The sequence below is a fragment of the Comamonas nitrativorans genome, from assembly GCF_042654765.1.
Lineage (GTDB): Bacteria > Pseudomonadota > Gammaproteobacteria > Burkholderiales > Burkholderiaceae_C > Comamonas > Comamonas nitrativorans.
This window is the reverse complement of the sequence record NZ_JBHSEW010000010.1, coordinates 1-115,343: the sequence shown is the minus strand read 5'-3', so window position 1 is coordinate 115,343 and position 115,343 is coordinate 1. Positions and strand designations below refer to the sequence as shown.

General features: G+C 62.8%; 92 protein-coding genes, 3 tRNA genes, 1 other RNA gene and 1 pseudogene (1 of these 97 running past the window's edge). 55 read left to right on the top strand and 42 right to left on the bottom strand.

The window, feature by feature from the left end; translation table 11 throughout:
* The 9 genes from leuA to ACFO3A_RS12080 all read left to right on the top strand — a co-directional run.
* Nucleotides 1-1,524: the 3' portion of a 2-isopropylmalate synthase gene (leuA, locus tag ACFO3A_RS12120; RefSeq protein ID WP_377726654.1), read on the top strand. Its footprint begins 144 nt before the window's first position; the window shows 1,524 of its 1,668 coding nt (coding positions 145-1,668); its start codon lies beyond the left edge, outside the window; it ends in the stop codon at nt 1,522-1,524.
* Between the two features lie 42 nt (nt 1,525-1,566).
* The gene (locus ACFO3A_RS12115) at nt 1,567-3,120 is read left to right on the top strand and encodes a 2-isopropylmalate synthase (protein ID WP_377726652.1); all 1,554 of its coding nucleotides are present in this window, start codon (nt 1,567-1,569) and stop codon (nt 3,118-3,120) included.
* A gap of 316 nt (nt 3,121-3,436) precedes the next feature.
* Nucleotides 3,437-4,522 carry a D-alanyl-D-alanine endopeptidase gene (gene pbpG, locus ACFO3A_RS12110; RefSeq protein WP_377726649.1) on the top strand — a complete coding sequence of 362 codons (1,086 nt, stop codon included), beginning with the start codon at nt 3,437-3,439 and terminating at the stop codon, nt 4,520-4,522.
* Nucleotides 4,523-4,708: 186 nt separating this feature from the next.
* A complete protein-coding gene (locus tag ACFO3A_RS12105) occupies nt 4,709-5,428 on the top strand; it encodes a Crp/Fnr family transcriptional regulator (protein WP_377726647.1) in 720 nt (239 codons plus the stop codon).
* A 6-nt stretch (nt 5,429-5,434) separates the two neighbouring features.
* Complete coding sequence (locus tag ACFO3A_RS12100) at nt 5,435-6,535, top strand: phosphotransferase (protein WP_377726645.1); 1,101 nt, start codon at nt 5,435-5,437, stop codon at nt 6,533-6,535.
* Nucleotides 6,536-6,651: 116 nt separating this feature from the next.
* On the top strand, nt 6,652-7,908 hold the full coding sequence (locus tag ACFO3A_RS12095) for an acyl-CoA dehydrogenase family protein (RefSeq protein WP_377726641.1): 1,257 nt from the start codon (nt 6,652-6,654) through the stop codon (nt 7,906-7,908).
* A 144-nt stretch (nt 7,909-8,052) separates the two neighbouring features.
* Nucleotides 8,053-9,693, top strand: a complete 1,641-nt coding sequence (locus tag ACFO3A_RS12090) for a 3-(methylthio)propionyl-CoA ligase (protein ID WP_377726637.1) — start codon at nt 8,053-8,055, stop codon at nt 9,691-9,693.
* 94 nt (nt 9,694-9,787) lie between these two features.
* Entirely contained in the window at nt 9,788-10,633 is an 846-nt protein-coding gene (gene ygiD, locus ACFO3A_RS12085; protein WP_377726635.1) for a 4,5-DOPA-extradiol-dioxygenase, read from the top strand.
* Nucleotides 10,634-10,659: 26 nt separating this feature from the next.
* Nucleotides 10,660-11,379 (top strand): hypothetical protein, encoded by a 720-nt coding sequence (locus tag ACFO3A_RS12080; RefSeq protein ID WP_377726633.1) that lies wholly within the window; start codon nt 10,660-10,662, stop codon nt 11,377-11,379.
* Nucleotides 11,380-11,515: 136 nt separating this feature from the next.
* Here ACFO3A_RS12080 and ACFO3A_RS12075 read toward each other — a convergent pair whose 3' ends face one another.
* The 6 genes from ACFO3A_RS12075 to ACFO3A_RS12050 form a co-directional block, all read right to left on the bottom strand.
* Nucleotides 11,516-11,992: an ABC transporter substrate-binding protein gene (locus ACFO3A_RS12075; protein WP_377726630.1), complete on the bottom strand. Its 477-nt coding sequence runs from the start codon at nt 11,990-11,992 to the stop codon at nt 11,516-11,518.
* 122 nt (nt 11,993-12,114) lie between these two features.
* Complete coding sequence (locus ACFO3A_RS12070; RefSeq protein WP_377726628.1) at nt 12,115-13,317, bottom strand: amino acid aminotransferase; 1,203 nt, start codon at nt 13,315-13,317, stop codon at nt 12,115-12,117.
* Nucleotides 13,318-13,487: 170 nt separating this feature from the next.
* Nucleotides 13,488-14,642 carry an ABC transporter permease gene (locus ACFO3A_RS12065; protein ID WP_377726625.1) on the bottom strand — a complete coding sequence of 385 codons (1,155 nt, stop codon included), beginning with the start codon at nt 14,640-14,642 and terminating at the stop codon, nt 13,488-13,490.
* Nucleotides 14,642-17,440 (bottom strand): ribosome-associated ATPase/putative transporter RbbA, encoded by a 2,799-nt coding sequence (rbbA, locus tag ACFO3A_RS12060; protein ID WP_377726623.1) that lies wholly within the window; start codon nt 17,438-17,440, stop codon nt 14,642-14,644. The genes ACFO3A_RS12065 and rbbA overlap by 1 nt, the downstream gene beginning before the upstream one ends.
* A 5-nt stretch (nt 17,441-17,445) precedes the next feature.
* On the bottom strand, nt 17,446-18,516 hold the full coding sequence (locus tag ACFO3A_RS12055) for an HlyD family secretion protein (protein WP_377726621.1): 1,071 nt from the start codon (nt 18,514-18,516) through the stop codon (nt 17,446-17,448).
* Between the two features lie 25 nt (nt 18,517-18,541).
* Nucleotides 18,542-19,990 (bottom strand): efflux transporter outer membrane subunit, encoded by a 1,449-nt coding sequence (locus tag ACFO3A_RS12050; protein WP_377726619.1) that lies wholly within the window; start codon nt 19,988-19,990, stop codon nt 18,542-18,544.
* A gap of 115 nt (nt 19,991-20,105) precedes the next feature.
* Between ACFO3A_RS12050 and ACFO3A_RS12045 the strand changes: the two genes are divergently transcribed.
* The 9 genes from ACFO3A_RS12045 to ACFO3A_RS12005 all read left to right on the top strand — a co-directional run bounded on the left by ACFO3A_RS12045 (nt 20,106) and on the right by ACFO3A_RS12005 (nt 26,703).
* On the top strand, nt 20,106-20,726 hold the full coding sequence (locus ACFO3A_RS12045; protein ID WP_377726617.1) for a TetR/AcrR family transcriptional regulator: 621 nt from the start codon (nt 20,106-20,108) through the stop codon (nt 20,724-20,726).
* A 62-nt stretch (nt 20,727-20,788) separates the two neighbouring features.
* The gene (gene uvrB / locus ACFO3A_RS12040; protein WP_377726615.1) at nt 20,789-22,849 is read left to right on the top strand and encodes an excinuclease ABC subunit UvrB; all 2,061 of its coding nucleotides are present in this window, start codon (nt 20,789-20,791) and stop codon (nt 22,847-22,849) included.
* 205 nt (nt 22,850-23,054) lie between these two features.
* Complete coding sequence (gene iscR, locus ACFO3A_RS12035; protein WP_377726613.1) at nt 23,055-23,591, top strand: Fe-S cluster assembly transcriptional regulator IscR; 537 nt, start codon at nt 23,055-23,057, stop codon at nt 23,589-23,591.
* A 5-nt stretch (nt 23,592-23,596) separates the two neighbouring features.
* On the top strand, nt 23,597-24,820 hold the full coding sequence (locus ACFO3A_RS12030; RefSeq protein ID WP_377726765.1) for an IscS subfamily cysteine desulfurase: 1,224 nt from the start codon (nt 23,597-23,599) through the stop codon (nt 24,818-24,820).
* A 72-nt stretch (nt 24,821-24,892) separates the two neighbouring features.
* The gene (locus tag ACFO3A_RS12025; RefSeq protein WP_377726610.1) at nt 24,893-25,315 is read left to right on the top strand and encodes an iron-sulfur cluster assembly scaffold protein; all 423 of its coding nucleotides are present in this window, start codon (nt 24,893-24,895) and stop codon (nt 25,313-25,315) included.
* A gap of 17 nt (nt 25,316-25,332) precedes the next feature.
* Nucleotides 25,333-25,659, top strand: a complete 327-nt coding sequence (gene iscA, locus ACFO3A_RS12020) for an iron-sulfur cluster assembly protein IscA (protein ID WP_377726607.1) — start codon at nt 25,333-25,335, stop codon at nt 25,657-25,659.
* Nucleotides 25,660-25,763: 104 nt separating this feature from the next.
* Nucleotides 25,764-26,483: a DNA polymerase III subunit epsilon gene (gene dnaQ / locus ACFO3A_RS12015; protein ID WP_377726605.1), complete on the top strand. Its 720-nt coding sequence runs from the start codon at nt 25,764-25,766 to the stop codon at nt 26,481-26,483.
* A 62-nt stretch (nt 26,484-26,545) separates the two neighbouring features.
* Nucleotides 26,546-26,620 (top strand) — tRNA-Val (locus ACFO3A_RS12010).
* A gap of 8 nt (nt 26,621-26,628) precedes the next feature.
* Nucleotides 26,629-26,703, top strand: a tRNA-Val gene (locus tag ACFO3A_RS12005).
* A gap of 88 nt (nt 26,704-26,791) precedes the next feature.
* On the opposite strand, the gene ACFO3A_RS12000 is transcribed toward ACFO3A_RS12005, so the two are convergent.
* Nucleotides 26,792-27,784, bottom strand: a complete 993-nt coding sequence (locus tag ACFO3A_RS12000; protein WP_377726603.1) for a DUF58 domain-containing protein — start codon at nt 27,782-27,784, stop codon at nt 26,792-26,794.
* Nucleotides 27,781-28,698, bottom strand: coding sequence for an AAA family ATPase (locus tag ACFO3A_RS11995; protein ID WP_377726602.1), 918 nt, complete (start codon nt 28,696-28,698; stop codon nt 27,781-27,783). Before ACFO3A_RS11995 ends, ACFO3A_RS12000 begins: the two co-directional genes overlap by 4 nt.
* Nucleotides 28,699-28,741: 43 nt before the next feature.
* On the opposite strand from ACFO3A_RS11995, the gene ACFO3A_RS11990 reads away from it, so the two are divergent.
* The 6 genes from ACFO3A_RS11990 to ACFO3A_RS11965 all read left to right on the top strand — a co-directional run bounded on the left by ACFO3A_RS11990 (nt 28,742) and on the right by ACFO3A_RS11965 (nt 35,531).
* Nucleotides 28,742-29,695, top strand: a complete 954-nt coding sequence (locus tag ACFO3A_RS11990; RefSeq protein ID WP_377726601.1) for a histone deacetylase family protein — start codon at nt 28,742-28,744, stop codon at nt 29,693-29,695.
* A gap of 15 nt (nt 29,696-29,710) precedes the next feature.
* Nucleotides 29,711-30,490: an enoyl-CoA hydratase gene (locus ACFO3A_RS11985; protein ID WP_377726600.1), complete on the top strand. Its 780-nt coding sequence runs from the start codon at nt 29,711-29,713 to the stop codon at nt 30,488-30,490.
* Nucleotides 30,491-30,686: 196 nt separating this feature from the next.
* On the top strand, nt 30,687-31,436 hold the full coding sequence (locus ACFO3A_RS11980; RefSeq protein ID WP_377726599.1) for an electron transfer flavoprotein subunit beta/FixA family protein: 750 nt from the start codon (nt 30,687-30,689) through the stop codon (nt 31,434-31,436).
* 13 nt (nt 31,437-31,449) lie between these two features.
* A complete protein-coding gene (locus tag ACFO3A_RS11975; RefSeq protein ID WP_377726598.1) occupies nt 31,450-32,382 on the top strand; it encodes an electron transfer flavoprotein subunit alpha/FixB family protein in 933 nt (310 codons plus the stop codon).
* Nucleotides 32,383-32,643: 261 nt separating this feature from the next.
* Nucleotides 32,644-34,434 carry an acyl-CoA dehydrogenase gene (locus ACFO3A_RS11970; RefSeq protein WP_377726596.1) on the top strand — a complete coding sequence of 597 codons (1,791 nt, stop codon included), beginning with the start codon at nt 32,644-32,646 and terminating at the stop codon, nt 34,432-34,434.
* Nucleotides 34,435-34,571: 137 nt separating this feature from the next.
* Nucleotides 34,572-35,531 (top strand): NAD(P)H-dependent flavin oxidoreductase, encoded by a 960-nt coding sequence (locus ACFO3A_RS11965; RefSeq protein WP_377726594.1) that lies wholly within the window; start codon nt 34,572-34,574, stop codon nt 35,529-35,531.
* 44 nt (nt 35,532-35,575) lie between these two features.
* Here the strand turns inward: ACFO3A_RS11965 and ACFO3A_RS11960 are convergent, their stop codons facing one another.
* From ACFO3A_RS11960 to ACFO3A_RS11940, 5 genes are all read right to left on the bottom strand, one after another.
* Nucleotides 35,576-36,019 carry a hypothetical protein gene (locus tag ACFO3A_RS11960; protein WP_377726593.1) on the bottom strand — a complete coding sequence of 148 codons (444 nt, stop codon included), beginning with the start codon at nt 36,017-36,019 and terminating at the stop codon, nt 35,576-35,578.
* A gap of 71 nt (nt 36,020-36,090) precedes the next feature.
* Nucleotides 36,091-37,422 (bottom strand): phosphoglucosamine mutase, encoded by a 1,332-nt coding sequence (gene glmM / locus ACFO3A_RS11955; RefSeq protein WP_377726591.1) that lies wholly within the window; start codon nt 37,420-37,422, stop codon nt 36,091-36,093.
* A 47-nt stretch (nt 37,423-37,469) separates the two neighbouring features.
* Nucleotides 37,470-38,303, bottom strand: a complete 834-nt coding sequence (gene folP, locus ACFO3A_RS11950) for a dihydropteroate synthase (RefSeq protein ID WP_377726589.1) — start codon at nt 38,301-38,303, stop codon at nt 37,470-37,472.
* 82 nt (nt 38,304-38,385) lie between these two features.
* Nucleotides 38,386-40,308: an ATP-dependent zinc metalloprotease FtsH gene (ftsH, locus tag ACFO3A_RS11945; RefSeq protein WP_377726588.1), complete on the bottom strand. Its 1,923-nt coding sequence runs from the start codon at nt 40,306-40,308 to the stop codon at nt 38,386-38,388.
* 122 nt (nt 40,309-40,430) lie between these two features.
* A complete protein-coding gene (locus tag ACFO3A_RS11940) occupies nt 40,431-41,096 on the bottom strand; it encodes an RlmE family RNA methyltransferase (RefSeq protein ID WP_377726587.1) in 666 nt (221 codons plus the stop codon).
* A 32-nt stretch (nt 41,097-41,128) separates the two neighbouring features.
* Here ACFO3A_RS11940 and ACFO3A_RS11935 point away from each other — a divergent pair, with 32 nt between their 5' ends.
* The 3 genes from ACFO3A_RS11935 (at nt 41,129) to ACFO3A_RS11925 (ending at nt 43,207) form a co-directional block, all read left to right on the top strand.
* Nucleotides 41,129-41,596 carry a YhbY family RNA-binding protein gene (locus tag ACFO3A_RS11935; protein ID WP_377726586.1) on the top strand — a complete coding sequence of 156 codons (468 nt, stop codon included), beginning with the start codon at nt 41,129-41,131 and terminating at the stop codon, nt 41,594-41,596.
* 7 nt (nt 41,597-41,603) lie between these two features.
* A complete protein-coding gene (locus ACFO3A_RS11930) occupies nt 41,604-42,356 on the top strand; it encodes a glycosyltransferase (RefSeq protein WP_377726585.1) in 753 nt (250 codons plus the stop codon).
* 80 nt (nt 42,357-42,436) lie between these two features.
* Nucleotides 42,437-43,207: an META domain-containing protein gene (locus tag ACFO3A_RS11925; protein ID WP_377726762.1), complete on the top strand. Its 771-nt coding sequence runs from the start codon at nt 42,437-42,439 to the stop codon at nt 43,205-43,207.
* 135 nt (nt 43,208-43,342) lie between these two features.
* On the opposite strand, the gene ACFO3A_RS11920 is transcribed toward ACFO3A_RS11925, so the two are convergent.
* The 4 genes from ACFO3A_RS11920 to msrB are packed head-to-tail and all read right to left on the bottom strand — an operon-like array spanning nt 43,343 to nt 45,465.
* Nucleotides 43,343-44,134 carry a peptidylprolyl isomerase gene (locus ACFO3A_RS11920; RefSeq protein ID WP_377726584.1) on the bottom strand — a complete coding sequence of 264 codons (792 nt, stop codon included), beginning with the start codon at nt 44,132-44,134 and terminating at the stop codon, nt 43,343-43,345.
* Between the two features lie 42 nt (nt 44,135-44,176).
* On the bottom strand, nt 44,177-44,452 hold the full coding sequence (locus ACFO3A_RS11915) for a BolA family protein (protein WP_377726583.1): 276 nt from the start codon (nt 44,450-44,452) through the stop codon (nt 44,177-44,179).
* Nucleotides 44,449-44,994 (bottom strand): septation protein A, encoded by a 546-nt coding sequence (locus tag ACFO3A_RS11910; RefSeq protein WP_377726582.1) that lies wholly within the window; start codon nt 44,992-44,994, stop codon nt 44,449-44,451. Before ACFO3A_RS11910 ends, ACFO3A_RS11915 begins: the two co-directional genes overlap by 4 nt.
* Nucleotides 44,995-45,045: 51 nt before the next feature.
* Entirely contained in the window at nt 45,046-45,465 is a 420-nt protein-coding gene (gene msrB / locus ACFO3A_RS11905; RefSeq protein ID WP_377726580.1) for a peptide-methionine (R)-S-oxide reductase MsrB, read from the bottom strand.
* A gap of 294 nt (nt 45,466-45,759) precedes the next feature.
* On the opposite strand from msrB, the gene ACFO3A_RS11900 reads away from it, so the two are divergent.
* Both ACFO3A_RS11900 and ACFO3A_RS11895 read left to right on the top strand, forming a co-directional pair.
* Nucleotides 45,760-47,994 (top strand): NADP-dependent isocitrate dehydrogenase, encoded by a 2,235-nt coding sequence (locus tag ACFO3A_RS11900; RefSeq protein WP_377726579.1) that lies wholly within the window; start codon nt 45,760-45,762, stop codon nt 47,992-47,994.
* A 183-nt stretch (nt 47,995-48,177) separates the two neighbouring features.
* Nucleotides 48,178-49,404, top strand: coding sequence for a PLP-dependent transferase (locus ACFO3A_RS11895; RefSeq protein ID WP_377726578.1), 1,227 nt, complete (start codon nt 48,178-48,180; stop codon nt 49,402-49,404).
* Between the two features lie 113 nt (nt 49,405-49,517).
* Here the strand turns inward: ACFO3A_RS11895 and ACFO3A_RS11890 are convergent, their stop codons facing one another.
* Nucleotides 49,518-50,570: an FAD:protein FMN transferase gene (locus ACFO3A_RS11890; RefSeq protein WP_377726576.1), complete on the bottom strand. Its 1,053-nt coding sequence runs from the start codon at nt 50,568-50,570 to the stop codon at nt 49,518-49,520.
* A gap of 23 nt (nt 50,571-50,593) precedes the next feature.
* Nucleotides 50,594-51,046 (bottom strand): c-type cytochrome, encoded by a 453-nt coding sequence (locus tag ACFO3A_RS11885; RefSeq protein ID WP_377726575.1) that lies wholly within the window; start codon nt 51,044-51,046, stop codon nt 50,594-50,596.
* Between the two features lie 237 nt (nt 51,047-51,283).
* On the opposite strand from ACFO3A_RS11885, the gene nosZ reads away from it, so the two are divergent.
* The 12 genes and pseudogenes from nosZ to ACFO3A_RS11825 all read left to right on the top strand — a co-directional run bounded on the left by nosZ (nt 51,284) and on the right by ACFO3A_RS11825 (nt 70,165).
* Nucleotides 51,284-53,200 (top strand): TAT-dependent nitrous-oxide reductase, encoded by a 1,917-nt coding sequence (gene nosZ, locus ACFO3A_RS11880; RefSeq protein WP_377726574.1) that lies wholly within the window; start codon nt 51,284-51,286, stop codon nt 53,198-53,200.
* A 101-nt stretch (nt 53,201-53,301) separates the two neighbouring features.
* A complete protein-coding gene (locus tag ACFO3A_RS11875; protein WP_377726572.1) occupies nt 53,302-55,935 on the top strand; it encodes a 4Fe-4S binding protein in 2,634 nt (877 codons plus the stop codon).
* Between the two features lie 71 nt (nt 55,936-56,006).
* Entirely contained in the window at nt 56,007-57,260 is a 1,254-nt protein-coding gene (locus ACFO3A_RS11870) for a nitrous oxide reductase family maturation protein NosD (protein WP_377726759.1), read from the top strand.
* A pseudogene (locus tag ACFO3A_RS11865) lies at nt 57,217-58,168 on the top strand (ABC transporter ATP-binding protein). Before ACFO3A_RS11870 ends, ACFO3A_RS11865 begins: the two are co-directional and overlap by 44 nt.
* Nucleotides 58,169-58,203: 35 nt before the next feature.
* Nucleotides 58,204-59,019 (top strand): ABC transporter permease, encoded by an 816-nt coding sequence (locus ACFO3A_RS11860; RefSeq protein ID WP_377726570.1) that lies wholly within the window; start codon nt 58,204-58,206, stop codon nt 59,017-59,019.
* On the top strand, nt 59,019-59,561 hold the full coding sequence (locus ACFO3A_RS11855; protein WP_377726569.1) for a nitrous oxide reductase accessory protein NosL: 543 nt from the start codon (nt 59,019-59,021) through the stop codon (nt 59,559-59,561). The genes ACFO3A_RS11860 and ACFO3A_RS11855 overlap by 1 nt, the downstream gene beginning before the upstream one ends.
* A gap of 188 nt (nt 59,562-59,749) precedes the next feature.
* On the top strand, nt 59,750-60,214 hold the full coding sequence (locus ACFO3A_RS11850; RefSeq protein WP_377726568.1) for a nitrous oxide reductase accessory protein NosL: 465 nt from the start codon (nt 59,750-59,752) through the stop codon (nt 60,212-60,214).
* A 142-nt stretch (nt 60,215-60,356) separates the two neighbouring features.
* The gene (locus ACFO3A_RS11845) at nt 60,357-62,570 is read left to right on the top strand and encodes a putative bifunctional diguanylate cyclase/phosphodiesterase (protein WP_377726567.1); all 2,214 of its coding nucleotides are present in this window, start codon (nt 60,357-60,359) and stop codon (nt 62,568-62,570) included.
* A 153-nt stretch (nt 62,571-62,723) separates the two neighbouring features.
* Nucleotides 62,724-66,737, top strand: coding sequence for a phosphoribosylformylglycinamidine synthase (gene purL / locus ACFO3A_RS11840; protein WP_377726565.1), 4,014 nt, complete (start codon nt 62,724-62,726; stop codon nt 66,735-66,737).
* Between the two features lie 163 nt (nt 66,738-66,900).
* Complete coding sequence (locus tag ACFO3A_RS11835) at nt 66,901-67,515, top strand: phosphatase PAP2 family protein (protein ID WP_377726563.1); 615 nt, start codon at nt 66,901-66,903, stop codon at nt 67,513-67,515.
* Between the two features lie 89 nt (nt 67,516-67,604).
* Complete coding sequence (locus ACFO3A_RS11830) at nt 67,605-68,993, top strand: DNA recombination protein RmuC (protein WP_377726562.1); 1,389 nt, start codon at nt 67,605-67,607, stop codon at nt 68,991-68,993.
* Complete coding sequence (locus tag ACFO3A_RS11825) at nt 68,993-70,165, top strand: MFS transporter (RefSeq protein ID WP_377726757.1); 1,173 nt, start codon at nt 68,993-68,995, stop codon at nt 70,163-70,165. Before ACFO3A_RS11830 ends, ACFO3A_RS11825 begins: the two co-directional genes overlap by 1 nt.
* On the opposite strand, the gene ACFO3A_RS11820 is transcribed toward ACFO3A_RS11825, so the two are convergent.
* From ACFO3A_RS11820 to gyrA, 22 genes are all read right to left on the bottom strand, one after another.
* Nucleotides 70,162-71,016: an LOG family protein gene (locus tag ACFO3A_RS11820; RefSeq protein ID WP_377726754.1), complete on the bottom strand. Its 855-nt coding sequence runs from the start codon at nt 71,014-71,016 to the stop codon at nt 70,162-70,164. The two genes, ACFO3A_RS11825 and ACFO3A_RS11820, sit on opposite strands and share 4 nt — an antisense overlap.
* 187 nt (nt 71,017-71,203) lie before the next feature.
* Nucleotides 71,204-71,590, bottom strand: coding sequence for a fluoride efflux transporter CrcB (crcB, locus tag ACFO3A_RS11815; protein ID WP_377726560.1), 387 nt, complete (start codon nt 71,588-71,590; stop codon nt 71,204-71,206).
* A gap of 1 nt (nt 71,591) precedes the next feature.
* The gene (locus tag ACFO3A_RS11810) at nt 71,592-71,984 is read right to left on the bottom strand and encodes a monovalent cation/H(+) antiporter subunit G (protein ID WP_377726559.1); all 393 of its coding nucleotides are present in this window, start codon (nt 71,982-71,984) and stop codon (nt 71,592-71,594) included.
* Nucleotides 71,981-72,271, bottom strand: a complete 291-nt coding sequence (locus ACFO3A_RS11805) for a K+/H+ antiporter subunit F (RefSeq protein WP_377726558.1) — start codon at nt 72,269-72,271, stop codon at nt 71,981-71,983. The genes ACFO3A_RS11810 and ACFO3A_RS11805 overlap by 4 nt, the downstream gene beginning before the upstream one ends.
* Nucleotides 72,268-72,759, bottom strand: coding sequence for a Na+/H+ antiporter subunit E (locus ACFO3A_RS11800; RefSeq protein WP_377726556.1), 492 nt, complete (start codon nt 72,757-72,759; stop codon nt 72,268-72,270). The genes ACFO3A_RS11805 and ACFO3A_RS11800 overlap by 4 nt, the downstream gene beginning before the upstream one ends.
* Complete coding sequence (locus tag ACFO3A_RS11795) at nt 72,756-74,447, bottom strand: monovalent cation/H+ antiporter subunit D (protein WP_377726554.1); 1,692 nt, start codon at nt 74,445-74,447, stop codon at nt 72,756-72,758. The genes ACFO3A_RS11800 and ACFO3A_RS11795 overlap by 4 nt, the downstream gene beginning before the upstream one ends.
* Nucleotides 74,447-74,812, bottom strand: a complete 366-nt coding sequence (locus ACFO3A_RS11790) for a Na+/H+ antiporter subunit C (protein ID WP_377726552.1) — start codon at nt 74,810-74,812, stop codon at nt 74,447-74,449. The genes ACFO3A_RS11795 and ACFO3A_RS11790 overlap by 1 nt, the downstream gene beginning before the upstream one ends.
* A gap of 4 nt (nt 74,813-74,816) precedes the next feature.
* Nucleotides 74,817-77,744 carry a monovalent cation/H+ antiporter subunit A gene (locus ACFO3A_RS11785; protein WP_377726550.1) on the bottom strand — a complete coding sequence of 976 codons (2,928 nt, stop codon included), beginning with the start codon at nt 77,742-77,744 and terminating at the stop codon, nt 74,817-74,819.
* A 107-nt stretch (nt 77,745-77,851) separates the two neighbouring features.
* Nucleotides 77,852-78,202, bottom strand: a complete 351-nt coding sequence (locus tag ACFO3A_RS11780) for a ComEA family DNA-binding protein (protein WP_377726549.1) — start codon at nt 78,200-78,202, stop codon at nt 77,852-77,854.
* A gap of 251 nt (nt 78,203-78,453) precedes the next feature.
* Nucleotides 78,454-78,529, bottom strand: a tRNA-Thr gene (locus ACFO3A_RS11775).
* Nucleotides 78,530-78,540: 11 nt separating this feature from the next.
* On the bottom strand, nt 78,541-79,563 hold the full coding sequence (locus tag ACFO3A_RS11770; protein WP_377726546.1) for a class 1 fructose-bisphosphatase: 1,023 nt from the start codon (nt 79,561-79,563) through the stop codon (nt 78,541-78,543).
* Between the two features lie 119 nt (nt 79,564-79,682).
* Nucleotides 79,683-82,382, bottom strand: a complete 2,700-nt coding sequence (pepN, locus tag ACFO3A_RS11765; RefSeq protein ID WP_377726545.1) for an aminopeptidase N — start codon at nt 82,380-82,382, stop codon at nt 79,683-79,685.
* 14 nt (nt 82,383-82,396) lie between these two features.
* Nucleotides 82,397-83,501, bottom strand: a protein-coding gene (prfB, locus tag ACFO3A_RS11760) for a peptide chain release factor 2 (protein ID WP_377726543.1) whose coding sequence is annotated in 2 segments (ribosomal slippage) — nt 82,397-83,419 and nt 83,421-83,501 — 1,104 coding nt in all. Because the reading frame shifts where the segments join, the coding sequence is not laid out codon by codon here.
* Nucleotides 83,502-83,669: 168 nt separating this feature from the next.
* Entirely contained in the window at nt 83,670-84,848 is a 1,179-nt protein-coding gene (gene lapB, locus ACFO3A_RS11755; RefSeq protein ID WP_377726542.1) for a lipopolysaccharide assembly protein LapB, read from the bottom strand.
* Nucleotides 84,838-85,131, bottom strand: coding sequence for a LapA family protein (locus tag ACFO3A_RS11750; protein WP_377726540.1), 294 nt, complete (start codon nt 85,129-85,131; stop codon nt 84,838-84,840). The genes lapB and ACFO3A_RS11750 overlap by 11 nt, the downstream gene beginning before the upstream one ends.
* 31 nt (nt 85,132-85,162) lie before the next feature.
* On the bottom strand, nt 85,163-85,453 hold the full coding sequence (locus ACFO3A_RS11745) for an integration host factor subunit beta (RefSeq protein WP_377726538.1): 291 nt from the start codon (nt 85,451-85,453) through the stop codon (nt 85,163-85,165).
* 172 nt (nt 85,454-85,625) lie between these two features.
* Nucleotides 85,626-87,308, bottom strand: a complete 1,683-nt coding sequence (gene rpsA / locus ACFO3A_RS11740; RefSeq protein ID WP_377726537.1) for a 30S ribosomal protein S1 — start codon at nt 87,306-87,308, stop codon at nt 85,626-85,628.
* Between the two features lie 167 nt (nt 87,309-87,475).
* Nucleotides 87,476-89,536, bottom strand: coding sequence for a bifunctional 3-phosphoshikimate 1-carboxyvinyltransferase/cytidylate kinase (locus tag ACFO3A_RS11735; protein ID WP_377726535.1), 2,061 nt, complete (start codon nt 89,534-89,536; stop codon nt 87,476-87,478).
* 4 nt (nt 89,537-89,540) lie between these two features.
* Entirely contained in the window at nt 89,541-90,449 is a 909-nt protein-coding gene (locus tag ACFO3A_RS11730; RefSeq protein ID WP_377726533.1) for a prephenate dehydrogenase, read from the bottom strand.
* Between the two features lie 41 nt (nt 90,450-90,490).
* Nucleotides 90,491-91,591: a prephenate dehydratase gene (pheA, locus tag ACFO3A_RS11725; protein ID WP_377726531.1), complete on the bottom strand. Its 1,101-nt coding sequence runs from the start codon at nt 91,589-91,591 to the stop codon at nt 90,491-90,493.
* 125 nt (nt 91,592-91,716) lie between these two features.
* Nucleotides 91,717-92,823: a 3-phosphoserine/phosphohydroxythreonine transaminase gene (serC, locus tag ACFO3A_RS11720; protein ID WP_377726530.1), complete on the bottom strand. Its 1,107-nt coding sequence runs from the start codon at nt 92,821-92,823 to the stop codon at nt 91,717-91,719.
* 66 nt (nt 92,824-92,889) lie between these two features.
* Entirely contained in the window at nt 92,890-95,613 is a 2,724-nt protein-coding gene (gene gyrA, locus ACFO3A_RS11715) for a DNA gyrase subunit A (RefSeq protein WP_377726528.1), read from the bottom strand.
* A gap of 233 nt (nt 95,614-95,846) precedes the next feature.
* Between gyrA and ompA the strand changes: the two genes are divergently transcribed.
* From ompA to ssrA, 4 genes are all read left to right on the top strand, one after another.
* Nucleotides 95,847-96,452 (top strand): outer membrane protein OmpA, encoded by a 606-nt coding sequence (ompA, locus tag ACFO3A_RS11710; protein ID WP_377726527.1) that lies wholly within the window; start codon nt 95,847-95,849, stop codon nt 96,450-96,452.
* A gap of 79 nt (nt 96,453-96,531) precedes the next feature.
* Nucleotides 96,532-97,251, top strand: coding sequence for a bifunctional 2-polyprenyl-6-hydroxyphenol methylase/3-demethylubiquinol 3-O-methyltransferase UbiG (ubiG, locus tag ACFO3A_RS11705; RefSeq protein ID WP_377726751.1), 720 nt, complete (start codon nt 96,532-96,534; stop codon nt 97,249-97,251).
* Nucleotides 97,248-97,922, top strand: coding sequence for a phosphoglycolate phosphatase (gene gph / locus ACFO3A_RS11700; RefSeq protein WP_377726525.1), 675 nt, complete (start codon nt 97,248-97,250; stop codon nt 97,920-97,922). Before ubiG ends, gph begins: the two co-directional genes overlap by 4 nt.
* A gap of 12 nt (nt 97,923-97,934) precedes the next feature.
* Nucleotides 97,935-98,312, top strand: a transfer-messenger RNA (tmRNA) gene (gene ssrA / locus ACFO3A_RS11695).
* A gap of 351 nt (nt 98,313-98,663) precedes the next feature.
* On the opposite strand, the gene ACFO3A_RS11690 is transcribed toward ssrA, so the two are convergent.
* Entirely contained in the window at nt 98,664-99,458 is a 795-nt protein-coding gene (locus ACFO3A_RS11690) for an outer membrane protein assembly factor BamD (RefSeq protein WP_377726523.1), read from the bottom strand.
* A gap of 165 nt (nt 99,459-99,623) precedes the next feature.
* On the opposite strand from ACFO3A_RS11690, the gene dnaE reads away from it, so the two are divergent.
* From dnaE to ACFO3A_RS11640, 10 genes are all read left to right on the top strand, one after another.
* Complete coding sequence (gene dnaE, locus ACFO3A_RS11685) at nt 99,624-103,166, top strand: DNA polymerase III subunit alpha (protein ID WP_377726521.1); 3,543 nt, start codon at nt 99,624-99,626, stop codon at nt 103,164-103,166.
* A gap of 261 nt (nt 103,167-103,427) precedes the next feature.
* Nucleotides 103,428-103,787: an ATP-dependent Clp protease adapter ClpS gene (gene clpS, locus ACFO3A_RS11680; RefSeq protein ID WP_377726520.1), complete on the top strand. Its 360-nt coding sequence runs from the start codon at nt 103,428-103,430 to the stop codon at nt 103,785-103,787.
* Nucleotides 103,788-103,870: 83 nt separating this feature from the next.
* On the top strand, nt 103,871-106,201 hold the full coding sequence (clpA, locus tag ACFO3A_RS11675; RefSeq protein ID WP_377726518.1) for an ATP-dependent Clp protease ATP-binding subunit ClpA: 2,331 nt from the start codon (nt 103,871-103,873) through the stop codon (nt 106,199-106,201).
* A gap of 192 nt (nt 106,202-106,393) precedes the next feature.
* Nucleotides 106,394-106,840 (top strand): hypothetical protein, encoded by a 447-nt coding sequence (locus ACFO3A_RS11670; protein WP_377726516.1) that lies wholly within the window; start codon nt 106,394-106,396, stop codon nt 106,838-106,840.
* A gap of 45 nt (nt 106,841-106,885) precedes the next feature.
* The gene (locus tag ACFO3A_RS11665; protein WP_377726515.1) at nt 106,886-107,683 is read left to right on the top strand and encodes an alpha/beta fold hydrolase; all 798 of its coding nucleotides are present in this window, start codon (nt 106,886-106,888) and stop codon (nt 107,681-107,683) included.
* Between the two features lie 30 nt (nt 107,684-107,713).
* Nucleotides 107,714-109,192 carry a cardiolipin synthase gene (gene cls / locus ACFO3A_RS11660; protein ID WP_377726514.1) on the top strand — a complete coding sequence of 493 codons (1,479 nt, stop codon included), beginning with the start codon at nt 107,714-107,716 and terminating at the stop codon, nt 109,190-109,192.
* 36 nt (nt 109,193-109,228) lie between these two features.
* Nucleotides 109,229-110,680 carry an exodeoxyribonuclease I gene (sbcB, locus tag ACFO3A_RS11655; RefSeq protein WP_377726512.1) on the top strand — a complete coding sequence of 484 codons (1,452 nt, stop codon included), beginning with the start codon at nt 109,229-109,231 and terminating at the stop codon, nt 110,678-110,680.
* A 92-nt stretch (nt 110,681-110,772) separates the two neighbouring features.
* Nucleotides 110,773-111,180, top strand: coding sequence for a hypothetical protein (locus ACFO3A_RS11650; RefSeq protein WP_377726511.1), 408 nt, complete (start codon nt 110,773-110,775; stop codon nt 111,178-111,180).
* Nucleotides 111,181-111,574: 394 nt separating this feature from the next.
* Nucleotides 111,575-113,653 (top strand): TonB-dependent receptor domain-containing protein, encoded by a 2,079-nt coding sequence (locus tag ACFO3A_RS11645; RefSeq protein WP_377726510.1) that lies wholly within the window; start codon nt 111,575-111,577, stop codon nt 113,651-113,653.
* Between the two features lie 451 nt (nt 113,654-114,104).
* A complete protein-coding gene (locus tag ACFO3A_RS11640) occupies nt 114,105-115,205 on the top strand; it encodes a GGDEF domain-containing protein (RefSeq protein ID WP_377726509.1) in 1,101 nt (366 codons plus the stop codon).
* Nucleotides 115,206-115,343: the final 138 nt, after the last annotated feature.

Genomic DNA, 115,343 nt, shown 5'->3' with positions numbered 1-115,343 from the left:
ATGGACGTGGAGCGCAAGATCCGCATGTTCGAGCAGCTGGTGAAAATCGGCTTCAAGCAGATCGAGGTGGGCTTTCCCTCGGCCTCGCAGACCGAGTTCGATTTCATGCGCAAGCTGATCGAGGAAAAGCGCATTCCCGACGACGTGACGGTGCAGGTGCTGACCCAGGCCCGCGAGCATTTGATCCACCGCACCTTTGAAGCCCTGGAGGGCGTGCCCCGCGCCATCGTCCACCTCTACAACGCCACTGCGCCGGTCATGCGCCGCGTGGTGCTGAACATGAGCGAGGACGAAATCGTCGAGCTGGCCCGCACGCACGCACAGATGTTCAAGGACTTGGCCGCGCGGTATCCGCAGACGCAGTGGCAGTTCGAATACTCGCCCGAGATGTATTCGGACACCGAACTGGAGTTTTCCACGCGCGTGATCGATGCCGTGACCGAGGTCTGGGAAGCCTCGCCCGAGAAAAAGTGCATCATCAATCTGCCCACGACCGTGGAGCATTCCAGCCCGAACATCTTTGCCGACATGGTGGAGTGGACCTGTCGCAACATCCAGCGCCGCGATGGCGTGGTCGTCTCGGTACACCCGCACAACGACCGGGGCACGGGCACGGCCACGGCCGAACTGGCCCTGATGGCCGGGGCCGATCGCCTGGAAGGCTGCTTGTTCGGCAACGGCGAGCGCACCGGCAACCTGGACATCGTGAACGTGGCGTTGAATATGTACATCCAGGGCGTCAACCCGGGGCTGGACTTTTCCGACATCGACGCCATCCGCGCCACGGTCGAGTATTGCAACCAGTTGCCCGTGCATCCGCGCCATCCGTACGTGGGCGATCTGGTCTATACCTCGTTCTCCGGCTCGCACCAGGATGCGATCAAGAAAGCCTTTGCGGCCCGCAAGGAGGGAGAAATTTGGGACATGCCCTATCTGCCCATCGACCCGAAAGACCTGGGCCGCAGCTACGAAGCCGTGATTCGCGTGAACAGCCAGTCCGGCAAGGGCGGCATTGCCTATCTGCTGGAAGCCGAATACGGCGTGCAATTGCCGCGCCGCCTGCAAATCGAGTTCAGCCAGGTGGTGCAGCAGGAGATGGATGCCCTGGGCACCGAATTTGCCGCTGCCGATTTGTGGAAGGTTTTTGAAAAGGAATACGGCCTGTTCAGCGACCACGGCCTGCAATACGCCATGCAGCAGGAAAAGGGCTTGGTCAAATTGCAGGGCCATCTGCAATGGCAGGGCCAGGACGTGCAGTTGCAGGGCAGCGGCAATGGCGCGATCGATGCCTTCGTGCAGGCGCTGTCGGATGCGCTGGGCTGCACCTTGCGCGTGCAGGACTACAGCGAACATGCCATCGGCCAGGGGGCCAATGCCCAGGCGATGGCCTATGTCGAACTGCGGGTGAACAACGAGCAGACCATCTACGGCGTAGGTACCGATGCCAATATCGTCTCCGCCTCGATGCACGCTATTCTTTCCGGGCTGCAACGCTCGAAAGTCAAGGCGGTCGTGGCGGCATAAACCGGTCGGCGCAGCGGATGGCGGAACACACAAGGGGGCTTTATGGGCAACGGGCAACTCATCATTTTCGACACGACTTTGCGTGACGGCGAGCAATCGCCTGGCGCCTCCATGACGCGCGACGAAAAGGTGCGCATTGCCCGCCAGTTGGAGCGCCTGCGGGTGGACGTGATCGAAGCGGGGTTCGCGGCGGCTTCCAACGGCGACTTCGAGTCCGTGCAGGCCATTGCCCGGGCGGTGAAGGATGCCACGGTGTGTTCGCTGTCGCGGGCCAATGACCGGGACATTGCCCGTTCTGCCGAGGCATTGCAGGACGCCCGCCGCGCCCGCATCCACACCTTCATCGCCACCAGCCCGCTGCACATGGAGAAAAAGCTGCGCATGTCCCCCGAGGAGGTGCTGGAGCAGGCAAGGCGCAGCGTGCGCTTTGCCCGCAATCTGCTGGACGACATCGAGTTCAGCGCCGAGGACGGCTACCGCAGCGAGCCGGATTTTCTGGCCCGCGTGATCGAGGCGGTGATCCATGAGGGGGCCACCACCATCAACATCCCCGACACCGTGGGCTATGCCATTCCCGAGCTGTACGGCAATTTCATCAAGAACCTGCGCGAGCGCGTGCCCAACGCCGACAAGGCGGTCTGGAGCGTGCATTGCCACAACGACCTGGGCATGGCCGTGGCTAACAGCCTGGCGGGCGTGAAGATCGGCGGGGCGCGGCAGGTGGAATGCACCATCAACGGCCTGGGCGAGCGGGCCGGCAATTGCGCCCTGGAAGAAATTGTCATGGCCGTGAAAACGCGGCGCGATTATTTCGATCTGGACGTGAACATCGCCACCGAGCACATCGTCGCCACCAGCCGCATGGTCAGCCAGACCACCGGCTTTGTCGTGCAGCCGAACAAGGCGGTGGTCGGGGCCAATGCCTTTGCTCACGCCAGCGGCATTCACCAGGACGGCGTACTCAAGGCGCGGGACACCTACGAAATCATGCGGGCCGAGGACGTGGGCTGGGCCGCCAACAAGATCGTGCTGGGCAAGCTCTCCGGGCGCAACGCCTTCAAGCAGCGCCTGCACGAGTTGGGCGTGGAGCTGGACAGCGAAGCGGCCATCAACACCGCCTTTGCCGGTTTCAAGGAGCTTGCCGATCGCAAGAGCGAGATTTTCGACGAGGACATCCTGGCCCTGGTGCAGATGGAAGGCGCGAAAACGCCGGACGACCTCTTTGCCTTCGTCTCCCTCTCCCAGCACAGCGAAACCGGCGAGCCTTCGCACGCCGAAGTGGTGTTCCAGCACGCGGGCCGGGAGGTGAAAGCCTGCGCCCAGGGCAACGGCCCGGTCGATGCCTGCTTCAAGGCCATCGAAAGCCAGGTCAACAGCGGTGCGGAAATGCTGCTGTTTTCCATCAATGCCATCAGCGGCTCCACCGAAAGCCAGGGCGAGGTCACGGTGCGTCTGCAGCGGGCAGGCCGCGTGGTCAATGGCGTGGGGGCCGATCCGGACATCGTCGTCGCCTCGGCCCGGGGCTATCTGAATGCGCTCAATCGTCTGTATACCCAGTCGGATTTTGTCGTGGCGCAGGATGGCGCAGCCATATAATTTTTCCCTTTGTAAGAACCTGTTCAGAATCTCGATTATTTCTCCCCGCTTTTCTAGCGTCACACCCGCGTAGGCGGGTGTCCAGTGACGGCGTTGGCGATGGACGCAACAGTGATTGCGGTAGGGCCGTTGCTGGATTCCCGCCTGCGCGGGAATGACGGCGGGATGAACAGGTTCTAAGAACGCATTGCCAATGGTTGCAGCGTGTCTGCAATGCGGCGGTGCGTTGGTCGTTTCCGGTGCCAGCGCGGAGCAGCGCCGCCGGTAGCAGCTCATCAGGGCAGGGTCTGTAGGTTCAGGGTCAGGGAGCGTGGTGATGGGGAATGCCAAGGTTTTTTGGGGGCGGCTGGTTCGTGCCGCTTCGGTGGTGGTGTTGGGGGCCGCGCTGGCCGTGCCGGTAGCCCATGCGGGCAAGGCCAATACCGGCAAGTCGGGTAAACCGGCGGCAACGGCTGCCAAGAAGGCTCCGGCCAAGAAAACCGTCGCCAAGGCGGCGCCGGCCCGCAAGGTGGGGGCCAGGAAGGCGGCCCCCGTGCGTAGCAGCAAAACTGCCGCTGCCAGGAAAAAGACCGCTGCCAAGGCCGCCGTCGCTGCTGCTGCGGTGGCGCCGCGCCTGTCCTTCGGGCAGCTGGCCGGACTGCACCAGGTGCATGATCCCCTGGCCCTGGAGTCCAGCGTGGCCCTGGTGATGGACCAGGACACCAAGGAGGTGCTGCTCAGCAAGAACGAGCAGGTGGTGCTGCCGATTGCCTCCATCTCCAAACTCATGACCGGGCTGGTGGTGGCCAATGCCCAGCTGCCGATGGATGAACTCATCACCATCACCCAGGCGGATGTGGATACCGTCAAGCGCAGCAGCTCGCGCCTGCAGGTGGGCACCACGCTGTCGCGCCGCGAACTGCTGCATCTGGCGCTGATGTCCAGCGAAAACCGCGCAGCCCACGCGCTGGGACGGACTTACCCGGGCGGCATGGATGCCTTTGTCGAGCAAATGAATTTCAAGGCCAAGCTGCTGGGCATGACGGCCACGCGCTTTGTCGAGCCGACGGGCCTGTCCAGCAGCAACCAGTCCAGCGCCCGCGATCTGGCCACGCTGGTGAACGTGGCGCACGCCGAGCCGCTGCTGCGCTCGTTTTCCACCTGGCCCAGCGCCGAGGTCGAGGTGGGCAAGCGCACCCTGCAGTTCAACAACACCAACCGTCTGGTCAAGAGCGACGATTGGGAGATCGGCCTGCAAAAGACCGGCTACATCTCCGAGGCCGGGCGCTGCCTGGTGATGCAGGCCGAGGTGGCCGGGCGCAACCTGATCATGGTGTTCCTGGATTCGGTCGGCAAATACAGCCGCTTGGGCGATGCCCAGCGTGTGCGCCAGTGGATCGAGGCCGGGGCGGATCACTCCTGAACAAAGTTGTAAAAAAAGAGAGCTGTTTGCGCTTTCTTCATCGGGATTTCAGGGTTAAATCACCTTGAAATCATTGAAGATAAAGCGCAAGCAGCTCTTTTTTTATTGTTTGATAATCAAGCGCGTTTTGCCCCTGCGTCGCCCGTGCGACAAAAACGCCTTTTCCAGTCACCCATAGGACAGACCATGGACAACCCGATTCTTACGATCGAGGAACGCGAGGCGATTAACGCCGGGCGTTGGTTCTCGACCCTCTCTCCCACCTTAAAACACGACATATTGCGATGTGCCTACGTCAAACGCTTCAAAGATGGTGCCCTGATCTGCGCCCGGGGCGAAGCCCCCGAGGAGTGGATCGCCTGTGCCAAGGGGGCGGTGCGTGTCAGTTCCACATCCATTTCGGGCAAGCAGATCACGCTGACCTATGTGGAGCCGGGCGTGTGGTTCGGCGAGGTTTCCATCTTCGATGGCGACCGGCGCACCCACGATGCCTATGCCCACGGCGCCACCACGCTGTTGTGCGTGGCCAAGGCCGATTTCAAGCGCATTCTGAGTACCCACGTCGAGTTTTACGAAGCCATGCTGTGGCTGCAGGCGCGGCGCATCCGCCAGCTGTACGGGTTGGTGGAAGACCTCAACACCCTGCCGCTGCGGGCGCGTCTGGCCAAGCAACTGCTGCACCTGGTGCGCAGCTATGGCATTCCCTGCCTGGAAAACGGCAAGGAAGTGCGCATCGGCCTGCAACTGGCGCAGGAGGAGCTGGCCCAGCTGTTGGGGGCCTCGCGCCAGCGCGTGAACCAGGAACTCAAAACCATGGAGCGCGAGGACGTCATCCGTATCGAACCCGGCGGTCTGGTAGTGCGCGACAGCGAGGCACTGCTGGGCATTGCCGGGACAACCACCTAGGAAGTTATGCCAAATTTTGACCATTTTGTAGGAACCAAGCCCGTTGCCGCCGCCCATGCACTGGATGAGCAGGCGCTCACCTCCTGGCTAGCGGCCCATGTCCCCGGTTTTGCCGGGCCGCTGACGGTGGAGATGTTCAAGGGCGGCCAGTCCAACCCCACCTACAAATTGGTCACCCCGCACGCCAGTTACGTCATGCGGGCCAAACCCGGGCCGGTGGCCAAACTGCTGCCTTCGGCCCATGCCATCGAGCGCGAATACCAGGTCATGCACGCCCTGGCCGGTTCTGCCGTGCCGGTGCCGAAGATGCTGGCGCTGTGCGAGGACGAATCCGTCATTGGCCGCGCCTTCTACATCATGGAATTCAAGGCCGGGCGCGTGCTGTGGGACCAGTCCCTGCCCGGCATGAGCGGGGCCGAGCGCGGGGCCATCTACGACGAGATGAACCGCATCATCGCCGCCCTGCACAGCGTCGATGTGGCGGCCTGCGGCCTGGCCGGCTTCGGCAAGCCCGGCAATTATTTCGAGCGCCAGATCGGCCGCTGGAGCAAGCAGTACCAGGCCAGCATCACCGCGCCGATTGCCGAGATGGACCAGCTCATGGACTGGCTGCCGCAGAACATCCCGGCCAGCGCCCGCGATGAAAGCCGCGTGGCCATCGTGCATGGCGATTACCGGCTGGACAATCTGATTTTTGCCGCCGAGGGCACACAGGCCCTGGCCGTGCTGGATTGGGAGCTGTCCACCCTGGGCCACCCGCTGGCCGACTTCGCCTACCACTGCATGAGCTGGCACATCCCGGCCAGCCTGGGCCGGGGCATCGGGGGCCTCGATCTGGCCGCCCTGGGCATTCCTGGCGAAGAAGAATACGTGCAGCGCTATTGCCAGCGCACCGGCTTTGCCGACCCGCAGCAGCTTTTGGCCGACTGGCACTTTTACCTGGCCTACAACATGTTCCGCATCGCCGCCATCCTGCAAGGCATTGCCAAGCGGGTGGAAAACGGCACGGCGGCCAGCGCCCAGGCCAAGGCCTCGGGCGCCCTGGCCCGGCCCATGGCCGAGATGGCCTGGCAGCAGGCGCTGCAACATCGACAAAAGAATAGCTAGCAGCGCTGTCTGTTACTGGTTTTTAAACCGTTTTCACCTTCAATCCCTTTATTTCCCTACGGCAGCAGCTATAGGGAATGGGGTTGCTCACGCCCATTTTTTCAGGAGGACGATTCATGGACTTTGCCTATTCCGCCAAAACCCAGGACTTGCAGCAGCGCCTGCTGCGCTTCATGGACGCGCACATCTACCCCAACGAGGCCGAGTTCCAGCGCGAACTGGCCGCCAACACCGCCGCCGGCCAGCGCTGGACGCCGCTGAAGCTGCTGGCCCGCCTGAAGGACGAGGCCCAGGCCCAGGGGCTGTGGAACCTGTTCCTGCCCGTGGATACCGCCGAAGCCTCGGGCTACCACGGCGCGGGCCTGACCAATGCCGAGTACGCCCCGCTGGCCGAGATCATGGGCCGCGTCTTCTGGGCCAGCGAAGTGTTCAACTGCTCTGCCCCCGACACCGGCAATATGGAAACCATTGCCCGCTACGGCAGCGAAGCCATCAAGGCGCGTTGGCTCAAACCCCTGCTGGAAGGCGAAATCCGCTCCGCCTTCGCCATGACCGAGCCGGAAGTGGCATCGAGTGACGCCACCAACATCTGCACCCGCATCGAGCGCGACGGCGACCACTACGTCATCAATGGGCGCAAGTGGTGGACCTCGGGCGCCAACGACCCGCGCTGCAAGGTCTTCATCACCATGGGCAAGACCGACCCCGATGCGCCCAAGCATGTGCAGCAAAGCATGATCGTGGTGCCAGCGGACACCCCCGGCATCACCATCGTGCGCCCGGTGCAGGTGTTCGGCTACGACGATGCGCCGCACGGCCACGGCGAAGTGCTGTTCGAGAACGTGCGCGTACCGGTCGAGAATATTTTGCTGGGCGAGGGCCGGGGCTTTGAAATTGCCCAGGGGCGCCTTGGCCCCGGGCGCATCCACCACTGCATGCGCCTGATTGGCCAGGCCGAGCGGGCGCTGGAGCTGATGTGCCAACGTGCCCTGTCGCGCACCGCCTTCGGCAAGCTGCTGGCCCAGCAAGGCGTGACGCAGGAGCGCATCGCCAACGCCCGCTGCCAGATCGACATGGCGCGGCTGCTGACGCTGAAAGCCGCATGGATGATGGACACCGTGGGCAACAAGGTGGCGAAAACCGAGATCGCCATGATCAAGGTCGTCGCCCCCAATCTGGCCTGCCAGGTCATCGACTGGGCCATGCAGGTGTACGGCGGCGCTGGCGTGAGCGAGGACACGCCGCTGGCCTTTGCCTACGCCAACGCCCGCACGCTGCGCTTTGCCGACGGCCCGGACGAAGTGCATCGTGCCGCCATTGCCAAATGGGAACTGGCCAAGTGGCTGCCGCCCAAGGAGCGCCTGCCCAGGTAAGCGCGAAGGAGTGGATGGGGGCGGGCATCGGGTGCAAAAGATGCCTGGCCCCGTACAACTCCGTAAATACGAACGACCGTACATGTTTTACGATGCGCGGTTGTTGCCGGCAGGCTTGCGATGGAATAAACAAGGAGACGCTAGATGCAAGGATTGATGCAAAACCAGCAGTTGCTGATTTCTTCGATGGTGGAATTTGCCGCCCGTTACCATGGGACGACCGAGGTGGTATCGCGCCGGGTGGAAGGCGATATCCACCGCTACACCTGGGCCGATGTATGCCAGCGTTCCAAGCAATTGGCGCAAGCGCTGGATGCGCTGGGCCTGGCCCACGGCGCCCGGGTGGCCAGCATTGCCTGGAACGGCTACCGCCATCTGGAGATGTATTACGGCGTCAGCGGTTCGGGCCGGGTGCTGCACACCATCAACCCGCGCCTGCATTTCGAGCAGGTGGCCTGGATCGTGAACCACGCCGAAGACGAGGTGCTGTGTTTCGACCTGAGCTTTCTGCCCCTGGTGCAAGCCGTCCACAGCCATTGCCCCACGGTGAAGCAATGGGTGGCGCTGTGCGATGCCGACAAGTTGCCTGCGGATAGCGGCATCCCCGGCCTGATCAGCTACGAAGCCTGGATTGCCGGCCACGATGGCCGTTACCACTGGCCGCAGTTCGATGAAAACACCGCCTCCAGCCTGTGCTACACCAGCGGCACTACGGGCAACCCCAAAGGGGCGCTGTACAGCCACCGCTCCAGCACCTTGCACGCCTATGCCGCAGCGCTGCCCGATTCGATGGGCCTGTCGGCACGCGATGCGGTGCTGCCCGTCGTGCCCATGTTCCACGTCAATGCCTGGGGCATTCCGTACACCGCGGCGCAAATCGGGGCCAAGCTGGTGCTGCCCGGCCCGGCGCTGGACGGCAAATCCCTGTATGAACTGATGGAGGCCGAAGGCGTCACCTTTGCTGCCGGTGTGCCCACCATCTGGCAAATGCTGCTGTCCCACGTGCAGCCGCAGCAGCTGCGCTTCAGCAGCTTGAAGCGCACCGTCATCGGCGGCGCGGCCTGCCCGCCGGCCATGATTGCCGCGTTTGAAGACGGCCTGGGCGTGCAGGTGCTGCACGCCTGGGGTATGACCGAAACCAGCCCCCTGGGCGCGGTCTGCACTTTCAAAAGCGGCCAGATGGCCCTGCCCAAGGAGGAGCAGCGCAAGATCAGCGCCAAGCAGGGCCGGGCGATTTACGGGGTGGAGATGAAAATCGTCGGCGGCGATGGCCGTGCCCAGCCCTGGGACGGCAAGACCTATGGCGATCTGTTGGTGCGCGGGCCGTGGATCTTGCAGCAGTACTACAAGGGCGAAAGCCCGCTGATCGTCGATGAAGCCGGCCTGGGCTGGCTGCCCACGGGCGATGTGGCCACCATCGATGCCGATGGCTTCATGCAGATTACCGACCGCAGCAAGGACGTGATCAAGTCCGGCGGCGAATGGATCAGCTCCATCGACATTGAAAACATCGCCATGGGCCACCCCGCCGTGGCCATGGCCGCCTGTGTCGGGATGCCGCACCCCAAATGGGACGAGCGCCCGATCGTGGTGGTGGCCACCAAGCCCGGGGCCAGCGTCTCGCGCGAGGCGCTGCTGGACTTTTACGCGGGCAAGCTGGCCAAGTGGCAAATCCCGGACGATGTGGTGTTTGTCGATGCGATTCCGCTGGGCGCCACCGGCAAGATGCTGAAAACCAGGCTGCGCGAGGTTCTGGTCGGGTACCAATTGCCCGATTTGCGCTAACCCCATACCCATCTCCATCCCCAGCCAGGGGTCAACGCCCCGGCGGCCAGCGCGATGGCCGCCGGGGCGTGCGTTTTTTGGTGTAATCGCTGCCATGCCTGTCCATGCTGCCCTGTCGCCATTGCCTGCCTCCTCCCGCCTGCCGGTGCTGTTCGTCGGGCATGGCAGCCCGCTCAATGCGCTGGAGAAAAATGCCTGGCACCTGACCTGGCGCGACGTGGGCCAGGCGCTGCTGCAACGCTACCCGCGCCCGCAGTGCATTCTGTGCATCTCGGCCCACTGGCTCACGGGTGGGGGCTGGGCACTTACCGGCGCGGCGCAGCCGGCCACGCTGCATGACTTTCACGGTTTCCCGCCCGAGCTGTACCAGTGCCGCTACCCGGCGCCCGGTGCGCCTGCATTGGCCCAGGCGCTGGCGGCGGCGCTGACCAGCCCGGCCACCGGCAAGCCGCTGAATGTCGATCCGCAACGCGGCCTGGACCACGGCGCCTGGGGCGTGCTGCTGCCCATGTTCCCGCAGGCCGACATTCCGGTGGTGCAGTTGAGCATGGACATCACCCGCCCGGCGGCAGAACACTGGGCGCTGGGCCGGCAACTGGCCGTGCTGCGCGAGCAGGGCGTGCTGGTGGTGGCCAGCGGCAATCTGGTGCATAACCTCTCCACCCTGCGTCAGGGCACCGGGATCAACGCCACCTATCGCTGGGCGTTGCAGTTCGACGACCGCGTGGCCAATCTGATCCTGGCCGGGCAACTGGCATCGCTGGCCGAGTTCGAGCGCTGGGGCGACATCACCGAGGTCTGCCATCCCACGCACGAGCATTTCCTGCCCCTGCTGTATGCCGCTGCCGCCGCGCAGGACGGGGATGTGCCGCAATTTTTCAATGCCGGGTTTCAAATGGCGTCGATCGGCATGCGGTCGGTGCAGTGGAGTCCCGATTAGCGCAAGGCGCAGAAGGGGGAAGGGCGATGCGGGGAACGGGCTTGCTGGATTTCAGCTCCTGGTCGGCCATTGCCGGCACGGTCATCAGCCTGCTGGTGATGACCATGATGATGATGGGCGTGCGCCTGCTGTTCATGCAGATCGTGCAAAAGCGGCGCGAACGGGAAAACCGCCAGATCAACGAACGTCTGCGCACCCTGATTGCGGCGTACAAGGTGCTGGGCGGCTCGTTTACCGGCAACCTGACCGTCAGCCCCACGCACCTGCGCGAAGCGCGGGCGGTTCAGGCCGAGGGCCGGGATGCTGCGCCAGAGCCGGTGCCGCTGGATGAAGACGACGACACCCCCGCCGAGGGCGGCAGCTCCGAGCGCCAGCGTCGCACCCGGGACGCGGTGGAGGCCGTACTCTCCGACATCATCCTGCTGGGCACCGAGGAGCAGGTGCGCATGGCTGCCCAGGCCGCCCACGACATGGTGCAGGGCCGCCCCGTGCAGACGGCGCAGCTCGTTGTCTCCCTGCGCCAATACATCCGGCAGGCGCTGTATCTGGAAGCCATTCCCGCCGATGTCGTCGTGCCCAGCCAGGGCCCGCAGCGGCCCGGCGTTCAGGGCGGTTCCGGCAACCGCCGGGGCGGCGAAAGCACAGGCCGCAATGGCCGTGCGGGTGGCGGCGGCAGCGGCGGAGGGGGTGGTGGCATGGCGCTGGGCCTGGGTTTGAATGCCCGCAGCGGCGATGAGCGGGTCTGAGCGGCGCCTTGCATCTGCTGCCTTGGCCGGGCAACGGACACCCTGAAAAGAGCATGAACAGGCGCTGAGCAGAAACCATCAGGGCATTGCAGGCGGTCAACGCCTGCAATGCCCTGGGTATGGATGGTGGCCGTGCTTACTGTGCCGCAGCGCGTGCGGTGGCTGCCTTGGCCCGGGCGGCGTCCAGTTGTTGTTGCAGGGCGGCGGCTTCGGCTTCGGCAGCCTGGGCGTCGGCTTCCGCCTGGGCCTTGGCGGCGGCGTTCGGGTCTTGCTTGTCGCCCTGGAAGGTGCCGGCCAGGGCATTGCCCGCCATCGTGCCGGCCACGGCGCCGACGGCGGCACCTGCCATCGTGCCCATCATGCCGGAGCCGCCGCTGGCAGCCGGGGCGGCTGCTGCGGGCGCTTGCGCGGCCGGGGTGGCAGCAGCAGGCCGTTGTGCGGCTGCGGGTGCAGCGGGGGTGGCGGGCCGGGCAGGCGCCTTGCTCACCGCAGCAGGACGTGCCGCCGGCCTTTTCGCACCCAGGCGCTTGGCCTGGGCCTCGGAGGGGATGGCAAACGCCGCAATGGTGACCGCCAGAACAGAAGCCGCCGCACGCAGGGTAGTCGTTGTCATATACATCACTTTCTTTTCGGTTGTACAAGTTTCGGAACTTGCCTTGGAGGGCAGCATGGCGGGAGAGTTCCTGAAAAAAACAAACCGCCCGAAGGCGGTTGCAGTTCAAGGGTGATGGTGCTTTAGCCCTGCATCACCTTGGCGATCGCCTGGCAGACGTAGCCCACGTTCTGGCGGTTGAGTGCAGCCACGCAGATGCGGCCGGTGTCGGTGCCGTAGACGCCGAATTCGCTGCGCAGGCGCAGCATCTGGTCTTTGTTCAGGCCGGAGTAGCTGAACATGCCGATCTGTTGGGTCATGAAGGACATGTCCTGCTGCACGCCGGCGGCTTTCAGGCCATCGACCAGCGCCTGGCGCATTTCCTTGATGCGCACGCGCATTGCGCCCAGTTCTTCTTCCCACTGCTGGCGCAGCGCCGGGGTGTTCAGCACCTTGGCGACCACTGCGCCGCCGTGGGTGGGCGGGTTGGAGTAGTTGGTGCGGATGGTGATTTTCAGTTGCGAGAGGACGCGGGCGGCTTCTTCCTTGTCCTGGCACAGCACGGACAGGGCGCCGACGCGCTCGCCGTACAGGCTGAAGCTCTTGGAGAAGGAGGTGGAGACGAAGAAGGTCAGCCCGGCCGCGACGAATTTCTGGATGGCCGCGCCGTCTTCCTGGATGCCGTGGCCAAAGCCCTGGTAGGCCATGTCCAGGAAGGGGACGAGGGCCTTGGCCTTGACGGCGGCGACCACCTGATCCCACTGCGCGGGGGTGATGTCGTAGCCGGTGGGGTTGTGGCAGCAGGCGTGCAGCACCACGATGGTGCCGGGGGCGGCGGCGTTGAGGCTGTCCAGCATCCCGTCGAAGTTCACGCCGCGCTTGGCGGCGTCGTAGTAGGCGTAGGTTTCGACGGTGAAGCCGGCGTTGGTGAACAGGGCGCGGTGGTTTTCCCAGCTCGGGTCGGAGATCAGCACCTTGGCGTCGGGATTGAGCTTTTTCAGGAAGTCGGCGCCGATTTTCAGGCCGCCGGTGCCGCCCAGGGCCTGCACGGTGGCGACGCGGCCGCTGGTCACGGGTTCGGCGTCGGCACCGAACACCAAGGCCTTGACGGCGTTGTCGTAGGCGGCAATCCCGTCGATGGGCAGATAGCCACGGGCTGTCGGGGTGTCCATGAGGGCTTTTTCAGCCGCTTGCACGCACTGCAGCAGGGGCAACTTGCCGTTGTCGTCGAAGTACACGCCCACGCCCAGATTGACTTTTTGCGGGTTGGTATCGGCAGCGTATTGTTCGTTCAGGCCCAGGATGGGGTCACGGGGAGCCATTGCGACAGCGGAAAACAGAGACATGGTTTTTTGTCCTTGAGGGTAGAAAGAAAGCGTGCTCTCCCTCTCGATGGCAGCCCGGACGGCGCCAGGGAAAGCCCTCCATTTTAAGTCCCGGCCGGGTGTTTTTGCCGGCAATGGCGTGAACTTGTCATGCGCGGGCCCATGCCCAATCCAGGGCGGCAGGGATGAGGCTATGCCATCTGGCTGATGGTCTTGCGAAACCGCGCCAGCGACAGGGCGAACAGGGCGCTGCCGATGATGGCCAGCGCCAGAAAGGGCTGCCACACCACGTCCAGCCCGGCGCCCCGGTACAGGATGGCCTGGCCCAGCTCGACGAAGTGGGTGGTGGGCGCCAGCAGCATGACGGTCTGCACTAGTTGCGGCATGGATTCGCGCGGCGTCATGCCGCCCGAGAGCAGTTGCAGCGGCAGCAGAATCAATACCATCAGCAGCCCGAACTGCGGCATGGAGCGGGCGATAGTGGCCAGAAAGATGCCCATCGCCGTGGTGGCAAACAGGCACAGCGCGGCCCCGGCCATGAACAGGGGGATGCTGCCTTCGATGGGCACCTGCAGCAGGCCGCGCACCACCAGGTTGAGCGAGACGCCGGCGGCCAGCAGCACCACTGCGCCCATCGACCAGACCTTGGCCAGCATGATCTGCGTGGGCGTGACGGGCATGACCAGCAGATGCTCGATGGTGCCGTGTTCGCGCTCGCGGATCAGTGCTGCGCCGGTCAGGATGATGGAGAGCATGGTCACGTTGTTGATGATCTGCATCAGCGCCCCGAACCAGATCTTGTTCAGCCCCGGGTTGAAGCGGGCCCGCAGCTCCAGCGCCACGGGCAGGTCGGCGGCGGCGCGGTGGCGCTGGGTGAACTCGCGCACTTCGGCCAGGGCGATCTGCTGGATGTAGCCGCTGCCGCTGAATGCCTGGCTCATGCGCGTGGCGTCCACGTTCAGTTGCAGGGCGGCGTTCTTGCCCGCCAGCACGTCGCGCTGGAAGTTGGGCGGGATGGTCAGGGCAAAGGTGAAGTTGCCCGCGTCCATGCCCGCATCCACCTCGTGCCAGGACAGCAGTTGCGGCGGCATGAAGTGCGGCGGGTAGAACGCCGAGGCGATGCGGCTGGACAGCGGCGAGTTGTCCTGATCGACGATGGCGATGGGCGCGTGGTGCAGCGTCTCGGGCATGGCCGAGGCAGCGGTGTAGACCGAGGCGGTGAAGGTGTAGACGATCAGGATCAGCATCACCGGGTCGCGCCACAGGCTCCACAGCTCCTTGATGCCCAGGCGCCAGATGTTTTTCAGGGTCAGCAGCATGGTCATGGCATTGGCGCTCCTATTCATTAGCGCTCCTGTTTGGGCAACGCCCAGATGGCAATGCCCATGATGACGGGAATGGCCAGCGCCAGCGCGGTGAAGGCCGCCGTCAGGTCGCCCAGGTCGAGCGCCTTGCTGAACACGCCCCGGCTGATGGCGAACATGTGGGTGGCCGGATAAATCTCGCCCACCCAGCGGCCCGCGCCTTCCAGGGACGACACCGGGTCGGTCAACCCGGAAAACTGCGAGGCCGGCAATATCGTGCCCAGCATGGCAAAGAACATGGCGGCGATCTGGCTGCGCGTGACCGCCGAGGCCAGCAGCCCCATGCCCGTGGCGACGATGGAAAACAGCAGCGCCGCCAGGGTGAGCGTGGCAAAGCTGCCGGTGATCGGCACGCCAAAGGCGAACACCGCCAGGGTGCACATCAGCAGGTAGTTGAGCATGGCCAGCAGCACGTAGGGCAGTTGCTTGCCCAGCAGAAATTCCACGCGCGTGACCGGGGTGGTGTACAGGTTGAGGATGGAACCCAGCTCTTTCTCGCGCACCACGGCCAGGGCGGTGAGCATGGCGGGCAGCATCAGCAGCAGCATGGGCATGACGGCGGGGGCCATGGCGGGCAGGCTTTTCACGTCCGGGTTGTAGCGAAAGCGCGTTTCCACCGCCACGCTGCTGCCCGGCTGCATGCCGGTGCGCTCGCGGGCCTGCTCGGCCAGCCAGTGCTGGTGGATGCCCTGCACGTAGCCGCTCACGGTTTCGCCGCGCTGGGGCATGGCGCCGTCGAACCATGCGCCGATGGCGGCGGGCCTGCCCGCCAGCACGGTGCGGCCAAAGCCGGGAGGGATTTCCAGCGCCAGCGACAGTTCGCCGCTGCGCATGCGCTGGTCGAGTTCGTCGTAGCTGGCGATGGGTTCCCGCTCGGTGAAGTAGCGCGAGCCGGACAGGCTTTGCGCGTAGCTGCGGCTGATGCTGGTCTGGTCGTGATCGAGTACGGCAAAGCGCAGGCTTTCCACGTCCATGTTGATGCCCAGGCCGATCACCACCATCAGCACCAGCGAACCGACCAGCGCCAGCGTGGCGCGTACCGGGTCGCGTTGCAGCTCCAGGGTTTCGCGCCAGACATAGCTCCACAGGCGTTGCAGGCTGAAAGCCGGGGTGGCGGGGTGGGATGCTATTTTTGGAGAAGCTGTTTCTGATGATTTGGCAATGTTTTCAGATGGTTTTATTTCTGAAAATGGCTTTGAATCATCGGAAGAAGCTATGTTTTTTGATTTATCCACGGGGGCGGGTGCAGCCTCGCCCGAGGCTTCGAGCAGGTAGCCGATAAAGGCTTCTTCCAGTGTGGCCGCGCCGCGCTTGGCGACCAGGGCGGCGGGGGCATCGCTATCGAGTACCCGGCCCGCGTGCATCATGGACATGCGGTCGCAGCGTTCGGCCTCGTTCATGAAGTGGGTGGAGATGAAGATCGTCACCTGATCGCGGCGCGACAGCTCCACCAGCAGCCGCCAGAACTGGTCGCGTGCCACGGGGTCGACGCCCGAGGTCGGCTCGTCCAGGATGAGCAGCTCGGGCCGATGCACCATCGCCACGGCCAGCGACAGGCGCTGGCGCAGGCCCAGGGGCAGGCGTTCGGGCAGGGCATCGGCCTCGCCCTGCAGGCCGAAGCGCTCCAGCATTTCCTGCACGCGGGCGGGCACTTCGCTCTCCGGCACGTGGAACAAACGGGCGTGCAGCACCAGGTTCTGCTGCACCGTCAGTTCCCCGTACAGCGAGAAGGCTTGCGACATATAGCCCACGCGCCGGCGCGTGGCGATGTCGTGCGGGTTCACCAGGTTGCCGAACAGCCAGGCCTGCCCTTCGCTGGCGGGCATCAGGCCGGTGAGCATCTTCATGGTGGTCGATTTGCCGCAGCCGTTGGAGCCGAGGAAGCCGAAAATCTCTCCGCGCCGGATGCGGAAGTTGACGTGATCGACAGCCACGAAGTCGCCAAAGCGCATGGTCAGGTCACGCGCCTCGATGGCGATGTCGTCCGCGTGCGCCTGCAGCGGCGGGATGACCACTTCGGCATGGTCGCGTTTTTTCTCGGCGGGCAGCAGGGCGATGAAGGCGGCTTCCAGATGCTGCGTGCCGGTCTGCGCCAGCAGCTCGGCGGGGGTGCCGGTGGCCAGCACCTGCCCCGCGTCCATGGCCACTAGCCAGTCGAAGCGCTGGGCCTCGTCCATGTAGGCGGTGGCCACCAGCACGCTCATGCCCGGGCGGGTGGTGCGGATGCGGGCGATCAAGTCCCAGAACTGGGCGCGGGCCAGCGGGTCGACGCCGGTGGTCGGCTCGTCCAGGACGAGCAGGTCGGGGTCGTGGATGAGGGCGCAGCACAGGCCCAGCTTCTGCTTCATCCCGCCCGAGAGCTTGCCGGCCGGGCGGGCCAGGAATTTGTGCAGCCCGGTGGCCTGGGTCAGATCGTCGATGCGCCGGCGCCGCTCGGCCGCATCGTGGCCGAACAGGCGGGCGAAGAATTGCAGGTTTTCTTCCACCGACAGCGTGGGGTACAGGTTCTTGCCCAGTCCCTGGGGCATGTAGGCCACGCGCGGCTGGATGGCGTTGCGGTGGCGGCGCTCGGCCATGCTGCCGCCCAGCACCTCGACCCGGCCCTGCTGGATGATGCGGGCACCGGCAATCAGCGCCATCAGGCTGGACTTGCCCACGCCGTCCGGCCCGATCAGGCCGACCATGCGCCCGCCGGGAATGTCCAGCGTCACCCCGTCCAGGGCGCAGGCGGGGCCGTAGCGCAGGGCGACATCGGTCAGGTGAACAACGGGGGTCTGCATGGCGCTTACTGCGGAACGTTGGGTTGCAGGCTGGCGGGCCAGGCGGCGTTGGCATCCAGCTTCACCCAGGTCACGCCGGGCAGGCCGGTCTTGACCTGCTGCAGGTGGCGGGCGAGCAGCTCGCGGTCAATCTGCGCCCGCACGCGGAACATGAGCTTCTGGCGCTCGCTGGCGGTTTCCACCGTCTTGGGCGTGAATTGCGCGGTGGCCGAGACAAAGCGGATGGTGGCCGGGATCACGATATGCGGCGCTGCGTCCAGAACGATGCGGGCCTCGCTGCCGATGGCCACGCGCCCGGCGGCGGTTTCGGGCAGGAAGAAGGTCATGTACACGTCGGACAGATCGACCAGATTCAGCACCCGGCCCCCGGCCCCCAGCACTTCGCCTTCCTGGGCAATGCGGAACTGCACGCGCCCATCGCGCGGGGCGGTGAGGGTGGCGTCCTGCAGGTCGGCGTCGATGCGCTCGACGCTGGCCTGGGCGGCCTCGACCTGAGCCTCTGCCCCCGTAACCTGGGTGCGTGCGGCCTGCACGGCGGCGCGGGCGGCGTCCACCTGCGCCTTGGCGGCGGTCACGGCAGCCTGGGCGCTGCGTTCGCGGGCACGGTCGTCGTCCAGTTCCTGCTGGGAGGATGCACCATCGCGGGCCAGCTCGGTCGAGCGGGCCAGGCGGCGCTGGGCGGCATCCAGCTCGCTTTCGCGCAGCGCCACTTGCGCCTGGGCGGCCCGCAGGTCGCTTTCGCGCAGCGCTACCTGGGCATGGGCGGTGGCTACGCCGTGCTGCGCCTGGGCGTGGCGGGCCACGGCCTCGCTGCGCTGGGCCTGCAGGGTGGCCACGTCCATGCGGGCCAGTGCGTCACCGGTCTGGACGAAGTCGCCCTCGGCGGCCAGCACCTCGGCCAGACGGCCCGGCAGCTTGGTGGCGATGTCGATCTCGGTGGCCTCGATGCGGCCATTGCCCTGGATGAAGCCGGGGCCGGGGCCGCCGTTGTGGCTGGTGTTCCAGGCCAGATAGGCGGCTGCGGCCACCAGGGCAAGGGCTGCGGGGGCGATCCATTTTTTGATGCGTGCGTCCATGGCGTGCTTTCCTGAATGTTCTTTTTTACTGCGCGGCAGGCAGGGGCAGGTGGGCGCTGCCGCCGCCCAGGGCGGTGTAGAGCTGTAAACGTGCGCCCAGCAGCGCCCGCTGGGCCTGCACCACCTGCTGCTGGGCGGCGAGCAGGTCGCGCTCGGCATCCAGCACCTCGAAGTAGCGCGTCGCCCCCGCGTCATAGCGCCGCCGGGCCAGGCGGGCGCGTTCGGTCAGGGTGGTTTCGGTGGCCTGCAGGCTGTCCAGTTGCGTGGCCAGCCATTGGTTGGCTGCCAGGGCGTCGGCCACGTCGCGGAAGGCCGCTTCGATCGTGCGCTGGTACTGGTTCACGGCCTGCTCGCGCTGCACCTCGCTCAATTGCACGTTGGCCTTGCGCCGGCCACCGTCGAACAGCGGCAGCGAAATGCTGGGCGCAAACGTCCAGGCACGGCTGCCCGAGGCGAACAGGCCGTCCAGTTCGGCGCTGGCCGTGCCCCCCAGTGCGGTGAGCGCAATGCGCGGAAAGTACATGGCCCGCGCTGCGCCGATGCGGGCGTTGGCGGCCTGCAACTGGTGTTCGGCAGCCAGGATGTCCGGGCGGTTTTCCAGCAGTTGCGCGGGCAGGCCCGGTGCCAGCGGCGGCAATGCCAGCAGGGCCGACAGCGGCTGGGCGCTGGGGGCCAGTGCCAGATCGGACTGCCCGACCAGCAGGCCCAGGGCGTGCATCTGGGTGCTGCGCTGGAGCTGCAACTGGGCCACCAGCGTGCTGGCCTGCTGCCAGAGCAGCTCGACCTGCACAAAGTCCAGGCGCGATGACGATCCCACCTCTACCCGGCGGGCGAACACGCGCCGCGCTTCGGCACGGGTGGTTAGGGCTTCTTGCGCCAGGTGGATGCGCCAGTCCAGCTCGCGCACGGCCAGCCAGCCATCGGCCACCTGGGCCACCAGCAGCAGTTGGGCGGCGCGTTGGCCTTCGGCGCTGGCCCAGTAGCTGTGCAGGGCGGCTTCGTTCATGCTGCGGATGCGGCCCCACACATCCAGCTCCCAGCTGGTAAAGCCCACGCCCAGCTGGTGCTGGCTGGAGATCACCGGCTGGCCGCTGATGTTCAGGTCGCCCGGCACCAGCGCCCGTTGCGACTCCAGCCCCACGCCCACTGCCGGGCTACGCTCGGCGCGGGCAATGCCGTAGGCGGCGCGGGCCTGCGCCACTTGCAGCATGGCGGCCCGCAGGTCGCGGTTGTGCAGCAGGGCCTGGTCGATCAAGGTTTGCAGTTCAGGGTGCTGGAAGTAGTCACGCCAGGCCAGCTGGCTGGCTGCATGGGGCTGCGTTGCGCCTGCGTCGGCAAACTGCGCGGGCAGGGTGCTGGGCGGGCGCTCGTGCGGCGGGGCCAGGCTGGTGCAGCCGGCCAGGCCCAGTGCCAGCAGCAGGGCCGGGAGGCCATGCGCCCGTGCCAGCCAACCCTGCGGGGCAGGGAAAATCACAGGGGGAATCAGGATTTTGTGCATCGTGAAAAAGAGTATAACAACCGACTAGTCGGTATCTAACGGTTTGTTCCGACGTGCTTCCCACAGTCCTTGAGGCTCGACAATACCCAGCATGATTCAAAACGATACATATCGGCCCAAGCGCAGGCTGCGGCTGGCGCCTGCGCAGCGTGTGCCGCAGATACTGGATGCGGCGCTGCAGGAGTTTTCCCGCCGCGGGTTTACTGCGGCGCGGATGGACGACATCGCACAGCGCTGCGGCTTGTCCAAAGGCGGGCTGTATGCCCATTTCGACAGCAAGGATGCCATCTTCAAGGCATTGCTCGACCGCACCCTGAACCGCACCGACTGGGCGCAGATGCCGCAACTGGCCGCCGGTGCAGGCACGCGGGCGCTGGCGGAATGGACGGTCGATCGGCTGCACGCAGCCCTGCTGGCCCCGGATGTGATTACACTCCTGCGCCTCTTGATCCCCGAGCGCGAGCGCGTGCCGATGCGGGTGGACGAGTGGAAAAAACTCACTCACGGACACACCCAGCAGGTCATGCAGGTGATCCAGAAGAATCTGGAGGCCAGCGGCAGAAAAGACACGGTGCTGGCCCGCCATCCCTGGCTGGTGCTGTCGCCCATCGTGCATGTGCTGCTGTGGCATACGGTTTTTGGCGAGGGCGGCGAACCCGATCCGCACTACCGCCAGGCACATATCGATATGTTGTGCGAGTTACTGGCCTGAGATCGTCAACACGTTCTGACAGCGGGCAGCCCTTGCGCTGGCACGCCCCGGAGCATTCCCCTATGCAACAACCGACACCTTCTCCTGCCCCGGCAGGGCAATTCGTTCATTTTGAAAACTCCCCGTTTGCGCTGTTCCAGCCTTATCCCCCGGCGGGCGACCAGCCCACGGCCATTGCGCAGCTGGTCGAGGGTGTGCAAGACGGCGAAGCCTTCCAGACCCTGCTGGGCGTGACAGGTTCGGGCAAGACCTTCACCATGGCCAACGTGATTGCCCGGCTGGGCCGCCCGGCCATCGTGTTTGCGCCGAACAAGACGCTGGCCGCGCAGCTTTACAGCGAGTTTCGCGAGTTTTTCCCCAGGAACGCGGTGGAGTATTTCGTCAGCTACTACGACTACTACCAGCCCGAAGCCTATGTGCCCCAGCGCGACCTGTTCATCGAAAAGGACAGCGCCATCAACGAGCATATCGAGCAGATGCGCCTGTCCTGCACCAAAAGCCTGCTGGAGCGCCGCGACGTGGTCATCGTTGCCACCGTCTCGGCCATTTACGGTATTGGCGAGCCGGAGAGCTACCACCAGATGGTGCTGATGCTGCGCGTGGGCGACCGCATCCCCCAGCGCGAGCTGATCGCCCAGCTGGTGCGCATGCAGTACCAGCGCAACGACGACGATTTCAGCCGGGGCAAGTTCCGCGTGCGCGGGGACACCATCGACGTGTTCCCGGCGGAGCATTCCGAGCTGGCCATCCGCATCGAGCTGTTCGACGACGAGGTGGACGGACTGCAACTGTTCGACCCGCTCACCGGTCAGGTGCAGCAGCGCATTCCGCGTTTTGCCGTTTACCCCAGCAGCCATTACGTGACGCCGCGTGACGTGGTGTTGCGGGCGGTGGACACCATCAAGGAAGAATTGCGCGAGCGCGTGCAGCAGTTTGTCGAGGCCGGCAAGCTGGTCGAGGCCCAGCGCCTGGAGCAGCGCACGCGCTTCGATCTGGAAATGCTCTCGGAGCTGGGCCACTGCAAGGGCATCGAGAACTATTCGCGCCACCTCTCCGGCGCGGCGCCGGGCGAGCCGCCGGCCACGCTGACCGACTATCTGCCCAAGGATGCGCTGATGTTCCTGGACGAAAGCCACCAGATGATGGGCCAGCTCTCGGCCATGTACAACGGCGACCGCTCGCGCAAGACCACGCTGGTCGAATACGGCTTTCGCCTGCCGTCGGCGCTGGACAACCGGCCTTTGAAGCTGCAGGAGTTCGAGCAGCGGATGCGCCAGGCGATCTTCGTCTCGGCCACGCCTGCCGATTACGAAAAGCAGCACAGCGGCCAGGTGGTGGAGCAGGTGGTGCGCCCGACCGGTCTGGTCGATCCCGAAATCGAAGTGCGCCCCGCCAGCAGCCAGGTAGACGATGTGTTGCAGGAAATCCGCCTGCGGGCGCAGCAGAATGAACGGGTGCTGATCACCACGCTGACCAAGCGCATGGCCGAACAGCTCACCGAGTACCTCAGCGAAAACGGCGTGCGCGTGCGCTATCTGCATTCCGATGTCGACACCGTGGAGCGCGTGGAAATCATCCGCGACCTGCGCCTGGGCGCGTTCGACGTGCTGGTGGGCATTAACCTGCTGCGCGAGGGGCTGGACATCCCCGAGGTGTCGCTGGTGGCGATTCTGGATGCCGACAAGGAAGGTTTTCTGCGGGCCGAACGCAGCCTGATCCAGACCATTGGCCGCGCCGCCCGCAACCTGCACGGCAAGGCCATTTTGTACGCCGACCGCATCACCGACTCCATGCGCCGCGCCATCGACGAAACCGAGCGCCGCCGTGCCAAACAAACTGCGTTCAACCTGGAGCATGGCATCGAGCCCAAGGCCATCGTCAAGCGCGTAAAGGATTTGATCGATGGTGTCTATAGCGATAAATCCCAGCAACAAAGCCGCGAAGTGGCCCGCGCCGCTGCCGGGGCGCAGGCGGTGGCCGTGCTGTCCGAGGCCGATCTGGCCAAGGAAATCAAGCGCGTGGAAAAAGAAATGCTCGACTGCGCCAAGCGCCTGGAGTTCGAATCGGCCGCACGGCTGCGCGATCGGTTGGCGCTGCTGAAAAATCAGCTGCTCGGGGTCTAGGGCGTACTCCCTACACCCCCCCCTGGTATTTGTGGATGATTCTTATTTCACTTTATCCGACTGGGTTATTGGGTTTTTATGGTATAGTCCTACAAATCACTCAAGAAATAAAAAACCATGGCTTCCCGTCTTGAACAAGGCTTTCTGGCATAGGCCGGTTTTTCCGTTTTTGGGATTCTTGAACTCATTTCTGAAGGAGCTTGCGATGCGTTTGACCACCAAAGGCCGTTTTGCCGTTACTGCCATGATCGATTTGGCCCTGCGCCAGAACAGCGGCCCCGTCACTCTGGCGGCGATCAGCCAGCGCCAGCAAATTTCCCTGTCCTACCTGGAGCAGCTGTTCGGCAAGCTGCGCCGCAACGAGCTGGTCGAGTCCACCCGTGGCCCCGGCGGCGGCTACACCCTGGCCCGCAAGGCGGCGGACATTACCGTCACCGACATCATCACCTCGGTCGACGAGCCGATTGACGCCACCCAGTGCGGCGGCAAGGAAAACTGCCTGGGCGAACAGGGCCGCTGCATGACGCACGACCTGTGGGCGGCGTTGAACCGCCACATGGTGGAGTTCCTCAACTCCGTCACCCTGCAAAAACTGGTCGAGGACCAACTGGCCCGGGGTATTCAGATCGAAGACAAGCCGGTGGTGCGCCGGGCGATTTCCTCGGCCCCGGTGGTCAAGCCCATCCGGGTGAATGCGCCCAATTCGGTCTTCGCCCTGGGCAACGCCTTCAATAAATCGTGAGCGCCGTGCCGGTGCCGCGTAAGCGGCCTGTTTACCTCGATTACGCCGCCACCACACCGGTCGATCCGCGCGTGGTGCAGGCGATGGTGCCCTGGCTGGCCGAGCATTTCGGCAACCCCGCTTCCAGCAGCCACGCCTGGGGCTGGGAGGCCGAGGAGGCCGTTGAGCAGGCCCGCAGCCATGTGGCCGCACTGATCGGCGCCCAGGCGCGGGACATCGTGTGGACGAGCGGCGCCACCGAATCGGACAACCTGGCCATTACCGGCGCGGCCCTGGCCTACCAGGACAAGGGCCGGCACCTCGTCACCGTCAAGACCGAACACAAGGCCGTGCTGGACACCATGCGTGCCCTGGAAAGGCAGGGCTTCAGCGTCACCTACCTAGACGTGCTGCCCAATGGCCTGCTCGATCTGGCCGCGTTGCAAGCCGCCTTGCGCCCGGACACCATCCTGGTCAGCGTCATGGCGGTGAACAACGAAATCGGCGTGGTGCAGGATCTGGCCGCCATCGGCCGCCTGTGCCGCGAGCGCGGCATCGTCTTTCACGTCGATGCAGCCCAGGCCAGCGGCAAGATCGTGCTGGACGTACAAACCATGCCCATCGACCTGATGAGTCTGGCCTCGCACAAAACCTATGGCCCCAAGGGCATCGGCGCCCTGTACGTGCGCCGCCAGCCGCGCGTGCGCCTGCAGGCGCAAATGCACGGCGGCGGGCACGAGCGCGGCCTGCGCTCGGGCACCCTGCCCACGCACCAGATCGTCGGCATGGGCGAAGCCTTCCGGCTGGCCCGGCTGGAGATGGCAGAGGATACGGCCCATGCCCAGCGCCTGCAGCAGCGTCTGCTGGCCGGGCTGGCCGATCTGGAACAGGTCTTCCTCAACGGCGATGCCGGGCACCGGGTGCCGCACAACCTGAACTTCAGCTTTGCCCATATCGAGGGCGAGGCGCTCATGACCGGCGTGGCCGACGTGGCGCTGTCCAGCGGCTCGGCCTGCACCTCGGCCAGCATCGAACCCAGCCATGTCCTGCGTGCCCTGGGGCGCAGCGATGCCCTGGCGCACAGCAGCCTGCGCATCAGCTATGGCCGCTTCACCACCGAGGCGGACATCGACCATGCCATTGCCAGCATCCGTGCCGCTGTCCAGCATCTGCGCAGCTTGAGTCCCCTGTGGGATCTGCACCAGCAGGGGGTGGATGTTGCCAACATGACGTGGCCCGCTGCCCGGTAAGCCCCGCGCCTGTCGGGTACCGCTCCTTTCCCTGCTCCAGCAGGATTGCGCAAGTTTGGAGACAATCCGGCAATGGCCTCTCCCGAGTATTCCGATCTGCTGCTGGAACACAGCCGCCACCCGCGCAACGCCGGGGCCTTTGCTGCGTCCGCACCGGATATTGGCACCGCCCTGGTGGGGAGTCCGGAGAATGGCGCCGTCGTCCAACTGCAAATCCAGGTGCAGGCCGGGCTGCCGGCGCAGATTCGGGCGGTGCGCTTCAAGGCCTATGGCGATACCGCCACCATCGCCGCTGCATCGCTGATGACCGAGTGGCTGCACGGCAAAACCCTGGATGAAGCGCAGCAGCTCACCAGCAGCCAACTGGTGCAGGCGCTGGGCGTGCCCCCGGCACGGGTGTTCGGCGCCATGCTGGTGCAGGATGCCGTGCGCAGTGCCATCGCCCACTACACCTGCCAGCACCCGGCCGGCCAGCCGTCGACAGCACTCTCATGACAAGGAAACGCATCACCATGACCACCATCACCCTGACCGAAGCCGCCGCCCGCCACGTCGCCCAGCACCTGCAACGCCGCGGACATGGCGTGGGCGTACGCCTGGGCATCAAAACCACCGGCTGCTCCGGCTTTGCCTACCAGTTGGATTACGTCGATGAGGCTGCAGCCAACGACGTCGTGTTCGAGCAGCACGGCGCCAAGCTCATCGTCGCGCCGGAAAACCTTGCCGTGCTGGACGGCACGGAAGTGGACTTCGTGCGCAACGGCCTGAACGAAAGCTTCCAGTTCAAGAATCCCAACGAACGCGATCGCTGCGGCTGCGGCGAAAGCTTCCGCGTCTAATTTAAAAAAATAGCTGTTCCCGCACGTCATTCAATGTTTTTAGATACAAAACATTCTAAAAACAAGAAATATCAAGCGGAGAAAGCTATAAAAATAATAAAACCATGCAACGCATCATCGTTCTGGATACTGAAACCACCGGCCTGTCGCCCGAGAACGGCGACCGGGTCATCGAACTAGGCTGCGTCGAGCTGGTCGGGCGCAAGCTCACCGGCAACAACCTGCACCTGTACTTCAACCCGGAGCGCGACAGCCATGAGGACGCCCTGCGCATCCACGGCCTGACGACCGAGTTCCTCAGCGACAAACCCAAGTTCGCGCAAAAAGCGCAGGACATCCTGGCCTACCTGCAAGGGGCGCAACTGGTCATTCACAACGCACCTTTCGACATGGGTTTTCTGGACAAGGAACTGTCCCTGCTCGGCCTGCCGCCGCTGAAAACCTACGTCAGCGACGTGACCGACTCCCTGGCCATGGCCAAGGATCTGTTCCCCGGCAAGCGCAACTCCCTGGACGCCCTGTGCGACCGCCTGGGCGTGGACAACAGCGGCCGCACCCTGCACGGCGCCCTGCTGGACGCCGAGCTGCTGGCCGACGTCTACATCTACATGACCCGTGGCCAACATGCCTTGCTGGGTGATGACGGCCTGGGCGGCGGCTTCGGCGCAGGGGACGATGCCCGCAACCGGATCGACCTGCGCCAGTTTGCCCTGCCCATCCTGCAAGCCACGCCCCACGAGCTGACGGCCCACGCCGAAGCCCTGGAGGCCATCGATAAAGCCAGCAACGGAAAAACTATCTGGCGCAACCTGGGTGTCGGATAAATTTGTGCCATAATCCCTGCTTTCGCTCAGTGGCATCGGCAGACGGTGCCATTCAATGCGAGGGGTGATTAGCTCAGCGGTAGAGCACTGCCTTCACACGGCAGGGGTCGCAGGTTCAAACCCTGCATCACCCACCACACTTGCCGGGTCGTTAACTCAGCGGTAGAGTGCCACCTTCACACGGTGGAAGCCAGTGGTTCGATCCCACTACGACCCACCAAATCACGTTTCAGCGTCATAGCCTGCCAAGCATTGCTTGCAGGTTTTTTTCGCCCTGAATCCTGCTGGGGTCCAACGGCTGCCGGCCGTCAGCCCGGCTCCACCGCCAGGGCGTGCAGGCAGCGCTGCAAGTGGGCGCCGCCGCTGTCTGGCGGGATGCGGGTGCCGCTGGGCAGGTGCAGGCCCCACTGGCTGTGGTGTTCGTGCGCGTGCAGCACCCAGGCGGTCAGGCGGGCAATTTGTGCTTCCCGGCCCGGCAAGCCTGTGGCCTGGGCATCCAGCCAGAGCCACTGTGCTGCCTGTCCCTGGTAGCTGCGCACGACCAGTTCGCCGTTGCCGCTGGCCAGGGCCTGCGCCGACTTTTTCCAGACGATGTCCCGCACGCGGTCACCGCGCTGGTAGGGGCGCACGCCGTCCTGTGCCTCCTGGCCGCCGTGGGGGGCGGCGGTGGCAGCGGCCGTTGGCGGGCTGTGTGCATCCGGCAGCGGCGGGCAGGGTGTTTCTGGCGCCGGGTAGGTCAGCAAACGGCTGTGGGGCTGCCAGTAGCTCCATAGCCGGAAAATGCCCAAGGGGTAGTGCGATTGCAGCAGCACCCGGGGCAGGGGCTGCCAGCCCCGGGCGCCGGGGGTAAAACTCAGGGCCGTCGGGGTGCTGTCTGCGACATCGCTGAAGGCCAGCGGCCGATCGGCTGGCTGTGGCAGAAAGGCCAGGCCGATGGCGTAGCGTGGCCGGTTGCCCGAAGTTGAAAGCGTGACGGGAACTTGCACGGCTTGGTGTGCAAACGCCGGCGGCAGCGGGCCAAGCCGCACTTGCAGCCCTTGCAGGTTGCGGTATGCCACCCCCACGCTGGCGCCAGCCGCCGACAGCAGCCAGAAGGTGAGCAGGTAGCCGAGGTTGAGCTGGAAGTTGATCGACGCCAGCAGGAGCAGCAGTACCGTCAGTGCCAGGAACCAGCCGGCCCGGGTGGGCAGTACGTAAATCGTGCGCTGGCGCAGTTCCTGCTGGTCGCTGGGCGGATGGCGCCGGGCCAGCCAGCGTTGCCATGGCTGCTGCCAGCGGCCCAGGCGGGGCGGGGCGCTCATGGCAGCGCCGTGGCCGCCAGCATGGCCTGGGCTTGTTCGCTGCTGCTGCGACCCGCCGTGGAGATGGGGTGCAGCCGGTGGGCCATGGTCTGCACAAAAATGGCCTGCACATCGTCCGGGGCCGCGTAATCGCGCCCCTGGAGGAGGGCGTGGGCCTTGGCCGCCCGCACCAGAGCGATCCCGGCACGCGGGGACAGCCCTTGCCGAAACCATTGCCCGCTGCGCGAGGCGTCAAGCAAGTCCTGTACGTAGTCCAGCAGGGACGGGGCGGTATGGACTTGCAGCACGGCTGCTTGCAGCTGCGCCAGGGTGGTGTCGTCGATTTGCGTCTGGATGGTGTCGGCCAGGTGGCGGTGGCCGTTGTTGAGCAGCAATTGCCGCTCGGCTTCGCGGCTGGGGTAGCCCAGGCTGATACGCATCAGAAAGCGGTCGAGCTGGCTTTCCGGCAGGGGGTAGGTACCCAGCTGCTCCAGCGGGTTCTGCGTGGCGATGACGAAAAAGGGCGTCGGCAAAGGGTGGCTTGCGCCTTCTATGCTGACCTGCTTTTCCTCCATGGCTTCGAGCAGGGCGCTTTGGGTTTTCGGGCTGGCGCGATTGATTTCATCGGCCAGCAGCACTTGGGCAAAGACCGGGCCGGGGTGAAAGCGAAAGCGCTGCTCGGCGGCCTCGTACACGCTCACCCCGGTGAGGTCGCTGGGCATCAGGTCCGCCGTGAACTGCACCCGTGAAAATTGCAGGCCTAGGCTGTGTGCCAGGGCATGGGCCAGGGTGGTCTTGCCCACACCGGGAACATCTTCCAAGAGTAAATGTCCCCCTGCCAACAAACAGGTGATGCAGTCCTGCACTTGCTGTTTTTTGCCGACAAGCACCGTGTTAAGCTGCTGTAACAAGGTTTGGAGGGTGTGTGTATACATGCTTGAACCAAGGTGAAGAAGATGAAAGCGGAGGCAATGCGTTATGAGTAAAACAGGGTATTACAGCCACTCTTTATTCCGTAAACACGAAATGGGCGTGGGCCATCCAGAGTGCCCGGAACGGCTGTCGGCCATTGAAGATCGGTTGTTGATCAGCGGTGTTTTCGATGCACTGGAACGCCAGGAGGCATCGCAAGCCACCTGGGAAGATATCGAGCTGGCCCATGATCGCATGTATGTGGCCGCGCTACGGGGTTTGACCGACCGGCTGCTGGAAGAGCAGCAGGCCGGCGGGCCGGATTATGCGCAGATCGACACCGATACCTCGATCAACGCCTTTACCTTCGATGCCGCACGGCATTCTGCCGGTGCGGCACTGGCTGCAACCGACGCGGTGCTTTCCGGTGCATTGGAAAACGCCTTTTGCGCCGTTCGCCCGCCGGGACACCATGCCTGCCGCGACAAGGCCATGGGGTTCTGCTTTTTCAATAACATAGCCATCGCCGCTTTACATGCCTTGAACCGGCGCAACCTGCAGCGCGTTGCAGTCATTGACTTCGACGTCCACCACGGCAACGGCACGGAAAACATTCTTGCCGGTGACGAGCGGGTGCTGATGGTCAGCTTCTTCCAGCATCCCTTCTATCCGTATAGCGGCGACAAGGACCCGGCGCCGAACATGCTCAATGTGCCGATGCCGGCCTATACCAAAGGCATGGAAGTGCGCGAGATGATCGAAATGATGTGGCTGCCTCGGCTCGAGGCGTTCAAACCCGAGATGATCTTCATCAGCGCCGGTTTCGATGCCCACCGCGAAGACGACATGGGCCAGATGGGCCTGACGGAAAACGACTACACCTGGATTACCGAGAAAATCAAGGACGTTGCCCGCCGCTTCGCCAAGGGGCGTATCGTTTCCTGCCTTGAAGGCGGCTACATGATGAGTCCATTGGCCCGCAGTGTGGAAGCACACTTGCGCGTTCTGGCCGATGTGTGAGCCGGAGGCCTGTGTATGAATCCGGAACCGGTACTGCTGCAACAGGATGGGCGGGGTGTCGCCACACTGACCTTGAATGACCCGCAGCGCTTCAATGCGCTGGGGCAGGACATGCTGGCGGCCTTGCAGCAGCGGCTGGATGCGCTGGCCCGGGACGAACAGCTGCGCGTCGTGGTGCTGGCAGGCAGCGGCAAGGCTTTTTGCGCGGGCCATAACCTGAAGGAAATGTCCGCGCACCCCGATCTGTCCTGGTACCGGCAATTGTTTGCACAATGCTCGCGGGTTATGCAATCCATCCAGAATTTGCCGGTTCCGGTCATTGCCCGGGTGCATGGCATGGCCACGGCGGCAGGCTGCCAGCTCGTGGCGCAGTGCGACTTGGCAGTGGCCAGCACCGAGGCCAGCTTTGCCACCAGCGGCATCCACTACGGCCTGTTCTGCGCCACGCCCAGCGTTCCCCTGGTGCGCAACGTACCTTTCAAGCACGCCATGGAAATGCTGCTGACGGGCGATTTCATCGATGCCCGGACTGCCCTGGAACAAGGCCTGCTGAACCGCGTGGTGGCGGCGGATGCACTGGATGCGGAGGTTGAAAAACTGGTGCAGTCCATCGTGGGCAAGCCCCGGACAGCCATCCGTATGGGCAAGGCCATGCTCTACCGACAGCGGGAGATGGGGCTGGAAGCGGCGTACCAGCTGGCCGGGCAGACCATGGCTGCCAACATGATGGATGCCGATGCCCAGGAGGGGGCGCTGGCATTCGCTCAGAAGCGCACACCCGCCTGGAAATCCTAGGGTAATCCCTTGGTGATTTGTGGCAATCGGTATTGGTCTTTTTGTGCAATTCTGCTTAAAATCGAACGGTCGTTCTATTTTATTGGAGCTGGATTTCCTGATCCGGTGGGCTAAATAAGCACACTGGCATTTTTTTCCTGCCATAGAATGTGCAGTTTACGTTAACGTCAATTCCAAGGTAGTAAGGAGCCGCAGCATGAAGGTATTGGTCCCAGTCAAGCGCGTGGTGGACTACAACGTCAAAGTCCGTGTGAAATCGGACGGCACGGGTGTAGACATCGCCAACGTCAAGATGAGCATGAACCCCTTTGACGAAATCGCCGTCGAAGAGGCCGTGCGCCTGAAGGAAAAAGGTGTTGTCACCGAAGTCATCGCCGTTTCCTGCGGCGTGGCGCAATGCCAGGAAACCCTGCGCACCGCCATGGCCATCGGCGCTGACCGCGCCATTCTGGTGCAGACCGATGCCGAATTGCAGCCCCTGGCCGTAGCCAAGCTGCTCAAGGCGCTGGTCGACAAGGAGCAGCCCGGGCTGGTGATCCTGGGCAAGCAGGCCATCGACGACGATGCCAACCAGACCGGCCAGATGCTTGCCGCCCTGACCGACCTGCCCCAGGCAACCTTTGCCTCCAAGGTGGAAGTGGCAGACGGCAAGGCGCAAGTCACTCGCGAAGTCGATGGCGGCATGGAAACCCTGAGCCTGGCCCTGCCTGCGGTGGTCACGACCGACCTGCGCCTGAACGAGCCGCGCTACGTCACCCTGCCCAATATCATGAAGGCCAAGAAAAAGCCGCTGGACACCGTGACCCCGGAAGACCTGGGTGTCGACGTGGCCCCGCGCATCAAGACCGTGAACGTTGCCGAACCGGCTGGCCGCAAGGCCGGGGTGAAGGTGCCCGACGTCGCCGCCCTGGTCGAAAAGCTGAAAAACGAAGCCAAGGTGATCTAAGGAGGATATGGAAATGACCGCACTTGTTATTGCTGAACACGACAACGCCTCCCTCAAGAGCGCCACGCTCAATACCGTGACCGCAGCCGCTGCTTGCGGTGGCGAGGTGCATGTGCTGGTGGCTGGCGAAAACGCCGCTGCCGTCGCTGCTGCTGCCGCCCAGATCGCCGGTGTTGCCAAGGTACTGCACGCCGACGGCGCAGCGCTGAAGGACGGCCTGGCCGAAAACCTGGCGGCCCAGGTGCTGGCGGTGGCTGGCAGCTACAGCCACATCCTGTTCCCGGCGACGGCCAGCGGCAAGAATGCTGCCCCGCGCGTGGCGGCCAAGCTGGATGTGGCACAAATCTCCGACATCACCAAGGTGGTGAGCGCCGACACCTTCGAGCGCCCCATCTACGCCGGCAATGCCATCGCTACCGTGCAATCGGCGGATGGCGTGAAGGTCATCACCGTGCGCGGCACCGGCTTTGACGCCGCTGCTGCCACCGGTGGCAGCGCAGCCGTGGAAACCATTGCTGCCGTGGCCGATTCGGGCAAGAGCAGCTTTGTGGGCCGCGAACTGTCCAAGAGCGATCGCCCCGAGCTGACCGCCGCCAAGATCATCGTCTCCGGTGGCCGTGCCCTGGGCAGCGCCGAGAAGTTCGAGGAAGTCATCACCCCCCTGGCCGACAAGCTGGGCGCCGCCATCGGTGCCTCGCGTGCTGCCGTCGATGCGGGCTATGCCCCCAACGACCTGCAGGTGGGCCAGACCGGCAAGATCGTCGCGCCCCAGCTGTACGTGGCCTGCGGTATTTCCGGTGCCATCCAGCACTTGGCCGGGATGAAGGATTCCAAGGTCATCGTGGCGATCAACAAAGACCCCGAAGCGCCCATCTTCTCGGTGGCCGACTACGGCCTCGAAGCCGACCTGTTCACGGCGGTGCCGGAACTGGTCAAAGCCCTGTAAGAACGTGTTTACGATCTCGACGCGAAGGGGTGCGGGAAGCGGATCGGGATGGGCTGCCAGGCGCAAACCGCAGCCATAGCGGTGCTATGGCGAGGATTTGCAACGCCGCAGAGCGCCCGAGTCCGCGACTGCACGCCCGCGTGGAGATCGTAAACACGTTCTAAGCCAGGGCGAGAACAGCAAAGGGGGCACTGTCCCCCTTTTTTTATACGTAAGTAAAAATAAAGAACGATCGTTCTTTCGTTGCACAGGAGATCCGTGATGAGTTTTTCCGCCCCCGTCAAAGACATGCTGTTTGCCATGGAGCATCTGGCCAACATCGAACAAGTGGCCCAAATCCCCGGCTTTGAAGATGCCGGGCTGGAAACGGCCCAGGCCGTGCTGGAAGAATGCGCCAAGCTGTGCGAAGGCGTGATCGAGCCGCTGAACATTCCCGGTGATACCAATCCTTCGAGTTTGAAAGACGGGGTGGTCACGACCACCCCGGGGTTCAAGGATGCCTTTGCCCAGTTTGCCGAAGGCGGCTGGCAGGGCTTGCAGCACCCGGTGGATTTCGGCGGCCAGGGGCTGCCCAAGACCATCGGCGCGGCGTGCCTGGAAATGCTCAACAGCGCCAACCTGAGCTTTGCCCTGTGCCCCTTGCTCACCGATGGCGCGATCGAGGCGCTGCTGACCGCCGGTAGCGATGAACTCAAGGCGGTGTACCTGGAAAAACTCATTTCCGGCCAGTGGACGGGCACGATGAACCTGACCGAGCCGCAGGCCGGCTCCGACCTGGCGCTGGTGCGCACCAAGGCCGACCCGCAGCCCGACGGCAGCTACAAAATCTTCGGCACCAAGATCTTCATCACCTACGGTGAACACGACATGGCCGAGAACATCGTCCACCTGGTGCTGGCCCGCGTGGCCGGGGCGCCGGAAGGCGTCAAGGGCATCAGCCTGTTCGTTGTGCCCAAGTTCCTGGTCAATGCCGATGGCAGCCTGGGCGAGCGCAACGACGCCCACTGCGTGAGCATCGAACACAAGATGGGTATCAAGGCCAGCCCCACCGCCGTGCTGCAGTTTGGCGACCACGGCGGTGCCATCGGCTACCTCGTGGGCGAGGAAAACCGGGGGCTGGAATACATGTTCATCATGATGAATGCCGCCCGCTACGGCGTGGGCGTACAGGGCATCGCCGTGGCCGAACGCGCCTACCAGCGTGCCGTGCAGTACGCCCGCGAGCGCGTGCAAAGCCGCCCGGTCGATGGCAGCGTGCCCGGGGCGGCCAGCATCATCCACCACCCGGACGTGCGCCGGATGCTGATGACCATGCGGGCCTTTACCGAAGGCTGCCGCGCCATGGCCAGTACCGCCGCCGCCGCCTACGATGCGGCGCACCACCACCCGGATGCGGCGGTGCGCCAGGCCAATGCCACCTTCTACGAATTCATGGTGCCGCTGGTCAAGGGCTATAGCACCGAGATGAGCCTGGAAGTGACCAGCCTGGGCGTGCAGGTGCATGGCGGCATGGGCTTCATCGAGGAAACCGGCGCGGCCCAGTACTACCGCGATGCAAAAATTCTGACCATCTACGAAGGCACCACCGCCATTCAGGCCAACGACCTGGTGGGCCGCAAAACGGCCCGTGACGGCGGCCAGAGCGCCCGCGCCATCGCCGAGCAGATCGCCAGGACCGAGGCCGACCTGCAAGCCAGCGCCACCCCGGCGGCCTTGTCGATGGCCCGCCATCTGCAAACGGCCCGGGAAGCCTTCCTGCAGGCCGTGGACTTTGTGGCGGGCAAAGCCAAGGCATCGCCCAACGCGGTGTATGCCGGCAGCGTGCCCTACCTGCTGCTGACCGGCAATCTGGTGGCGGGCTGGCAGATGGGCCGTGCCCTGCTGGTGGCGCAGGAGCAACTGGCGGCGGGCAACGATGCGGCCTTCATGCAGGCCAAGATCACCACGGCACAGTTCTATGCCGAACACATCCTGACCCGCGTGCCCGGCCTGGCGCATACCGTCTGCACCGGGGGCGAAAGCGCCTGCGCCTTGCCGCTGGAAGCGTTCTAAACCTTAACTCTAAAAACATAGCTGTTTCCGCTGGTATTTATTGAAATTCAGATGCTTTTGTATTTGAAAACAATAAATATCAAGCGTAAGCAGCTATATTTTTATATTCACCTTGTTCTTTCAGGAGACACTCCACCATGTCACGCATCCCCGCCGTTTTGCAGAAGCTGCGCCTGCCGGTCATCGGCTCGCCCTTGTTCATCATCAGCAATCCCCAACTGGTGATTGCCCAGTGCCAGGCGGGCATCGTCGGCTCCATGCCCGCCCTGAACGCCCGCCCCGCCGCGCAACTGGACGACTGGCTGGCCGAAATCACCGAAACCCTGGCCGCCTGGGACGCTGCCCACCCCGACCAGCCTTCTGCGCCCTTTGCCATCAACCAGATCGTGCACAAGAGCAACGACCGGCTGGAGCAGGACATGCAGATCTGCGCCAAATACAAGGTGCCGCTGGTCATCACCAGCCTGGGCGCCCGCGAGGACGTGAACCAGGGCGTGCATGGCTGGGGCGGGGTGGTGCTGCACGATGTGATCAACAACAAATTTGCCCATAAGGCGATTGAAAAAGGGGCCGATGGCCTGATCGCCGTGGCCGCTGGCGCGGGCGGCCACGCCGGCAGCAAAAGCCCGTTTGCGCTGGTGCAGGAAATCCGCCAGTGGTTCGACGGCCCGCTGGCGCTGTCCGGCGCCATCGCCTCGGGCGGTGCCATCCTGGCCGCCCAGGCCATGGGGGCGGACTTTGCCTACATGGGCTCGGCCTTCATTGCCACCGCCGAGGCCCGCGCCAGCGAGGCGTACAAGCAGGCCATCGTCGATGGCAGTTCCGACGACATCGTCTACACCAATCTGTTCACCGGCGTGCATGGCAACTACATGGCCCCGTCCATCCGCGCTGCGGGCCTGGACCCCGAGAACCTGCCCGAGGCCGATCCCAGCAAGATGAACTTTGGCGGCAACGCTGCTGCCAAGGCCTGGAAAGACATCTGGGGCTGCGGCCAGGGCATTGGCACCATCGACAAAATTCAGCCGGCTGCCGCACTGGTGGCGCAATTACAGGCCGAATACCAGGCAGCCCGCCAGCGCCTGCAACTGGCCTGATCCGACTAGCGGCGGGCATAAAAAAACCTCCAGCTCAAAAGATGTCAGCTGGAGGTATCAAGAGTCATTCGTTGTGGCAGCGGGAAGGCTGCTGCCGGAGCCTGGAAAGCTGCCGGCGGGGCCTGGGCCGGCGGGCGCAGCCGTGCCGGATGGTGTTGCCGGGGCAGTGGCCCGGTCAGGGCATGGACGCCCTGGTGCCACTGTGGCTGCAATGTCTGCTGGACCGCTGGCGGCAGCGGGTTGTGCCCGGTGGCACCGCACATGGGGCAGTGCTCGCTGATGCACAGCGCTTGCAGGGTGTGGCTGTCCGCCTGCTGCGGGCCAGCGGCACTGCAAACGTCGCTGCGCCACACGCCTTCCACCAGGGCATTCGCCAGGTGGGCGGCGCTGGCCTGCCCGGCCCATAGCTGCATCCACAAGGCCAACGCTGCCAACACCGTGCCCCAGGGGCGGCGTGTGCGGTGGGTTGTGGGGGCAGAGAGGGACATGGCGGCGTGATTATCCGAGGGGCATCAAATAGGTATTTGCTGTAAATCAAATCGCACTGATTTGATGCGTATCAAGTGCGCAGACTGTCTGCCAATTGCTGTGCCCAGTGCAGGGCCTGGGTGGCATCCTGCGCTTCGACCATGATGCGCAGCAGCGGCTCGGTACCGCTGGCGCGGATCAGTACCCGGCCCTGACCCGCTAGCGCCTGCTGCGCTTGTGCCTGAACGCTTTGGAGGGCAGGGCTGTTTTGCCAATCCTGCCCGGGATGCAGGCGCACGTTGATCAGCTCCTGCGGAAAAAGCTGCAAGCCTTGCAGCAATTGCCCCAGGGTCTTGCCGCTGCGCACGCAGGCCTGCAGCACCTGCAGGGCGCTGATCAGGCCATCGCCGGTGGAGTGCTTGTCCAGCGCCAGCAGGTGGCCCGAGCCTTCGCCGCCCAGTTGCCAGCCCTTGGCGTGCAACTGCTCCAGCACATAGCGGTCGCCCACTTTGGCACGGACAAATTCCACGCCCTGTTGCTGCAGGGCCAGTTCCACAGCCATGTTGGTCATCAGCGTGCCGACGGCGCCGGGCACGCGCTGGCCTTGCTGCAGGCGATCTTGCACCATCAGGTAAAGCAGTTCGTCGCCGTTGAAGATGCGCCCCTGGGCATTGACCATGAGCAGGCGGTCGGCATCGCCATCCAGGGCCACGCCGTAATCGGCATGGTTGGCCCGCACGGCCCGGGCCAGGGCCTCGGGGTGGGTGGCACCGACCTGGTCGTTGATGTTTAGGCCATTGGGCTGGCAGCCGATGGACAGCACTTCGGCGCCCAGTTCATGGAACACCTTGGGCGCAATGTGGTAGGCCGCGCCGTGCGCGGCATCGACGACGATTTTCAGGCCGTGCAGCGATAGGTCGTTGGCAAACGTACTCTTGCAAAACTCGATGTAGCGGCCGGCGGCATCGTCCAGGCGCTGGGCTTTGCCCAGTTCGGCGGCGCTGACCCATTGGGGCGCATCCTGCATGGCGGCCTCGACGGCTTCTTCCCACTCGTCCGGTAGCTTGTTGCCCTGGGCGCTGAAGAATTTGATGCCGTTGTCCGGGTAGGGGTTGTGGCTGGCGCTGATGACCACGCCCAATTGCGCCCGCTGCGCCCGCGTCAAATACGCCACGCCCGGGGTGGGCAGCGGCCCCAGCAGCATGACGCTGGCCCCGGCGGAGTTCAGGCCCGCTTCCAGCGCCGCCTCCAGCATGTAGCCGGAAATGCGCGTGTCTTTGCCGATCAGTACCAGCGGCTTGTCGTGGCTGCGTTTCAGGACGCGGCCCACGGCATGGCCCAGGCGCAGAACGAAGTCGGGGGTGATCGGAGCCTGGCCGACGGTGCCACGGATGCCGTCGGTGCCAAAAAAGTTACGTGCCATGGTGTGTTTCTGAAATGAACGGAACAGGGTGAGGTTGGCGCGACGGGTCAGCCGTTATCGTGCATCGCCTGCCAGACGGCCAGTGCGGCGACCGTTTCGGCGACGTCATGCACCCGCACGATGCGAGCGCCACGCTCCACGGCCAGCAGGGCGGCGGCCACACTGGGCAGCAGGCGTTGCTCGACCGGCAGGCCGGTGACATGGCCCAGGGCGCTTTTGCGCGACCAGCCCGCCAGCAGGGGGAAGTCTAGAGCCAGCAAGGTCTGCTGCCGGGCCAGCAGTGCAAAATTTTGTTCCACGCTTTTGCCAAAGCCAATGCCATAGTCCCAGGCAATACGGGTGGCTTCGACTCCCAAGGCCAGCAGTGCCTGCGTTTGCTGCTGCAAAAATTCCAGCACCTGGGGCACGGGGTCACCCGCCATCGGGGCCTGCTGCATGTCCAGCGGTGTTTTGTGCATGTGCATCAGCACGATGCCGCAGTGGGGATGGGCGGCGACGGTGGCTCGCGCCCCTGGCTGGCGCAGTGCCCAGACGTCATTGATGATGTCCGCCCCGGCATCCAGCACGGCCTGCATCACGGCGGCCTTGTTGGTATCGACCGAAATGGGGACGCCCAGGCGCACGGCTTCCTGTACGACCGGCAGTACGCGCCGTAGCTCTTCGTCCTCGGGCACCGGGGGTGAGCCGGGGCGAGTGGACTCGCCGCCGATATCCAGGATGTGGGCGCCGTCTTTGAGCAGCTTTTCCGCATGGCGCAGGGCGGCGCGGGGGCTGTGGTGCTGTCCACCGTCGGAAAACGAGTCCGGGGTGTTGTTCACGATGCCCATCACCAGTGGGCGTGTCAGATCCAGGGAAAAGCGGGTGGTTTGCCAAAGGGCCATAGCTCAAGCGCCGGTGCGGGAAAAAAGAAAAAGGGGCCATAAGGCCCCCAGGAGAGTGGCGCGGCTCACGCGCCCATCAGGTTCAGGCGCCGCTGGGCGACGGAGTATGTGCTGCGGGGGTACCGCCGCTGCTGTTGCCGTCGTCCTTGGGCTGCTGCGGCTGGCGCGGCGTCCAGTCCTTGGGCGGGCTGGGTTCGCGGCCTTCCATGATGGCATCCAGCTGTTCCATGTCGATGGTTTCCCATTCCAGCATGGCCTTGGCCATGGCGTGCATCTTGTCGGCGTTGTCCTCGATCAGCTTGCGGGCCAGGGTGTATTGCTCGTCGATGATGCGGCGCACCTCGGCGTCCACCTTCTGCATGGTTTCTTCGCTGATGTTGCTGGACTTGCTCATCGAGCGGCCCAGGAAGGGCTCACCTTCCTGCTCGGCATAGACCATTGGCCCCAGGGCGTCGGTCATGCCGTAGCGCGTCACCATGTCGCGGGCAATCTGCGTGGCACGCTCGAAGTCGTTGCTGGCACCGGTGGTCATCTGGTGCATGAACACTTCTTCGGCAATGCGCCCGCCAAACAGCATGGCGATCTGGTTGAGCATGAATTCCTTGTCGTAGGAGTAGCGATCCTTCTCGGGCAGGCTCATGGTCACCCCCAGGGCGCGACCCCGGGGAATGATGGTGACCTTGTGCACCGGGTCGCATTTGGGCAGCAGGCGGCCAATCAGCGCATGGCCCGCCTCGTGGTAGGCCGTGTTGCGGCGCTCTTCCTCGGGCATGACCATGCTCTTGCGCTCGGGGCCCATGATGATCTTGTCCTTGGCCTTTTCAAAATCCTCCATCTCTACCATGCGGGCGCTGCGGCGGGCGGCCATCAGGGCGGCTTCGTTGCACAGGTTGGCCAGATCGGCCCCGCTCATGCCGGGGGTGCCCCGGGCGATGATGGAAGGATTCACATCCTGGCTGACCGGAATCTTGCGCATGTGCACGCCCAGAATCTGCTCGCGGCCCCGGATGTCCGGCAGGGTGACGTACACCTGACGGTCAAAACGGCCTGGGCGCAGCAGGGCCGCGTCCAGAATGTCCGGGCGGTTGGTGGCCGCCACCACGATCACGCCCTGGTTGGTTTCAAAGCCGTCCATTTCCACCAGCATCTGGTTCAGCGTCTGTTCGCGTTCGTCGTTGCCGCCGCCCAGACCCGCGCCGCGTTGGCGGCCTACGGCGTCGATTTCGTCGATGAAGATGATGCAGGGAGCGTTCTTCTTGGCGTTCTCGAACATGTCGCGCACGCGGGCTGCGCCCACGCCGACGAACATTTCCACGAAGTCGGAGCCGGAAATGCTGAAGAACGGCACCTTGGCCTCGCCGGCAATGGACTTGGCCAGCAGGGTCTTGCCCGTGCCGGGCGGGCCGACCAGCAGCAGGCCGCGCGGGATACGGCCGCCGAGCTTGTGGAACTTGCTGGGGTCTTTCAGGAAATCCACCACTTCCTTGACTTCTTCCTTGGCCTCGTCGCAGCCGGCCACGTCGGCAAAGGTGACGGTGTTGTTGTTTTCGTCGAGCATCCGCGCCTTGCTCTTGCCGAAGCTGAAGGCGCCGCCCTTGCCGCCGCCCTGCATCTGGCGCATGAAGTAGACCCACACGCCGATCAGCAGCAGCATCGGCCCCCAGCTGATGAGCAGGCTGAGCAGGAAGGAGCCTTCTTCGCGCGGCTTGACGTCGAATTTGACGTTGTTGTTGATCAGGTCGCCCACCAGTCCACGGTCGAGATAGGTGGCCGTGGTGCGGATGCGCCGGTCATCGGTGGTGAACGCAACGATCTCCGTGCCCCCGGGACTTTCCTGGATGGTGGCGCTTTTGATGCGGTTGTTGTGGACTTCGTTGAGGAAGTCGGAGTAGCCGACATAACCGGTTCCAACGGTGCTGCGCGTATCAAATTGCTTGAATACGGTGAACAGCACCATAGCCACGATCAGCCAGACGGCAATTTTTGAAAACCACTGATTGTTCAAGCGGGGCTCCAGAAATAAGGGAAGGAAAACAAAAGCGCTGCGATGCAGGTAGGGCCGATTTTAGGCCTTTCAAGCAAGTCGGTCAGAAGCTTGTCTCGATGATGGCGATTGCCCACGCCTAATTACTCGGATTGCCCTTTGAGGGTGCGGCCAATCAGAAAAGTTTCCGTGGATTTCTGGCGGGACGATTGCGGCTTCAGGGGCTTGACATGGACGAAGTGGTCGCGGAAAAGCGCCACCAGGGCATCGTAGCCCGGGCCGTGAAAGACTTTGGCCACCAGGGCGCCCTGGGGCCGTAGATGCCGGCTGGCGAAATCGACCGCCAGCTCGATCAGATGGCTCACACGGGCTGCATCGGTGCTGCTGTGTCCGCTGAGGTTGGGCGCCATGTCGGAGACGACCACGTCCACGGCACGCCCCTGCAGCACGGCTTCGAGCTGTTGCAGCACGGCATTCTCGCGGAAATCGCCCTGGATGTAATGCACGCCCTCGATCGGCTCCATCGGCAGCAGGTCCAGGGCAATGATGGTGCCGTCGAGCTGCCCGGCAGCCGCCCCTTGCGGGGCCATGCGGCGGCGCAGGTATTGGCTCCAGGCGCCGGGGGTGCAGCCCAGGTCCACGACCACCTGGCCTGGCTGGATGAGGTGGAAGGCCTCGTCAATTTCCTTGAGCTTGTACGCCGCCCGGGCGCGGTAGCCATCCTTTTGTGCTGCTTGCACATAGGGGTCGTTGATGTGCTGGTGCAGCCATGTCTTGTTGACTTTCTTGCTTTTGGTTTGAAACTTCATCGCAAAATTTTTGCAGACTTGATAATACGGGGATGTCTCAAATTCAATTGACCCCCGCCCAGCGCCGGGAACACCGCGCCAATGCCCACCATTTAAGCCCTGTGGTGCTGATCGGCGCCGATGGCCTGACGCCTGGCGTACAAAAAGAAATCGATGCGGCCTTGAACGCCCACGGCCTGATCAAAGTGCGTGTCTTCGGCGATGACCGCGCTCAACGTGAAACCATGTACCAGGTGTTGTGCGAGGAACTGGGCGCCGCGCCCATCCAGCACATTGGCAAGCTGCTGGTACTGTGGCGCCCGCTGCCGGAAAAGGCCAAGGCGCTGGAGGAGGACCGCAAGGCCGGCCCCCGGGATGTGAAGCTGCTGAAATTTGGCCGTCCCGGCACCAAGCCCACGGTCAAACAGGTGCGGGTGCTGGGCAACCAGCGCCTGACGGCGGGCGGCTCGATCAAGCGGGCCAAGAAGTCCTCGCCCAAATCCTTGAAAAAAGGCGCATAGCCCAGGCATGGATACGACAGCGGCAGCGCAGCACAGCCAGCGCCATGTTCTGTGCATGAAGTGGGGCACCAAGTACGGCCCGGAATACGTCAATCGCCTGTATGCGATGGTGCGGCGCCACTTGCAGGGGGATTTCAATTTCGTTTGCCTGACGGACGATGCCACGGGGATTCGCGCTGAAGTGCAGTGCCTGCCCATCCCCTCGCTGGCACTGCCCCAGGGCATTCCGGAACGGGGCTGGACCAAGCTGACGACGTTTAGCGCCGACCTGCATGGCTTGCGCGGGACGGCCCTGTTTCTGGACGTGGATGTGGTCGTCACCGGCCCGTTGGATGATTTTTTTACCCATCCGGGGGAATTTCTCATCATTCATGACCACAAACGGCCCTGGCGTGTCACTGGAAACTCGTCGGTCTACCGTTTCGAGCTGGGCGCCCACCCGGATGTCCTCACGTATTTCCGTGGGCATTTCGAGGAGGTGCGCAAGCAGTTCCGCAACGAGCAGGCCTACCTCTCCGACGTGCTGCACAAGCAGGGGAAGCTGCAATACTGGCCCGCGGCCTGGTGCCCGAGCTTCAAGTACCACTGCATCCCTGCCTGGCCGAGCAACTATTGGCGCCCGCCCTTTGTCCCGCAGGATGCGCGGATTGTGATTTTCCACGGGGAATGCAATCCCCCCGATGCCTTGGCGGGGCGGCGCAATCGGCGTTTTCGCTTCATTCGGCCAGCGGCCTGGGTGGCGGAACACTGGCACGAGTGAGGCGTTGGAGCAGGGGCCGGTATTTCCGGCAGGCTGGTGATACGCCTGGAAACCAGAAAGGATGAATACCTGTGAAATGGATGGCAAAAACAGCGCTTGCCACGGCCCTGCTGGGCCTGGCGGCGTGTACGACACCGGTCGAAAACACGGCAAACAACGACAAGGGACAGGCGCAGATGGCCGCTAACTTGCAAACCCATGTCTGGACGCTTACCCAGGTAGAAGGCGGTGCCAAACCGCTGCCGGCAGCAGCGTCGAAAGTGCAATTGAACTTCGTGGACGGGCAAGGGCTGTTGGTGAAGGGCTTGTGCAACAGCATGCGCGGGCATTACACCGCCCAGGGGCAGGCCCTGGAGATTGGACGCCTGGCGTCCACCATGATGGCCTGTTCGGATGAGCAACTGATGGCTGCGGAACGCCAGGTGGGCATTTTGCTGCCCCAGGCGCAGACATGGCAGTTGCAGGACAAGGCCGCAGCACCGGAGCTGGAAATCGGCTTTGCCGATGGCCAGCGCTGGCGGCTGCAAGGGCTGGTGAAGCCGGAAACCCTTTACGGCACGCCCGAGCGGGTGTTTCTGGAAATCGCGCCGCAGCCACAGGCTTGCTCCCACCCGCTGATGCCCAACGCCCAATGCCTGCAGGTGCGCAGCGTGACGTACGACGCCCAGGGCCTGAAAAAGAGCGCGGGGGAATGGGAGAACTTCTACGGCGCGATCGAAGGCTTCGAGCATCGTCCCGGGGTGCGCAACATCGTGCGCCTGAAACGCTTTACCAATCCCCACCCGCCTGCGGATGCTTCGCGCTACGTCTACGTCCTGGATATGGTGGTGGAAACGAGCATCGAAAAGTAAGCTGCTAATCTGTAAAAAAACAATAGCTGCTACCGCCTTTCCAGGCTTGATTTCAAAGTGTTTTTACTTTGAAATCTTTGCCTGGTCTGCGGTAGCAGCTATTTTTTTCAGATAACTCTCAGAAGCCGTTGCGGCTTATTCGACCTTGGCCTTGCCGCGCAGTTCTTCCTGGAATTTGCCCATCTTTTGCTGTTCCAGCTCTTGCTTGATCTGGGGCTTGACGTCCTCCAGTGCCGGTACTTTGGCGTCACGGGTTTCCTCGACGCGGATGATGTGCCAGCCGAACTGGGTCTTGACGGGGGTGTCGGTCATGGCCCCCTTGTTCAGGTGGGTCATGGCCTCTGAAAACTCGGGGACGAAGCTGCTCGGGTCGGCCCAGCCCAGGTCGCCGCCCTGGGCGCCCGAGCCAGGGTCTTTGGAAGCCTTTTTGGCGGCATCGGCAAACTTCTTCTTGCCGGCCTTGATGTCGGCAATCAGGGCCTTGGCCTCGTCCTCGGTTTCCACCAGGATGTGGCTGGCGCGGTATTCCTTGCCGCCGTTGCCGGCCACGAACTTGTCGTACTCGGCCTGGATGTCGGCATCGGTCACCGGATTGGATTTTTCAAAATCCAGGAACAGTTCGCGGATCAGGATGGTCTGGCGGGCCATCTCCATGTTCTGCTTGTATTCCTTGCTGCGGTCCAGGCCCCGGCGTGCGGCTTCCTGCATGAAGATTTCGCGGGCAATGACTTCTTCCTTCAACTGCGCGTCCATTTCCGCCGGCAGTTCACGGCCGCTGCGTTCTTCGATCTGCTGCTTGAGCAGTTGCAGGCGTTCGGCAGGAACGGGCTTGCCGTTCACCACGGCAATGTTCTGTGCCGAAGCACCCAACGCGGCCATGCCGAAGAGGGTGGCGGCGGCAATTTGAGTCAGGATTCTTTTTTGCATAAAGAGGGGGGTGGGTTGAAAAAAGGTGTTGCAGGAAATGGTTCAGGCCTCGATGGCCAGGGCATGCAGCCCGAGGGCAAAGAATGGTTGCAGGCAGTCGTAGACCAGGCGGTGGCGGCCCACCTTGTTCACTCCCGCAAAGGCGGCGCAGTCGATGCGCACCCGGAAATGGGTGCCAAAGCCCGTGCCATTGGCGCCGGGGTGGCCGTCGTGCAGGTAGCTTTCGTCGATGACCTCCAGCAGGTTGGGGGCAAACTTCTCGCGCAAGGCCGTTTCCATGGCGGCGGCGGTGACGGCGTTTTGGGTGTCGGTGTTCATTGGGGTTCCTGTTGCTTGTCCTGCATGAAGCGGCTCATGTACAGCGCCTGCCCAAGGATGAAGAGCAGCATCAGCCCCAGGCCGCCGAACATCTTGAAATTGACCCAGGTATTGGTATCGAACCGGTAGGCAATCCACAGGTTCAGGCAGCCCATGACGGTAAAGAAGGCGCACCAGCCCCAGTTGAGCGTGCGCCAGGCGTGGTCCGGCAGTTGCACCTGGGTGCCCATCAGGCTCTTGATGAAGTTCTTGCGCAGCAGGAGCTGGCCGAACAGCAGCGCCGCACCCATCAGCCAGTACAGCACGGTGGGTTTCCATTTGATGAAGTTCTCGTCCTGGGCCAGCAAGGTCGCGCCGCCGAACAGCACGATGACCCCGAGGCTGACCCACTGCATCGGCTCCACCTTGCCGACCTTCAGGCGCAGGTAGGCAATTTGCACGATGGTGGCGGCAATGGCGACGGCCGTTGCCGGATAGATGCCCCAGATTTTGAAGACGGCAAAAAACAGGATGATGGGAAAGAAATCAATCAGTAATTTCATGGCGCAAGGGGGGATGCGGGCAAAAGCTGCAAGGATGCCACAGTTCCGGCTTTATTCCGGGGTGGCTGTATCGGTAAATGCCAGGGCGGCGGAATTCATGCAATAGCGCAGCCCGGTGGGGTTCGGGCCGTCGGGGAAGACGTGGCCCAGGTGGGCGCCGCACTGGCTGCACAGGGTTTCGACACGCACCATGGCGTGGCTGTGGTCGGCCTGCTCGGTAATGGCACCGGGCAGCGCCTGGTAGAAGCTGGGCCAGCCGCAGCCGGCATCGAATTTGGTGTCCGACACGAACAGCGGGGCGCCGCAGCAGATGCAGTGGTAGCGGCCAGCGGCCCAGTGCTGGGTGTATTTGCCGGTGAAGGGGCGCTCAGTCGCCGCGTGCCGGGTGACCTGGTAGGCCGGCGGCTCGGTGTCCTGGGCGGCCAGTTGGGCCTGCCATTCACGGTCGGTCTTCTGAATGGGAAATTGCATGGTGGAAGTGGAGTGATCGCCGCAGGGGAAAGTTCCTGTGGCCTGTGGTTGGAGCAGGGGGTGTTTGGCCTGAACCAGTCTTATAGAGGATTTTGCGAGAGTCTTCTATAAGAGTTAGGTAAAACAGCCGTTACCGGTTAGAATTTTGCATGGTGGTAGCAGCTTGCACTCATGTGAAATACAGCTTGGCCATAAGCCAGGTGGCTGTTAGGGCAGATGCAAGACGCCTCCAAGGAGGATGTGAGTATTTCCCGTCCTGATTCGCAGCAACCTGATTAGAGCCAAAAGCACGCAATGACGACACAGCAACCGACCATCATCTATACCCTCACGGATGAGGCCCCCCGTTTGGCCACTGGTGCCTTTTTGCCCGTGGTGCAGGCCTTTGCCGCCACCGCTGGCGTGAAGGTGGATACCAGCGACATCTCCGTGGCGACACGCATCCTGGGCGAGTTCGCCGACCGCCTGACCGAAGCCCAGCGTGTGCCCAACACCCTGGCCGAGCTGGGCAAGAAAACCCTGGAGCCTGATGCCAACATCATCAAGCTGCCCAACATCAGCGCCTCGGTGGGGCAGCTGATGGCGGCCATCAAGGAATTGCAGGGCAAGGGCTATGCCATTCCCGACTATCCCGAAAACCCGGCCAACGACGAAGAAAAAGACATCAAGGCCCGTTACGCCAAGTGCCTGGGTTCTGCCGTGAACCCCGTGCTGCGCGAGGGCAACTCCGACCGTCGCGCCCCGGCGGCGGTGAAGAACTATGCCAAGAAGCATCCGCATTCGATGGGCGAGTGGAAGCAGTGGTCGCAAACCCATTGCTCGCACATGCACGAAGGCGATTTCTACCACGGCGAAAAATCCATGACGCTGGACAAGGCGCGTGACGTGAAGATGGTGCTGGAGACGAAATCCGGCAAAACCGTGGTGCTGAAGGAAAAGGTCAAGCTGCTGGACGGCGAGATCATCGACTCGATGTTCATGAGCAAGAAGGCCCTGTGCGAGTTCTACGAGCGCGAGCTGGAGGATTGCAAAGAGGCGGGCATCCTGTTCTCCCTGCACGTCAAGGCGACGATGATGAAGGTCTCGCACCCCATCGTGTTCGGCCATTGCGTGAAGATTTACTACAAGGACGCGTTTGCCAAGCACGGCAAGCTGTTCGACGAGCTGGGCATCAACGTGAACAACGGCATGGCCACGCTGTACGAAAAAATCCAGACCCTGCCGACTTCGCTGCGCGAGGAAATCATCGAAGACCTGCACGCTTGCCACGAGCATCGCCCGGAGCTGGCGATGGTCGATTCGGCCAAGGGCATTACCAACTTCCACTCGCCCAACGACATCATCGTGGACGCCTCCATGCCCGCCATGATCCGCAACGGCGGCAAGATGTGGGGTTCGGACGGCAAGCCTTACGACTGCAAGGCGGTGATGCCGGAATCGACCTTTGCCCGCATCTACCAGGAGATGATCAACTTCTGCAAATGGCACGGCAACTTCGACCCGCGCACCATGGGCACCGTGCCCAACGTCGGCCTGATGGCGCAGAAGGCCGAGGAATACGGCAGCCACGACAAGACGTTTGAAATCCAGGAAGACGGCGTGGCCAACATCGTGGACATCGCCACCGGCGAAGTGCTGCTGACGCAGAACGTCGAGCAGGGCGACATCTGGCGCATGTGCCAGGTCAAGGATGCGCCCATCCGCGACTGGGTGAAGCTGGCCGTGACCCGCGCCCGCAACTCGGGGATGCCCGCCGTGTTCTGGCTCGACCCCTACCGTCCGCACGAAGCCGAGCTGATCAAGAAGGTGGAGCGTTACCTGAAGGACCACGACACCACGGGCCTGAACATCCTCATCATGAGCCAGGTGCGTGCCATGCGCTACACGCTGGAGCGCGTGGCCCGTGGGCTGGACACCATCTCGGTGACCGGCAACATCCTGCGCGACTACCTGACCGACCTGTTCCCCATCCTGGAGCTGGGCACCAGTGCCAAGATGCTCTCCATCGTGCCCCTGATGGCCGGTGGCGGCATGTACGAAACCGGCGCGGGTGGCTCGGCCCCCAAGCACGTGCAGCAGCTGGTGGAGGAAAACTACCTGCGTTGGGATTCGCTGGGCGAGTTCCTGGCCCTGGCCGTGTCGCTGGAAGACCTGGGCATCAAAAACAACAATGCCCAGGCCAAGCTGCTGGCCAAGACCCTGGATCAGGCCACCGGCAAGCTGCTGGACGAAAACAAGTCCCCCGCCCGCCGCGTCGGCCAGATCGACAACCGGGGCAGCCAGTTCTACCTGGCCCTGTATTGGGCACAGGCCCTGGCGGCACAGACGGAAGACGCCGCTCTGGCGGCCAAGTTTGCGCCCTTGGCCAAGCAGCTCACCGACAACGAGGCGGCCATCGTCGCCGAGCTGGCGGCGGTGCAGGGCAAGCCGGCCGACATCGGCGGCTACTACCAGCCCGACCTGGCCAAGCTGGATGCCGTGATGCGTCCCAGCGCCACGTTCAATGCCGCCATCGCGGCCATTGCCTGATTGGCCTGATGGCATGAACGCATGAGGCCAGCCGCCTTGCAGCGCTGAATGCAACGCCACCGCAAGGTGGCGTTTTTTTATGACAATGCTTTTTTAGGAGCTTCTACCGCTGTATTTATAAGTATTTCAATGTGTTTTATCTTTGAAAACTTTGTATATAAAGCGATAAAAGCTATTGTTTTTATGAAAAATCACCAAATCTCCACCCACTTGATTCACCATCCCTACCAGGCGCCCCAGGATTTTGCGGCCCCGCAATTGCCGGTGCATAAGGCCTCCACCGTGTTTTTCCCGGACGTGGCGACGATGCGTTCGCGCCGCTGGCTGGACAAAAGCGGCTACACCTACGGGCTGCACGGCACGCCCACGTCCTTTACGCTGGAAGAGCGTCTGTGCACCCTGGAAGGCGGCAAACAGTGTTTGCTGGTGCCCAGCGGGCTGGCGGCGATCAGCACCGTGTCGCTGGCATTGCTCAATCACGGCGATGAAGTCCTGATTCCCGATAATGCCTATGGTCCGAACAAGGATTTCGCCGAGCATGAGCTGTCGCGCTACGGCATCCGCCACACCTTCTTCAATCCCATGGACATCGAGGACTTGCGCCGCAAACTCGGCCCGGCCACCAAACTGGTGTGGCTGGAGGCGCCGGGTTCGGTCACCATGGAGTTTCCCGATCTGGTCGCCCAGGTGCAGTGCGTGCAAAGCCACGGTGCGCTGGCCGCCCTGGACAACACCTGGGGCGCGGGCCTGGCCTTTTTGCCCTTCGACCTGCTGCGCGATGGCGGCAGCCTGGGCGTCGACATCTCGGCCCATGCCCTGACCAAATACCCCAGCGGGGGCGGCGATGTGCTGATGGGCAGCATCACCACCCGCGACCCGGCGCTGCATATGCGCTTGAAGCTCACGCACATGCGCCTGGGCCTGGGGGTGGGGATGAACGATGTCGAGCTGGTGCTGCGCTCCCTGCCCAGCACGGCCCTGCGCTACCACGCGCAGGATAAGACGGCCCGCCAACTGGCCGCCGCGCTGCAACGCCAGTCGCTGGTGGCCCAGCTGCTGCATCCGGCCTTTGCCGGCAGCCCCGGCCACAGCCACTGGCAGCAACTGTGCGCCACGCAAGACAGCCCTGCGGGGGCAGCGGCCGGTATCTTCAGCGTGGTGCTGGATGCGCCGCAAAGCCAGGTCGATGACTTCTGCAACCGTTTGCAGCTATTCCGACTGGGCTATAGCTGGGGCGGCCACGTCAGCCTGGTCATGCCCTATGGCCTGGATGAGATGCGCAACCTGGGCCGGGGGCAGGTGGCCGCTGGCTGCCTCGTGCGCCTGTGCATCGGCCTGGAAGACGGGGCCGATCTGGAGCAGGATTTGGCGCAGGCCTACACCCAGGCGTTTGCGCAGGATTGGCGGTAGTAGCCACCAGAGTGTCGGTGGGCAGGACTGAGCAATAAAAAAGCCAGCCAGGGCAATCCTGGCTGGCATGGTTTCTGGTCGTGGGCTTGCAGCGACCGTGCGCCTCGGCGCCGTTACGCTTGCAATTGCTGCGCCATGGCGGCGTTTTGCCACACTTGATCATCGCTGCCGGCCACCAGCACGGCCACATCCGGGTGCTGCCGGCTCCATGCCGGTGCAGCCGCCGGCCCTTGCACCATCAGCGCCGTACCCCAGCCATTGACGGCAGCCACTTCCCGGGCCACCAGGGCCACGCCGTGAACCCGGGTGGTCGGCCAACCCGTGCGCGGGTTCAGGACGTGGTGGTAGCGCTGGCCGTCGCGCTCGAAATAGCGCTCGTAATCGCCGGAGGAGGCGACCACGCCCTGGCCTTCGATGGCAACCACGCCCAGCAGCTGCGCAGGTTGGCGCGGGTCGCGAATGCCAACGCGCCAGGGGCGGCCCTGCAACCGGCCGATGGCCACAACGTCGCCGCCGCCGTTGATCAGTGCATTCTGGATGCCATGCTCCTGCAAGGTTTGCAGACCGGTTGCCAGGATGGGCAGCTTGGCAATACCCCCCAGGTCCAGGGCCATATCGGCCTGCGCCAGCAGGGCGGTGTTTTTGGCCGTGTCGAGCAGTAGCTTGTCGGCACCGATGTGCTGCAACGCATCGGAAATCTGTGCGGCAGTCGGCATGGCCTGCTGGCCCGGCTCGAAGCGCCAGGCAGCCAAAGCCCCTACGGTGGGGTCGAAAGCGCCCTTGCTGGCCTTCCAGACCGTATGCGCCTGTTGCAGCACGGCCATCATTTCCGCCGGAACGGTCACGGCAGTTTTGCCGGCCTGTGCGTTGATCTGTTGCAACATGCTGTCGCTGCGAAAGCGGCTCATCATGGCTTCAAGCGCTTGCATACGGGCAAATGCTTGTGCCATGGCCGCTTGCAGCGTGGCGGAGGACGCGCCGTCGGTAACGATATCCACCTGCGTCCCCATCAATACGCGGTTGGCGCGTTGCGGGCTGGCGCCAGCCGTGCTGGCCCAGCTGGCGGGGGTGGCAAGCAGGCTCAGGCTGCCCAGCAAGGGCATGGTCAGCGCAAAGCGCCGCCGTGTCCATTGCCCACCATTTGCGGGGGTGCCTATCTCTACCATGGCGCGTTCTCCTTTTTGCCGGGTTATACCGATTGGCCCACCATGAAGTCCACGGCGGCTTTCACTTCCTCGTCGGTCAGCTTGGGATTGCCGCCACGTGCGGGCATCATCCCATGGTCACCGGTAAAGCCTTCCAGGGCGTGCTTGTACATCGTGTCATTGCCTTGGGCGATGCGGGGGCCCCAGGCTTCTTTATCGCCGGGCTTGGGGGCGCCAGCCACGCCTGCGGCATGGCACATCGCACAGGTTTTACCGTAAATGCTCTTGCCGTCCACGCTGGCGGTTGCTTCGGCCTTGGGTGCTTCGGCAGCAGGTGCTGCGGCGGCGGCAGGAGCCTCTACTTTCGGGGCTTCGGCTGCAGGTGCTTCCACCTTGGGCGCTTCGGCAGCCGGTGCCGAGGCTTGAGGAGCTTCTTTGCCGCAAGCGGCTAGCAACAGAGCAGCCGAAATAGCAACGGCAAAAGGAAGTTTTTTCATATTACGCTTTCTGTAAGTATTGAGGAAACAACAAAACGGAGTGCACACAATAACCGGAAGTTATAGTGCGTAGACCCCGTTCGATACGTCGTAGTGTGAACGACTTCTTGGAATATACATTTGATATGAATCAATGTGCAAAACCCGGGGTCATGCACACTAGGACTTGCCCTAACGGGGTTTTCCTGATGGGTATATCGGCCCTAAAGGGCTTTCCAAATTACATAGATAAACACCATGAGTCAATCGAACCGTCCCGAAACAGAGGCCGTACCGGCCCGTCGAAAGTTCCTCAACACCGCAGCGCTGGCTGGCTTGGCTGGTGTTGTGGGTTGCACGGAAAAAGCAGCTCCGGTTGCTACACCTGCTGCTGCGCCGGCTGCCGCATCAGCCGCAGCATCGTCATCTATCCACCTAAAGCCTGGGGAGCTTGATAGCTACTATGGTCTGTGGAGCGGCGGTCACAATGGCGACGTGCGTGTGCTGGGCATGCCATCTGGACGGGAGTTGCTGCGTATTCCTTGCTTCAGGCCCGATGCTTTGGTGGGGTGGGGTATTACCAATGAGTCTCTTGACGTGATGGGGCGCAATGCCAAAGGCGGTCCGCTGTACAACGTGGCAGATACCCACCACTTGCATGCTTCGTACAAGAACGGTAACTACGATGGCCGTTATGCATGGGTGAATGACAAGATCAACAGCCGTATTGCACGGATTCGTCTGGACTATTTCATTTGCGACAAGATCACGACGCTGCCGAACGTGCAGGGTTTTCACGGAATTTTCCCGGACAAGGCCGACCCGGTCGATCCGGCCATCAACTACACCACCCGTGTGTTCTGTGGGGGCGAATTCGGCATTCCTCTGCCCAACGACGGCACGGATGCGAATAACACCGAAAAATACCGTTCGCTGTTTAGTTGTGTCGATGCCGAAACCATGGAAGTGCGCTGGCAAGTGCTGATCGATGGCAACTGCGACTTGGTTGCAACGTCTTATGACGGCAAACTGGCTGCGACCAACCAGTACAACACGGAAAACGGCGTCCACTACGAAGACATGATGTCGGCCGAGCGCGATGCTTGCCTGTTCTTCAACATCGCCCGGATCGAAGAAGCGGTCAAGGCTGGAAAATTCAAAACCTACGGGACTTCCAATGTGCCGGTGGTGGATGGTACGCACGAAGCGAACAAGGATCCTCTGACTGCGTTGACGGCATATGTATCCGTACCGAAGAATCCCCATGGTGTCAATGCTTCGCCTGATGGCAAGTATTTCATCTGCGCAGGCAAACTCTCGCCGACGACTACGACTATTGAGCTGACCAAGGTGCTGGATTGGTTCGATGGCAAGATGGAAAACCTGGATGACTCGATCGTTGCTGAAGTCGAGGTTGGCCTGGGTCCCTTGCACACGGCCTTTGATGGTCGCGGCAATGCTTATACAACCTTGTTCCTGGACAGCCAGATGGTGAAGTGGAACATCGAAAAAGCGATTGCTTTCCACAATGGCGACAAGAGTGCAGAGTATGTGATTGATCGCTTGGATGTGCATTATCAGCCCGGCCATACCAACGCCACCCAGTCTGAGACGATGGCTGCAGATGGCAAATACTTGGCAGTGGGGTGCAAGTTCTCGAAAGATCGCTTCCTGCCGGTTGGCCCCTTCCATCCCGAGAATGAGCAAATCATTGATATTTCTGGCGATAAGATGGTTCTCTTGGCTGACCATCCGGTTCGTGGTGAGCCACATGATTTCATCATCTTCAAGCGTGACATCATCAAAACCAAGCAGGTTTACGATTTGGATGAATCCCCCTTGGCAATCAAGGATCCGAAGGATTCCGGCGTGTTCCGCGATGGCAAGAAGGTGACGGTGCGTTTGACTTCGCAGGCGCCTGCTTTCTCTATGCGTGAATTTACGGTGAAAAAGGGGGATGAGGTCACCTTGATTCTGACGAACTTGGACAAGATCGAGGATTTGACTCACGGGTTTGCAGTGCCCAAGTACAACATCCAGTTCATCATCAATCCCCTGGAGACGAAATCGGTGACTTTTGTTGCGGACAAGCCTGGTGTTTTCTGGGCTTATTGCTCCACCTTCTGCCACGCGCTGCACTTGGAAATGCGTACGCGGATGATTGTTGAGGCTTAAACTGCTGTTGAGACTCTCCCCTGCTCGGTGTTGGCAGGGGGAGCAAAAATAGCGCTTTTTTACAGGCACCCTCTGGTGCCTGTTATCTATTGGACAGTCAGATGCTTTTCCTGGGTCATCGGTTTACTACTTGGTTGTTGTTCTTGTTCCTGGCGGTGGTTGGTGCAGGCGTTTCTCCGCTTGCACAGGCTGCAAGTACCGCTTACGAAGCAGAGTTGCCGGAAAATCTGGCGACGACGCCGGATATGTGTTCTTTGCTTCCCTGCGCAGAGGTGTTTCCAGGAGCCTCCTATTTTTCACCGCGCAAGGGGCAACCGCCTTATGTCGAGGCGTACGACAACGATAGCCCCGGGAAAAAGCTTCTTGGCTACGTGATGCTGTCCACCGATATTACGGACACGCCGGCTTACTCCGGCAAGCCCGTGGTGACCTTGATCGGTATGGACAAGGATGGCAAGTATGTTGGCGTCAAGGTGCTGAAGCATTCTGAGCCTATTCTGCTGTTAGGGATTCCAGAGTCTGCACTCATTAATTTCAATAATCAGTATCTTGGGAAATCGGCGGCAGATAATATCGAAGTTGGTCCTTCGCGCCCAGATGAGAATATTCTTGGTGTGGATGCTATCTCTGGCGCTACTGTGACGGTAATTGCCCAAAACCAGGTAATGCAGCTTTCTGGCCAGGCCGTTGCGCGTCAAACCGGTATTATTGAGCCAACCGTGCGTGATCCAGCACGCTTTCTTACCACAGGCAAGCAATACAGCTGGAATGAATTGGTGAAAATTGGCGCGGTTCAACGGCTCTTGGTCAAGCCCGAGCAGGTTGGCTTGGCACGTAGTTCGGTGCCATTTATTGAATTGTGGTTTGGTGATTTGAATCAGCCAGATGTCGGCATCAGCCTGCTTGGAAAAAATAATTTTGAACGTCTGCATTCTGCTCTCAAGGAAGGCGAAAGTGCGTTCTTTATTATTAAAACAGCCGGGGATGAATCATTCAAAGGCTCGGGGTTCGTTCGTGGTGGTATTTTTGACCGTGTTCAGGCAAAACAGGGTGCAGATGCCTTTACTTTCCGTGATCTGGATTATCTGAATCTGTATGGCTTGGAGCCTGCAGATGCCCCGCGCTATAATGAAGCGGGCATCTTCATCGTTCGATCGAACTCCTTCTCCCCAGCTTATCCGTGGCGTTTGGCCTTTCTCGGCAACCGCGTAGATCGTGCGACGGGGCATCGCAGTTTTGCTGTTTTTGAATCCAAGTATTGGTTGCCAGCAAGTATGCTGGAGGGTGGGCGTCCGAAAGTCCAGGAGCCGGATGCGCCCTGGGTGCGCGTCTGGAAGACCCAGGCTGTCAAGATTGCCCTGTTTGCCTTCATTCTGGTCGCTGTGACCATCGTTTATGCGTTCCGTGAAAAGCTGACACGCTTGTCCACGCACAAGAATAAATGGCCGGTGAATGGATTCAAATATATTTTCTGGACTATCAGCATGGTCTGGATTGGTTTTGGATTGATGGCCCAGCCCTCCATTACCCAGGTGCTGACATGGTTCCATTCGATTCTGTTTCAATGGACGTGGTCGTTGTTCTTATCGGATCCGTTCATCTTTCTGTTCTGGATTTTCATCATCGGTACGGTGTTCTTGTTTGGCCGGGGCTTGTTCTGTGGCTGGATGTGTCCGTTTGGTTCGCTCCAGGAATCCATTTTCAAAATTGCCAAGCTGGTTGGATTCAAACGCTTCCAAACCCAGTTGCCGCAGAAATGGCATGATCGTTTGAAGTGGGGGAAATATGTCGTATTTTTCTTCCTGCTCACGGTGTCCTTGTTCTCGATGGGGTTGGCCGAAAAACTGGCTGAGGTCGAGCCTTTCAAAACCACCTTCCTGGTGGGCGTGATGAATCGCTCGTGGCCCTATGGCTTGTTCGTGGCGGCGATTTTGGGTGTGTCCATCTTTATTGAGCGCCCGTATTGCAAATATATCTGCCCGTTGGGCGCATCCCTGGCTATTCCCAGCACCTTCCGCTGGTTTGGTTTGAAGCGCAAGCAGGATTGCAATAGCTGCAAGGCTTGTGCGGTGGGCTGCGGCGCTCAGGCCATTGATGCCGATGGCCGTATTGACCATCGTGAGTGCCTGCACTGTCTCGATTGCATGATTCTGTATACCGACACCAAAGGCTGCCCGCCCTTGGCCAAAGAGCGCAAGCGTCGTGAGCGTGATGGGTTGGAAATTACGCCGATTGGCAAGAATGGCTATTTCATTCCGATCCACCCTGCCACGGTGGATGACCAGATCGCGGCCAAAGCCAAGGGAGGTGTCGATCCCAGGATGCCTACCGATTCGACCTTGCCTGCGCACAAGCGTGACGTTGGCCTGATGAAGTGGGTGCTGCTGGAAGTCCGTGACCATCTGTGGCCTTGGAGCAGTGAAGGCTGGCGCAGTAAACGGGCTTTGCAAATGGCCGGGATTGCCTTGGCCGCTGCGGCAACCGTTGCGTGGGTGATGACGGCAATGGGGCACTTGTCTTCTGGTGCCATCATTGGCTGGTGGTTCGGTTGGAGCCTGTACGAGGTGCTGATTCGCATGGCTGGCCGTCGCTATGTCAAAGATGGGTTATGGTGGCGGGACAATTACCGTGTAGCCGGCTGGTTTGACATGATGAGCTACGTTGCTTTCAAGAACTTGATGATTGGTGCTGCCCTATTCCTGGTGCTGCAAGCATTGGGACTGTTTACGCCGTGAATAATTTGGAAAATTACTCTAATTTAAATAGCTGTCAGCGTTTGTCTGGTAAGGGTTTTGTGGCAATTTCACTGAAATTTCTCTGGGGGGTTGCCGCCTTGGCATGGGCCAGTGCCAGCCATGCTGCAACGATTACCGTGAATCCTGGGGATGACTTGGCAGCGGCGGTGCAGGCTGCGGCGCCAGGAGATGTTTTGGAGATTGCCAGGGGCAAGTACCGCGCTAACCTGTTGATTGATAAACCATTGACGCTGCGTGGCATCGACCGTCCCACCATCAGTGGTGGCAATCGCGGTGACACCATTCGGGTTACCGTGCCGGACGTGGTGATTGATGGCCTGATTGTTAGTGACTCTGGCGACAGCCTGAAAGACCAAAACGCAGGGATTTATATTTATCCGGGTGCCCATCGGGCGGTCATACAGAATTGTTATTTATCCTACAACCTCTTTGGAATGTGGATAGAAAAAGCAAATGATGTATGGATTGAAAATAATAATATAACCGGGAAACGCGAATATAGTTCACCACTGCGCGGAAATGGTATTCAGCTTTATAATACCAAGGGCGCAAAAATAATCAATAATCGCATCAGCTTTGTGCGAGACGCTTTGTACGTTGATGTTTCTCATCATGCTGTGTTCAAAGGGAACCACCTGCACAATAGTCGGTATGGAACCCATTATATGAATTCTTATTATAATTTGTGGGAAAATAACGATACTTACTATAATCGGGGCGGGTTGGCCTTGATGGAAGTCCGTAACCAGGAGGTTCGTAATAACCGTGCCTGGGGTAACTCTGACCATGGGATTATGCTGCGGACTCTTCAGGATTCGGTTATTGAAGGAAATGTGGTGGCGGGGAATAGTCGTGGTTTTTTTATTTATGATGTTGAATACACGGCTATCAATAATAATGCGGTCATCGACAATACCGTTGGTGTTCATCTGGCTGGATCGGCTCGCAACGAAATTGAAGGGAATGACTTCATTTCCAATCGCGAGCAAGTGCGCTATGTCGGTTCGCGTGATCAGATTTGGGGCGAACGCAGTGGCAACCACTGGAGTAACTATATCGGCTGGGATCGCGATGGCGATGGTGTGGGCGATGTGCCCTACGAAGCCAATGATATGGTGGATCGCTTAACGTGGCGCCATCCAAGTGTGAAGCTCTTGATGGCCAGTCCTGCGGTGCAGGCGTTGCGCTTGGTCAGCCAGCAATTTCCTATTTTGCGGGTGCCTTCGGTAGTGGATCCGCATCCGCGAATGCGTCCACAGTATGAAGAATGGAGTAAGTGGCGTGGCAAATATTTCCCCGGTTGATAAAGATCGGTTTGCGATTGTTCTGCGTGATGTGCGTAAGCACTATGGCGCTGTACATGCCGTCGATGGCGTAGATTTGAATATACCGCAAGGGCAAATTTTTGGTCTGATCGGTCATAACGGTGCGGGAAAAAGCACACTGTTCAAGATGATGCTGGGTTTGGAACGACCGACATCCGGCAATATTGTTGTTGCAGGGGCAGATGTGGCCGGCCCGAATTTTCGTTCAGCCCGCCGCAAACTTGGGTATTTGCCTGAGAATGTGGTGCTTTACGACAATCTCAGCGGATTGGAAACCTTGCATTTTTTTTGCTCGTTTGAAAGGTGCTTCCGTAAAGGAGTGCGAGCCCTTGCTTGATAAAGTAGGGCTTGCCCATGCCGGCAGGCGGGCGGTACGTGAATACTCCAAAGGGATGCGGCAGCGCTTGGGATTTGCACAAGCTTTGCTGGGCAAACCGCAAGTGCTTTTTCTGGATGAGCCGACCAATGGACTGGATCCTCAGGCCATTCGGGATTTTTATATCACCTTGCGAGAACTGCAGCAAACGGGTGTCACGATTGTGATTACCTCGCACATTTTGTCGGAGCTGCAGGAGCGTGTGGATGGGCTGGCAATTCTTGCTGCAGGAAAACTGCAAGCACAAGGAAGTGTCCAGCAATTGCGGGAAGATACGGATTTGCCTTTGGTTGTAGAGGTGGATTTAGCGGTAGATGAAGCCCCCGCATTGATTCAGACGTTGCGGGGTATCGTAAATATCCAGCCTGCGATGACACTCTCCGGCTTACGGTTTGAGTGTGCGCGAGAAAAAAAAATGGCGGTGCTGGCGGCAATTGCTCCGTTGGGCGTGCAGGATATCCGTTTGCATGAACCTTCTCTGGAAGATATGTTCTTTGGTATTTCAGAATAATCGTGTTCGCTTAATTTTTGATTGAAATTATATTCATGGAATTGAAGCCTATTATTACCGTTGCAGCAAAGGAGTTTCGGGATCGAATCCGTAACCGGTGGGTGCTGGCGGTTGCCTTGGTATTTGCAGCGTTTTCTGTGGTTATCGCCTATTTTGGTGGGGCACAACAGGGAATGGTCGGCTTTCGCTCGATTGAGGTAACCATTGCGAGTTTGGTAAGTCTGGTGATTTACCTGATTCCTCTGATTGCCCTGCTTTTGGGGTTTGATGCCATCGTGGGTGAGCGTGAGCGTGGCTCTCTGGGGTTGTTGCTGGCATTGCCCATCACAAGGCTGGAGTTGATGCTGGGGAAATACCTGGGTTTGGCTCTGGCGTTGACCCTGTCTACCTTGGTGGGTTTTGGCGTGGTGGCATTGCTTTTGTGGAAGCAGATGGATGCTAACGCGCTATTCCATTACTTCGGATTTATACTGAGTTCCGTCTTGCTGGGATTGGCATTTCTCAGTATCGCCGTGCTGATTTCCGTTGTGGCACGTGACCGTACGCGTGCTTCCGGCATGGCGATTGCTGCTTGGTTTTTCTTTGTTCTGGTGTTTGATCTGATCTTGTTGGGGATACTGGTGACCACAGGAGGGAAGTTTGCCGGCGATTCCTTTGCCTGGTTGCTATTGTTGAATCCTGCGGATGTTTTTCGCATCCTGAATGTTTTTTCTTTGGAGGATGTGCGTACGCTGTATGGTTTGGCCAGTGTCATGCCTACTTCTTTGGGGAATCCTCTCAAGATGGGCGGCGTTATGCTGGTGTGGATTGTTTTACCTTTGGCATGGGCCAATTGGAGGTTTAAGCCGTGATGAACTTTTCTTTGTATCCCTTGCGCCGTGCCTCCTGGCTGGCTGCGTTGATTCTGGCCGTTGGTGGCTTGAGTGCATGTAGTGATGAGGCTGCCAAGGCGCAATCCTTTGCCCCGGTGGAAATCGATCGTTCGACCTCTTGCGAGCTTGACGGCATGTTGTTGATTGATTACCCGGGGCCCAAAGCACAGGTGCATTACGCAGGACAAGACCGGCCCGTCTTCTTCTGCGACACGGTGGAGTTGTTCAATTCGCTGCTGGCTGGAGAGCAGGTACGCCCGGTGCGCATGGTTTATGTGCAGGATATGGGGCAGGCGGATTGGGAGCATCCCGAAGGGCATTGGATTGATGCAAAAACGGCGACTTATGTCGTAGGGAGCAAGCGCCACGGCTCCATGGGAACGACGATTGCCAGCTTTGCTCAGAAGGCAGACGCGGAAAAATTCGTCACCGAATATGGCGGGACGGTTTATCCCTATGACGGCATCAAGTTGGACATGGTGGATTTGACCGGCGGTGCATTGCACGATACCCGGATGTAGGACTGGCAGAGCGTTTTATGGCACAGCCCGTGTTGCGGCGCAGAATGTTGGCTGGGTTGATGGGAGCAGCGGCAGTTGCTGGCGCCTGGGGGTGGCAGCGGCTGTCTGTTCCTGCTGTAGAACTGCCGGAGGCCGAGGTTTGCCTGGATGCCCCGGCCCTGCCATACGACCCGGCTTCCGGGTTGGCCATGACCGACCCGCGTCCTGTGCCCGATGGGGCGCGTTGCCCCGTGTGCGGCATGTACCCGGGGCGTTTTGCCGAGTGGGCAGCACAGGCTATTTTTAACGATGGCTATGTGCATTTTTTTGACTCGCCTTTGTCGCTGTTCACCTTTCTGGACGATGTGGAACGCTTCAGTCCGGGGCGAACCGCCCGCGACATTGCGGTTTGTTATGTGACAGACAGCGCTCAGATCGCTCCGCCGGCGTGGGTGGCTGCTGCCGATGCTTTTTATGTGCATGGCTCCAATGCTCTGGGGCCGATGCGCTCAGGAAATTTGCCTGCGTTTGCCGAGCAGGCTGCTGCCCAGGCCTTTATCCAGCGCCGCGGTGGCGTCGTGCTTTCCTTTGCACAAGTGGATGCGGTTGTGTTGCGGCAGCTTGTTGTGCCAGGCGGGCATCAGCATTCGGCCCATGTCGCAGCCAGTGGCTGAGAACCTAAACGGGCTCTAGGCCCGGTTTCTGTAAAATCCTTAGTACGCTACCGTGTTTGTTTTAAGTCAACTAGCCTGGTTGAACAATTTGTGACACTATTTTACGTTTGTAGAAAAATAGTGCTGGAATCCAGGCTTGCGCATGACTGATGGAGAACTCACGGCTGAACCCCTGACCTCGGAGATGGAGGTTGCGGTCGCTTTGGCCAGGACATTGCGGGAGCAGCAAACGCTGCTGCAAAGTACCGATATTGGTGTTGCCTTCATTCAGAAAAGGGCGGTGCTGCGCTGCAACGACCGTTTTGCACAAATTTTTGGGTATGACGATGCGCAAGCCATTGTGGGCCAAGCCAGCTATGCGCTGCATCCGTCCCGGGAGGCTTTCCGGGCTCTGGGGCGTGATGCCTTTGCCGACTTGGCGCAGGGCGGGACGTTTCGTAGCGTGCGCCAGATGCGCAAAAGCGATGGCGGTCTGTTCTGGGCCAGCCTGACGGGGCGATTGATCAATCCGGCCGAGCCGTCGGAGGGCTCCATCTGGACGCTGGACGATGTCGATGCCCACATCCATATGCGTTCACAGCTGGATGCGATCCAGTTGCAGACCCAGGTTTTGCTGGATCACGCGATGGTGGGTGTGGCGTATCTGCGGGACCATACAGTTGTACGCTGCAACCGGCATGTGGAGTTGATGCTCGGTTATGACGCCGGGGAACTGCAAGGCCGTTCGTCGCGTACCTGGTTTGCCGACGATGAGCAATGGCTGGCGCAACGTGCCCGTTGTGTGCCTGTGCTGGCCGCAGGGGAGGTGTTTGCCGCTGAAATGGCCCTGCGCCGCAAGGATGGCGGGCCTCTGATCTGCGAAGTGCGCAGCAAGGCCCTGCAGGATGGCAGTGCCGTGTGGATTCTGATGGACATCACCGAACGCCGGCAGGCGCAGGAGGCTTTGCGGGAGGCCCACGCGGAGCTGGAGCGGGTTGTGTCGGAGCGTACCCATGCGCTGGTGACAACGGCCAAGGACCTGGACAAGGAAATCCAGGAGCGTAAATACGATCAGGAGCGCATCTACCGGTTGGCACATTACGATGTTCTGACGGGGCTGCCGAACCGAACCTTGCTGGCCGAACGCAGCCAGCAGGCCATTGCCAGCGCCCAGATGCAACATACGCCGCTGGCGGTATTGTTTCTGGACCTGGATCATTTCAAGCATGTGAATGACTCGCTGGGGCACAAGGTCGGCGACAACCTGCTGGCGCGGATTGCCCAGCGCTTGCGCCAGACGGTGCGAGAATACGACACGGTGGCCCGTTTGGGCGGTGACGAATTTGTTCTGCTGCTGCCGCGGGCCAATGCCCGGGGTGCCCAGCGGGTCGCCGGGAAGGTCGCCCAGGCGTTCGACCAGCCATTTCATATCGGCCAGCATGAATTGACCCTGGGCTGTTCGGTCGGGGTGGCCCTGTATCCCCAGGATGGACGGGATTTCGATGCCCTGGTGCAGTCCGCCGATATGGCGATGTATGGCGCCAAGCAGGAAGGGCGCAATACCTACCGTTTTTTCACTTCGCAGATGCAGGCCCAGTCGATGCGGGCGCTGGAACTGGAGAATGCCCTGCGGCGAGCGCTGGAACGCGACCAGTTGTCCCTGCACTACCAGCCTCAGGTGGATGCGACTACGAGCAAGGTCGTCGGGGTGGAAGCCTTGCTGCGCTGGCAGCACCCCGAGTTGGGTATGGTGTCCCCGGCGGAATTTATTCCGGTGGCGGAAAGCAGCGGCCTGATCTTGCCGATTGGCCAGTGGGTGCTGGAGACGGCGGCCCAGCAATTGAAAGTCTGGCGCAGCAAAGGACTGCTGCATATCACCATGGCCGTCAATTTGTCGGCCCGGCAGTTTCACCAGCCCCAATTGCCCGATCTGGTGCGCGATGTGCTGCGACAGGCCGACCTGCCGCCGCAGTGCTTTGAACTGGAGCTGACCGAAAGCGCCGCTATGAGCGACGTGCCGGCAGCGGAACAAACCCTGGCCCAACTGCAAAAGCTGGGGGTGCGCCTGTCGATCGACGACTTTGGCACGGGCTATGCCTCGCTGACCCAGCTCAAGCGTTTGCCCAGCTACAAGCTCAAGATCGACCAATCCTTTGTTCGTGACCTGGACAAAGGCGAGACGGACAAGGCCATGGTCAACGCCATCGTGCGCATGGCCCAGGCCATGGGGCTGCGCATTACCGCCGAAGGTGTCGAGACCCGGGACCAGCTGGACTTCCTGCAAACCCTGGGTTGCGACGAGGCGCAGGGCTACTATTTCAGCCGCCCCAAGCCTGCGGCAGAGATTGAAAGCTTCTTGTTCCAGCGTACCGTCTAGGGATGCTCTGCCAAGAAACAGGGGCAGGGCGCAGGCCTGTCCCCAGCCCGGTAAAATGCGGGACTTCCCCAATGCTGCACCCCAGGGCCGGGCTTTGCGTCCGGCCCTGGGGTGTTTTCACCCCGCCTTTCCCTTCTGTCCATAGGCCGCCTTGTGACTTTGCATTTGACACAGTTTGAGGGCGCGAACGCCCTGAGCGCGTTTCGTGCCCAACAGCTTCTGACCGATCTGGTCGCCATTCATCCCAAAATCACCGGTATTACGGCCCGCTTTGTGCATCTGGTGGCCTGTACCACGGCCCCGGATAGTGCCTTGCAAGAGCGGCTGCAAGCGCTGCTGACCTATGGCGAACCTGCGCAGGATGCGGGGCAGGAGGGGGCGGTCTTTGTCGTCACCCCGCGCCTGGGCACCATCTCGCCGTGGGCTTCCAAGGCCACGGACATTGCCCGCAACTGCGGTCTGGACGTGTTCCGGGTGGAACGCATGACCGAATACCGCCTTGCCGTCAAAGGCGGCCTGCTGGGCGGCAAGACGGAATTGTCCGCCGCGCAGCGTGACCAGATTGCCGCCTTGTTGCACGACCGCATGACCGAATCGGTGTTTGCCACCCGCGCCGAGGCCGAGCAGCTTTTCAGCACCCTGCAAGCCGCTCCGATGGAGTTTGTCGATGTGCTGGGCGGTGGCCGCGCCGCTTTGGAAAAAGCCAACAAGGCCTGGGGACTGGCCCTGGCCGACGATGAAATCGATTACCTGGTGAATGCCTTCACCGGCCTGCAACGCAACCCCACGGACGTGGAGCTGATGATGTTCGCCCAGGCCAATTCCGAGCATTGCCGCCACAAGATCTTCAACGCCCAGTTCACCATCGACGGCGTGGCGCAGGACAAATCGCTGTTCGGCATGATTCGCCACACCGAGCAGACCTCGCCCCAGCACACCATCGTGGCGTATGCGGACAACGCCTCCATCATGGAAGGCCATGAGGTCGAGCGATTCATAGCCAAATACGACGCTAAGGCAAGCCAGGCAAGCGCACCCAGCTATCAAAAAGAAAAAGCGCTGCACCATGTGCTGATGAAGGTGGAAACGCACAACCACCCCACGGCGATTTCGCCCTTCCCCGGCGCATCGACCGGTGCGGGCGGGGAAATCCGCGACGAAGGGGCCACGGGCCGGGGCTCCAAGCCCAAGGCGGGCCTGACCGGCTTCACGGTTTCCAAGCTGTGGGGCAGCGAGGTGGGCAAGCCTGCCCACATTGCCAGCCCCTTGCAGATCATGGTTGAGGGGCCATTGGGCGGCGCGGCGTTCAACAACGAGTTTGGCCGCCCCAACCTGACGGGGTACTTCCGCGAGTACGAACAGCAGGTCGGCGACATCACCCGGGGCTACCACAAGCCCATCATGATCGCTGGCGGTCTGGGCGTGATCGACGCGCAGCAGACCAAGAAAATCGAATTTCCCGCAGGCACGCTGCTGATTCAACTGGGCGGGCCGGGGATGCGCATCGGCATGGGTGGCGGTGCGGCCAGCTCCATGGCCACCGGCACGAATGCAGCCGAGCTGGACTTCGATTCCGTGCAGCGCGGCAACCCGGAGATCGAGCGCCGTGCCCAGGAAGTCATCAACCACTGCTGGCAGCAGGGCGCGGCCAACCCCATTCTGGCGATTCACGACGTGGGCGCGGGCGGCCTGTCCAACGCCTTCCCCGAGCTGACCAACGATGCCGGGCGCGGTGCTCGCTTCGACCTGCGGGCGGTGCAGCTGGAAGAATCGGGCCTGGCGCCCAAGGAAATCTGGAGCAACGAAAGCCAGGAGCGCTACGTGCTGGCGATTGCCCCGGAATCGTTGGCGCAGTTCCAGGCCTTTTGCGAGCGCGAGCGCTGCCCCTTTGCCGTCATTGGCGTGGCGACCGAGCAGCGTCAGCTGGTGCTGGAAGACACGGCTGTCGCGCAGGGCGAGCAGAAATTCCCCGTCGATATGCCCATGGACGTGCTGCTGGGCAAGCCGCCCAAGATGCACAAGGACGTCACCAGCGTGCAGCGCACATTGCCCGCCATCGACCTGACCGGCGTGGCGCTGGAAAAAGCCGTGATCGACGTGCTGGCCCACCCCACGGTGGCCAGCAAGCGCTTCCTCATCACCATCGGCGACCGCGCCGTGGGCGGCCTGACGCACCGCGACCAGATGGTCGGCCCCTGGCAGGTGCCCGTGGCCGACGTGGCCGTGACCCTGGCAGACTTCACCGGCTTCAAGGGCGAGGCCATGGCGATGGGCGAGCGCACGCCGCTGGCCGCCATCGATGCCCCGGCCTCGGGCCGCATGGCCGTGGCCGAAGCGATCACCAACATGCTGGCCGCGCCGATCGAGCTGTCGAAAGTCAAGCTCTCGGCCAACTGGATGGCCGCCTGCGGCGAACCGGGAGAAGACGCCGACCTGTACGCCACCGTCAAGGCCGTGGGCATGGAACTGTGCCCGCAGCTGGGCATTTCGATTCCCGTGGGCAAGGACAGCCTCTCGATGCGCACCCAGTGGAGCGAAGGCGGGGCGCTGAAAAAAGTCACCTCGCCGGTCAGCCTGATCATCACCGGCTTTGCCGCCATCGACGACGTGCGCGGCACGCTCACGCCGCAGCTCGATGCGCAGGAGCCGGACAGCTCCCTGGTGCTGATCGACCTGGGCCGGGGGCAGAACCGCATGGGTGGTTCCATCCTGGGGCAGGTGCTGGGCCAAAGCGGCAACACCACGCCTGACCTGGACAATGCCGAGGATTTGAAGGCGCTGGTGGATGCCGTGAACGCCTTGCGCCAGCAGGGCTTGATCCTGGCCTACCACGACCGGGGCGACGGTGGCCTGCTGGCCACCGTGGCGGAAATGGCCTTTGCCGGCCACGTCGGCGTGGCGCTGAACGTGGACATGCTGGTGACGGAGGGCGACGGCATCACCGATGGCCGCATGGATTCCGGCGAAGGCAAGAACTGGGGCCAGCAGGTGGCAGGCCGCCGCGAAGACCTGACCTTGCGTGCCCTGTTCAACGAAGAACTGGGCGCGGTGCTGCAAATCCGCACCGCCGACCGCAGCCAGGTCATGCAGGTGCTGCGCGAACACGGTCTGATTCAGTGCAGCCACATCGTCGGCAAGACGCGCCCGGCCTCCAGCCCGGTGGACATGGGCAAGGGCGAGCTGCAAGTCTGGCGCGATGCCAAGCAGGTCTTTGGCGCGACGCTGGAAAACCTGCACCAGGTCTGGGACGCCGTGAGCTGGAAAATCGCCCAGCAGCGCGACAACCCGGCCTGCGCCGACAGCGAACATGCTGCCGCCGGTGCGGCCAGCGACCCCGGGATGCACGTTCACTTGAGCTTCGACCCGCAGGACGATGTGGCCGCGCCCTACCTGAACCTGAACGCCAAGCCGCGCGTCGCCATCCTGCGCGAGCAGGGCGTGAACTCCCAGGTGGAAATGGGCTTTGCCTTTGCTGCTGCCGGCTTCGATGCCGTGGACGTGCACATGAGCGACCTGCAAGCGGGCCGCGCCCACTTGCAGGACATGGCGGGCATCGTCGCCTGCGGCGGTTTCAGCTACGGCGACACCCTGGGCGCAGGCATCGGCTGGGCGCGTTCGATTACCTTCAACGAGCGCCTGTCCGAGCAGTTCCGGCAATTCTTTGGCCGGGGCGACACCTTTGCCCTGGGCGTGTGCAACGGTTGCCAGATGTTTGCCGAGCTGGCCGACATCATCCCCGGCGCCGAAGCCTGGCCGCGCTTCACGCAGAACCAGAGCCACCGCTTCGAGGCTCGCCTGAGCATGGTGGAGGTGCTGGACAGCCCCAGCATCTTCCTGCAAGGCATGGCGGGCAGCCGCCTGCCCATCGTCGTCTCGCACGGCGAAGGCTTTGCCAACTTTGCCGCCCGTGGCCATGCCGATCAGGTCGTGCAGGCCATGCGCTATGTGGACAACCACGGCCAGCCGACCGAGGTCTACCCCTTCAACCCCAACGGCAGCCCCGGCGGTCTGACGGCAGTGACCACGGCCGACGGGCGCTTCACGGCCATGATGCCGCACCCCGAGCGCGTGTTCCGCAACATCCAGATGAGCTGGACAGACGGCGATAAAAGCCAGGCCAGCCCGTGGATGCGGGTGTGGCGCAATGCCCGCAAGTGGCTGGGGTAAGGCGTTGCAGCGCATCCCCGGCAGCTTGAAAACGCTCCATGGTCCTGCGATGGATTCGCCGCGCAAGCGGTTCTGACATGCGCTGCCATCGACATGAAGCCCGGCCGCCTGCCGATGGCGGCCGGTATCGAATGCCGCCGGGTTTTGCCGTGGGAGCACAGCCATGAATACAGGCGTGCTGTCCGGGCTGTCTGCGCTGAACCACAAGCTTTTCTACATGGTCAATGGCGTGCGCCTTCCCTGGCTCGATCAGGCCATGGTCTTGGGCACGCACCTGGGCGATTTTGCGAATCTGGTATGGATCGTCGCGGCAGCGCTTCTGCTGTTGCTTGCTTACAGATTCGTTCCTGCCTGTGCGGCGGTTCGGTGGCTGCCGCGGCGCGATACGGTGGTGGCGTGTGTCACCTTGCTGCTGGTGGCCTATGTGGTGGCCGCCTGTGTGGTCACGGCGCTGAAAGTGGGGTTGCACATGCCACGGCCTGCGGCGGCCTTGCCGGCGGGGTCGGTCCATGTGCTGGTGGCGCCAGAGTCTGCATTGAGCTTTCCCAGCGGTCACGCCACTTTTGCCATGCTGGTGGCCCTGGTTTTCTGGCCCTGGTGCCGGGGCTGGGGGCGGGTGTTCCTGGCGGTGTTCGTGCTGTGGGTGGGCTTGTCGCGCATCAGCGTCGGGGCGCACTTTCCCGTGGATGTCATCACGGGATATTTTTGTGCTGCCATCAGTGTCTGGGTGGGGGCCAGGGTTCTGGCCTTTTGCCCGAAGATGGAGATGAGAAAATAATAGCTGTTACCGCTTGATATATAAGATATTCAATAATTTATATATCTGAAATTGTTTATCTATCAGTGGGAAGTGCTATTTTATTTGTTATGAACTGGTTCCAAGGGCTGCTGCTTTTTCTCCTGCTGCTGGTGCTGGCCGTGCAGGTGCTGCACATCGTGCGCTCGCGCCGGGCCGGGGTGCCGTGGCGCACGCTGGAACACGCCCTGCTGCGCCAGGAGGGGCAGGCCCAGGCGCTGGCCCAGCAGTTGCACGGCCTGGGGCAAAGCCTGGGCCAGCACCAGCAGTTGCATGCCGATGGCCTGCGCAAGCTGGTCGATGCCCGGCTGGCCCAGGCGCACCAGGAAACGCGGGCCAGCCGCCAGGAATTGCAGCAGCACTTTGCCCTGCTCCAGCAGGCGCTGGCCGAGCAGGCGCACCGCCAGCAGCACAGCAGCGAGCAGCAGGCCGAGCAGCTGCGCAGCACCCTCAATGACCGGCTGGCCGCCATCCAGCGCGACAACGCCGCCAAGCTCGAAGACATGCGCCGCACGGTGGACGAGCAGCTGCACGCCACGCTGGAGCAGCGCCTGGGGGCCTCGTTCGCCCTGGTCAGCGAGCGGTTGGAGCAAGTCCACAAAGGGCTGGGCGAGATGCAGACCCTGGCCGCCAGCGTGGGCGATCTGAAGCGGGTGATGACCAACGTGAAAACCCGGGGCACCTGGGGCGAGGTGCAGCTGGGCGCGATTCTGGACAGCGTGCTGACCCCCGAGCAGTACGCCCGCAACGTCAAGACCGTGCCGGGCAGCAACGAGCTGGTGGAGTTCGCCATCCGCCTGCCCGGGCAGGGCACGCAGCCGGTGTGGCTGCCCATCGATGCCAAATACCCGGTGGAGGACTACCAGCGCCTGCAGGATGCCTGGGAGCTGGGCGACCGCACTGCCATCCAGGCCGCCGGCCAGGCGCTGGAAAGCAGCGTGCGCTCCGAGTCCAGAAAAATCGCCGGCAAATACCTGGCCCCGCCGCATACGACGGACTTTGCCCTGATGTACCTGCCCAGCGAAAGCCTGTTTGCCGAAGTGCTGCGCCGCCCGGGGCTGGTGGAAGCCTTGCAGCAGCAGTACCGCGTGGTCGTGACCGGCCCGGCCAATCTGGCGGCCATGCTCAACAGCCTGCAAATGGGTTTTCGCACCCTGGCGATCGAGGAGCGTTCGGCCCAGGTCTGGGCCGTGCTGGGGCAGGTGAAGACCGAGTTTGCCAAGTTCGGCGCCGTGGTCGAGGCCACGCGCAAATCGCTGGATGCTGCTGCCCGCAAGTTCGAGCAGGTGGACGTGCGCACCCGCGCCATCCAGCGCAGCCTGCATGAGGTGCAGGCGTTGCCTGTTGCGGCGGATGCCGGGGGCGAAGCCCAAATCGAAACCGGCATCGGCATTGCGATGGAGCGGGATGCCACCGATACCGGGGCGGGCGCTGCCAGGCCCGGGCCGGGGGCCGCATGATGGCCAGCGGCCTGCCCCGGCTGATTGCCGCGCAAATCTCCATCCACGCCTGCATGACCGGGCTGCGCATGGCTACGCCGCTGCTGGCCCTGGCGCAAGGCTACAGCGCGGCGGCGGTGGGGGTGTTGCTGGCGTTGTTTGCGCTCACTCAGGTATTTCTGGCCCTGCCTGCGGGGCGTTATGCCGATCGGCATGGCTTGCGGCGCCCGGTGGCCCTGAGCGTGGTGGTCGCCACGCTGGGGGCGGGGCTGGCGGTGGCCTGGCCGGTCTTTCCCGTCCTGTGCGTGGCGGCGCTGTGCAGCGGCGGGGCGGCGGGCACGGCGCTGATTGCGCTGCAACGCCACGTCGGGCGCAGCGCCCACGATCAGGTGCAGTTGCGCAAGGTGTTCAGCTGGCTGGCGCTGGGGCCGGCCATTTCCAACTTTATCGGCCCGTTTTTTGCCGGTCTGCTGATCGACCACGCGGGCGGGCAGGCGGGCAGCGAGATGGGCTTTCGCGCCGCTTTCCTGCTGCTGGCGCTGCTGCCCATTGCCGCCTGGTTCTGGGTGCGGACGGTGCCGGAGCTGCCGCCGGTGCCGGTCGCGGCGGGCAAGGCCCCGGCGGCCTGGGATCTGCTGCAGGACCAGGCGTTTCGCCGCCTGCTGCTGATGAACTGGGCGCTGTCCTCGTGCTGGGACGTACACACTTTCGTGGTACCCATCCTGGGGCATGAGCGGGGGCTGTCGGCCTCGGTGATCGGCAGCATTCTGGGCGGCTTTGCCATTGCCGCCATGGTGGTGCGACTGATCCTGCCCGTGGTGGCCCGGCACCTGCGCGAGTGGCTGGTGGTGTGGTGTGCCATGCTGGGCGCGTGCCTGCTGTTCATGCTCTATCCGCTGATGCCGGGGCCGTGGAGCATGGGGCTGTGTTCCGTCTTGCTGGGGCTGGTGCTGGGCTGCGTGCAGCCGATGGTGATGAGCATGATCCACCAGATCACCCCGGAGCATCGCCACGGCCAGGCGCTGGGTCTGCGCATGATGGCCATCAATGCCTCCAGCGTGATGATGCCGATGGTCTTCGGCAGCCTGGGCGCGGTGCTGGGGGTGTCGGCCCTGTTCTGGGGCGTGGGCGCGATGGTGGGGGCCGCATCGCGCCTGCCGTGGCTGCTGGGGCGCGATACTTTCGCGGATTAACCCGTGCGGCCGTTGAGCTGGTAGAAGTCCTTCAGGATCTGCCATGCCTGCTCGGGGGTGTCGGCAAACTGGAACAGTTTCAGGTCTTCGGCGCTGATGACGCCTTCCTCGACCAGCATGTCGAAGTTGAACAGGCGTTTCCAGAACTGCGAGTCGTACAGCACGATGGGCACCGGCTTGATCTTGGTCGTCTGCACCAGGGTCAGCACCTCGAACAATTCGTCCATGGTGCCAAAGCCGCCCGGGAAGGCCACCAGCGCCTTGGCCCGGATGAGAAAGTGCATCTTGCGCAGCGCAAAGTAGTGGAACTTGAAGCTCAGGCCGGGGCTGATGTAGCGGTTGCCGTGCTGCTCGTGCGGCAGCAGGATGTTCAGGCCGATGGTCGGTGCCCCGGCGTCGTAGGCGCCCCGGTTGGCCGCTTCCATGATGCCGGGGCCGCCGCCGGTGCAGACGTAAACGCGCTGGTTGGTCGGGTGCTGCTTGCTGTATTCGGCCACCAGGTAGGCAAAGCGGCGGGCCGCTTCGTAGCGCTGGGCGTTGCGCATGTCGCGCTGGGCCAGGGCGATGGCCTGGGCATCGCCGCTGGCCTGGGCGCTGTCCAGGGCGCGGGTGGCCTCTTCCTGATCGACAAAGCGGGCGCTGCCGTAGACCACCACGGTGTGGTAGATGCCCATGGCCTCCTGGTCCAGATCGGGCTTGAGCAATTCCAGTTGAAAGCGGATGCCCCGGGTTTCGCGGCGGGCCATGAATTCGGGGTCGGCAAAGGCCAGGCGGTAGGAATCGGGCTCGGTCGGGTCGGCCGTCAGGTCGCGCGTGGCGTTCGGGCCTTCCAGGGGGGCCAGGTCCTCCATGAGGGAGCGTTCGTACAGGGGGGGAGTCATAAGCGCCTTTCCAAGGTTTTTGCTTTTATTCGATCAGCATCCGAAGCTATTAAATAAGGTGCTGCTACCGCACGTATTTAAACAGTTTTAAGGTAAAACAATGCTGAAATCCTTATTTCATAGTCGCAAGCAGCTATGAAATCATGAATCTATAGGGTTACATGCCGAAACGTTGCAGCCCGGCCGTGGCGCAATACCAGCCGGCGGCGGTCAGCAGCAGGGAACACAGCAGATGGGCGCCGGCCCAGACCATGCCCATGGCCCAGCGGCCGGCGTGCAGCAGTTGAAACACTTCGGCGCTGTAGCTGGAGAAGGTGGTCAGCCCGCCGAGCAGGCCGGTAATCAGGAACAGCCGCCACGCCGGATCGAGCTGGGGCAGGGCCTCGAAGGCGGCAATCGCCAGCCCGATCACGTAGCCCCCGATGGCATTGGCGGCCAACGTGCCCCAGGGCAGCTGGCCCGGGTGGCTCAGCCACAGTCCCAGACGCCAGCGGGCCAGGGCCCCCAGGGAGGCGCCGGTGCAGATGGCCAGGACGTGCAGCATTTCAGGAGAGAGAGGAGCCGGATGCCCCGTGCTGGGTGGATGCCGAGGTGCTGCCGCTCATGCTGGGCGGCACGGGCCGGCCGGCCAGGCGGTCGCGAAACAGCGCGGCCCGCATCAGGAAGATGGTGGAGATCGGCACCGTCGTGGCAATGAACACGGCGATCAGCAGGGTGTAGAAGGCCGGGCCATCCCCGGTGGCGGAATAGAACACCACGCTGGCCCACATGATGAGCCAGCAGCCCAGGGTGGCGATGATGGCCGGGGCGTGAACGCGCTCGTAATAGGTTTTCAGCCGCACCACGCCCCAGGAGCCGAGCAGGGCCACGCAGGCCCCGGCCAGGGCCAGGAGGGCAACCAGCCATTGCAGCCACAGCGGCAGGTCGGCAGCGTTCATTCGATCACCTCCCCGCGCAGCAGGAATTTGGCCATGGCCGTGGTGCCCACGCAGCCGAACAGGGCGATGAGCAGGGCGGCTTCAAAGTAAACGCTGGACTGGTAGTGCATGGCCAGCACCAGCATGAGCAACATGCCGTTCAGGTACATGCTGTCCAGCGCCAGCACCCGGTCTTGCGCCGTCGGGCCGCGCAGCAGGCGCACCAAGGTGAGCAGCATGGCCAGCACCAGAATAAAAATGGCGGCGGGAAGCGCCAAGTCCAGAGGGGTGGAGAGTAGGCCCGTCATTCAAAAATCTCCATCAGGGGGCGTTCGTAGTGGGTTTTCACATACTGGGCAATGGCGGCGTGGTCGTAGGCCTCCAGCACATGCAGCATCAGCATGCTGCGGTCGCGCGAGATTTCCGCCCAGGCGGTACCGGGGGTGATGCACACGATCATGGCCAGCACCGCCAACCCGTTGGGGTCGCGCAGCTGCAGGGGAATGGCAACGAAATCCGCCGGGTGGCGGCGGTAGCGCGGCAGCAGCAGGAAGCGCACCACATGCAGGTTGGAGACGGTGGTGTCATGCACCACCCGCAAGGCCAGGCGCAGAATCGTGATCGGATGGCGCACCCGCACGGGCAGGGGCCGCAGTCCCCGCGTTATCAGGGGAATGCTCCAGCCGAGCAAGGCGCCCAGGACGATGTGCCCCAGGCTGAAGCGGTGGTTGAGCAGCAGCCAGAGGACGAACAGGGCCACCGAGAGCAAAGGGGCGGGCAGGAGTTTGCGCATCATGGTGCTGTTCCCGAAGCGGCAGGCGGGTTGGGGACGGGCGCTGCCTGCAGCACGGCCTGAATATAGGTGTGCGGGCTGTGCAGGCTTTGCGCCGTGGCCTCGGTGTAGCGCATGGCGCCGGGGGCGTGCAAGGTCAGCGCCAGGCTCAAACCCATCAGGGCGGCAATGGCCACGCCTTCGGTGAGGCGGATTTCCGGGGCCGTGCGCTCATGCGCCGCCCAGAAGTGGCGGATACCGGCACGGGTCAGGGCAATCAGGGCCAGCAGCCCGGAGCCGATCAGCAACGCCAGCAGCAGCCAGGCCGTCGGTGGCGGCGCAGCGGTCAGCGGGTGGCCCAGTCCCAGGGGGGAGAGCAGGGCGGTGAGCATGGCGAATTTGCCGAGAAACCCGGACAAGGGCGGCAATCCGGCCACCACCAGGGTACACAGCAAAAAGGCCAGGCCCAAAAATGCCGCCGCAGCAGGGATCGGGCGGCCGATCAGGGCCTGTTCCTCGTCGTCCAGATTGGTGTGATCGGCCGCGATCAGCTCGTGGCTGAGGAAGGGGGCTTCCTCGTCGTCCAGATCGACCATGCTGGCGCCGTGGTTGCGCCAGCGGTCAATGGCATCGGCCAGCAGGAACAGGCAGGCCACCGCCAGGGTCGAGCTGGGCAGGTAATACAGCAGGCCGGCCGTGAGCATGGGGTGGCCGAACCCGACCGCAGCCAGCAGCGTGCCGGACGAGACGATGGCCGCATACCCGGCCAGATGGGTCAGCCGCGTGGCGGCGAAGATGCCGATGCTGCCGAACACCATGGTCACCATGCCCCCGGCGATCAGCCACTGCCCGCCGAACAGGGCCGAAGCCCCGGCTTCGCTGGAGAACATCAGCGTCCACAGGCGCAGCAGCGTGTAGACGCCCACCTTGGTCATCAGGGCGAACAAGGCCGCGACGGGCGCCGTCGCGGCGCTGTAGCCGGGCACGAGCCAGAAATTCACCGGCCAGACGGCGGCCTTGATCAGGAAGGCGGTGGCGAGAATCCCGGCGGCCGTGTGCAGCAGGGCGCGATCGGCCTCGGTCACCAGCGGAATTTGCTGCGCCAGGTCGGCCATGTTCAGCGTTCCCGTCAGGCCATACAGCATCGATGCGCCGATCAGGAAAAGGGAGGATGCTGCCAGATTGATAGCGATATAGTGCAGTCCGGCCTGAACCCGCAGGCGTCCGGAACCATGCAGCAGCAGGCCGTACGAGGCAGCCAGCATGATTTCGAAAAAGACGAACAGGTTGAACAGGTCGCCGGTCAGAAACGCGCCGGCCAGTCCCATCAGTTGAAACTGGAACAGTACGTAGAAATGCACGCCGGCCTTGAACCAGCGGGCCATGGCAAAGATGCTGACGGCCAGGGCAATGGCGCTGGTCAGCACCAGCATCAGCGCCGTGAGCCGGTCGAGTACCAGCACGATGCCGAACGGCGCCGCCCAGTTGCCGGTCAGGTAAACGCTGGGGGCGGCGCTGTGGTCGCTCCATTGCAGCAGGGCAATGGCGACCACCAGCCCCAGGGCGATGGAGCCGGTGCTGAGGATGGTTTTGGTGCGCTGCTGTTCCTCGTTGAGCAGCAGCATCAGCGCTGCCGTGGCCATGGGCAGCACGATGGGCGCCAGCATGAGGTGGGGCATCCAGGTGCCCAGCCATTGCCATATTCCCTGCATCAAGGCATCTCCTGGGCGTCCCGCGCCTTGATGCCATCGACGTGGTCGGTGCCGGACATGCCGCGCGAGGCCAGCAGCACGACCAGGAACAGCGCCGTCATCGCAAAGCCGATCACGATGGCCGTCAGCACCAGGGCCTGGGGCAGGGGGTCGGCGTAATGGAGCAGGTCCTCGGGGACGCCAGGGCGCAGCACCGGCTCCTTGGCAATGGCCAGGCCCTTGCGGCCCATGCTGAAAATAAACAGGTTCACGGCATACGACAGCAGCGACAGGCCAATGACCAGCTGAAAGGTGCGCGGACGCAGCAGCAACCAGACGCCGGAGCCTGCCAGCACGCCGATTGCCAGGGCTAAAACGGTTTCCATAGGGTTAATTCTCCGGCGAGGTTTGTTCTTCCTGCAGCCGTGCGTGGTAGCGGTGCGAGCGCACGGATTGGTGGGCCAGGGCCGTCAGGATCAGCAAGGTGGCTCCCACGACGAGGGCAAAGACGCCCATATCGAAGAATGTCGCGCTGGCCAGATGGATTTCACCCAGCAGGGGCAGTGTCCAGTGGAAGCTGTGGCTGGTCATGAAGGGGTAGCTGACGGCGACGGAACCGAGTCCGGTGGCGATGGCCAGCAGCAACCCCACACCGATCCAGCGGCGCGGGAACAGGGGCAGGTGGGCTTCGACCCATTGCGTGCCCGAGACGATGTATTGCAGCAGCAGCGCCACGGAAAACACCAGACCGGCGACGAAGCCGCCCCCCGGTTCGTTGTGCCCGCGCAGGAAGATGAAGACGGCCACCATGGTGGCAAACGGCAGCAGCAGGCGCACCAGCACGGCCGGCACCATCAGATACCCGACGGCCGTGTCCTGGGCGTTGCGCGGGTTGAGCAGGTCGGTCTGCAAGTCGCCAGCCAGAAAGCGCTGCTGTTCGGGCAGATCCATGGTTTCGCGGGCCGGGCGGAAGCGCCGCAGCAGGGCATAGATGGTCAGCGCCACGACCCCCAATACGACGATTTCGCCAAAGGTATCGAATCCCCGGAAATCGACCAGCATCACGTTCACCACATTCGTGCCGCCGCCCTCGGACAGTGCCCGTTCCAGGTAGAAGGTGGAGGTACTCTGGGCAAAGGGGCGGCTCATCATGGCAAAGGCCAGCCAGGCACAGCCTGCCCCGGCCGCGATGGCCAGCAGCAGGTCGCGCAAGCGGCGGTGGCGGGCCCGCAGGGCTGCGCGGTAGGTGGCTGCCGGGGCCAGGGTCTGGTCGCGGCGTGGCAGCCAGCGCAGGCCCAGCAGGATCAGGATGGTGGTGACGATTTCCACCACCAGCTGGGTCAGGGCCAGGTCGGGCGCCGAAAACCACAGGAAGGTGATGCAGGTCACCAGACCGGCACCGCCCATCATGATCAGGGCGGCCATGCGGTGGAATTTTGCCTTCCAGGCGGCCCCCAGCGCACACAGTCCGCCCAGCACCCACAGCAGGGCAAAGGCCGGGGACAGAGGCAGGTCGTTGCGCTGGCCCAACTGCACCCCCCGCAGCAGCAAGGGCAGGGCACCGGCGGCCAGAGCCAGCAGCACCAGCCAGAGCATTTGCCATTGCAGCTGCTGGGTATTGAGCAGGCGGCGCAGGTTGCGGGCCAGCAGGCTGGCGCGGGCCAGCAGATTCTCAAAGGCGCGTTTGCCGCTGAAGCGGTGCAGCACCGGGGCCTTCTGGCCCAGAACGGAGCGCTCGCGCAACCAGCGCAGCGTAGTGAACAAGGCAATGCCGCCCAGCAGGGCAATGATGCTCATGATCAGGGGGGTGTTGATACCGTGCCAGATCGCCAGGCTGAACTCGGGCAGCGCCCCACCCACCACGGGATACGCTGCGGTGCGCAGAATGTCGCCCACCGCCCAGGCCGGAAAAATACCGACGATCAGGCAGATCAGCACCAGCAGCTCGACCGGCACCCGCATCCAGTGGGCCGGTTCATGGGGCTTGCGCGGCAGGTCGGTGGCCGGAGGGCCAAAAAATACCTCCACGGTAAAGCGCAGGGAATACGCCACGCTGAACATGCCGGCCAGGGTGGCGACCAGCGGCAGGCCGATGCGTACCCATGGCGCAGCATCAAGGAACACCGTTTCGGCAAAAAACATTTCCTTGGATAAAAAGCCGTTGAGCAAGGGCACCCCGGCCATGGCTGCGCTGGCGACGCAGGCCAGGGTGGCGGTGATGGGCATCATGTGCCGCAGCCCCGAGAGCCGCTGGATATCGCGGGTCCCGCTTTCGTGGTCCAGAATGCCCGCTGCCATGAAAAGCGAGGCTTTGAAGGTCGCGTGGTTGATGATGTGGAACACTGCTGCCACGGCCGCCAATGGGCTGTTCAGGCCCAGCAGCAAGGTAATCAGCCCCAGGTGGGAGAGGGTGGAGTAGGCCAGCAGCCCCTTGAGATCGTTCTGGAACAGTGCCAGGTATCCCCCCAGCAGCAAGGTGGCGGCACCCGCGCTGCTGACGATCCAGAACCACTCGTCCGTACCGCTGAGGACGGGCCAGAACCGTGCCAGCAGGAACACCCCCGCCTTGACCATGGTGGCCGAATGCAGGTAGCTGGAAACCGGGGTCGGCGCCGCCATCGCATGGGGCAGCCAGAAGTGAAACGGGAACTGGGCGCTTTTGGTCAGTGCCCCCAGCAGCACCAGCACCAGCATCGGTGTGTAGAAAGGATGGGTGTGCAGGCTGGCGCCCGCCTGCAAAATCACATCCAGGTCATAGCTGCCGACCATCCAGCCCAGGATCAGCATCCCGGCCAGCAGGCACAGACCCCCGGTGCCGGTGACGGTCAGCGCCATCCGTGCCCCCCGGCGGGCATCGCGCCGATGGTGCCAATAGCCGATCAGCAGGAAGGAAAACAGGCTGGTCAGTTCCCAGAAGAAGGCCAGTTGGATGACGTTGCCGGAAAGCACCACCCCGACCATCGCGCCCATGAAGGCCAGCAGGAAAGAAAAAAAGCGCGGCACCGGGTCGGCCGGGGACATGTAGTAGCGAGCGTAGAGGACAACCAGAGAGCCGATGCCCAGCACCAACATGCTGAACATCCAGGCAAAGCCGTCCATGCGCACGACGAAGTTCAGGCCCAGGGCCGGCAGCCAGATGATTTCCTGGCGCAGCACGGCACCATCGGCAATCTGCGGAAAGAGCAACGCTGCCTGGATGGTGCAGGCCAGGCTGATGATGCCGGCCAGTGTCGATTCGGTATTGCGGGCATTGGCCGGCAGCACCGCTGCGAGCAGGCTGCCCACAAAGGGCAGGATGATCAGCAAAATCAAAGGCATGAAGGGTTTTAGTGAAGAGGCAAGCGAAAGAGGGGAGAGTTTAGGGCGAAAAAAAGCCCGCAGACTTGCGGGCAAGAGGATAACCGACGAGAGTCGGGAAATTTAGACTATTTTTTCGCTCCGGGAGCGGTTTCTCCAGCAGTCTTTGCTACGGTTTTTTGTTGTTTTGCCGGTGTGGCCGGTGCTGGAACGGCTTTGTACGGCTTGCCATCGATGGTCAGTCCGCCCTGAGAGAACTTGTCGGCATTCCCGGCCCCGACACCCTTGACGCGGGCGATCAAATCATCCCAATTCTTGAATGCGCCCTGCTTTCGGGTTTCCACAATATTGCTGGCGATTGCCGGGCCGATCCCCTTGATTTGTACGAGATCGGCCTCGCTGGCCTTGTTGACATCCAGCGCCGCCCACGCCCACGTAGAGAACAACACGAAGCACAGCGCGAATAGTTTTTTCAGCATTCCTATCTCCTATTCATGGTAAGCAGCACATGCTGCCTGCGCAATCCTAAATCTTCATTGTTGTCAATATGTTAGGTGAATAGCCGAGCTGGACAGTACGATAAAAGACTGCTAGGGCGCGTTGCCGGGTGTTGGCTGAATCGTCCTTCGCGGGACGGCAACAACAAACCGGAAGGGGCGTTTGGTTACGAATGGATGGACAGACCCGGAAAAGTAAAAACCCCTGGCTCTTGCGAATCAGGGGTTGTTATTGGTGCCGGAGACATGAATCGAACACGCGACCTTCTCATTACGAATGAGCTGCTCTACCGACTGAGCTACACCGGCGAAAGCGGGGATTATAGCTGGTTTTTATCGGCTTCCAGATGGTAGCGGGTGACGCGTTCGACCTCGTTTTTCGAGCCGAGGACGACGCTGACGCGCTGGTGCAGCTGGGTGGGCTGCACTTCCATGATGCGTTCGCGGCCGTTGGTGGCCATGCCGCCGGCCTGTTCGACCAGCCAGGACATGGGGTTGGCTTCGTACATCAGGCGCAGCTTGCCGGGCTTGCCGGGTTCGCGTTTGTCCCAGGGGTACATGAAGATGCCGCCACGGCACAGGATGCGGTGGACGTCGGCGACCATGGCGGCCACCCAGCGCATGTTGAAGTTCTTGCCGCGCGGGCCGTCTTCGCCGGCCAGGCATTCGTCGATGTAGCGTTTGACGGGGGCGTCCCAGTGGCGCATGTTGGACATGTTGATGGCAAATTCCTTGGTGTCCTCGGGGATGCGCACGTTGTCCTGGGTCAGGATGAAGGAGCCTTGCTCGCGGTCCAGGGTGAACATGGACACGCCGTCGCCCACGGTCAGCACCAGGGTGGTTTGCGGGCCGTAGATGCAGTAGCCGGCGGCCACTTGCCGGGTGCCGGGCTGCATGAAGTCTTGTTCGGTCACGCCGGGGTGGCCTTCGGGCTTTTTCAGCACGCTGAAGATGGTGCCGATGGACATGTTGATGTCGATGTTGCTGGAGCCGTCCAGCGGGTCGAACATGAGCAGGTATTCGCCCTGGGGGTAGCGGTTGGGGACGACGTAGATGCCTTCCATTTCCTCGGAGGCCATGGCCGCGAGGTGGCCGCCCCATTCGTTGGCTTCGATCAGGGTTTCGTTGGCGATGATGTCCAGCTTTTTCTGCACTTCGCCCTGCACGTTTTCGCTGCCGGCGGTGCCCATGACATCGCCCAGTTCGCCCTTGTTCACGGCAAAGCTGATGCGCTTGCAGGCGCGGGCGACCACTTCCAGCAGCAGGCGCAGTTGCGGGGGAATGCGGCCATCGACCCGTTGTTTTTCCACCAGGTAACGGGTAAAGCTATCGCGGCGCGGCATGGGGAAACTCCTATAAAAGAGAAGCGCCTTCCGCTTGCATTGCAAGGTTTTGACGCTTGTTTATTGATAAATTCGTTTGTAGGTAAGCGGAAAAAGCTATCTTTTAAAGCAATCCTGCTTCACTCGCCCAAGGCCCGTGCCACGACTTCGCGCACGTCGTTGGACAGGTCGGTCTTGGCGGCCACGCGGGCAATGGCTTCGCGGGCGGCTTCGCGGTAGGGGGCGGCGAGCTTTTTCCAGCGGTCCAGGGCGCGGGCCAGGCGGGCGGCCACCTGGGGGTTGATGGCATCCAGCGCCAGCACCTGGTCGGCCCAGAAGACGTAGCCGGCGGCATCCTGGCGGTGAAAGCCCCCGGGGTTGGCATTGCAGTAGGTAAAGACCAGGCTGCGGGCGCGGTTGGGGTTTTTCAGCACGAAGTCGGGATGCTTGAGCAGGGCCTTGACGGCGGGCAGGGCGCTGCCTTGCACGTCCGGGGCGGCGGCTTGCAGGGCAAACCACTTGTCCAGCACCAGCGGCTCGTGGCGCATCTGGCGGTAGAAGTAGTCCAGGGCGTTGGCGGCCAGGGGGCTGCTGCTGTGGATGAGCGCTTGCAGGGCGTTGGCCTTGTCGGTCATGTTGCCGGCGTCCTTGACGCGCTGGTAGGCCTTGCCGGCCCAGACGCCGTCGCCTTGAACGGCCAGGCACAGCATGTTCAGCGCCAGCCCGGCCAGGGCGCGGCGGCCGGCGGCCACGGGTTCCGGCCGGTAGGCGCCGGTGTGGGCGTTGGCCTCGTAGGCGGCCTGCCACTGCGGCTGCAATGCCTGGGCCAGTTGTCGGCGCATGGCTTCGCGCACGGTGTGGATGCGCTGGGGATCGACGCTGTCCAGTTGCTCGGCGATGTAGCTTTCGGACGGTAGGGTCAGTACCAGCTCCTTGAACGCGGCATCCAGTTGCGGATGTTCCAGTATCGATTGGAGAGCATGTACCACGCTCTCCGGCAAGAGATTGGCAGTGTTTTGCTCTGCTCCTGTTGCTGCTCCAGCGGTAGCAGCTATGGCATTGGTAGCAATGCGCAGGGTCAGGCGCTGGGCGGCTTCCCAGCGGTTGAAAGCATCGCTGTCGTGGGCCAGCTGGGTGAGCAGTTCGGCTTCGGTAAACGGGTAGTCGAGGAGGACGGGGGCGCTCAGGCCGCGCAGCAGCGACGGGGTGGGCTGGCTGGCGATGCCGGTGAATGTCCACGCTTGCTCGGCCTCGTGCAGCACCAGGGTGTGTTCGGTGCCCAGGTCGGCACCGTCCAGTTGCAGGGGCAGGGCGCGGCCCTGGGCATCGAGCAGCCCCAGGGTGACGGGGATGACGAAGGGCTGTTTGTCGCCTTGCCCCGGGGTGGCCGGGCAGCTTTGGCGCAGGGTCAGGGTGTAGGTTTGCGCGGCGGCATCGAACACGCCGCTGGCGTGTACGGTGGGCGTACCGGCCTGGCTGTACCAGCGTTTGAAGGCGTCCAGGTGTTGGGCCAGCGGACTGGCGGGGTTGGCATCGGCCATCGCCTGGACGAAGTCGTCGCAGGTGACGGCCTGACCGTCAAAGCGCTCGAAATACAGCTTCATGCCCCGGGCAAAGCCGTCCTGGCCGACCAGGTTGTGCTGCATCCGCACCACTTCCGCGCCTTTTTCGTAGATGGTGACGGTGTAGAAGTTGTTGATTTCGACGTAGCTGTCCGGGCGCACGGGGTGGGCCATGGGGCCGGCGTCTTCCGGGAACTGCACGGTGCGCAGCACGCGCACGTCCTCGATGCGCTTGACGGCGCGGGCCGAGGCGCTGCCCGCCATGTCCATGGAAAACTCCTGGTCGCGGAACACGGTCAGCCCCTCTTTGAGGGAGAGCTGGAACCAGTCGCGGCAGGTGATGCGGTTGCCCGTCCAGTTGTGGAAGTATTCGTGCCCGACCACGCTTTCGATGTTGGCGAAGTCGGTGTCGGTGGCCGTGGCCTGGTTGGCCAGCACGTACTTGGTGTTGAAGATGTTCAGGCCCTTGTTCTCCATCGCGCCCATGTTGAAGTCGCTGGTGGCGACGATCATGAAGCGTTCCAGGTCCAGGCTCAGGCCGAAGCGGGCCTCGTCCCAGGCGACGGCGTGCATGAGCGAGCGCATGGCGTGTTCGGTCTTTTCCAGGTCGCCGGGGCGCACCCAGACTTGCAGCAGATGCTCCTTGCCCGCGCGGCTGGTGATTTTCTGCTCGCGGGCGACCAGCTTGCCGGCCACCAGGGCGAACAGATAGCTGGGTTTTTTGTGCGGATCGTGCCAGCGGGCGAAGTGGCGGCCCTCGGGAAGTTCGCCGCTTTCCACCAGGTTGCCGTTGGACAGCAGCACCGGGTACTGCGCCTTGTCGGCCCGCAGCAGCACGCTGTAGCTGGCCATGACGTCCGGGCGGTCCAGGAAATAGGTGATGCGCCGAAAGCCCTGGGCTTCGCACTGGGTGAAAAAGGTGTCCTGGCTGACGTACAGGCCGGACAGTTGGGTGTTCTTGACCGGGGCGCAGGTGGTGAAGATTTCCAGCGCAAACGGCTCGGGGCTTTCGGGCAGGTTCTCCAGCACCAGCTGGCCGCCATCCATCTTGAAGCTGGTGCCGTTGCCATTGACCAGCACGCGGGCCAGGTTCAATTCTTCGCCGTCCAGGCGCAGGGGCTGGGCCGGCACGTCCGGGTTGCGGCGCACCTGCATCTTGTTCAGAACCCGGGTTTTGGCCGGGTCCAGGTCAAAGGTCAGCTCCACCGTCTCGATCCAGAAGGCCGGGGCGGTGTAGTCCAGGCGCTGTACGACGGCGGGAGTGTGTTCTGTTTTCATGTCTCGTTCTTCTCTCAAACGCCTTGCTTGAGCGAGGCTTCAATGAAGATGTCCAGGTCGCCGTCCAGCACTTTTTGGGTGGCCGAGACTTCGACGTTGGTGCGCAAATCCTTGATGCGGCTGTTGTCCAGCACATAGCTGCGGATCTGGTGGCCCCAGCCCACGTCGGTCTTGGTGTCCTCCAGCTTCTGCTGCTCTTCCATGCGCTTGCGCATTTCGTAGTCGTACAGGCGCGAGCGCAGGCGCTGCCAGGCCACGTCGCGGTTGCTGTGCTGGCTGCGGCCATCCTGGCACTGCACGACGATGCCGGTGGGGATGTGCGTCAGGCGCACGGCCGAGTCGGTCTTGTTGATGTGCTGGCCGCCCGCGCCGGATGCGCGGTAGGTGTCGGTGCGCACGTCGGCGGGGTTGATGTTGATCTCGATGGAGTCGTCGATCTCGGGATAGACGAACAGCGAGGCGAACGAGGTGTGGCGCCCGCCCGAGCTGTCGAAGGGCGACTTGCGCACCAAGCGGTGTACGCCGGTTTCGGTGCGCAGCAAGCCGTAGGCGTATTCGCCTTCGATGTGGATGGTGGCGCTTTTGATGCCGGCCACGTCGCCCGGGGTTTCGTCATCGACGGTGGTCTTGAAGCCCTTGCGTTCGGCGTATTTCAGGTACTGGCGCAGCAGGATGCTGGCCCAGTCGCAGGCTTCGGTGCCGCCCGCGCCCGCCTGGATATCGACGTAGCAATTGAGCGGGTCGGCTTCCTGGCTGAACATGCGGCGAAACTCCAGCTCCTCGATCAGGGGCTGGAGCTTGGCGGTTTCCGCCTCGATGGTGAGCAGGCCGGCCTCGTCGTCTTCCTCGCGGCTCATCTCGAACAGCTCGCTGTTGTCGGCCAGTTCGGTGGTGAGCTTTTCCAGCGTCAGGACGACGGCATCCAGCGATTTTTTTTCCTTGCCCAGTTCCTGGGCTTTTTTCGGGTCGTTCCAGATGCTGGGGTCTTCTAGCGAGGCATTGACGGTGCGCAGGCGTTCAAACTTGGCATCGTAGTCAAAGATACCTCCGTAAGTCCTGGGTGCGCTCACTCAGGTCTTCGAGGGTGTTGCCGATGTGGTTGATGCGTTCTGCTTCCATGGTGGTGTCCTGTATTTTTTGAGCGGGAAAAACAAGGGCTGCGCAGTGCAGCCCGAATAAAGCTATTGGGGGGCGATTTTCGCACGCCCGGCCGGGTTCTACTAATGGAACAAGAATAATAGCTGTCAGCGCTTGCTGTATAAGGGGTTGAGGCGCTTTTGTTCTAAATCAGAGTTCCTCTACGTGCCGAGCCGGGTAACTGTCCCAGCTTTGGCAGCCGGGGCAGTGCCAGAAGTGCTGGCGGGCTTCAAAGCCGCAGGCGGCGCAGCGGTAGCGCATCAGGGGGCGGCTGGCGTGTTCCAGCGCTTGCAGCACGGCGGTGGGCGGGGCCTTCTCGCCTTGGGTCGCCAGCCATTGGTGGGCAATGGTCAGCGATGGTTCTTTTTCCAGGTGGCGCAGCAGCCAGCCCTGGCTGCATACGCAGTCATCGGCCGTGCAGCGCTGCCCGTCCTGGCCGTCGGGGTCGGCGCCCAGTTGCACCAGGGCCAGCACGACATCCAGGGAAGGCGCCTGGGCGTAGCGCTGGCGCAGCAGTGCAATGGCCGGGCCTTCACGGCCCGTGGCGCCGGCAATCTCCAGCAGCAGGGGCAGCGCCAGCGTCAGGCCCTGGGGGGCTTGCGCGGCCAGGGTCGTCAGGCTGCTCCAGGCCGCATCGGCGGCGCCATCGCGAAACTGCACCCGAGCCCTGTCCAGCCACGGGCGCGGTGCCGTGGGGGCGGTGGTGCAGGCCTGCTCCAGCAGTTGCAAGGCCGGCCCTAGCTGCGCCTGCTGGGCCAGGGCGGCGGCTTCTTCGCACAGGTAATGCGACAGGCGTTGGCTGAAGTCCCCTTGGCCGCTTTGTTGCAGCTTGCGCACGATGGCGGCCGCCTGGGGCCAGTCGCGGGCGCGTTCGTAAATACTGAGCAACGCCAGGCGGGCATCGGCCTCGTAGGGGGTGGCTTCCAGGCGGCGCAGGGCTTCTTCCGCGCGGTCGAGCAGGCCGGCTTTCAGGTAATCCTGGGCCAGGCCGTGCTGGGCCCGCTGACGGTCGGCATCGCTCAGGTCGGCGCGTTGCAGCAGGTGTTCGTGTACGCGCACGGCACGGCTGTATTCGCCCCGGCGGCGAAACAGGTTGCCCAGGGCAAAGTGCAGTTCGGCGGTATCGGGGTCGTTCTGCATGGCCTCGATGAAGGCATCGATGGCCTTGTCCTGCTGTTCGTTGAGCAGGTAATTCAGGCCCTTGAAGTAGGCCTTGGGCGCCTGCTGGTTCTCCAGGCGCATCTGGCGCATGTCCATGCGCGAAGCCAGCCAGCCCAGCACAAAGGCCAGGGGCAGGCCCAGCAAAATCCAGCTCAGATCAAAGTTCATGGAGGGGCACGGGTAAGGGAGAGGCGGTGGCCTCGTTCGCGGTTGCCGCGGGTGTGGTAGCCGCTGCGTTGGCCTGCTGGCGGGCCTGCCACCAGCGCGGCAGCATGACCAGGATGCCCGTGACCAACCCCAGACAGAAGGCGGCCAGCACGATCAGCACCAGCGGGGCGCTCCACTGCTGGCCGAAAAACCAGTGCACGACGGCGATGTGCTGGTTATTCAGGGCAAAGGCGAACAGGGTAAAAAAAATGGCTGCCTTGAGCAGCCATACGAGGTATTTCATCGCAAGCCCTTCCTTGGAACAAGGGGGCATTTTAGGCTGCGTGATGAAAGTCCACGGCTTCGCGCAGCGCCTTGCCCGGCTTGAAATGGGGCAGGCGTTTGGCCGGCACTTGCACCGATTCGCCGCTGCGGGGGTTGCGGCCGGTACGTTCCGGGCGGTGGTGGACGGTAAAGCTGCCAAAACCCCGGATTTCAATGCGTTGGCCGCGTACCAGAGCATCGGTGATGGCGTCTTGCAAGGCCTTGACGGCTTGCTCGGCATCGCGTTGCATCAAAAACGGCAGGAGGGCAGCAAGTTCTTCAACAAGGTCAGAGCGGGTCATGGCAGGAAGCGGACGGAAACGAACGAATGAGAGACTGCAAAAAGGCGGCGTGGATACTGCGCGAACATCGTGTAACGCAGTGCCGCAATAGGCAACGGGCGCTGGTGAAGGCGCCCGTTGTTGTCAGGACAAGGCTGCAAGAAAATGCAGCGCTTGCCTTTTCGTTCCTGGATTACTTGTCGGCGTCCAGCTTGGCACGCAGCAGGGCGCCCAGGCTGGTGGTACCGGCGTTTTCCTTGGAGGCCTGGGCCGACAGGCTGGCCATGGCTTCCTGCTGCTCGACGTGATCCTTCTGCTTGATCGACAGTTGGATGTTGCGGCTCTTGCGGTCCACGTTGGTCACCACGGCGGTCACTTCGTCGCCTTCTTTCAGGACGCTGCGGGCATCTTCCACGCGGTCTTGCGAGATTTCGGAGACGCGCAGGTAGCCCAGGATGTCTTCGCCCAGTTCGATTTCAGCGCCCTTGGCGTCCACGGTCTTGACCTTGCCGGTCACGATGGAACCCTTGTCGTTCACCGTCACGAAGGTGGTGAAGGGGTCTTGGTCAAGCTGCTTGATGCCCAGGGAGATGCGCTCGCGCTCCACGTCCACGGCCAGCACGATGGCTTCGACTTCCTGGCCCTTCTTGTAGTTGCGCACGGCGGCTTCGCCGGTTTCGTTCCACGACAGGTCGGACAGGTGCACCAGGCCGTCGATGCCGGCAGCCAGGCCGACGAACACGCCGAAGTCGGTGATCGACTTGATCGGGCCCTTCACGCGGTCGCCGCGCTTGGTGTTCTGGGCAAATTCCTGCCAGGGGTTGGCGCGGCACTGCTTCATGCCCAGGGAGATGCGGCGCTTGTCTTCGTCGATTTCCAGCACCATGACTTCGACTTCGTCGCCCAGGCTGACCAGCTTGTTGGGGGCCACGTTCTTGTTGGTCCAGTCCATTTCGGAGACGTGCACCAGACCTTCGATGCCGGGTTCCAGCTCAACGAAAGCACCGTAGTCGGCGATGTTGGTGACCTTGCCGAACAGGCGGGTGCCCGAGGGGTAGCGGCGGCCCACGCCCATCCAGGGGTCGTCGCCCATTTGCTTCAGACCCAGCGAGACGCGGTTCTTGTCGGTGTCGAACTTCAGGATCTTGGCGGTGATTTCCTGGCCGGCAGTCACCACTTCGGAAGGGTGACGCACACGGCGCCAAGCCATGTCGGTGATGTGCAGCAGGCCGTCGATGCCGCCCAGGTCGACGAAGGCACCGTATTCGGTGATGTTCTTGACCACGCCCTGCACGATGGCGCCTTCCTTCAGGGTTTCCATCAGCTTGGCGCGTTCTTCGCCCATGGAGGCTTCCACCACGGCGCGGCGGCTCAACACCACGTTGTTGCGCTTGCGGTCGAGCTTGATGACCTTGAATTCCAGGGTCTTGTTTTCGTAGGGGGTCAGATCCTTGACCGGACGGGTGTCGATCAGCGAGCCGGGCAGGAAGGCGCGGATGCCGTTGACCAGCACGGTCAGGCCACCCTTGACGCGGCCGCTGGTGGTGCCGGTGACGAATTCGCCGGATTCCAGCGCCTGCTCCAGCGACAGCCAGGAAGCCAGACGCTTGGCGGTGTCGCGCGACAGCACGGTGTCGCCGTAGCCGTTTTCGATCACGCCGACGGCAACGGATACGAAGTCGCCCACTTGGACTTCGATTTCGCCCTGGTCGTTCTTGAATTCTTCAATTGGCACGTAGGCTTCGGATTTGAGGCCAGCGTCCACGATCACAAAGTTTTGATCGACGGCAACCACTTCGGCAGTGATTACTTCGCCAGGACGCATTTCGGTGCGTTGCAGGGATTCTTCAAACAGGGCGGCAAAAGATTCGGACATGTGTTTCCTTGTTCGCTTGGGAAGCAGGTTTCCGGCAGCACTATTGCTGCACGTTTTTAGGACTGCCAGCGATCGGGTTGCAGAAGGATTTCTGCGGGGTGAAAGTGAAAAACCGCAAGCATCTGCCTGTGCCGTGGCACCTGGCAGACACCCTGCGGGCGGGGGCTTTAAACGGCAGATTCCTCTGCCGCAAAAGGCTGGCGCTGTTGCCACCAGGAAAGCACCTGTTGTACGGCCTGTTCGACCGTGCGCTCGGCGTTGTTGTCCCAGTGCAAAGCATCTTCGGCAGGCTGCAGGGGGGAGGCGCTGCGTTGTGTATCGCGGGCGTCCCGAGCCTGCAAGTCGGCCAAAAGGTCGTGCATATTAGCAGAAAGACCTTTATCTATCAATTGTTTAAAGCGCCGCTGGGCGCGGCACTCGGCGCTGGCGCTCAGGAAAACCTTCAGGGGCGCATCGGGGAAGATGACGGTGCCCATGTCGCGCCCGTCGGCCACCAGGCCGGGCAGGCGGCGGAAATCGCGCTGCCATTGCAGCAGCGCCTGGCGCACGGCCGGGAAGGCGGAGACGCGCGAGGCGTTCATGCCCGCTTCCTCGGTGCGGATGGCCAGGCTGATGTCCTCGCCGTTCAGCAGCACGCGCTGGTCGGGGGCGAACACGATATGGAGCGTGGCGATCAGGGCGGCGATCCGGTCAGCCTGATCGGCTTGCAGCGCAATGCCGGCGCGGCTGGCGGCCAGACCGGCGATGCGGTACAGCGCCCCGGAATCGAGCAGGGCAAAGCCCAGGCGCTGCGCCACCAAGGTTGCCACGGTGCCCTTGCCCGAGGCCGTGGGGCCGTCGATGCAGATCACCGGCGCGGGGGCGCCGGGCTGCACCAGGGCGAACAGAGCCTCGAAATAATCGGGGAAGGTTTTGGCGACGCACTTCGGGTCCTGGATGCGCACCGGCAGCCCCGCCGGATTGAACGCGGCCAGCGAAAAGCACATGGCGATGCGGTGGTCGTCGTAGGTGTGGATGCTGGCGGCACGCCAATCTTCGGGTGCGGCGGGCGGGGTGATGCGGATGAAGCCGGCACCTTCTTCCACCAATGCGCCCAGCTTGCGGGCTTCGGCGGCCATGGCGGCGATGCGGTCGGTTTCCTTGACGCGCCAGCTGGCAATGTTGCGCAGGGTGGTGGTGCCGTCGGCGTACAGCGCCATGGCGGCCAGGGTCATGGCGGCGTCCGGGATGTGGTTGCAGTCCAGGTCGATGGCCCGCAGCGGCCAGCGGCCCCGCGCTACGTGCAGCCAGTTGGGGCCGCCGGTGATCTCGGCCCCCATGGCGCGGGCGGCTTCGACGAAGCGGATGTCGCCCTGGATGGAGTCCAGGCCCACGCCTTCGATTTTTATGCCATTTTGGCCTTCAGCACTTGCTGCAATTGCGCCAAGTGCTATGAAATAACTGGCAGAAGAGGCATCCGCCTCCACATGGATGCTGCCCGGCGACTGGTAGCGGCTGCCTGCCGGGATGACGAAGCGTTGCCAGCCGTGGTTTTCCACGCGAATGCCGAAACGCGCCAGCAATTCCAGCGTGATGTGGATGTAGGGCTTGGAAATCAGTTCGCCCACCACGTCGATGGCGATGGCCTGCGGACTCGTACTGGCCAGCAGGGGCAGGGCCATGAGCAGCGAGGTCAGGAACTGGCTGGAGACATCGCCGCGCACCTGGATGGGCGCAGCGCCCGTACTGCCCAGTTGGCGGAAATCGGGCTGGCCGATGCGCAGCGGCGGAAAACCTTCGTCGCGCAGATAGTCGATTTGGCAGCCCAACTGGCGCAGCGCATCCACCAGATCGCCGATGGGGCGCTCGTACATGCGCGGCACGCCGGTCATCTCGAAGCTGCCGCCCAGGATGGCCAGGGCGGCGGTCAGCGGACGCATGGCCGTGCCGGCATTGCCCAGGAAGAGCTGGGCGCGGGCGTTGTTGGGCAAGGCGCCGTCGATGCCGGTGATCTGCACCGGCTGGCCGGGTGTGACCTGGCGCGGGGTGACGGTGCAGCCCAGGGCGTGCAGGGCATCCAGCATGACGCGGGTGTCGTCCGAGTCGAGCAGGTCGTGGATGGTGGTGGTGCCGGCGCTCAGGGCGGCCAGCAGCAGCACGCGGTTGGAAATGCTTTTGGAGCCGGGCAGTTGCACGCTGCCGCCAGCGCGGGCCAGATGGGGGAGGTCGAGAAATTCGGTGGTGAACATGCCGTCAATCGTGGGAGGGCAGCCCGGCAGACGCGGGGAGGCCGGGGGCTGCCGGGGCGGTAAAGCATTGGGCGCGGGCGGCGCTGGCATGCTCGATCATGGTTTCCAGGGCGCTGGCATCGCTGGCTTGCAAGGCGCTTTCAAAGGCTTGCAGCGCCTGGCGGTAGTGCTGGAGCTGGTCGAGTACGCCGCTGCGGTTGGCGTGCAGGATGTCGCGCCAGATGTGGGCATCGGCCGCGGCAATGCGCGTGAAGTCCTTGAACCCCGGCCCGGCCAGTTGCAGGTAATCCTCGCCGTGCAGCTGGCCGGTGATGCTGTGCATCATGGCAAAGGCCAGCAGGTGCGGCAGGTGACTGACGGCGGCAAAGGCTGCATCGTGCGCCTGCGGGCTCATGGTGGTCACTTCGCAGCCCAGGGCCAGCCAGAGCAGCTGGGCGCTGTGCAATTGGGCGGTCAGGGTGCGCTCGGTGGGGGTCAGCACCACTTTGGCGCCCCGGTAGAGGTTGGCGTCGGCGTGTTCCACCCCGGCCAGCTCCTTGCCGGTAATCGGGTGGGCGGGCACGAAGCTGCCCAGTTGCTGGCCCAGTGCGGTGCGGGCGGCCTGTACCACGTCGGCCTTGGTGGAGCCGACGTCCATCACCAGCATCTGCGGCGTGATCAGGTGTTTGATGGATTTCAGCGTGGCCCCGGTGGCGGCCACCGGCACGGCCAGCAGCACGATGTCGGCCCCGGCCACGGCCAGCAGGGCCGAGGGCGCCTCCACGTCGATCACGCCCATCTGCCGGGCGCGTTCGGTGGTGGTGGGCGATTTGCTGTAGCCGACCACGCGCTTGACAAGGCCCGCCTTTTTCAGTGCCAGCGCAAACGACCCGCCCATCAGGCCGCAGCCGATCAGCCCCAGTTGTTCAAACATCGCGTGTCCTTTTCCTTCTTTCTTAGAACGTAAACACGTTCTTATGCCGCTGCCGGGTAGGTGCCCAGCTGCTTGTAGAAGGCGCTCAACTGCTGCAACTCGGCCAGCGCCTGGGCCACGTGGGGCTGGGCGGGGTGGCCTTCGATGTCGATGTAGAAGTAATACTCCCACTGCCCAGTGCGGGCCGGGCGCGATTCGAAGCGCGTCATCGAGACGCCGTGCTTTTTCAGCGGCACCAGCAGGTCGTGTACCGCGCCGGGGCGGTTGGGCACGGAGATGATGAGGCTGGTGTAGTCCTTGCCCGAGGGTTCGGGCGTGGCCAGGGTGTGTGGCAGGCAGATGATGGCAAAGCGCGTGCGGTTGTACGCCTGATCTTGAATTGCGTGGCTGACGATGTGCAGGCCGAACTGCTGCGCGGCCCGTTCGCCCGCAATCGCGGCCCAGCCGGGGTTCAGCGCGGCCAGGCGGGCGCCTTCGGCGTTGCTTTCCACCGGGCGGCGTTCTGCATCGGGCAGGTGCTTGGACAGCCACGCCTGGCACTGCGCCAGCGCCTGCGGGTGGGCCACGACCACGTCGATGTCCTGCAGGCTGTTGGTGCTGCGCATCAGGTTGTGGCGCACCAGCAGGCTGACCTCGCCGACGATGTGGCAGGGCGTGTGCAGCAGCATGTCCAGCGAGCGGGTGACCACGCCTTCGGTCGAGTTCTCGATGCCGACCACGCCGTACTGGGCGCTGCCCGCCGCCGTGGCGTGGAACACTTCCTCGAAGCTGTTGCAGTACATGAAGTTGGCCGCGCCGCCGAAGTATTCGATGGCTGCCTGCTCGCAAAAGGTGCCCTCCGGCCCCAGCACGGCCACGCGCTGGGGCGCTTCCAGCGCCAGACAGGCGGACATGATTTCGCGCCAGATGGCGGCGACGTGCGCCCCCTTGAGCGGGCCGGGGTTGGCGGTTTTGATCTTCTCGATCACCTGGGCCACGCGGTCGGGGCGGAAGAAGGTGGAGCCTTCGCGCTTTTTCACCTCGCCGACCTGCTCGGCCACGCGGGCGCGTTGGTTCAGCAGGTGCAGCAGCTGGTGGTCGAGGCTGTCGATCTGGTCGCGCAATTGCGCCAGTTCAGGGCTGGCTTGCGGGGTGGTGGTCATGGTCTCTTTTCTTTTTTAATAGCTGTTTCCGCAGGATATATAAGGTTTTCAGATATGAATGATGCTGAAATCGTTGTATTGCCTGCGGTAGCAGCTCTTTTATTTAAAGAATGCAGGGCAGTGCCTCAGGCGCCGGTGCGCTCGAACTCCTGCATATAGGCAATCAGCGCCTGCACTCCGGCGATGGGCATCGCGTTGTAGATGCTGGCCCGCATGCCGCCCACGGACTTGTGGCCCTTGAGCTGCAACAGCCCGGCGGCCTTGGCCCCGGCCAGGAAGGCATCGTTGCGGCTGGCATCGCGCAGCTGGAAGGGGATGTTCATGCGCGAGCGCCACGCCGGGTCGATGGCATTGACGTAAAGCTGCGAGCCGTCCACGTAGTCGTAGAACAGCTTGGCCTTGGCGATGTTGCGCTGCTCCATGGCGGCGATGCCGGTCAGCTCGCCCTCGCGCTGGCGCTTGAGCCACTGGAAGGTCAGGCCCGCCATGTAGATGCCCCAGGTCGGCGGGGTGTTGAACATGGAGTTGTTCTCGGCCACGGTCTTGAAGTCGAACGCGCTGGGCGTGATCGGCAGGGCGTGGCCCAGCAGGTCTTCGCGCACCACCACCAGGGTGACGCCTGCGGGGCCGATGTTTTTCTGCGCCCCGCCAAAGGCCAGACCGACGCGGCTCCAGTCCACCGGGCGGGAGGCAACGTGCGAGGAAAAGTCGATCACCAGCGGCGCATCGCAGCCCAGAGCCTGGAGGTCGGGCAGTTCGTGAAACTCCACGCCGTCGATGGTTTCGTTGCTGCAAATGTGGACGTAGCTCGGCTTGTCGGACAGTTGCCAGTCCCGGGGCGCGACGGGGCGGGTGAAGTGGCTGTCCTTGCCCGTGGCGGCCAGATGGGGCTGGGCGTATTTAGCCGCTTCCTTGAGGGATTTCTGGCTCCAGCTGCCGGTGACGACAAAGTCCACCACGCCGCCGCGCGAAAGGTTCATCGGCACGATGGCGTTCTCGGCAATGCCGCCGCCCTGCATGAACAGGATTTTGAAGTGGGCGGGAATCGCCAGCAGCTCGCGGGCGTCGGCCTCGGCCGCTTCGTAGATGCTGATGAACTCCTTGCCCCGGTGGCTCATCTCCATCACACCCATGCCGCAGCCGTGCCAGTCGAGCATTTCGGCGGCGGCTTGCCGCAGGACTTCTTCAGGAATGGCGGCCGGGCCGGCAGAAAAATTGAAAGGGCGGTTCATTTTTGGATAAAAAAAGTGGTAAAAACTTAGTGCTGACAAGCGTTGGCAGCTATCGAAAATCCTGCATCACTCGGCGGCTGGCGGGGTGTTTTCACCCTCTTCGGCAGCCGTGCCTTCAGCGTCGCTGTCGGGGCCGCTTTCTGCATCGTTTTCCGCAATACGCTGCAGGCCGGAGAGCTTGGCGCCTGCGTCCAGGTTGATCAGCGTCACGCCCTGGGTGGCGCGGCCCATCTCGCGGATTTCCCCCACGCGGGTACGCACCAGCACGCCGGTGTCGGTGATCAGCATGATTTCATCCTCGGGGGCGACCAGGGTGGCGGCGACGACCTTGCCGTTGCGCTCGGACTGCTGGATGGCAATCATGCCCTTGGTGCCGCGCCCGTGGCGCGTGTATTCGCGGATATGGGTGCGTTTGCCATAGCCGTTTTCGGTGGCGGTCAGCACGCTTTGCGCATTGCTGTCCTGGGCTTCGGCGCCAGCGGCATCGGTGTTGGCATCGGAAATGGTCTGCGCATCCTCGCTGGCGTCGGCCACCAGCAGGGCGATCACGCTTTGGCCGTCTTCGATATTCATGCCGCGCACGCCCCGGGCGTTGCGGCCCATGGGGCGCACGTCGTTTTCGTCAAAGCGCACGGCCTTGCCGCCGTCGCTGAACAGCATCACATCGTGCTGCCCGTCGGTCAGCGCCGCGCCGATCAGGTAGTCGCCTTCGTCCAGGCCGACGGCGATGATGCCCACCTTGCGCGGGTTGGAAAATTCGGACAGCGCCGTCTTCTTCACCGTGCCCATGCTGGTGGCCATGAAAACGTAGTGGTCTTCGGGGAAGTTGCGCATCTCGCCCGTCAGCGGCAGCACCACGTTGATCTTTTCGCCCTCTTGCAGCGGGAACATGTTCACGATGGGCCGCCCGCGCGAGTTGCGCGAACCGGCGGGCACTTCCCAGACCTTGAGCCAGTACAGGCGCCCCCGGTTGGAGAAGCACAGAATCCAGTCGTGCGTGTTGGCGATGAAGAGCTGGTCGATCCAGTCGTCCTCTTTCGTCGCCGTGGCCTGCTTGCCGCGCCCGCCGCGTTTCTGGGCGCGGTATTCGGAGAGGGGCTGGCTCTTGATGTAGCCGGTGTGCGAAAGCGTGACCACCATGTCGGTGGGCGTGATCAGGTCTTCGGTGGACAGGTCTTGCGCACTGTGTTCGATGGTGGAACGGCGGGCGCCCAGCTTGGTCTGGCCGAATTCGGTTTTCAGCGCGGTCAGCTCCTCGCCGATGATGGTGGAAACGCGCTCGGGCCTGGCCAGGATGTCCAGCAGGTCTTCGATCACGGCCATCACGTCCTTGTATTCGGCCACGATCTTGTCCTGCTCCAGCCCGGTCAGGCGCTGCAGGCGCATTTGCAAAATTTCCTGGGCCTGGGTATCGGACAGGCGGTACAGGCCATCGTCCTGCATCCCGAACTCGCGTTCCAGCCCTTCGGGGCGGTAATCGTCGGCACTCACGACGGCGCCATCTTCGCGGGTACGGGTGAGCATCTGGCGCACCAGCTGGCTGTCCCAGCCGCGCTGCATCAGCTCGGCCTTGGCCACCGGCGGCGTCGGGGCGTTGCGGATGATGGCGATGAAGTCGTCGATATTGGCCAGTGCCACGGCCAGACCTTCCAGCACGTGGCCGCGCTCGCGGGCCTTGCGCAGCTCGAACACCGTGCGGCGCGTGACCACTTCGCGGCGGTGCTGCAAAAAGACCGAGATCAGATCCTTCAAATTGCACAGGCGCGGCTGCCCGTCGATCAGGGCCACCATGTTCATGCCGAAGGTGTCCTGCAGTTGCGTTTGCTTGTACAGGTTGTTCAGCACCACCTCGGGCACTTCGCCGCGCTTCAGTTCGATCACCAGGCGCATCCCGGACTTGTCCGACTCGTCCTGGATATGGCTGATGCCGTCGAGCTTTTTCTCGTGCACCAGCTCGGCCATGCGCTCCTGCAAGGTCTTTTTGTTCACCTGGTAGGGCAGTTCATCGACGATGATGGCCTGGCGCTGGCCCCGGTCGATGTCCTCGAAATGCACCTTGGCCCGCATCACCACGCGGCCCCGGCCCGTGCGGTAGCCTTCCTTGACGCCGTTGATGCCGTAGATGATCCCGGCGGTGGGGAAGTCCGGTGCGGGCACGATTTCCATCAAATCGTCCACGCTGGCCTCTGGGTGGTGCAGCAGGTGCAGGCAGGCATCCACCACTTCGTTCAGGTTGTGCGGCGGAATGTTGGTGGCCATCCCCACGGCAATCCCGGCCGAGCCATTGACCAGCAGATTCGGCAGGCGCGAGGGCAGCACCGAAGGCTCTTGCAGCGAACCGTCGTAGTTGGGAATGAAATCGACCGTTTCCTTGTCGATGTCGGCCAGCATCTCGTGGGCGATCTTGGTCAGGCGGATTTCCGTGTAACGCATCGCCGCCGCGTTGTCGCCATCGACCGAACCGAAGTTGCCCTGCCCATCCACCAGCATGTGGCGCAGCGAAAACGGCTGCGCCATGCGCACGATGGTGTCGTAGATGGCGCTGTCGCCGTGCGGGTGGTACTTACCCATGACGTCACCGACAATGCGGGCACTTTTGCGAAAAGGCCGGTTCCAGTCGTTGTTCTGCTCGTGCATGGCATACAAGGCACGCCGATGCACAGGCTTCAAACCATCACGCGCATCCGGCAGAGCCCGCCCTACAATCACGCTCATGGCGTAATCGAGGTAGCTGCGGCGCATCTCCTCTTCCAGACTGATGGGCAGGGTTTCTTTGGCAAACTGGGTCATGGGGCGGCTTCTAGTTATGCTGTGACAGCGAAACGGTTAATTCTAGAGGGAATGGACTGTTGCTGTGCGGCCACACATTGATAAGAATGTTCAGGTGCTGACGATCTGCTGTTCATTGGTGCCGGTATTTTTTGACTTGGTGTGGCACAATTCCAACCAGCGTTCATCAGTGGTGGTCACTGATAACGTCCACGAATTTCGCGAATAGCGGCTTTATCCCAAAGAGGAGAATCATGAAGAAACTCAACAAAGTGGCGATTTTGTTTGCTGGTGCTGCCCTGGCTACGGCTGCTGGCGCTCAGTCTGTCGACAACTGGAAAAACGGCACCAACGAACTGGTGTGGAAGAACGGCACCAACGAGCTGTGCTGGCGTGATGCCAACTGGACGCCTGCTACTGCAGCCGCTGGTTGTGACGGTGCCCTGCAAGCTGCTGCTCCTGCCAAGGCTGCAGAGCCCGCCAAGGCTGTTGCCCCTGTGGCCGCTGCGTCCAAAGTGACTTTTGCTGCCGATGCTTTCTTTGATTTCGACAAGGCTGTTCTGAAGCCCGAAGGCAAAGCCAAGCTGGACGACGTTGCCAGCAAAGTTGGCGGCATCAACCTGGAAGTTATCATCGCCGTCGGTCACACCGACTCCATTGGTTCTGACGCTTACAACCAGAAGCTGTCGGTGCGCCGCGCTGAAGCAGTCAAGGCTTACTTGGTGAACAAGGGCATTGACAAGAGCCGCGTCTACACCGAAGGCAAGGGCGAGGCCCAGCCTGTGGCCGACAACAAGACCAAGGAAGGTCGTGCGAAGAACCGCCGCGTAGAAATCGAAGTGGTTGGCACTGCCAAGTAATTCTTGGTTTCACAGCGAAAAAGCCCCGGTGACGGGGCTTTTTTTATCGTATTTTAATTATCTTTCGAGAAATTCAGCCATGCATGTGCCTGTCAATGTTGATCCCTCCGAATTGGAGAAGTTTTCCGCGTTGGCCCACCACTGGTGGGATCCTGATAGCGAATTTAAGCCGTTGCATCAGATGAATCCTTTACGCCTTGGCTGGATTGAGCGCATTGCAGGCGGGTTGCAAAGCAAAAAAATTCTGGATGTCGGTTGTGGTGGCGGTATTTTGGCCGACGCCATGGCGCGGCAAGGTGCCGCTGAAGTTCTAGGAATTGATCTTGCCGGCAAGTCCTTGCGGGTCGCACAACTGCATGCCTTGGAGCTGGCAACCCCTAATATCACCTATCGGGAGATTGCCGCTGAAGCTTTGGCGACAGAGCAGCCGGCCAGCTTCGATGTCGTAACCTGCATGGAAATGCTCGAACATGTGCCCGATCCGGCATCCATTGTTCAAGCGTGTGCAGATTTGGTCAGACCCGGTGGCTGGGTATTTTTTTCTACGCTGAATCGTAACTTCAAAGCTTTTGGTTTGGCGATTGTGGCTGCCGAATATGTTTTGAAAATGTTGCCCGCCGGTACCCATGAATATGAGAAATTCTTACGCCCGAGTGAATTGTCCAGATTTTGTAGGGAAGCTGGCCTGAGTGTGCAAGCTAGTTCGGGTTTGCAGCACAATCCAGCAACGGGGCGTTATTGGCTGAGTAATGACTGCAGCGTGAACTATCTATTGGCTGCACGCCGCCCAATGGCATGAGTCAGTTCTTTTCTGGTATTACCACGGTACTTTTCGATCTGGATGGTACGCTGCTTGACAGTGCCCCGGATTTGGCTGCTGCTGCCAATTTCTTGCGGGTGCAGCGTGGTTTAGATAGTTTGCCATTGGCACATTACCGTCCCTTTGTTGGAACAGGCGCACGCGGTATGCTGCGTCTGGCTTTGGGAGTTAGTGAAACACAGCCAGATTTTGAGCTCTTGAAGGAGGAATTTTTTCAAGCGTATGAAGCGTGCATGGGACAACATTCCATGGTATTTCCTCAAATTCCGGCGCTTTTGCAGGTTCTGCGGCAAAAAAATTGCTCCTGGGGGATTGTCACTAATAAGATCAAGCGGTTTGCCAACCCTATTGTGCATACCTGTCCAGTGTTGTCTGCGGCTCAGGCCTTGGTCTGCGGTGACAGCACGGCCTACACCAAGCCTCACCCTGCTCCGCTACTGGCGGCGGCGCAGCAATTAGGAGTTGCACCAGAACGTTGTGTCTATGTTGGAGACGATGAGCGGGACATTCAAGCAGCCCGGGCCGCTGGAATGGGCGCAATTGCGGCCAACTATGGGTACTTGGGTGGGGCGGAAGATGCCCACCATTGGCAACCAGATGCAGTGATTCGTTTCCCCCAGGAGTTGGTAAAAGTATTGGCTTTGGATTAGAATCGCTAGCAAGGGGCTGCCCTGGTTTCGACGTGGGTTCGGGATCGGAGTGGTGCATGTCGAGCTTGAGTGACGCTCGTAAATCTCCATTCACAAAAGTAACTGCAAACGACGAACGTTTCGCACTCGCCGCTTAAATCCGGTGAGCCTTGCAACAGCACGCTGGTGGGCTGGGCAAGGGGGTAGCAATACCTCCAGGCTGCAAGGGAATTCACATCAGCTGGCTGGCTACCGGGCTTCTTGGTAGCTGGCGAGATCCAAGGAAGCTGGCTGCTTACGCAACGTGTGCCTGCGTGATGTAAGCGGTAAGATTTAAAACAGAGCACTAAACATGTAGATCTGCCCGGCAAAGGCTTGCGGACGCGGGTTCAATTCCCGCCAGCTCCACCACCATAACGTCCAAGGGTGTCCACTGAAGTTCAGTTGACACCCTTTTTCTTTGTAAAATCAACAGGTTGCTGTCCAGGGTAGTCCATGGAAGTCCACCGCCAGCCACGCTGGAGTGGGGGTATAGGTGGGGGTATACGGCCGCGTGCTCCTATAATTTTGATCACTTATACCCCCGGCTTCCTCTGAAACTCAATAGGCATGCGCCTTTGCGGCTAATGGCTTGTACCCCTACCAGGAGCGATTCACCCCGGACTCCAAAGCCAAGTGCTACTGAAAACGGGGGGACGTCGGTCTTGTGTGTTGACCTGCGCAGCAATCACACCATAGAGTGGGTGGCGAGCGTACAAGCACTTACCAGAGTTTCCACCAGGGATTCTTGGCTTTTGTTAGTGGAGTGTCTTTGTTATCGCCAGGAAAGTTGGCTTCCAATACGCGCAGGGTGTCGTCACGCAAGTCGGTCATGCCCAGTTTGTCATAGGACTTGACCAGAATCTGCAGGGCTTCTTGGCTCGCCGGGACGCCTTGGTAGTCGGACAATGCGGTTTGAGCGCGGGCTACAGCGGCAACGTATGCGCCGCGCTGGTAGTAGTAGCGGGCTACATGCACCTCGTATTGCGCCAAGGAGTTGATGATGTAGGTCATGCGCTGCTGGGCGTCAGGTGCGTAGCGCGAGCCAGGAAAGCGCTGCGTGAGTTCATAGAAGGACTCGTAGGACTCTTTGGCAGCTTTTTGATCGCGCTCCGATAGATCCTGGCGTGACAGCCAAGCGAACAGGCCCAGGTTATCGTTGAAATTGGTGATGCCCTTGAGGTAAAGCGCGTAGTCGTAGGCTGGGCTGCTGGGGTGCAGCTTCATGAAGCGGTCAAGGGTTGCAACGGCTTGTGCTTTTTCTCCCGATTTGTATTGGGCGTAGGCTTTTTCCAGTTGGGCTTGCTGGGCCAAGGGCGTGCCTGCTGCGCGGCCTTCCAGCTTTTCGAACAAGGGAACCGCTTTTTCGTAGCCGCCACCGTTGGCTTCATCGCGTGCTTCGGCATAAATGCGCTCTGGCGTCCAGTTGGCGGTTTTATCCTCCTCTACGGTGGAGCAGCCAGCCAGCAGACCAGTAGCCAATGTCATAAGAAGGGCGGGGCGTAAAAAACGCAGCATGGTGTCGCAGCTTTCAAGTCAATCGGGAAGACACGCGCAGTCAGGCAGGACGGACAGGCGCCCCGCATTGTAGCGGCCTATCAGTGAGGCGCTGGTCAGAGATTTCGGGTGCTTTCGGGCGGCTGGCCGGTTGGCTTTGACCAGACTTTCTACAATCGCTGCCCTATGTTTGTTCATCTGCGCTTGCACACTGAGTTTTCCGTCGTCGACGGAACCTGCCGTATTGACGATGTCTTAAAAGCTGCCAGTGCTGATGGTCAGCCTGCGTTGGCGATTTCCGACCTCAACAATCTCTTTGGCGGCTTGAAGTTTTATAAAAGTGCCCGAAGCAAAGGGGTCAAGCCCTTGCTGGGCGCCGAATTGCTGATGCAGGGCCGGGGCGAAGAAGAGGAAACCCGCTTGCTGGCCTTGGTGCAGAACCGCCAAGGGTATTTGAATCTTTCCGAGATATTGGCCCGCGCCTGGACCCAGCCCCTGGGCAAGACCCAGACGCAGGCACAGGTCGATTGGGCCTGGCTGGAAGAACTCAACGATGGATTGATCATCCTGTCCGGGGCCAATGCCGGGGGGATTGGGCAGGCGTTGCTTCGGGGGGATAAGGATGCCGCAGCGCAGCAGGCGTTGCAGTTGGCGCAGATTTTTCCGCACCGTTTTTACCTGGAGCTGCAACGGGCCGGGCGTAACGAGGATGAGAGCCTGGTGGCCCAAACGGTGGAGTTGGCGGCGCGTTTGCAGTTGCCGGTGGTGGCAACCCAGCCCATTCAGTTCTTGCGGCCCGATGATTTCCAGGCCCATGAGGCCCGGGTGTGCATTGCCGAAGGCGAGGTGTTGGCCAGCCGCAAGCGCCAGCGCCGCTTCACGCCTGAGCAATACTTTAAAACGGCGGCGCAAATGCAGGCGTTGTTTGCCGATGTGCCGTCGGCCTTGGCCAATACGGTGGAAATTGCCCGCCGCTGTAGCGTCAGTCTTGTGCTGGGGAAAAACTTCCTGCCTGATTTCCCCGTGCCCGAGGGGATGACGACCGAGGAGTTCTTCCGCCACGAATCCTTGCAAGGATTGGAGCAGCGTCTGGCGCAGATCTACCCTGACGTAGCCACGCGTGATGCGCAGCGCCCCAAGTATCTGGAGCGCCTGGAATTCGAGCTGGGCATCATTTTGAAGATGGGCTTTCCCGGCTACTTCCTGATCGTGGCGGACTTTATCAACTGGGCCAAGAACAACGGCTGTCCGGTGGGGCCGGGGCGCGGTTCGGGTGCCGGTTCGCTGGTGGCCTACGTACTGAAGATTACCGACCTCGACCCGATTCACTACAACCTGCTGTTCGAGCGCTTTCTGAACCCGGAACGCGTCTCCATGCCCGACTTCGACGTGGATTTCTGCCAGGCCAATCGTGACCGGGTGATCGAGTACGTCAAGGAGCGTTACGGGCGCAATGCCGTCAGCCAGATCGCCACCTTCGGCACCATGGCAGCGCGGGCGGTGATTCGCGATGTGGGGCGAGTGATGGACATGAGCTATGGCTTTTGTGACGGCATCTCCAAGCTCATCCCGAACAAGCCGGGGCTGCACGTCACGCTGCGCTATCCGCCCAATCCGCCCAAGGAAGGCGACAAATACACCTATGCCCTGGAGGCCGAACCGATTCTGGCCGAGCGCCTGGCCAAAGAGGAGGACGTGAAAAACCTCATCGAAATGGCGCAGAAGCTGGAGGGCATGACACGCAACATCGGTATGCACGCCGGCGGCGTGGTGATCGCACCGGGCAAGCTCACCGACTTTTGCCCGCTGTACCAGCAGCCGGGCAGCGAATCGGCGGTGTCCATGTTCGACAAGGACGACGTGGAGCAGATCGGACTGGTGAAGTTCGACTTTCTGGGCCTGGCAACGCTGACGATTCTGGAAATTGCCCGCGAGTTCATCCAGAAACGGCACAAAGGCCAGGAACACTTCAAGTTCGAGGACATTCCGCTGGACGATTGGCCGACCTACCAGTTGTTCCAGGAGGGCAAGACCGAAGCGGTATTCCAGTTTGAATCGCGCGGTATGCAGGGAATGCTCAAAGAGGCCAAGCCCAGCCGCCTGGAAGACCTGATCGCCCTGAACGCCTTGTACCGTCCCGGGCCGATGGATCTGATTCCCTCCTTCGTGGCCCGCAAGCACGGCACCGAAGTCATCGAGTACCCCCACCCCCTGGTGGAAAAAGTGCTGGCCGAGACCTACGGCATCATGGTCTACCAGGAGCAGGTGATGCAGACCGCCCAGGTGCTGGGCGGCTACAGCCTGGGTGGTGCGGACTTGCTGCGCCGCGCCATGGGCAAGAAAAAGCCGGAAGAAATGGCCAAGCATCGCCTGATCTTCCGCGAGGGCGCGGCCAAGCAGGGCATCAGCCAGGAGAAGGCCGACGAGGTGTTCGACCTGATGGAGAAGTTCGCCGGTTACGGTTTCAACAAGTCGCACGCGGCCGCGTATTCCCTGCTGGCCTACCACACGGCCTGGCTGAAGGTGCATTACACGGCGGAGTTCTTCTGCGGCAACATGACCGTGGAAATGGACAACACCGACAAGCTCAAGGTGCTGCACGAAGATGCGCTGAAGATGGGGCTGACCTTCGAGCCGCCGGACGTGAACCGGGGCCATTACCGCTTCGAACCGGTGACGGACAAGGTCATCCGCTACGGCCTGGGGGCCATCAAGGGCACCGGGCAGGCGGCGATCGAGGCCATCGTTGCTGCCCGCCAGGGCCAGGGTGTCGGGCCGCAAGGCCACGTACAGGGGCCGTTCAAAAGCCTGTGGGATTTCTGTACCCGCGTAGACCGCAGCAAATTGAACAAGCGCACGCTGGAGGCGCTGATCAAGGCCGGCGCCTTTGACGGCATCGAACGCAACCGCGCGGCGCTGATGGCTGCCGTGGATGCGGCTTTCGAGTTTGCCAATGCGCAGTGGAGCAATGCCAACCAGGGCGGCCTGTTCGACATGATGGGCGACGATGCCCAGGGGGCCAGCAACCAGGCGCCGGACTTGCCCGACACCGTGCCCTGGGGCGTGAAAGAGCGCTTGCTTCAGGAGAAAACCGCCATCGGCTTCTACCTTTCCGGCCATTTGTTCGATGAGGTCGAAGGCGAGGTGCGCCGTTTCATCCGCACGCCGCTGGACGAGCTGGCCGACAGCCGGGAGCCGCAATTGCTGGCCGGTATCGTCAGCGACCTGCGCGTCATCAACGGCCAGCGCGGCAAGCTGTGCCTGTTCCGGCTGGACGACAAAAGTGCAACGCTGGAAGCCTCGGTCGATGAGGCGACGTGGACGGGCGCCCGGGATTTATTGAAGGACGACGAGTTCGTCATCCTGCAAGGCCGGGTGCAGCACGACCATTTCAGCGGCGGGCTGCGCATCAAGGCCACCCAGGTCTGGAGTCTGGCCGACGCCCGCTGCCGCTTTGCCCGTTATCTGCAAGTGCAGGCCGGTACGGCGCTGCCGGACCTGGCCCGTCTGCTGCGAACCTACCCGGCGCAGACCATGCTGGGCGACGATGGCATGGAAACCGCGCATGGCCTGCGCCTGCGCCTGACCCTGTGCTGCCGGGCCGAGGACGAAGCTGCCGAAGTGGAGCTGGACTTTGGCGCCCGGCATATGTTCTACCCCAGCGATGCTGCCCTGGCGGACTGGCGGGCCAGCGCAGGGAGCCAGGGGTGCGAACTGGTGTGGCGGTAGGGATGCTCTGCACGAATCATCGCGCCGTGGGCCTCTGCGGCATCGGGCGGTCTGCAGCGTTGCAAATCCTCGCCATAGCACCGCTATGGCTGCGGTTTGCGCCTTGCAGCCCATCCCGATCCGCAGCGCCCACTTGGCTGCGTGATGCGTGCAGAGCATCCCTAGCAAGCAGGATTTTCAATGTTTTTGCTGGTTAAACCTGATTTTTTCCCCTCTTACCGCTGGCTTGCCCCTGTGGGCCGCTGGCTAGAATGAATTCCTATGGCAACCCGTAACCCCCCCTTTACCCCGAAGAAGCCGGAATTCTTCCCCGCCCGGGAAGATGGCGATTCGGTGGTGCTGGAGCGCTTGACGCACAAACTGCTGCCACCGCCCATGTACCAGGTGGTCATGCTCAACGATGATTTCACGCCAATGGAGTTCGTCATCATCGTTTTGCAGGAGTTGTTCGGCAAGGATCGAGAGGAGGCAACCCGCATCATGCTGAAAATTCACCTCGATGGCCGTGGCATCTGCGGCGTGTATTCCCGTGACGTTGCCACGACCAAGGTCGAGCAGGTACTGGCCGCCGCCCAGCACGCAGGGCATCCGCTACAGGCGGTGAGTGAACCAGTTGAATGAAACTTCACCGGCCCTATATGGTTCTCAACCATTGAGCCCATAAAGGCTTTGATTCCATCCGCAAGCGCAAAGGAGTACGCAAAATGATTGCACAAGAACTGGAAGTGAGCTTGCACATGGCATTCGTGGAAGCCAGACAGCAACGCCACGAATTTATTACGGTCGAGCACCTGCTCCTGGCGCTTCTGGACAACCCCAGCGCCGCCGAGGTGCTGCGGGCCTGCTCGGCCAATCTGGACGATCTGCGGGCCTCGCTGATCAACTTCATCAAGGACAACACGCCGCAGATCGGCGGCAGCGACGAGGTGGACACCCAGCCCACGCTGGGTTTTCAGCGCGTCATCCAACGCGCCATCATGCACGTGCAGTCCACTGGCAACGGCAAGAAGGAAGTCACCGGCGCGAACGTGCTGGTGGCCATTTTTGGCGAGAAGGATTCGCACGCCGTGTACTACCTGCACCAGCAGGGCGTGACCCGCCTGGACGTGGTGAACTTCATCGCCCACGGTATTCGCAAGAGCGACCAGAACGAACCGGCCAAGGCCGAGAGCCCGGCAGAAAACGAGGAGGGCGGCAGCGAGCGCAGCGAGAAAGCCTCGCCGCTGGAGCAGTACACCCTGAACCTGAACCAGGCTGCCCGCGAGGGCAAGATCGACCCGCTGATCGGCCGCGATTACGAGGTCGAGCGCACCATCCAGATCCTGTGCCGCCGCCGCAAGAACAACCCGTTGCTGGTGGGCGAGGCCGGGGTCGGCAAAACCGCGATTGCCGAGGGGCTGGCCTGGCGCATCACCGAAGGCAAGGTGCCCGAAGTGCTGGAAGAGGCCACCGTCTATTCGCTGGACATGGGCGCCTTGCTGGCCGGAACCAAATACCGGGGGGACTTCGAGCAGCGCCTGAAAGGCGTGATCAAGACCCTGAAGGACAAGCCCAACGCGATTTTGTTCATCGACGAAATCCACACCCTGATCGGTGCCGGTGCGGCCTCGGGCGGGACGCTGGACGCCAGCAACCTGCTCAAGCCGGCGCTGTCCAGCGGCCAGCTCAAGTGCATCGGTGCCACCACGTTCACCGAGTACCGGGGGATTTTCGAGAAAGATTCCGCCCTGTCGCGGCGCTTTCAGAAAGTCGATGTGGTCGAACCCAGCGTGGCCGAGACCATTGAAATCCTGAAAGGCCTGAAAACCCGGTTTGAAGAGCATCACGGCATTGCCTACGCCCCCGAGGCGCTGCAGGCAGCGGCCGAACTGTCGGCCAAATACATCAACGACCGCCAGCTGCCCGACAAGGCCATCGACGTGATCGACGAAGCCGGTGCCGCTCAGCGCATCCGCACGGTCGAAGAGCGCAAGGCGTGCATCGAGCGCGTGGACATCGAGAACATCGTTGCCAAGATTGCCCGCATTCCACCGGCCAACGTCTCGCAGGACGACCGCAGCAAGCTGCAAACGCTGGAGCGCGACTTGAAGAGCGTCGTTTTCGGCCAGGACAAGGCGCTGGAAGTGCTGGCCAGCGCCGTGAAAATGGCCCGTTCGGGCCTGGGCAAGCCGGAAAAGCCGATCGGCAGCTTCCTCTTCAGCGGCCCCACGGGCGTGGGCAAGACCGAGGCGGCCAAGCAGCTGGCTTACATCCTGGGCGTTGATCTGGTGCGTTTCGACATGTCGGAATACATGGAGCGCCACGCCGTCAGCCGCCTGATCGGTGCGCCCCCCGGCTACGTGGGCTACGACCAGGGCGGGCTGCTGACCGAGGCCATCACCAAAAAGCCGCACTGCGTGCTGCTGCTGGACGAAATCGAGAAGGCCCACCCGGACATCTTCAACGTGCTGCTGCAGGTGATGGACCACGGGGCGCTGACCGACAACAACGGGCGCAAGGCCGACTTCCGCAACGTCATCGTCATCATGACGACCAATGCGGGGGCCGAAACCATGAACAAGGCCACCATCGGCTTCACCACCCAGCGCCAGCCGGGCGACGAGATGGCCGACATCAAGCGCCTGTTCACGCCCGAGTTCCGCAACCGGCTGGATGCCATCGTCAGCTTCAAGCCGCTGGACGAGCAGATCATCCTGCGCGTGGTCGACAAGTTCCTGCTGCAACTGGAGCAGCAACTGGCCGAGAAGAAGGTGGAAGTCACCTTCACCGACACCCTGCGCAAGCATCTGGCGGCCAAGGGCTTCGATCCGCTCATGGGCGCCCGGCCCATGCAGCGCCTGATCCAGGACACCATCCGCAAGGCGCTGGCCGACGAGTTGCTCTTCGGCGCTCTGGTGCAGGGCGGACGCCTGACAGTGGACTGGGACGCTGCTGCCAAGGACGGGGCAGGCGACGTGCTGCTGGACATCCAGAGCGCAGCGACCGCAGGGCACGAAGGCGAGACGCCATCGCCTGCGGCCACCGCCACGGATTGAAGCCTGGCGGGGAAAGAAAAGCCGGTTCTTCAGGAACCGGCTTTTTTCTACGTGAAAATGTGCGTCGGCTTGGCTGGGAATGCGGTAGAAGCTATCAATTAAGGTGCTGCTACCGCATGTGTTTAAATAGTTTTAAGGATAAACAATGCTGAAACCGTTATTTATCAAGCGGTAGCAGCTATTGACTTTGACATGGCCCAACTTTTTGAAGAACAGCACACGCGTATCGAAGCCATACTCACCGCCCATTTGCTGGATGTGGTCGGGGGCGATTTCGTCCAGGCAAAGCAGCGCTTTACCCAATGGCGCAGTGCGCTGGACGAACACATTCGCATCGAAAACGACGAGCTGTTGCCCCATGTCCCCGAAGGCGCCCGCTGGGCGGCCAAGGTGTACCGGCTGGAGCATGATCGCATCGCCCTGCTGGCCGACGAATACGTCCAGCGCCTGCAACTGGTGCTGGACAAGCCGCCTGTCGATGCCCTGGCCCGGCGCCGCGCCAGCCTGTACCTGCTGGATGCCATCCACGCCCTGCGCCATGTGATCGAGCATCATCACGAGCGCGAACACACCGCCCTGGCGCAGGAGCTGCCGCTGGAGTTGCAGCGCCAGGCCTGGGCGCAGGTGCCGCTGGCATAAGCACGTTCGCATCACTATGTTGGAAGAAAAAAAGGAGCTGGCCCTGTGCGCACGCAATCGGAGATGGTGACGCTGCCCGGCGGGCAGGTTTTTGTGCAACGCTGGCAGCCTGCGTCCGCATCCGGCGATGTCTGCCCGATCGTGCTGCTGCACGAATCCCTCGGCTCGGTGGGGCAGTGGCACGACTTGCCGGCCCAACTGGCCCAGGCCACCGGGCGCGAGGTGCTGGCCTACGACCGCCTGGGTTTTGGTCAATCCAGCCCGCGCAGCGATGCGCCCAGCCTGCAATTCATCGAGCATGAGGCGCAGCAGCACTTTCCGGCCCTGATGGCCGCGCTGGGGCTGGAGCGCTATGCCCTGCTGGGCCACAGCGTGGGCGCGGTGATGGCGCTGCACATTGCGGCGGCGCACCCGGCGCCATGCCAGGCGGTGCTGTCCCTGTCCGCGCAAGCCTATGTGCAGCCGCGCACGCTGGAGGGCATCCGTGCGGCGCAGCGGTTTTTTGCCGATCCCCAGCAGTGGGCACGCCTGCAAAAGTGGCATGGCCCGCGGATGGACTGGGTGTTTCGTGCCTGGACGGAGGTGTGGCTGCATCCCGCATTTGCCGACTGGTCGCTCGACTCCGTTCTGCCGCAGGTGCGCTGCCCGGTGCTGGCCATCCACGGCCGGCACGATGAGTACGGCAGCCCGGACTTTGCCCGGCGCATTGCCGCAGGCGTGGCCGACGGACAGGTGCTGCTGCTGGACTGTGCGCACCACCCGCACCGCCAGCAGGCGGCGCAGGTGCTGGCGGCGGCGCAGGACTTCTTGCGCAGCCCGGTGGTGGCGCAGCCCCTGGCCTGATACGGCGCGGCTTACCGTTTCCGGCATTCGATGGCTTTTATCCAGACCCTTTGGCACCTTGGGCAGCAGTGGCTGGCCAGCGGCCACTTTGCCCTGGCACTGTCGATTGTCTGGTCGGCCTATCTGGTGCTGGTGGGAGGCTGGATCCTGCTGCAGCGCCGGGCACCGGCGGCGACGATCGGCTGGCTGCTGGCCATGGCGGTGCTGCCGGTGGTCGGGCTGCTGGTGTATTTCGTCTTTGGCCCCCGGCGTTTTCGGCGCCAGCGGCTCAAACGCCTGCGCAGCCGTCGCAGGGCCCGGATGCGCCGCGACAGCCTGGGGCATCTGCGCGACAAGGCGACTCAGGCGCCGCCCCGCCTGCAGCAACTGGTCAAGCTGGTCAGCACGTCGACCCAGTTGCCCCTGTCCACGGCCCAGCGGGTGGAGTTGCTGGTGGGCGGTGCCTGCACCTTCGACACCATCGTCCAGGCCATTGCCCAGGCCCGGCACCATGTGCATCTGGAGTACTACATCTTCGAGCCGGACACCACCGGCCGGCGCGTGCTGCAGGCGCTGACCGAACGGGCGCAGGCCGGGGTGCAGGTGCGCCTGCTGGTCGATGCCCTGGGCTCCAAGCGCCTGGCGCGGCGGCATTACCAGGCACTGCTGGATGCCGGGGGCGAGGTGGCGCTGTTCCACCCGCCCCGCATCGGGCGGCGCCTGCGGCCCGTCATCAACTTTCGCACGCACCGCAAGATCGTCGTCATCGACGGCATCCATGGCTTTACCGGCGGGGTCAACATCACCGACACCGAAGACAAGCGCCTGCAGGCCAACGCCTACCACGACGTACACCTGCGCCTGCAGGGCCGCGTGGTGAGCTGGCTGCAGCATGTTTTTCTGGAAGACTGGGCCTATGCGCTGGATTACCAGCACCCGCACATGCCGCAGGACTTTGCCGCCTTGCTGCCCGAGCAGGACGATGGCCCCTACGTGGCGCAGATCATGGCCTCCGGCCCCGACAGCCCGCTGGAAGCCATCCACCGCGTGCTGGTCGATGCCTCGTACGCCGCGCACGAACGCCTGTGGCTGGCCACCCCGTACTTCGTGCCGACCGAGGCGGCGATTCTTGCTCTCACAAGTGCAGCGCTTCGCGGTGTGGACGTGCGGGTTCTGGTGCCGAAACGCAGCGATTCCCGCCTGGTGACAGCCGCTGCACGCTCCTATTTTGATGAGTTGCTGGAGTGCGGCGTCAAGATCTACCTCTACCAAGGCCGGGTGCTGCACGCCAAGACCATGGTGGTGGACGACATGCTGGGCATGGTCGGCACCGCCAATTTCGACAACCGCAGCTTTCGTTTGAATTACGAAGTTTGCGCCCTGGTCTACACCCCGCTGTTTGCCCGGCAGCTGGCCGCGCAGTTCAGCCAGGATCTGGCCCAGGCCGAACGGGTGTTCGACCTGCGCGGCCAAAGCCTGCCCCAGCGCCTGGGCGATGCCGTGGCGCGGTTATTCTCGCCACTGCTGTGAACCGTCCCTTGCCTTCCTGACCGACCTTTTCCGCCTATGCCTGAACCCACCTTTTTGTGGCACGACTACGAAACCTTCGGCGTCAACCCGCGCAGCGACCGCCCGGCGCAGTTTGCCGCCATCCGCACCGACATGCAGCTGCGCCAGATCGGCGAGCCGCTGGTGCTGTTCTGCAAGCCCGCGCCGGACTACCTGCCCAGCCCCGAGGCCTGCCTGATCACCGGCATCACCCCCCAGCAGTGCCTGGCCCAGGGCGTCAGCGAAGACGCCTTTGCCCGCCAGATCGAGGCGGCTTTCAGCCAGCCGGGCACCATCGGCGTGGGCTACAACACCATCCGCTTCGACGACGAAGTCACCCGCCACCTGTTCTGGCGCAACCTGATCGACCCCTATGCCCGCGAATGGCAGAACGGCTGTGGCCGCTGGGACATCCTGGACGTGGTGCGCATGGTCTACGCCCTGCGCCCGCAAGGCATCCAGTGGCCGAAGAAAGAGGACGGCAGCGCCTCGTTCAAGCTCGAAGACCTGGCCCGCATCAACGGCCTGTGGCATGAAAAGGCCCACGATGCCCTGAGCGACGTGCAGGCCACCATCGCCCTGGCCCGCCTCATCCAGCAGGCGCAGCCCAAGCTGTTCGAGTTTGCCCTGGGCCTGCACAAGAAAGACCGCGTGCTGGCCGAGCTGGGCCTGCCCGCCGTGGCCGCCCAGGCCCGGCCCTTCCTGCATGTCAGCGGCATGATCCCGGCCGAGCGGGGCTGCATCACCCTGATGTGGCCGCTGGCCCAGCACCCGGTGAACAAGAACGAAATCATCGCCTGGGACTTACGCGCCGACCCCGGCGAACTGCGCACCCTGGATGCCGAGGCGCTGCGCCTGCGCCTGTTCACGCGCAGCAGCGATCTGCCCGAAGGGGTGACACGCCTGCCGATGAAGACCATCCACATCAACAAATCGCCCATGGTGGTGCGCAACCTGAAAACGCTCACCCCCGACATGGCGCAGCGCTGGGGCCTGGATGTGGACGCCTGCCTGCAGCACGCCCTGATCGCCCGCGACCTGCCCGACATGAGCGCCCTGTGGAAGCAGGTCTACGCCCCCACCGCTGCGGCGGCGGGCGCTGCGGTGCTGGCGGAGCAGAACCTGTACGGCGGCTTTGTCGGCCCGCAGGACCGTCGCCGTTTGCAGCAGTTGCGTGACCTGCTGCCGCAGGAGCTGGCCGTGGACAACACCGGCTTCGACGACCCGCGCCTGCCCGAGCTGGTGTTTCGCTGGCGGGCCCGCAACTGGCCCGACAGCCTGCGCCCCGACGAGCAGCAGCGCTGGCAGCAGCACTGCGCCCAGGTACTGCTGCACGGCCTGGGCGGCGCCCGCACGGCCGAGCAGCTGTCGGCGGAAATCGACGCCCTGTCCGAAACCGTGGACGAAGCGGGCGAGGACATCCTGGGCGCCCTGTACGACTGGGTGGAAATGGTGATGCCCGAGGAATAGCCGATAAATGATCGGGAAACGCCCGTTCGTAGACAATCCCCGCCTTTGACCGTCTGCCTTCCTCTTTCCTCCTCTCCCTTTCTTCCAGCCGCATGTTCTCGCCTTCGCACATCCGCTTGACAGCCCGTTCGGGCTGGCGCATGCGCGTGCTGGCGTGCTGGCTGGCCTTGCTGGTGGTGCTGGCCCCCACCCTGGGGCGGATGCACAGCGTGCTGCACCTGCCCCCGGCGGTGGTGCTGGCCCAGGGGCTGGCCGTCTCTGCGGAGACCGGCAATGCACCGGCTGAAGGGCGGCTGGCGGCGCTGTTCCAGCACCATGCGGTGCTGGACTGCTGGGAGTTCGAGCAGCTCGGGCATGCGCATGACCTGCCCGTCTTCCTGTGGCTGGGGCCGACGCCGCAGCCCGTCGCTGTCCCGGCATGGCATCCGCACGCCATGCCCGCAGCCGCCCCGCCGCGGCTGTTCGAGGCCCGCGCCCCGCCGGCCTTGCGTGTGGCCTGAACGCACTCTCAGAACGTGTTTACGATCTTTTTCTGCTGATTTTTTGCATCATCTTGGCAGCCGTTTCTGCACTCTCCTTCGTCATTCCCGTGAAGGCGGGAATCCAGCAGCGGCCTTGCCTTGACAACTGCCCTGTCCATTGCCAGCGCGGCTGCTGGACACCCGCCTGCGCGGGTGTGACGGGGGAAGCAGATGGGCGATTACGCAAAGATCGTGAACACGCGCTCAGGCCCGCTTTCCTTCTGAAATCCCAAAACCTATAGCTGCAAGCGCACGCTGGGTGTGCGTTTGTGCCGTATTTCCTTGTTATCGGCATGGCCCGTAGCACGGGACGCTGTGCGCCTGTGCGTTACTTTTTAGCGGGCGGTGCCCTTTTGATTTGCGAGATTCAGACATGCAAGATGTCGTTTTTTCTTCTTCCCGTTCCCTGAGCCTGTCCCCCGTGGCGCTGGCCGTGGCGCTGTACGTCGCCATGCCCGCCCAGGCGCAGGATGCCCCGGCACCGTCTGCCGAGGCCGCACTGGCCGAAGTCACCGTGACCGGCCTGCCCATGGCTGCGACCGACATGGCGGCGCCTGTCACCGTGCTGGACGGTGAAACGTGGCAGTTGCGCCGTGGCGCCACCCTGGGCGAGAGCCTGGCGGGCGAGCCGGGCATCCAGGCCACCCACTTTGGTGCCGGGGCTTCGCGCCCGGTGATTCGCGGCATGGACGGCCCGCGTGTGGGCGTGCTGGCCAACGGCATGGAGCTGCACGATGCCTCCACCATCAGTCCCGACCACGCCGTCGTGGCCGAGCCGCTGCTGGCCGAGCAGGTCGAAGTGCTGCGCGGCCCCGCCGCCCTGGTGCATGGCGGTGCGGTGGGCGGTGTGGTGAACGTGGTGGATAAAAAAATCCCCACCGCCGTGCCGGAAAACGGCGTGCAGGGCGAAGCCGAACTGCGTTGGGGCAGTGCCGCCAACGAGCGGGCCGGCGTTTTTGGCCTGACTGCCGGCCAGGGACCGCTGGCCGTGCGCGTGGAGGGCGCCAGCCGCCGCGCCGGGGACTACCGCGTGGGCTCCGGCTGGGCGGGCGGGCGCAAGGTGGACGGCAGCTTCAACGAGACGGACACCGGCAGCATCGGCCTGTCGTGGATCGGCAACGCGGGCTATCTCGGCGTAGCGTACACCCGGCAACAGGCGCAGTACGGTCTGCCCGGCCATTCGCATGAGCATGAGGAATGCCATCCGCACTGGGGCGCGAACCCGCATCTGCATTGCGGCAGCCACGGGCACGGGCACGGACATGACGACCATGACCACGATGATCATGACCATGACCACGGCGTGCCGGTGGTGGACATGACCAGCCACCGTTGGGATCTGCGTGGCGAGTGGCGTGCGCCAGCGGCCGGCGTGGAGGCCGTGCGCCTGCGGGCCAGCCACACCCGCTACGGGCACGACGAGATCGAGGGCGATGCAGTCGCCACCAGCTTCCGCAACCGCGCCCACGACGTGCGGCTGGAAGTGCAGCATGCGCCCCTGGCCGGTTGGCGCGGCGTGTGGGGCATCAGCACCGGGCAGCGCCAGTTCAGCGCCACGGGCGAGGAAGCCTACGTGCAGCCCACCGATACCCGTCGCCTGGGCCTGTTTGTGCTGGAGGAATACACCCTGGGCGATTGGCGCTTCCAGGCCGCGCTGCGCCACGACCGCCAGCGCGTGCAGGCGCAGGAATCGGCGGAAGAGCGCAAGCACCACGGCACCTCGGCCTCGCTGGGGGCGGTGTGGCGCTTCACGCCGGGCTACCAGGCCAGCGCCTCGGTCAGCCGTGCCCAGCGTATGCCTACGGCGGAAGAGCTGTACGCCAACGGCCTGCACATGGCCACCAGCACGTGGGAGCGGGGCAACCCCAACCTGAAGAAGGAAACCAGCCAGGCGCTGGAGCTGGGCCTGGGCAAGACCGCAGGCCGCACCACGTGGAGCCTGAATGCCTACCACTACCGCATCCAGGGCTACATCTATGGCCGCACGCTGGATGAGGAGCAAGGCCTGCAACTGCTGCAATACAGCCAGCGCGATGCACGTTTCACCGGCCTGGAGGCTTCGGTGCGCCAGGCGCTGGGCCGGCACCTGGGCATCGGCCTGTGGGGGGATATGGTGCGGGCCCAGCTGGCGGATGGCGGCGGCCACCTGCCGCGCATTCCGGCCGCCCGGGTCGGCGTGCGGCTGGATACCAGCTGGCAGGGTTGGGAAGGGCAGGCCGAATGGGTACAGGTGGCCCGCCAGACGCGCACTGCCGCCTATGAAACCCGCACCGGCGGCTACGGCATGTTGAACCTGAGCGTCTACAAGGCCATCGACGGCACGCCGTGGCAGGTCTACCTGAAGGGCGAGAACCTGACCAACCGGCTGGGGCTGGCGCACACATCGTTCATCAAGCAGGCCGCCCCGCTCAAGGGCCGCAACCTGACGGTGGGGGTGCGGGCCACCTTCTAAATCAGGTGGTTGAATAGAAAGATAGCTTCTACCGCTGGTAAATAAAGGATTTCAGATATTTTCTTATCTGAAACCTTTGTATATCAAGCGGTAGAAGCTTTCTTTTTTGACAAGCATTCAAGGGAAAGCACTGAGAACGTGTTTACGATCTCCGCGCGGGTGTGCAGTCGCGGCCTCGGGCGCTCTGCGGCGTTGCAAATCCTCGCGATAGCTCCGGCTATCGCTGCGGTTTGCCCTTGCAGGGCGCGGGCCAGCCAGAGGCTGGCCCCGTTCACGCTGTCCAAAGCTGCGCAGGCAGCTTTGGAGCCGCAGCGTTCACCCTAGCAGCCCATCCCGATCCGCATCCCGCACCCCTTCGCGCCGAGATCGTAAACACGTTCTGAGCAAACCGGGGAGGTGTCAATGATTCATTGCGTTACATTTTTCCGAACGGACGTGCATAATTTCCTGGATGACCCGCCTCTTGAACGCCTTGCTCACCACCGACCCGCGCTTGCGCCGCAGCCTGATCACGACCGGGTTCGCCTGCCTGTTCATGGCGTTCTGCGTGCTGGCGATGCAGCTGGTGGTCGTCGCCGGACTGACGCAGCCGCAGCCGGTGCATTGGTGGTCCATTGCCAGCGTTGGTTATGTGCTGCTGAGTTTCATGCTCATCCGCAGCGGCCTGACCCGCCACTGGCGCGACCCGGCCTTCACCACGGTGCAGATCGGCTGCGCCCTGGTCAGCAACGCCGTGGCCTACGCCATTGCCGGGGAGGCACGCGGTATCGAGCCGCCCGTGCTGGCGGTGGTGATGATGTTCGGCGTCTTCGGCCTGACCGCCGCGCAGATGAAGAAGCTGCTGGCGCTGGGGCTGGTGGCCTTTGCCATTGCTGGCGCGGTGGTGCAGTGGGGGCGCCCCGACGATGCGCCGCCGCCGGCGCTGGCGGCGCTGTACATGCTCATGGTGGCGCTGGTGCTGGTGTTCAGCACCATGCTGGCGCTGCGCATGGAAGCATTGCGCACCCAGCTCAAGACCCAGCGCCGCGAATTGGCCCTGGCCGTCGAGCAGGTGCGGGCGCTGGCCACCCGCGACGAGCTGACCGGCCTGCCCAACCGCCGCTATCTGGCCGAGGCCATGCGCCTGCGTTGCCTGAATGCCCAGCGCACCGGCCACCCGCTGCTGCTGGCGCAGCTCGATCTGGACTGGTTCAAGGTGATCAACGACACCTACGGCCATGCTGCCGGGGATACGGCCTTGCAGGCGTTTGCGCAGACCGTCACGGCCCAGGTGCGTGGCCCGGACATCCTGGCCCGTTGGGGCGGCGAGGAATTTATCTTGCTGATGAGCGAAACCGGCGTTGCCGAGGGCGATCTGGTACTGGAGCGCGTCCGGTCGGCGGTGGCCAACACCCCGGTGGTGCTGCCCGAGGGCGGGCGCATCGACCTGACCGTTTCCATGGGCGCGACGCAGTGGCGGCCCGGCGAGACCGCCGAAGCACTGTTGCAGCGGGCCGATGCGGCGCTGTACGAGGCCAAGCGCCAGGGCCGCAACCGGGTCGTCTGGGCGTGATGTAACCGACGTTAGATGTTTGATCCCAGGTTTTAATGGTGCAATCTTTTCCCTTGAATGGAAGGAAGCGCTATGGGCCAGGTTCTGCACGGGAGCGCCAGGACGACGGAGGCAATCCGTCGAACAATACAAAATAGT

Excerpts from the sequence above, each read along its gene's own strand:
- lapB (WP_377726542.1), bottom strand. The coding sequence starts at position 84,848 with ATGAACTTTGATCTGAGCTGGATTTTGCTGGGCCTGCCCCTGGCCTTT.
- msrB (WP_377726580.1), bottom strand. The coding sequence starts at position 45,465 with ATGCAATTTCCCATTCAGAAGACCGACCGTGAATGGCAGGCCCAACTG.
- dnaE (WP_377726521.1), top strand. The coding sequence starts at position 99,624 with ATGTTTGTTCATCTGCGCTTGCACACTGAGTTTTCCGTCGTCGACGGA.
- ACFO3A_RS11960 (WP_377726593.1), bottom strand. The coding sequence starts at position 36,019 with ATGTCCCTCTCTGCCCCCACAACCCACCGCACACGCCGCCCCTGGGGC.
- ygiD (WP_377726635.1), top strand. The coding sequence starts at position 9,788 with ATGCCTGTCCATGCTGCCCTGTCGCCATTGCCTGCCTCCTCCCGCCTG.
- dnaQ (WP_377726605.1), top strand. The coding sequence starts at position 25,764 with ATGCAACGCATCATCGTTCTGGATACTGAAACCACCGGCCTGTCGCCC.
- ACFO3A_RS11970 (WP_377726596.1), top strand. The coding sequence starts at position 32,644 with ATGAGTTTTTCCGCCCCCGTCAAAGACATGCTGTTTGCCATGGAGCAT.
- ACFO3A_RS11930 (WP_377726585.1), top strand. The coding sequence starts at position 41,604 with ATGGATACGACAGCGGCAGCGCAGCACAGCCAGCGCCATGTTCTGTGC.
- ACFO3A_RS11915 (WP_377726583.1), bottom strand. The coding sequence starts at position 44,452 with ATGAACACCGACACCCAAAACGCCGTCACCGCCGCCGCCATGGAAACG.
- ACFO3A_RS12070 (WP_377726628.1), bottom strand. The coding sequence starts at position 13,317 with ATGTCTCTGTTTTCCGCTGTCGCAATGGCTCCCCGTGACCCCATCCTG.
- ACFO3A_RS12115 (WP_377726652.1), top strand. The coding sequence starts at position 1,567 with ATGGGCAACGGGCAACTCATCATTTTCGACACGACTTTGCGTGACGGC.
- ubiG (WP_377726751.1), top strand. The coding sequence starts at position 96,532 with ATGCATGTGCCTGTCAATGTTGATCCCTCCGAATTGGAGAAGTTTTCC.
- ACFO3A_RS12090 (WP_377726637.1), top strand. The coding sequence starts at position 8,053 with ATGCAAGGATTGATGCAAAACCAGCAGTTGCTGATTTCTTCGATGGTG.
- ompA (WP_377726527.1), top strand. The coding sequence starts at position 95,847 with ATGAAGAAACTCAACAAAGTGGCGATTTTGTTTGCTGGTGCTGCCCTG.
- gyrA (WP_377726528.1), bottom strand. The coding sequence starts at position 95,613 with ATGACCCAGTTTGCCAAAGAAACCCTGCCCATCAGTCTGGAAGAGGAG.
- ACFO3A_RS11735 (WP_377726535.1), bottom strand. The coding sequence starts at position 89,536 with ATGTTCACCACCGAATTTCTCGACCTCCCCCATCTGGCCCGCGCTGGC.
- ACFO3A_RS11850 (WP_377726568.1), top strand. The coding sequence starts at position 59,750 with ATGACCGACCCGCGTCCTGTGCCCGATGGGGCGCGTTGCCCCGTGTGC.
- ACFO3A_RS11920 (WP_377726584.1), bottom strand. The coding sequence starts at position 44,134 with ATGCAAAAAAGAATCCTGACTCAAATTGCCGCCGCCACCCTCTTCGGC.
- ACFO3A_RS11645 (WP_377726510.1), top strand. The coding sequence starts at position 111,575 with ATGCAAGATGTCGTTTTTTCTTCTTCCCGTTCCCTGAGCCTGTCCCCC.
- ACFO3A_RS12045 (WP_377726617.1), top strand. The coding sequence starts at position 20,106 with ATGATTCAAAACGATACATATCGGCCCAAGCGCAGGCTGCGGCTGGCG.
- clpA (WP_377726518.1), top strand. The coding sequence starts at position 103,871 with ATGATTGCACAAGAACTGGAAGTGAGCTTGCACATGGCATTCGTGGAA.
- ACFO3A_RS11965 (WP_377726594.1), top strand. The coding sequence starts at position 34,572 with ATGTCACGCATCCCCGCCGTTTTGCAGAAGCTGCGCCTGCCGGTCATC.
- ACFO3A_RS11650 (WP_377726511.1), top strand. The coding sequence starts at position 110,773 with ATGTTCTCGCCTTCGCACATCCGCTTGACAGCCCGTTCGGGCTGGCGC.
- ACFO3A_RS12055 (WP_377726621.1), bottom strand. The coding sequence starts at position 18,516 with ATGGACGCACGCATCAAAAAATGGATCGCCCCCGCAGCCCTTGCCCTG.
- ACFO3A_RS11925 (WP_377726762.1), top strand. The coding sequence starts at position 42,437 with ATGGCAAAAACAGCGCTTGCCACGGCCCTGCTGGGCCTGGCGGCGTGT.
- ACFO3A_RS11800 (WP_377726556.1), bottom strand. The coding sequence starts at position 72,759 with ATGATGCGCAAACTCCTGCCCGCCCCTTTGCTCTCGGTGGCCCTGTTC.
- ACFO3A_RS11875 (WP_377726572.1), top strand. The coding sequence starts at position 53,302 with ATGCTTTTCCTGGGTCATCGGTTTACTACTTGGTTGTTGTTCTTGTTC.
- cls (WP_377726514.1), top strand. The coding sequence starts at position 107,714 with ATGGCTTTTATCCAGACCCTTTGGCACCTTGGGCAGCAGTGGCTGGCC.
- ACFO3A_RS11770 (WP_377726546.1), bottom strand. The coding sequence starts at position 79,563 with ATGCCGCGCCGCGATAGCTTTACCCGTTACCTGGTGGAAAAACAACGG.
- ACFO3A_RS12000 (WP_377726603.1), bottom strand. The coding sequence starts at position 27,784 with ATGAGCGCCCCGCCCCGCCTGGGCCGCTGGCAGCAGCCATGGCAACGC.
- ACFO3A_RS12025 (WP_377726610.1), top strand. The coding sequence starts at position 24,893 with ATGGCCTCTCCCGAGTATTCCGATCTGCTGCTGGAACACAGCCGCCAC.
- ACFO3A_RS11670 (WP_377726516.1), top strand. The coding sequence starts at position 106,394 with ATGGCCCAACTTTTTGAAGAACAGCACACGCGTATCGAAGCCATACTC.
- folP (WP_377726589.1), bottom strand. The coding sequence starts at position 38,303 with ATGGCCCTTTGGCAAACCACCCGCTTTTCCCTGGATCTGACACGCCCA.
- rpsA (WP_377726537.1), bottom strand. The coding sequence starts at position 87,308 with ATGTCCGAATCTTTTGCCGCCCTGTTTGAAGAATCCCTGCAACGCACC.
- serC (WP_377726530.1), bottom strand. The coding sequence starts at position 92,823 with ATGAACCGCCCTTTCAATTTTTCTGCCGGCCCGGCCGCCATTCCTGAA.
- ACFO3A_RS12105 (WP_377726647.1), top strand. The coding sequence starts at position 4,709 with ATGGACAACCCGATTCTTACGATCGAGGAACGCGAGGCGATTAACGCC.
- ACFO3A_RS12065 (WP_377726625.1), bottom strand. The coding sequence starts at position 14,642 with ATGAATAGGAGCGCCAATGCCATGACCATGCTGCTGACCCTGAAAAAC.
- ACFO3A_RS11935 (WP_377726586.1), top strand. The coding sequence starts at position 41,129 with ATGTCTCAAATTCAATTGACCCCCGCCCAGCGCCGGGAACACCGCGCC.
- rbbA (WP_377726623.1), bottom strand. The coding sequence starts at position 17,440 with ATGCAGACCCCCGTTGTTCACCTGACCGATGTCGCCCTGCGCTACGGC.
- gph (WP_377726525.1), top strand. The coding sequence starts at position 97,248 with ATGAGTCAGTTCTTTTCTGGTATTACCACGGTACTTTTCGATCTGGAT.
- pepN (WP_377726545.1), bottom strand. The coding sequence starts at position 82,382 with ATGAAAACAGAACACACTCCCGCCGTCGTACAGCGCCTGGACTACACC.
- crcB (WP_377726560.1), bottom strand. The coding sequence starts at position 71,590 with ATGCTGCACGTCCTGGCCATCTGCACCGGCGCCTCCCTGGGGGCCCTG.
- iscA (WP_377726607.1), top strand. The coding sequence starts at position 25,333 with ATGACCACCATCACCCTGACCGAAGCCGCCGCCCGCCACGTCGCCCAG.
- glmM (WP_377726591.1), bottom strand. The coding sequence starts at position 37,422 with ATGGCACGTAACTTTTTTGGCACCGACGGCATCCGTGGCACCGTCGGC.
- ACFO3A_RS11835 (WP_377726563.1), top strand. The coding sequence starts at position 66,901 with ATGAATACAGGCGTGCTGTCCGGGCTGTCTGCGCTGAACCACAAGCTT.
- ACFO3A_RS11750 (WP_377726540.1), bottom strand. The coding sequence starts at position 85,131 with ATGAAATACCTCGTATGGCTGCTCAAGGCAGCCATTTTTTTTACCCTG.
- sbcB (WP_377726512.1), top strand. The coding sequence starts at position 109,229 with ATGCCTGAACCCACCTTTTTGTGGCACGACTACGAAACCTTCGGCGTC.
- ACFO3A_RS11845 (WP_377726567.1), top strand. The coding sequence starts at position 60,357 with ATGACTGATGGAGAACTCACGGCTGAACCCCTGACCTCGGAGATGGAG.
- ACFO3A_RS12100 (WP_377726645.1), top strand. The coding sequence starts at position 5,435 with ATGCCAAATTTTGACCATTTTGTAGGAACCAAGCCCGTTGCCGCCGCC.
- pbpG (WP_377726649.1), top strand. The coding sequence starts at position 3,437 with ATGGGGAATGCCAAGGTTTTTTGGGGGCGGCTGGTTCGTGCCGCTTCG.
- ACFO3A_RS11820 (WP_377726754.1), bottom strand. The coding sequence starts at position 71,016 with ATGGAGGACCTGGCCCCCCTGGAAGGCCCGAACGCCACGCGCGACCTG.
- ACFO3A_RS11885 (WP_377726575.1), bottom strand. The coding sequence starts at position 51,046 with ATGAAAAAACTTCCTTTTGCCGTTGCTATTTCGGCTGCTCTGTTGCTA.
- ACFO3A_RS11990 (WP_377726601.1), top strand. The coding sequence starts at position 28,742 with ATGAGTAAAACAGGGTATTACAGCCACTCTTTATTCCGTAAACACGAA.
- ACFO3A_RS11910 (WP_377726582.1), bottom strand. The coding sequence starts at position 44,994 with ATGAAATTACTGATTGATTTCTTTCCCATCATCCTGTTTTTTGCCGTC.
- ACFO3A_RS11975 (WP_377726598.1), top strand. The coding sequence starts at position 31,450 with ATGACCGCACTTGTTATTGCTGAACACGACAACGCCTCCCTCAAGAGC.
- ACFO3A_RS12080 (WP_377726633.1), top strand. The coding sequence starts at position 10,660 with ATGCGGGGAACGGGCTTGCTGGATTTCAGCTCCTGGTCGGCCATTGCC.
- ACFO3A_RS11890 (WP_377726576.1), bottom strand. The coding sequence starts at position 50,570 with ATGGTAGAGATAGGCACCCCCGCAAATGGTGGGCAATGGACACGGCGG.
- ACFO3A_RS11825 (WP_377726757.1), top strand. The coding sequence starts at position 68,993 with ATGGCCAGCGGCCTGCCCCGGCTGATTGCCGCGCAAATCTCCATCCAC.
- nosZ (WP_377726574.1), top strand. The coding sequence starts at position 51,284 with ATGAGTCAATCGAACCGTCCCGAAACAGAGGCCGTACCGGCCCGTCGA.
- ACFO3A_RS11795 (WP_377726554.1), bottom strand. The coding sequence starts at position 74,447 with ATGCAGGGAATATGGCAATGGCTGGGCACCTGGATGCCCCACCTCATG.
- ACFO3A_RS11830 (WP_377726562.1), top strand. The coding sequence starts at position 67,605 with ATGAACTGGTTCCAAGGGCTGCTGCTTTTTCTCCTGCTGCTGGTGCTG.
- ACFO3A_RS11690 (WP_377726523.1), bottom strand. The coding sequence starts at position 99,458 with ATGCTGCGTTTTTTACGCCCCGCCCTTCTTATGACATTGGCTACTGGT.
- ACFO3A_RS11730 (WP_377726533.1), bottom strand. The coding sequence starts at position 90,449 with ATGTTTGAACAACTGGGGCTGATCGGCTGCGGCCTGATGGGCGGGTCG.
- ACFO3A_RS11900 (WP_377726579.1), top strand. The coding sequence starts at position 45,760 with ATGACGACACAGCAACCGACCATCATCTATACCCTCACGGATGAGGCC.
- ACFO3A_RS11785 (WP_377726550.1), bottom strand. The coding sequence starts at position 77,744 with ATGCCTTTGATTTTGCTGATCATCCTGCCCTTTGTGGGCAGCCTGCTC.
- ACFO3A_RS11805 (WP_377726558.1), bottom strand. The coding sequence starts at position 72,271 with ATGACGGGCCTACTCTCCACCCCTCTGGACTTGGCGCTTCCCGCCGCC.
- ACFO3A_RS11860 (WP_377726570.1), top strand. The coding sequence starts at position 58,204 with ATGGAATTGAAGCCTATTATTACCGTTGCAGCAAAGGAGTTTCGGGAT.
- ACFO3A_RS11790 (WP_377726552.1), bottom strand. The coding sequence starts at position 74,812 with ATGGAAACCGTTTTAGCCCTGGCAATCGGCGTGCTGGCAGGCTCCGGC.
- ACFO3A_RS11810 (WP_377726559.1), bottom strand. The coding sequence starts at position 71,984 with ATGAACGCTGCCGACCTGCCGCTGTGGCTGCAATGGCTGGTTGCCCTC.
- uvrB (WP_377726615.1), top strand. The coding sequence starts at position 20,789 with ATGCAACAACCGACACCTTCTCCTGCCCCGGCAGGGCAATTCGTTCAT.
- ACFO3A_RS11855 (WP_377726569.1), top strand. The coding sequence starts at position 59,019 with ATGAACTTTTCTTTGTATCCCTTGCGCCGTGCCTCCTGGCTGGCTGCG.
- ACFO3A_RS12075 (WP_377726630.1), bottom strand. The coding sequence starts at position 11,992 with ATGACAACGACTACCCTGCGTGCGGCGGCTTCTGTTCTGGCGGTCACC.
- ACFO3A_RS11640 (WP_377726509.1), top strand. The coding sequence starts at position 114,105 with ATGACCCGCCTCTTGAACGCCTTGCTCACCACCGACCCGCGCTTGCGC.
- iscR (WP_377726613.1), top strand. The coding sequence starts at position 23,055 with ATGCGTTTGACCACCAAAGGCCGTTTTGCCGTTACTGCCATGATCGAT.
- ACFO3A_RS11780 (WP_377726549.1), bottom strand. The coding sequence starts at position 78,202 with ATGCTGAAAAAACTATTCGCGCTGTGCTTCGTGTTGTTCTCTACGTGG.
- ACFO3A_RS11895 (WP_377726578.1), top strand. The coding sequence starts at position 48,178 with ATGAAAAATCACCAAATCTCCACCCACTTGATTCACCATCCCTACCAG.
- pheA (WP_377726531.1), bottom strand. The coding sequence starts at position 91,591 with ATGACCACCACCCCGCAAGCCAGCCCTGAACTGGCGCAATTGCGCGAC.
- ACFO3A_RS11940 (WP_377726587.1), bottom strand. The coding sequence starts at position 41,096 with ATGAAGTTTCAAACCAAAAGCAAGAAAGTCAACAAGACATGGCTGCAC.
- ACFO3A_RS11980 (WP_377726599.1), top strand. The coding sequence starts at position 30,687 with ATGAAGGTATTGGTCCCAGTCAAGCGCGTGGTGGACTACAACGTCAAA.
- ACFO3A_RS11985 (WP_377726600.1), top strand. The coding sequence starts at position 29,711 with ATGAATCCGGAACCGGTACTGCTGCAACAGGATGGGCGGGGTGTCGCC.
- clpS (WP_377726520.1), top strand. The coding sequence starts at position 103,428 with ATGGCAACCCGTAACCCCCCCTTTACCCCGAAGAAGCCGGAATTCTTC.
- ACFO3A_RS12095 (WP_377726641.1), top strand. The coding sequence starts at position 6,652 with ATGGACTTTGCCTATTCCGCCAAAACCCAGGACTTGCAGCAGCGCCTG.
- ACFO3A_RS11995 (WP_377726602.1), bottom strand. The coding sequence starts at position 28,698 with ATGTATACACACACCCTCCAAACCTTGTTACAGCAGCTTAACACGGTG.
- ACFO3A_RS11745 (WP_377726538.1), bottom strand. The coding sequence starts at position 85,453 with ATGACCCGCTCTGACCTTGTTGAAGAACTTGCTGCCCTCCTGCCGTTT.